Genomic DNA, 113,915 nt, shown 5'->3' with positions numbered 1-113,915 from the left:
GAGCAGGTCGGGCAGGTGCTGGTGCAGCGTTCCGCCGTAGGCGACCGCCAGCAACTCCATGCCGCGGCAGACCCCCAGGACGGGCCGGTCGGCGTCCAGGGCGGCCGCGAGGACCGCCAGTTCGCCGGCGTCGCGGTCGGGGCGGGTCACCGTGGTCGCGTGCGCCTCGGCGCCGTACCGCGCCGGTTCGATGTCGGCGCCACCCGCCAGGACCAGGCCGTCGAGCCGCGCCACCAGATCGGGGGCATCAAGAGCATCCGGGGGAACGACCACCGCACGGCCACCCGCCTCGTGGACCATGCGCACGTAGGTCTCGGGGATCAGCACGGCCCGCTGGTCCCACACCCCCCACGCCGCCTGCTCCACGTAGGCGGTGATCCCGATCAGCGGCCTCATAGCGGTGTGACGTAGGCGCCCGTGATGCCCCCGTCGACGACGAACGTGTTCGCCGTCATGAAGCTGCTGTCGTCGCTCGCCAGGAACGCCACCGCGGCGGCGATCTCCTCGGGCTTGCCGAAGCGCCCCATCGGGACGTGCACGAGCCGGCGGGCCGCCCGTTCGGGGTCCTTGGCGAACAGCTCCATCAGCAGCGGCGTGGCGATCGGGCCCGGGCACAGGGCGTTGACCCGGATGCCCTCGCGCGCGAACTGCACACCCAGTTCGCGGGTCATCGACAGCACCGCGCCCTTGCTCGCCGTGTAGGCGATCTGCGACGTCGCCGCGCCCAGCAGCGCCACGAAGCTGGCCGTGTTGATGATCGAACCCTTGCCCTGCCGCTGCATGTACGGGATGGCGTACTTGCAGCAGTAGTAGACGCTCGTGGTGTTGACGGTCATGACCCGTTCCCAGGCCTCGATGCCGGTGGCGAGGATGGAGTCGTCGTCGGGCGGCGAGATGCCGGCGTTGTTGAACGCGACGTCGAGCCGGCCGTGCCGTTCGACCACTCCGTCGAAGAGCTCCCGCACCTGCTGCTCGTCGGCGACGTCGACGGTGACCGCGTCGCCGCCCACCTCGTCGGCGGTGGCCTTCGCGGCGTCGCCGTTGAGGTCGGCCGCCACGACGCGCGCCCCCTCGGACGCGAACCGGCGCGCCGTGGCGAGCCCGATCCCGCTGCCCGCCCCGGTGATGACGGCGACCCGTCCCTCCAACCTGCCCTGCACTGTGCCCTCCGGCTCTACTCGTCGCTGCTGAAGAAGATGTTCTTGACGTCGGTGAACGCGGCGACCGCGTCGGGTCCGAGCTCGCGGCCGAACCCGGACTGCTTCATGCCCCCGAACGGGGTCCAGTAGCGCACCGAGGAGTTGGAGTTGACGCTGAGATTGCCGGTCTCCACGCCCCGCGAGACGCGGATCGCGCGGCCCAGGTCCCTGGTCCAGACGGAACCGGAGAGCCCGTACTCGGTGTCGTTGGCGAGCCGGATCGCCTCGGCCTCGTCGTCGAACGGCAGCACCGACAGCACCGGCCCGAACACCTCTTCGCGCCAGTGCCGGTCGTCGGTGCTCCCGGCGCTCAGCACGGTCGGCGGGAACCAGAAACCCTTGCCGGACGGCGCTTCCCCGGCGAACGCGACGTCGGCACCGTCCACATAGGACGCCACGCTGTCCCGCTGCGCCGCCGAGATGAGCGGGCCCATCTGCGCCGCCTCGTCGGCCGGATCGGTGCAGCGGAACCGCTTCACTGCGGGCTCCAGCAGTTCCATGAAACGGTCGTAGACGGCGCGCTGGACGAGCATCCGCGAGCGCGCGCAGCAGTCCTGGCCCGCATTGTCGAAGACCGCGCCCGGGGCGGCGGCCGCGGCGCGCTCGAGGTCGGCGTCGGCGAACACGATGTTGGCGCTCTTGCCGCCCAGCTCCAGCGTCACCCGCTTCACCTGATCGGCGCAGCCGGCCATGATGCGCTTGCCCACCCCGGTCGAACCGGTGAAACAGACCTTGCGCACCGAGGGATTCGTGACGAAGCGCTCCCCCACCACCGAGCCCTTGCCCGGGATCACGGTGAACACGCCCTCCGGAAGGCCGGCCTCCAGGGCCAGCTCGGCGAGGCGGAGCGCGGTGAGCGGGGTCAGCTCGGCGGGCTTGAGCACGACGGTGTTGCCGGCCGCGAGCGCGGGCGCGAACCCCCACCCGGCGATCGGCATCGGGAAGTTCCACGGCACGATGACGCCCACCACGCCGAGCGGCTCGTAGATCGTCACGTCGAGCCCACCGGCGACCGGGATCTGCTTGCCGGACAGGCGTTCCGGGGCGGCCGCGTAGTAGTCGAGGACGTCCCGGACGTTGCCCGCCTCCCAGCGCGCGTTGCCGATCGTGTGGCCGCTGTTGCGCACCTCCAGCGCGGCCAGCTCCTCGATGTGCGAGTCCACTGTGGACGCGAAGCGGCGCAGCAGCCGCGCCCGATCGCCGGGCGACACCGCCCGCCACGCCGGGAACGCCGCGGCGGCCCGGGCGATCGCCGCGTCGGTCTCCTCGACGGAGGCGGACGGGACGGTCGCGACGACCTCCTCGGTCACCGGACTGATGACGTCGTGCACGGTGCTTTCCCTTTCTGTTCCCCGGGTTTGACGAGGGCGGCCCACCACCCCCGTCAAACCCCCTTACAGGCGCTCGAAGCCGCGGACCAGTTCCCAATCGGTTACCGCGGCGTCGAACGCGGCCAGCTCCACTCTGGCGTTGTTGGCGTAGTGCGCGACGACCTCGTCGCCGAACGCCGCCCGCGCGATGTCGCTCCCCTCCCACAACGCGAGCGCGTCGCGCAGGTTCGCCGGAACGTGCGGGGCCGACTCGTCGGTGTAGGCGTTGCCGGTGTACTCGTCCTCCAGCGTGAGCCCGTGCTCGATGCCGTGCAGCGCGCCGGCGACCAGCCCGGCGATGGCTAGGTACGGGTTGACGTCGGCGCCGGGGACGCGGTTCTCGATGCGCAGGGACGCCGGGCTGTGGCCGACGAGGCGCAGCGCGCAGGTGCGGTTGTCGGTGCCCCAGCGAACCGCCGTCGGCGCGAAACTGCCGGCCTGGTAACGCTTGTAGGAGTTGATGTTCGGGGCGAACAGCAGGGTGAACTCGCGCATCGTCGCGATCATCCCGGCGACCGCGCTCGCCATCAGCGGCGACATGTGGCCCGGCCCGTCGCCGTAGCCCACGTGCGTGCCGTCGAGCCCCTGCAGCGAGAAGTGGATGTGGCAGGAGTTGCCCTCGCGCGCGTTCGGCTTGGCCATGAACGTGATGGAGACGCCCTCCTGCGCGGCGATCTCCTTGGCGCCGTTCTTGTAGATGACGTGGTGGTCGGCGGCCGTGAGCGACTCGGCGAAGCGGAACGCGATCTCGTGCTGGCCCAGGTTGCACTCGCCCTTGGCGCTCTCCGGGGTGAGCCCGGCCCCGTACATGTCGTTGCGGATGCGGCGCAGCAGCGGTTCGATGCGCGCGGTCTGCAGGAGCGAGTAGTCGGCGTTGAACTGGTTGGCCGGCACCAGGTCGCGGTAGCCCTTGCGGTAGGCCTCCTCGTAGGAGTCCCGGTAGGCCACGAACTCCAGCTCGGTGCCGGCGAACGAGCGGTAGCCGGCGTCGGCGAGCCGGGCCAGCTGCGCCTGCAGGATCTGCCGCGGCGACGCCGGAACGGGCGTGTGGTCCAGCCACTTCAGGTCGGCGATCACGAGCGCGGTCGCCGGGAACCACGGGATCCGCCGCAGCGTCGAGAAGTCCGGGATCATCGCGAAGTCGCCGTACCCCCGCGCCCACGACGACATCTCGTACCCGTCGACGGTGTTCATCTCGACGTCGACGGCGAGCAGGTAGTTGCAGCCCTCGGTGCCGTGTTCGAGCACCTCGTCGACGAAATGCCGGGCGTGGAACCGCTTGCCCTGCAGGCGCCCCTGCATGTCGACGATGGCCACGATCACGGTGTCGATCTCGCCGCGGTCGACCGCGGTCTCCAGGTGTTCGACCGTCAGCATCCGCCCTCCTCATCCGTTAAATGGTCTACTCCAGAACCATTCACCCGAGCAACCCTCGCAACAGTTCCGCGGTCCCGTCGCAATGCTCCTCCATTACCCCGCGCGCCGTCTCCGGATCACCCGCGAGGATCGCGTCCACGATCCGGGTGTGCTGCGCGTCGGAGTGGTCGAGGTTGCGCCGGATCACCGGGATGGCCGCCAGCAGCTGGTCCAGCCGTAGCTGCACGTCGGCGACGGCCGCCGCCACCGACGGGCTGCCCGAGGCCGACGCGATCGCCAGGTGCAGCCGCGAGTCGTGCACCCGCCGGTTCTGCTGCCGGTCCCGGGAGGCGACCAGGCAGGCCACCAGCCGGGACCGCTGGGCCGCCGCGAGCGGGCGCGCCGCCGCCAGGGCCGCCGCGCCCGGTTCGAGCACGCGGCGGAAGTCCAGCGCGTCGGTCAGCTGCGAGCCCATCTCCCGGGCCAGCGTCGTGGCGTCCGACGTGGCGCCGTCCGGCGGGCCGGAGTGCACCACGAAGGTGCCGCCGGCCCGCCCCCTGCGCGACTCCAGGTACCCGGCCTCGCGCAGCGCCGCGATCGCGTCCCGCAGCGTCACCCGCGAGACGCGCAGCTGCTCCGCCAGTTCCCGTTCCGGCGGAAGACGCTCACCGACCACGACGAGCCCGAGCCGGATCGCCTGCACCAGCCGGGCGACCGTGATCTCGAACGCGTTACCGCCGCGGACCGGACGCCACGTCGGGACCTCGGGCAGCTCCACCCGCTCCACTATTCGCTCACGTTGCTGCGCATCCCCGTGAAGTGCTTGCGTCCGCTGGCGAACCAGTACGCGGCCACCGCAAGCAGCACCACGCCGACCGCGATCGGCGCGTAGTTGACCGCCTTCCAGTCGAAGTCCGCGTTCCCCGGCACACCCGCCGGGCTGAACGGCAGGATGAAGTACACCGACACCACGATGATCTCGATGGCGGCGATCCAGCCGATCACCTTGTACTTGCGGCCCAGCGTCCACGGGCCCGGCTGGAAGCGGTCACCCATCCGCAGCCGCAGCAGGATCGGGATGAGGAACGCGAGGTACAGCCCGATGACCGCCACCGAGACCACCGCGTAGAACGCCAGCGGCGCGCCGTTCGGCGCCTCGTACAGCGCCGGCAGCGTCAGGAAGAGGCCGGCGACCGTGCCGAAGATGATGGCGTTCACCGGGGTGCCGTTGCGGTCCACTTTGGACAGTACGCGCGATCCCGGCAGGCCCCGGTCGCGGGCGAACGCGAACGTCATCCGCGACATCGACGTCACGCAGCTCATCCCGCAGAAGAACTGCCCCACGGTGGAGATGATGATGACGGCCTTGAAGAACCCGCTCGACAGCGACGTCTCCAGAACGGCGCCGCTGAACCCGGCCGCCTCGTTGATGGCCGGCACGTCGGTGGCCGCGAAGAGCAGTGCCAGCAAAAGGATCCAGCCGCCGACGGCCGAGTACGCGATCGACTGCCAGAGGCCGTTCGCCGCCGCGCGGGAGGCGCCGACGGTCTCCTCCGACACGTGCGCGCAGGCGTCGAAGCCGGTGATCGTGTACTGCGTCAGCAGGAAGCCGAGCGGCAGCACGTACAGCCAGAACATGCCGCTGCTGTTGGAGCCGTCGGCGAAGCCGCTGTTGTTGAACGTCTCCGTGAAGACCCACGACACGCCCTGGTGCTTCTCCGGCACGAACATCAGGATGAGCACGATCACGGCCGCACCGAAGACGTGCCACCAGACGGAGACGTTCTGCAGGGTGTGGATGATCGGCTGGCCGAACACGTTGATCAGCCCGTGCAGCACCAGGATGATCACGAAGAGCAGGAAGACCTGGTTGAGCGTCCCGTCCCAGCCGTCCACGGTGTTGGTCAGCACCAGGTTGAGGAACGTCGCGCAGCCGTAGTCGACCGACGCGGTGACGGCGATCAACCCGATGAGGTTGAGCCAGCCGGTGAACCAGCCGTGCACCGGGCCGCCCATCTTCGAGGCCCACCAGTAGATGCCGCCGGCCGTCGGGTACGCCGACACCAGTTCGGACATCGCGAAGCCGATCAGCAGGATGAAGATCGAGATGAGCGGCCAGCCCCAGGAGATGGCGACCGGGCCGCCGTTGTTCCACGCCTGGCCGAACGTGGTGAAGCAGCCGGCCAGGATGGAGATGATGCTGAAGGAGATGGCGAAGTTGGAGAACGCGCTCCACTTGCGCTTCAGCTCCTGCTTGTAGCCGAGTTCCGCGAGTCGTCGTTCGTCATCGTCGTGAACTGTCGGGGATGCCGTCATGAGGCACCTCCCTTTCTCAACGGGGAGGAAGAGGGGTTACTGCGGGAGGGGGTGCCGCGGGCCTGTGGCCCGCGACCGTGTCGAGCAGGTGGCCGAGTCCGGGGGACGTGAGGTCACGCACCGCCCGGTCCCACTTGTCGGCCGCCTCCCCGGCGTAGTCGAAGTCGCCTCCCCGGCTCAACAGTCCCGAGTGGACGGTGAACCAGAGCGTCCAGGTCACGTTGGAGGCGACCAGAAACAGCCGGACCCGGGCCAGCAGCGCCGCGTGGTGCTCGGATCCGAAGTACGCCGAGGCCAGGCGTTCCACCCCGTCGGGGTCGAGGTCGGCCTCGGCGGCGATGTCGCCCAGCTCGAACGCCGGGTCGTTGTTGCCGGCCAGCTGGTAGTCGATGATGCGAACCTCGCCCGAGGGGGACTCGACGAAGTTCTCGGCCAGCAGGTCGTTGTGGCACGGCACGCTCGGGAGGGGCGCGACGGCGAGCGCGTCCCGGATGCGGGCCACCGTGGTGGTGTGGTCGGTGTAGCCGGGCGGCAGCGGGAGTCCGTGCCGGGCGCAGACGCCCAGGAGTTCCTCTCGCTTGGCGAAGATGTCGAAGTCGGTGACGAAGCGCGGCCCGCTGTGCAGCCGCCGGCAGGCGGCGGCGATCGGACCGGTCCGGCCCGGGATGTCGGTGGCGGACAGGGTCCGCCCGGGCAGGAACTCCAACACGATCGCCTCGTCGCCGAGGGCCTCGACCACCCGCGCGCCGACGCCCTCGGCCCGCCTTGTGTTGGCGATCTCGTCCGCCGGCGGGAAGCCGAGCCCGACCTCCGCGACGGCCGGGTCGAGGATCCGCAGCACAAAGGTCTCCCCGGCGGCCGCAACCCGGTAAATGTGGTGCGAAAGGCCCCCGGCCAGCGGAGATACCCGGACGGGCAGCCCTTCCCAGGCGCGAACGCGGGCCACCGTCTCATCGACCGCCGCCGCCCCAGCGCCCATCGCGCGCACCCTCCGGCCCCGCGCACCCACCCCGCCGCCACATGTCAGGTAGGCGACAGTGAGGTGATCAGCGCAGTGTGTGCCGCCGGAACGCGGGGCGTCAATACTCGGTGACCCTCACGTTTGGAAACTGTTCAGACCTTTTCCGCGCGGGTCCCCGGGTGGTAGACCGAGCCATGTCGATCAGCGACGTGTCCGCCACCGCGGGCACATCCCTCCCCGCACGGGCCCGCGCCGTCGTGATCGGCGGCGGGGTCGCCGGCTGCAGCATCGCCTACCACCTCGCCCGGCTGGGCTGGACCGACATCGTCCTGGTCGAGCAGCACGACCTGACCGAGGGCACCACCTGGCACTCGGCCGGCTTCGTCGGGCAGCTGCGCGGCACCGTCAGCCAGACCCGCATGATCATGTACTCGTCGGGCCTCTACGCCGAGCTGCGGGAGCGCACCGGCCTCGACCCCGGCTGGCACGGCGTCGGCGGCCTGCGCCTGGCCACCACCCCGGAACGCGTCGCCGAGCTGCGCCGCCAGGCCGGCACCGCCACCACTTACGGGCTCGACATGGAGCTGCTCGACCCCCGGGCCACCGCCGACCGCCTGCCGATGCTCGACGTCGGCGACGTGCTCGCCGCGGGCTGGCTGCCCGGCGACGGCTACCTGGAGCCCGCGCCGCTGGCCCGCGCGCTGGCCGCCGGTGCCCGTTCGCTCGGTGCCACATTGCTCACCGGCGTGAAGGTCACCGGCGTCGACGTGGTGCGCGGCGCGGTCACCGGCGTCGTCACCGACGTGGGCCGGATCGAGACGGAGACGGTGGTCAACGCGGCCGGTGTCGGTGCCCGGCTGATCGGCCGGCTCGCCGGGGTCGCCGTGCCGGTCGTCCCGATCAAGCACCAGTACTGCGTGTCGGCGCCGCTGTCGGTCGACACCGCGCCGGTGCCGACCGTTCGCGACCCGGACCGGATCGTCTACTTCCGGGGCGCCGAGGGCGGTCTCCTGGTGGGCGGCTACCTGCGCGACACCGAGACCTGCTGGTCCGCCGAGGGCCTTGCTTCTCCGCGGGAACTCTTCGAGCCCGACCTCACCCGCTTCGCCGAGTCCTGGGGGAACGCCCGCCATCGGGTGCCCGAGCTGCGCTCCACCGAGATCGCCCGGGTCGTGCACGGGCCGGAGGCGTTCACGCCCGACGGGGAGTTCCTGCTCGGCGAGACCGCCGTGCGCGGGTTCTGGGTGGCGGCCGGGTTCTGCGTGCACGGGTTGGCGGCGGCCGGCGGCGTGGGCAAGGTGACGGCGGAGTGGATCGTCGACGGGCAGCCCGAGTGGGACATGTCCACAATGGACATCCGCCGGTTCGGGGCGCACGCGGCGAGCCGTTCGTGGGCCACCGCCACGGCGCTCGACGCGTACTCGAAGTACTACGACATCGTGTACCCGCACCAGGAATGGCCGGCGGGTAGGCCGTTGCGGCGTTCGGCGACGTGGCCGCGTCTGTCCACATTGGACGCCGCACTGGGCGCCAAGGCCGGCTGGGAGCGGGTGAACTGGTTCGGCGCCAACGCCTCCGGCAGCGACGTCGCGCGTCCCCGGGGATGGGCCGGCCGGCACTGGTCGCCCGCGATCGCCGCCGAGTGCCGCGCCACCACCGAGCGCGCCGGTCTGTTCGACCAGTCCTCGTTCGCCAAGCTGGACGTGCGCGGTTCCGCCGCCGCTTCGTTCCTCTCCTACGTGTGCGCCGGCGACGTCGACCGTCCACCCGGGACGGTCACCTACACGCAGCTGCTGAACGCCCGCGCCGGCATCGAGGCCGACCTGACCGTCACCCGTCTGTCGGAGGAACACTTCCGGGTCGTCACGAGCACCGCCAGTGGCGTGCGGGACGCCCACTGGCTGCGCCGCCACGCGCCCGACGGGGTGTCCATCGTGGACGTCACCGGCGGCTACGGCTGCCTGTGCCTGTGGGGCCCGGCCGCGAAGCGGATCCTGGCGCCGCTGACCGACGACGAACTGGACTTCGGCTTCCTACGGGCGCGGGAACTTTCCGTGGGGCCGGTACCGGTGCTGGCACAGAGGGTGACGTTCGTGGGCGAGTACGGGTGGGAGCTGTACGCACCGACCGAGTACGTGCTCACGCTCTGGGACCTGCTGCTCGCCGACGGGACCGCCACCCCGGCCGGCTACCGCGCGATCGACTCCATGCGCCTGGAGAAGGGGTACCGCGTGTGGGGCAGCGACATCACGCCGGAGACGACGCCGGACGAGGCCGGCCTGTCGTTCGCGGTGCGCGCGTCGGGGGACTTCCTCGGCCGCGAGGCGCTGATGGCGGCGCGGGCGGCCGGTGGGCCGTCGAGGAGGCTGCGCTGCCTCGTGCTCGACGACCCGGGGGTGGTGTGCCTCGGCACCGAGCCGGTACGGGTTCCCGGTGAGCGGCCCGTCGGAAGGGTCACGTCAGGCGGGTTCGGGTACCGGGTCGGTGCCTCGATCGCGTTCGCCTACCTGCCGTCGGACGTTGGGGACGGGACGGCACTCGAGGTGGGCGTCTTCGGTGAGTGGACGGGTGCCCGCGTGACACCCGAGCCACTCTTCGATGCTCGGAACTACCGGGTAAGGGGTTGAACGGTTCAGCCAACGGAGGCGCGACGACGCGCGGTGCGGATGCCCTGGAAGACACCGCCCAGAAGGAACACGCCACCGACGCCGGCCATGATGTAGCCGGTGCGCTGGTTGTCCTTCTTCTGCTCGTCGTAGCCACGATCCGTGGTCGAGCCGTTGCTTGTGGTCTGGCAGACGTCACCTTGCGACATCTTCTGACCGCCACAGTCCACGTCGTCGGAAACGGCTTGCGTGATGCCGAAAATGATCAGGCCGCCACCGATGATCAGAGCAAGAATTACCTGCAGAATGCCTCTCACGACGCGGCACATTAGCGCCTGGTCGCAACTCCCCGCAGCCCCTAATCGGAGCCATTACTCCGGTACCGCGAGCAGTAACGGATCGTGACGACCGCGCCGGAGCGGCGAGAGCCACGCGGTGAGCGCCGCGGCCGCCTGGAAGGCCGCCGACGCGTAGAGCGCCACCCGCGCCCCGTACCCGTGCGAGAGGAACCCGCCGAGCATCGCGCCGAGCGGCGTGCCCAGGCCGAAACCCAGCATCCGCCCCACCGTGTTGACCCGCCCCTGCAGCCGGTCCGGCGTCACCAGCGCCCGCGTGGTGATGGAGTTGAGGATGCAGGTCGTCACCGGCACGCCCCACAACGCGATGGCCAGCACCGCGAACATCCAGTGCGAGGTCCTCGACACCATCAGGCCGGCGATCGCGGTGCACGGCAACGCCAACAGCAGCACCCGCACCGGCCCCAACGTGCGGGACAGCCACGGGTACGCCGTGCTCGCCACCAGCCCGCCGACGGCCCACGCGGCGTACACCGCACCGAGCCGGGCGTCGTCGGGCGGCACCTCCAGCTCGGTGTCGGCGAACGGCACCACCTGCCCGAGGAACGCGCCGAAGGAGACGTTCATGATGATCGCCACGATCGTCTGCACGCGCACCACGGGATGGCGGATCAGGAACCGCAGGCCCTCCCCGATCTCGCGGCGCAGCCGGCCGCCCGGTGCCCGTTCGCCCAAGGGGCCCAGCGGCTTGGTGATCGCGCGCACCAGGTACGCCGACGCCAGGAACGACACCACGTCGACGGCGAGCAGCGGCGCCGGTGCCATCACCGCGACGGCCGCGCCCGCCGTCACCGGCACCGCCATCTCCAGCACCGTCGACGAGCCGTGCACCAGGGAGTTCGCGGTCGTCAGGCGGTCCCGCCCGGCGACGGCCGGCAGCGCCCCGAAGTTGGCGCCGTCGAAGAAGACGAAGAGCGTGTGCACGCCGAGCCCGGCAAGCACCACATGCACCGGCGTAAGAACCCCGACCAGGTGCGCCACCGGGATCGACGCCAGCACGAGCGCGCTCAACACGTCCGTGACCACCATGGTGCGCCGCCGGTCCAGCCGGTCCCCCAACGCGCCGGAGATCAGCCCGAAGCACAGGTAGGGCAGCGACTCCGACACCGTCACGAGCGCGGTCCACCGGGCGTCGCCGGTCATCCGGTACACCAGCACCGGCAGCACCAGATACGTCACCAACGAACCGCCGAGCGACACCACCCGCGCGGCCCAGTAACGCCGGAAATCGGGATCGCGCCGCAGGGGAATCATGCGGCCAACCTATCCGTCGACGGCGGAAATTCGGTTGGGGCCAGACCATTCACCCGGCATAGTCGTCAGCGGGTACCCACCGCGGCGGACGCCCGAAGAACCGGACGGACCTCCGGCGAATCGGTTCCCGCCACGGATGCCGCGCCGCCCGACGCGGGACGACTCGCTTCCCGTCCCGCGTCGGCGGGCGCTCCCTGCTACGCCATCACGCCGACCACGGACACTCACAAAAGCGTGTCGGCGGGCGCGCAACAAAGGTCGAACGTGTGTGAGCTCACGGAGGTCAACAAGCTAGTTGATATCCGTGAGCTCACACACGTCCGCACTGAACTCACACCCGTGTGAGCTCTCAGCGGGTTTCGACGGCCGGCACCCGACGATGCTTGGGGGATTCGTAGCCGAGCCGCTCCCACAACATCGTCCCCTGGCGGGCGAGCGAGCCCAGCACCGCCGGCACCAACGGCATCACCCAGTCCGCGATGAACCCACCCGGCGGCAGCGCCGCCACCAGCACGGCGATGACCCCCACCCCGGCCCCCTCGGCGAACCCCCGCCACATCGCCCGCCCGGTATGGGTGGCCACGGCCCGACGGTCGGCCGGATCGGGAAAGCGGGACAGCGCGCGGGCGTCGCGGCGGCCGAAGTTGACGCCCGCCATGACGGCCGTCACCGACGCGCCGCAGACCCCGGCGCCGAGCGGGCTGCCGCTGAGGGTCCCGATCAGCGTGAACGCCATCGCGCCCGAGCCCAGCGCCAGCGCGGCGCGCGCCCATTCCTTCTTGTCGCCGGGATACCAGTAGTAGCGCGTGGTGTGTTCCGACACCTGTCTCGCGATGCGACCCACTCGGGTGATCTTGAGCTACCGATCGGGCGTACGGGGCCGAAACGCGAATATCTGTGAGCACGCTAGGGCGCAGCTTGCGAGCACCGCTGTCGCGAACCGGCAGGCTCAGAACAGGACCGTCGCGAAGGTGCCGACCTGGCGGAATCCGCACCGCGCGTACGCCCGGCGGGCCGGTTCGTTGAAGTCGTTGACGTAGAGGCTGACCGTCGGCGCGACCCGTTCGAGCACGTCGGCCACGACCGCCGCCATGCCGGCCGTCGCGAGACCCCGCCCCCGCCAGTCGGGCGCCACCCAGACGCCCTGGATCTGCGCCGTGTGCCGGGTCGCGACCGCCACCTCGGCCTTGAAGATCACCCGGCCGCCGAGCACCCGGGCGTACGCGCGCCGGGCCCGCACGAGGTCCGCCACGCGCTCCCGGTACGACGTGTCTCCCGCTCCTGCCGGGGGAACGCCCACCTCCTCGGTGTACATCGCGACAGCGGCCGGATACAGGATGTCGACCTCGCCGGCGTGCACCAGCCGCACATCCGGATCGGGGCGCACCGCCGCCGGCCGATCCAGCGCCAGCAGCGGCTGGCAATCCCGAACGTCCCGGGCCGGCCCCCAGTGCGGACGCAGCCGGTCCCACAGGTCCACCACGGCTTCCGCGGGGCCGACGATCGAGGAGCAGCCGCGCACCTCCCCCGCGATGAGGTCGGCGAACGCCGCGACGGCGGCCGGTCCGGCCCGCACCGGGATCAGGTTGGCCCCGAGCCAGCACAGCGCGTCGATCCGCTTGCCGTTGCCGTACCCGAACAGCCGCGCCTCGTGCCGCCACCAGGCCAGCCCGCCGGCGGCGACGCGTTCGGCGATCTGGGCGCCCGCGTACGGTTCGCAATCGAGGAGACGCTCGACGGCGGCCACATCGGCATCGCCGAGCAGTCGCACGGGCACCGTCAGCATTCCTCTAGCCTGCCAGATCGGCTCCTGTCGCACAGCGCGACGATACGGCCCCGCACCGATCGTCGTCGCGGGTCGACCACAAGGCGGAAAGTGCGCTACTCGGCGGCGGCGCGGTACTCGATGGCCCCGGCGACGTTCCCGTCCGGGTCGGCGAAGAAGAACAGCCGCCCGACGCCGGCGATGACGCTCTCCGGCAGGACGATCCGCCCGCCGGCGGCGATGACGGCGGCGGCCGTCGCGTCCAGGTCAGCGACCTCGACCGTGCACTCGAACCCGACCGTCGGCCGGCCCGGCACCAGTTCGCGGCGCCGCTGGATCGCCCCGCCGGGGCCGCCGTCCGGCGTCTCGATGCGGTAGAAGTCCGGCGGCCCGAACGGCGTGAAGCGCCAGCCGAAGACCCGTTCGTAGAAGCGTCGGGTCGCCGGAACGTCGTCTGCGTTGATCGCGAAGTGCGTGATTCCGTTCATCGGCTCACGCTAGGCCGGGCGACGGCTGGCGCACCGTCGACAACGCGGCGCAAACTCTCGAACGTGCGACACGCATCCGACGAGCCCGACGTGCGCGGCTACGCGGTCACCCATCCGCGGGGGCTGGACGCGCTGCCGCCGGCCGACGGCTGGGACCAGCTCGTGTACGCGACGGCCGGGGTGATGACGGTCCACACCGACGTCGGTACCTGGGTGGTGCCGCCGGACCGGGCGGTGTGGGTGCCGGACGGCACGTCCCGCCGCATCACGCTGACCGGCCCGACCAGGATCCGCACGCTGTACTACCGCGCCGGGGCCGCACCGGGAAGCCGCTGCCGGGCGATCGCCGTGTCGCCGCTGCTGCGCGAGCTGATCGCGCACACCGTGCCGCGCTGCCCGCTGTGGCACACCGACCCGCATCACGAACGCCTCGCCGGCCTCGTCCTCGACCTGCTGGCCGACGCCCCGGAGATCCCGCTGCGGCTGCCGCTGCCGGCCGACCCGCGGGCCCGTGCGGTCGCCGCGGCCATCGCACGCGAGCCGGCGTCGGATCCGGCCGCGTCCGCGCTCAGCCGCCGTTCCCTGGAAAGGATCTTCCGGGCGGAGACCGGACTGACGCTCGGGCAGTACCGCGAACGGGCCCGGCTGTTGGCGGCGCTCCCCCGGCTGGCGGCCGGCGAACCGGTGGCCCGGGTGGCGGCCGACGTCGGCTACGCCACCCCGAGCGCGTTCGGCGTGATGTTCAAGCGGGTGCTCGGGACGAGTCCCGCCCGCTACTTCAGTGGACGGTGACGGTCGGGCCCAGCCCGGCCAGTTCCTCCGGCAGCTCGACGCCCATCTCGTCGGCGAGCCGCAGCGCCTCCTCGACCAGCGTCTCCACGATCACCGACTCCGGAACGGTCTTGATGACCTGCCCCTTGACGAAGATCTGGCCCTTGCCGTTGCCGGAGGCGACGCCGAGGTCCGCCTCGCGCGCTTCGCCGGGCCCGTTGACGACGCAGCCCATGACGGCCACGCGCAGCGGCGCCGGGAACCCCTCCAGCGCGGCCGTCACCTGCTCCGCGAGCGTGTAGACGTCGACCTGGGCGCGGCCGCACGACGGGCAGGAGACGATCTCCAGGCCGCGCTCGCGCAGTCCGAGCGACTCGAGGATCGCGTTGCCGACCTTGATCTCCTCGACCGGCGGCGCGGAGAGGGAGACCCGGATCGTGTCACCGATCCCCTCCGCGAGCAGCGCCCCGAACGCGACCGCCGACTTCACGGTCCCCTGGAACGCCGGCCCGGCCTCGGTGACCCCGAGGTGCAGCGGGTAGTCGCACTGCTGGGCGAGCAGCCGGTACGCCCGGATCATGACGACCGGGTCGTTGTGCTTCACCGAGATCTTGATGTCCCGGAACCCGTGCTCCTCGAAGAGCGAGCATTCCCAGAGCGCGGACTCGACCAGCGCCTCGGCGGTGGCCTTGCCGTACTTGGCGAGCAGCCGCTTGTCGAGCGAACCGGCGTTGACCCCGATCCGGATCGGCGTGCCCGCCGCGGAGGCCGCCGCCGCGATCTCCTTGACCTTGTCGTCGAACTGGCGGATGTTGCCCGGGTTGACCCGAACGGCCGCACAGCCGGCGTCGATCGCCGCGAACACGTACTTCGGCTGGAAGTGGATGTCGGCGATCACCGGGATCTGCGACTTCTTCGCGATCGCCGGCAGCGCCTCCACGTCGTCCTGGCTGGGTACGGCGACCCGGACGATCTGACAGCCGGACGCCGTCAGCTCGGCGATCTGCTGCAGTGTGCCGTTGATGTCGGCCGTGTTGGTGGTGGTCATGGATTGCACCGACACCGGTGCGCCGCCGCCGACCGGCACATTGCCGACCATGATCTGGCGGGACGGGCGGCGCGGGGCGAGAGCGGGCGGCGGGATGGTGGGCATCCCCAGGCTCACTGCGGTCATAAGAGAAATCTACCTACCGAAGATCGTGACCGGGTTCACAATGTCCGCGGCCACTGTCAACAACGTGAAGCCGCCGAAGATGAGGATCACCACGTAGGTCAGCGGCATGAGCTTGAAGTAGTCGACACGGCCGGGGTCCGGCTTCTTGAACCAACCGTAGACCCACGCGCGCACCTTCTCGAACCAGATGATCGCGATGTGACCGCCGTCCAACGGCAGCAGCGGCAGCAGGTTGAACACGCCGATGAAGAAGTTGAGCGTCGCGAGGATCAGCAGGAACAGCGACCAGCGGTCCCGTTCGACGGTCTCGCCGCCGAGCCGGCTGGCGCCGACCACGCTGATCGGGGTCTCCGGGTCGCGTTCCTCGCCCATCAGGGCGTGCCACAGCTTGGGCAGCTTCTCGGGGATCTTCTTCATCGACTGCCAGGTGCCGACGAACGCGTCGCCGGTGAACCCGATCGCCTCGCCGAACCCGTCGACCGGCCCGTAGGTCACCTCTTCGGGGATCGTCAGCTTGAACCCGACGCCGAGCGCGGCGCGCTTCTTGAGCGTGCCGTCGGTCTCCGGCCGGTCCACCTCGACGAGGTCGACCTGGATCGGCGGGAGCAGCTGCCCGTTGCGCTCGACCAGCAGGGTGGCCGCACCGGGCCGGGTCGAACGCAGCGCGAGGAGCAGCTCCTCCCAGGTCGCCACGGTGTTGCCCTCGACCTTGACGACCTTGTCGCCGTCCTGGAGGCCGGCCTTCTTCGCCGGCGAGACGGGGTCGCTGTCGCTGCACTCGACCCGCTGGTAGTCGGCGATCACGCACGGCTGCACGGTGATGACGGCGGGCTGCGGGTCGGCGAGGGCCGGGTTGGGCATGCCCACGAACGACGCCGTGATCCACAGCAGCAGGAAGCCGATGATGAAGTGCATGATCGAGCCGCCGGAGAGGACGATCGTGCGCTTCCACACCGGGTAGCGCCACATCGCACGGTGTTCGTCGCCGGGCTCGACGTCGTCGTCCTGCGGCGTCATCCCGACGATCTTCACGAACGCACCGGCCGGGATCGCCTTCAGGCCGTACTCGACACCCTTGCGCCGGAACGCGAAGAGCGTCGGCCCGAAGCCGATGAAGTACCTGGTGACCTTCATGCCGAACGCACGCGCCGGCCACATGTGCCCCGCCTCGTGCAGGGCGACGGAGATCAGGATCCCCAAGGCGAACAGCACGATGCCCACGGCGTACGCCATCAGGCTCCCTCCCCCAGTGCCACCGCGAAGTCGGCGGCGATGATCTCGCGCGTGTAGGCCCGGGCCCAAGACTCGGCCGCGAGCACCTCCTCGACGGTACCCGGTTCGGGGTAGTCGGGTGCGGCCGCGAGGACCCGCTCGACGGTGTCGACGATGCCCAGGAACGGTAGCCGCCGGCCGGTGAACGCCGCGACGCACTCCTCGTTGGCCGCGTTGTAGATCGCCGGGCGGCAGCGCCCCTCCCGACCGGCGGCCTTGGCCAGCGCGATGGCGGGAAAAGCCGACTCGTCGAGCGGCGCGAACGTCCATTCGTGCGACCGCGTCCAGTCGACGGCCGCGGCCGCGCCGGGCACCCGGTCCGGCCAGCCGAGAGCGAGCGCGATCGGCAACCGCATGTCGGGCGGGCTGGCCTGCGCCATGGTCGACCCGTCGGCGAACTCCACCATCGAGTGGATCATCGACTGCGGGTGGACGGTGACCTCGATGTCGTCGTAGGGGATGCCGTACAGCTCGTGCGCCTCGATCACCTCGAGCGCCTTGTTGACCAGCGTGGCGCTGTTGATCGTGATGACCGGGCCCATGTTCCAGGTGGGGTGGGCGAGCGCCTGTTCGGGGGTGACGTCGGTGAGCTGGTCGCGGCTGCGGCCGCGGAAGGGACCGCCGCTCGCGGTGAGGATCAGCTTGCGGACCTCGGCCGGGGCGCCCGCGCGGAGGCACTGCGTGAGGGCGGAGTGCTCGGAGTCGACCGGCACGATCTGCCCCGGCCGCTGGAGCGCGGCCTTCACGAGCGGGCCGCCGGCCACGAGCGACTCCTTGTTCGCCAGCGCGAGGGAACGCCCGGCGCGCAGCGCGGCCAGCGTGGGTGCGAGCCCCAGCGAGCCGACGACGCCGTTCAGCACGATGTCGCACTCCCACTCGGCGAGCCGCGTCATCGCGTCGGGCCCCGTGACGATCTTGGGTATCGGGTAGCGCCCCTCGGCGTATCCGCGCTTCTGCGCCTGCGCGTAGATGGCGAGCTGAAGGTCCTGTGCGGCGGTGGCGCGGGCGATGCCCACCACGTCCACACCGAACTCCAGCGCCTGCGCGGCGAGCAGGTCGACGTTGCCGCCGCCCGCCCCCAGCCCCACGACGCGGAACCGATCCGGGTTGTCCCGCACGACGTCCAGGGCCTGCGTGCCGATGGAACCGGTCGAGCCGAGCAGCACGATGTCACGACGAGTCACGGCCCCATTGTCGCCTACGGCCCAGCGCGTCAGCGCACAACCGTGAATAGATATCGATAGCGATCTATTACCGATTCGGCACTGGTGATTCTGCCGATGCGTAACAACGCCGTAACACGGGACAGTTTGCCGCATCCCACACATCCTCCTCACCCCCAAGGAGCGACGTGCACACTCAGCAGGAAGTCCGGAAACCCAGGCGGTTCCGCCGCGCCTGGACGCTCGGCATCGCCGGCATGACCCTCGCGCTCGGCGCGGTCGGCGTCGTCGTCGCACCGTCCGCGTTCGCCGACGAGATCGGCCAGGCCCCCACGTCCGCCAACATCACCGGGAACGGCAGCTTCGCCACCACCTCGGCGGCGATCACCAACGCCAGCGGCTTCGGCGGCGGCCGGGTGTACTACCCGACGACGGCCGGCACCTACCCCGTCCTCGCCGGCTCTCCCGGGTTCACCGCCTCGTGGTCCAGCATCTCCTGGCTGGGCCCGCGCCTCGCCTCGTGGGGCTTCGTGGTCGTCGGCATCGAGACCAACAGCACCCTGGACCAGCCCGCCAGCCGCGGTGCGCAGCTCCTGCGCGCGCTCGACTGGGCGACCACGTCGTCGCCGACGGCCGTTCGCCAGCGGGCCGACGGCAGCCGTACCGGCGTCTTCGGGCACTCGATGGGCGGCGGCGGAACGCTGTCGGCGCTGTCGAGCCGTTCGACCGTCAAGGCGGGTGTGCCGCTGGCGCCGTGGCACTCCGACAAGACCTGGTCCGAGGTGCGCGCCCCGGTACTGATCTTCGGCGGGGAGAGCGACTCCGTCGCCGGTGTCTCGTCGCACGCGATCCCGTTCTACAACAGCCTCGGCTCCACCGAGAAGGCGTACGTCGAGCTGAACAACGCGAGCCACTTCTTCCCGCAGAGCGCCGACGCCAACGTCTCGAAGGGCGCCGTCTCCTGGTTCAAGCGGTTCGTCTCGGGTGACACCCGCTTCAGCAGCTTCGCCTGCAGCTTCAGCGGAACGGCCATCTCGGACTTCCGCAGCACCTGCCCGGTCTAGCCCCACCCCCACTCCCGGACGGCGGTCTGCCATTGCGGCGGCCGCCGTCCGGTGTGTCTGATGGATCGATGCGGGTGACGGTGCTGGGCGGATGCGGGGCGTGGCCGGCCGCCGGCCAGGCCTGCAGCGGCTACCTGGTCGAACACGACGGATACCGGCTGCTGGTGGATCCCGGCTACGCCGTGCTGCCCCGGCTGCCGGCATCGGTGCCGGCGCGCGAGGTCGACGCCGTGTACGTCACGCACGGGCACCCCGACCACTGCGCCGACCTCAATCCGCTGCTGCGGGCGCGGGTGCTGGACGACTCGCCACCGCCGCCGCTGCCCGTGTACGCGCCCGCCGGGGCGCTCGACGCGGTTCTCGCGCTGGACGGCGAGTGGGTCACCGCGGGCTGCGTCCTCCGCGAGATCGGGGCGGGCGCGTTCGACCTCGGCCCCTTCGCGGCCCATGCTGTGGCCCTGCCGCACCACCTGCCGAACCTCGGCATCCGGCTCACCGCCGACGGCCGCACCCTCGCCTACACCGGCGACACCGGCCCGGATCCCGCCGTCGTGGAGCTGGCGCGCGACGCCGACGTGTTCCTCGCCGAGGCGACGTATCCGCACGAGGCGCCCCCGCTGCTCACCAGTGCCCGGGACGCCGCCGCCCAGGCCGCCCGGGCCGGGGTCGGCCGGCTCGTGCTGACCCACCTGTGGCCCGGTACCGACCCGGCCGAGGCGCTGGAGGCCGCCTCAGCCTTCGACGGCCCTGTCTCGGTCGCCCTGCCCGGGGTTCTTCAGTAGGAACGCCTCGCACTCCACGCCGTACCAGCGGGTGGTGGTGCCCAGCGGCGTCATGCCCAGGCGGCGGCACACGGCCATCGAGGCGTCGTTGCCGGGGCGCACGACGGCGTACACCTCGTCGATCCCGTGCGCGAAGCCGTTGCGCACCACCGCGCGGGCGGCCTCGGTCGCGTAGCCGTGCCCCCAGGAGTCCGGATGCAGGTGCCAGCCGACCTCCACCTCGCCGTCCCCGTTGGGCAGCCGGACGAAGAGCACCGATCCCGCGACGACGCCGGTGTCGCGCACCTCCACCGCCCAGACCCCCAGACGCGGATCGGCGGCCGCCCGGCTCTCCCACCGGTCGACCGCCTGTTCCGCCTCGCCGCGTTGCGCCATCGCCCTGGGGGTGGCCCCGAGCCAGCGGGCCACCTCCCAGCGCGAGTAGATGTCGAAGATCCGGTCGATGTCCTCGTCCGTGCGACGCCAGGGCCGCACGATCAGCCGTTCGGTGGTGAACACACCGGCGACCTTAGACGGCGACGGGCACCCGTGCCGGCTCGGTCGCCGGCGCCGGCGGCTCCTCGTGGATGCCGTAGCGCTTGTAGAACCGGTCCAGCGGGCCGGGCAGCCACCAGTTCGCCCGGCCGAGCAGCCGCATCGTGGCCGGCACCAGCAGCGCCCGCACCAGCGTCGCGTCCACCACGATGGCCACGATCATGCCGACGCCGATCATCTTGATGAACGAGATCCCGCCCGTCGCGAAGCCGCCGATCACGATCACCAGCAGCAGCGCCGCCGAGGTGATGATCCGGCCGGTCCGCTGCAGCCCACCCGCGACCGCCTGAACGTTGTCGTGCGTGCGGTCCCACTCCTCGCGCACCCGCGAGAGCAGGAAGACCTCGTAGTCCGTGGAGAGCCCGAAGAGGATGGCCAGCATCAGGATCAGCTGGGTGGCCTCCAGGTCCCCGGTCGGCGTGAACCCGAGGAAGTCCGACAGGTGGCCGTCCTGGAAGACCCACACCACCGCGCCGAACGAGGCGCCGATCGAGACGACGTTCATGACGATGGCCTTGATCGGCAGGACGAGCGAGCCGAACGCCAGGAACAGCAGCAGGAACGTGGTGCCCGCGACCAGCAGCGCCATCCAGGGCAGCCGCTCGGTGAGGCTGTCGAGCAGGTCCACCAGTTCGGCCGTGGCGCCGCCGACCAGCACCTCGCCGCCGGCCGGGGCCGGCAGATCACGCACGCCGGCCACGATGTCGCGCGCCCGCTCCGAGGCGGAACTCCCGTCGTAGGCCACGGCGAGCACCGTCGAGGTGCCCTCGGCCGCGGTGATCTGCACACCGGTGACGCCGTCGAGCCCCTTCACGCTCTCGGCGAACCCGCCGGCCGCCGCCCCGTCCACGCCGGTCACGAGCACCTTGACGGTGTTTCCGGCACCGGGCGGGAAGTCCGACGCGAGGCGTTCGGTGGCGACCCGGCTGGCCTCGCCCTCGGGCAGCACCCGCTCGTCGGGCCCACCGAACTGCGCCCCCGCGAAGGGCAGCGCGAGCAGCGTGAGGATGGCGAGCGTGCCGGCGATCACGGGCAGCGGACGGCGCATGACGGCACGCGCGAGGCGTTCCCACAGACCGGTGGAAGCGGGCGCGGACCGGCGGGGCAGACGGACCTTGAGCGCGTTGATCCGCGGCCCGAGGACGGCCAGCAGCGCCGGCAGAACGGTGACCGACGCGAGCATCGCGACCAGAACGGCGCTGACCCCGCCGAGCCCCATCGAGCGCAGGAACACCTGCGGGAAGAGCAGCAGGCTGGCCAGCGCCACGGCGACCGTGACCGCCGAGACGAACACCGTGCGGCCGGCGGTGTCCAGGGTGCGCTCGACCGCCTCCGCGGTGCTGCGCCCACCCGCCAGCTCCTCCCGGAACCGGCTGACGATGAAGAGCGCGTAGTCGATCGCCAGGCCCATGCCCAGCATGGTGATGATGTTGATGCTGAAGACCGAGATGTCGGTGACGTAGGTGAGCGCCCGGGTCGCCGCGAACGCCAGCAGCACCGCGATGCCGCCCACGAGCATCGGCATCCCCGCCGCGACGGCCCCGCCGAAGACGAACAGCAGCAGCACGATCAGGACCGGCATCGACATCGTCTCGGCGCGCGCGATGTCGGCGCTGATCCGTTCGGTGATGTCGGCCTGGATCGCGGTGCCGCCGGCGACCTGCGTGCGCAGGCCGGGGGCGTCGAGCAGCGGCTTGACCGCGTCGTACTGCTCGGTGCTCTCCGCCTTCTTGAGCGTGACGGCGACGAAGGTCGCGTGCCGGTCGTGCGACACGAACGCCGGCGACTGCGTGTCGTAGAAGGAGACGGCGCCCGCCACGTCGGCGTGCTGCCGCAGCTTCCCGACCGTGCCGGTGACCGCGTCCCGGAACGCCGCGTCGGTCACCTCGGCGCTGTCCGAGGAGTAGATGACGACGAGGTCCGCGTCCTGCCGCCCGACCTCGGCGACGATGCGCTCGGCCGCCTTGGCCGACTCGCTGCCGGGGTCCTCGAAGCCCCCGCCGACCACCGATCCGAAGAGCCCGAGCCCCCAGACACCACCGGCGACCGTGACCACGAGGCCCACGATCAGCACCTGCCATCTCGCCCGTGCGACCGTGCGGCCCCACCATGCAAACATTCCCGGTCCCCCTAAGCTGGTGATACGATCAGCACTCGTAAACACCGTAAACTTTTACAGCACCGTTCACTCTAGTCAAGGGGGTATACGTGACATCCGCCACGACAGGGCCGAGCCGGCGGGAGAGACTGCGGGCCGCGACGGTGGCGGAGATCCTCACCACGGCCCACCGGCTGCTCGTGACGGACGGGCCCACCGCCGTGACCCTGCGGGCGATCAGCCGGGAGATGGGCATGACGGCACCCGCGCTGTACCGCTACTACCCGAGCCTCGAAGACCTCATGGAACACCTGCGCGCGCAGCTCTCCGACGAGTGCACCGCCTACATCGCGGCCGAGATGGACAAGGCCGGCCCGGTCGACAGCCCCGGGCGGCTGTACCAGGGGGCACGCGCCTTCCGCACCTGGTCGAAGGCGCATCCGATCGAATTCGCGGAGATCTTCGCCGCGCACGAACACGGGGCCGGGGACGGGCACCCCGAGGACGGGCCGTCGCACGAGGCCGGCATGCGCTTCGCGGCCGTGTTCCTCAACGAGTTCATCGCGCTGTGGCAGCGCCAGCGCTTCCCGATCGCCGAACACGTCAGCGAGGAGCTACGGGTACAGCTCCAGCCGTTCCTCGACCAGTTCGGGGTGCCGCTGCCGGTCGGCGCGCTCCAGGTCTTCCTCTCCGCCTGGATCCGCCTCTACGGCGCCGTCGCCCTGGAGATCTTCGGGCATCTGCACTTCGGGATCGCGGACGTCACCCCGGTCTTCGAGGCCGAGCTGGCCGACGTCGCGGCCCGGCTCGGCGTGGAATATCAGGCGCCCTGAGGCTCGATCCGCTCGGCCCGGACCTTGTGGCCCACGCTCGTCAGGCAGCGGCCCGACGGCAGGTCGAAGCGCCACCCGTGCAGCTGGCACGTCAGCGTGTTGCCGTCCACGATCCCGAACCGGGTCAGGTCGGCCTTCAGGTGCGGGCAGCGCCGCTGCACCTTCCACCCGTCGAGCGTGATGTCCTCCGCCTCCACGGCGCGCTCGTGCTCGTCGTACCAGCCCTCGGCGTACTGGAGGCGTTCCTCCGAGAGGCACTTGAAGAACGAGTAGACGAACTCGTTGTACTGCCCGATCCGCGCCGCGGAGAACCGGCACGACAGGAACAGCGAGTTGACCCAGTCCACCTCGTCGATGTGCAGCAGGTGCTCGATCAGCGCGCGCCCGGTCTTGAAGCGGTAGCGCACCTTCTCGTCCGCGGCCCGCCGGACCTCCTTCGCCGGGAAGTCCACCAGGACCGACTCGATCACCTCACCGGCGTCGTCGGTCAGGTCGAAGCGGACCGGCCCGCCGACGCCCTTCGCCATGTAGATCGACTCGTCGAGGAGCGGCTCGATGCGCTCCTTCATGCCCTTCAGGACGTCGATCTCCGGGTGCTTCCAGGACGCCTTCGCCGCCGCGATCACCGGCCGCATCCGGGCCTGGTAGTCGCGCAGGTGCTCCTCCTTGCGCGCGAAGAACTCCGCCACGTCCGGCACCGGGTGCACCGTCGTGCAGCCCTCGGTCGTCACCTCGGAGACCGTCCCGGGCAGCAGCACCACCCCGTTCGAGCCGCCGACCTTGGCGTACTCCTCCATGAACACCTGCTGGTCCGGGAAGATGTTGCCCTCGTCGCCGTGGATGTCGTTGAACTGCCACAGCTCGTCGTCCAGGAAGCAGGGCGGCCCGGCGATCGGGAAGACGTGCGAGGCCTTCAGGTCGTCGATGTAACGCCACGTCCGGTCGAACTGGCGGTCCCGCTTCTGCTTGCCGAACGCCGTCCTGGCCGCCTGCGGCAGTTCGTAGACCATCGGGTACCAGATCGCGCCGGAGAACTGCAGCATGTGCGCGTGCACGTGGCCCAGTTCGGCGAAGATCGACAGGTCCGTGGGGCGGGCGTCGTTCTGGTTGAGCAGCCGGACGCCGTCGTACTCCACCCACAGCGCCGAGTCGCCGATCGGCCCGTCGGTCGGGCTCGTCAACGCCTGGATCATGATCTTCAGGCCGCCGTCGAGCTCGTGCACCTGGTCGGAACGCGTCGCCAGGAACTTCGTGAAGCCCAGCGCCTCCAACTCGTCGCGCAACTCGCTCGTCGGGTACTCCGGCAGCAGCACCGTCGCCTTCTTGCTGATGAACCGCTTGAGGTGCTCGGCGTCGAAGTGGTCGCGGTGCAGGTGCGACACGTACAGGTAGTCGACGTCGCCCAGCGTCTCCCAGTCCAGCTGCGAGTTGTCCGGGAACGGGAACCACGAGGCGAAGTACGCCGGATTGACCCACGGGTCGGTCAGGATGCTGCCCGCCGGGGTGTCGATGCGCATGCTGGCGTGGCCGGTCCCGGTGATCCGCACTGTGCTGTCCCTCCCGAACGACGTTCGCACCGACGCTACCGCAGCGCGTTCACGGGGCGGCGGGGTGGCCGCTACCCCTGCGTGCCAGACTGGGGCCGTACTTCTGGCGTAGAAAGGACGCGCACGTGGCAGGCAACGAGCCGGTGACCTCTCCCGACCAGCACAAGGAGCCCAACCTGCGGCTGGTCCGCACCGCCGCCGTCGTCAGCGCGCTGATCACGCTGACGCTGGTGTTCGGCAACCACAAGCCCGGCGTCGAGTCGGTGTGGATCGGCCTCATCGCCGGCCTGATGCTGCTGGCCGTCATCGTCGACTGGATGCTGCGCCGCAACGGCCTGCGTTCCTGAGACCCGGACGCGAAAAGGGCCGCCCTTTCGGACGGCCCTTTTTCCATGTCCACTCAGCGGCGACCCAGGATGTCGCGCGCCTCCTTCAGCGCGGCGTCGACCTCGGCCTCGAAGTAGCCGCCCGGCACCAGCTCGAACCGGTTGGGCGCGAGCGCCCCGCTCGGCGGCAGCGGCCCCCGCCCGGCAAGGCCCATGATGAGGTCCTCGAAGAGCTGGTCCACCTGCGCCCGGTCGTACCCGCTGCCGAAGCGCCGCAGCTGGAACGTCCGCCGCAGCACGTCGAGCCGCTGCGCCTCGGGCGGCATCCCGGGGCCGGCCGGACCACCGCCGCCGCCCATCGGCGGGCCGGGGCGTGCCGGCGGCTGCGGAACGACCGGAATCTGGCCGGTGTGCCCGCCGTAAGTCGGCTCGTTCATCCGGATCTCGGCGGTCATGTCGGGACGCGCACGCCGGCCGGTGGTCTCGTACGGGTTGTCGACCCCGCCGTAGGTGGGCTCGTCGTAGCGCGAGTACCCGGGAGGCGCGGACGTCGGCATGGCGGCCGACGGCCGAGCCGGCGCGGGCAGCGAACGCTCGGGCGGCCCCATGCGCTCCGGCGGGCCCATCCGGTCCGGGGGACCCATGCGGTCCGGCGGCCCCATGCGCTCGGGCGGGCCCATGCGCTCCGGCGGCGGGCCCATCCGGTCCGGGGGACCCATCCGCTCCGGCGGGCCCATGCGCTCCGGCGGCGCCATCCGGTCGGGCGGGCCCATCCGGTCCGGCGGCGCCATCCGCTCCGCCGACGGGACCCGCTCCACGGCGCGCTGCTGCTGCGGCTCGCGGCTGAACCCGCCGCGGTCCTCCAGCTCGGCCAGCTGGCGCTCGACGCGGTCGAGGTGCAGGTCCACCTGCCACTCGTCATAGCCGCCGAAGCGGACGCGGAAGACGACGTCGTGCACTTCCTGCGCGGTCACCGGCGCGCCGATCGGATCACCGGCGAGAGTCGCCTCGACGCGGTCAAGAAACGCGTCGACCTCGTCCACCTTGTATCCACGACGCAGCGCCCGCCGTCGGAACCGCTGGCCCTGACTCGTCACTGTGACTCCTGGTTCCCTCGCCCGGCGACGCTCGGCCGCGTCGCCCCCACGCAGTCGATCGATGTGTCCCGAACACCGCCGTCGTCGCGGCGCACCGACACAACCCTCGCGCGCATGATGCCACCCTGAGTCCACGCCCGGTGGAACGCAAGTTCACGTTCCGTTTCCCAACCGGACGACCAGGTGAAAGTCATGACATTTCCTCCGCGGCTGCGAGCTGACCGCAGGCACCGTCGATCTCCCGGCCCCGGGTGTCCCGGACCGTCGTCGCCACCCCGGCCGCACGCAGCCTACGCGCGAACTCGCGTTCGACGTCCTTGGGGCTCGCGTCCCACCGGCTGCCCGGCGTCGGGTTGAGCGGGATCAGGTTGACGTGCGCCAATCGGCCGGACAGCAGGCGGCCCAACAGGTCGGCGCGCCAGGGGTGGTCGTTCACGTCCCTGATCATCGCGTACTCGATCGAAACCCGCCGTCCCGTGCGGCGCGCATATTCGTCCGCGGCGTCGAGAACCTCCGCCACCTTCCACCGCTGGTTGACCGGAACCAGTTCGTCGCGCAGCTCGTCGTCCGGCGCGTGCAACGACAGCGCCAGCGTCACCGACAAATCCTCGTCGGCCAACTTGCGCATCGCCGGCACCAGGCCGACGGTCGAGACCGTGATGTGCCGCTGGGACAGGCCCAGCCCGTCCGGGGCCGGATCGGTCAGCCGGCGGATCGCCGCGATCACCCGGTTGTAGTTGGCCAGCGGCTCGCCCATGCCCATGAAGACCACCCGGGACAGCCGGTCCGGGCAGCCGGGCAGCGCGCCGCGCGCCGTCTCGCCGGCGAACCACACCACCTGGTCCACGATCTCCGCCGTCGACAGGTTGCGCGTCAGGCCGGCCTGCCCGGTGGCGCAGAACGGGCACGCCATCCCGCAGCCCGCCTGGCTGGAGATGCAGACCGTGACCCGGTCCGGGTAGCCCATCAGGACGCTCTCCACCAGCGCGCCGTCGTGCAGGCGCCACAGGTTCTTCCGGGTGGCACCGCCGTCGCACGCCAGCTCGCGCACCGGCGTCAGCAACGAGGGCAGCAGCGCGCCCGCGATCCGCTCCCGACTGGCGGCCGGCAGGTCGGTCATCTCCGCCGGGTCGCGCACGAGGCGGCCGAAGTAGTGGGTCGACAACTGGCCCGCACGGAACTCACGCTCGCCGAGGTCCTTCACCGCCTGCCGCCGCTCGGCGGGGTCGAGGTCGGCGAGGTGCCTCGGAGGCGCGGCACGGCGCGGGCCCGAGCGGGCGGGAACCAGTGGAAGAGCGGATGAACCGGTAAGTTCGGGCATCGTAGTCATGACGTTTACCAGTGTCCCACGTCGAAGCCCCGGTGCAGAGTCCGTGCGCCCGGCACGCACGGATGGTCCGTTCAGCCGGGTGACGCCAGCAGCATGAGCAGGCCGTACGCCACCGGAGCGGCGAACAGGATCGAGTCCAGCCGGTCCATCAGGCCCCCGTGGCCCGGCAGCAGGCTACTCATGTCCTTGATTCCGAGATCGCGCTTGAGCAACGACTCGGCGAGGTCCCCGAGCGTGGCCGAGGCCGCCACCGCGACCCCGAACAGCAGGCCGCCCCACCAGGGCACGTCGAACATGAAGAACAGCATCAGGGCGGCCCCGACACCGCTGGCCAGCAGCGAACCCCCGAAGCCCTCCCAGGACTTCTTCGGGCTCACCCGCGGCGCCATCGGATGCTTGCCCAGGAACACCCCGGCCACGTAGCCGCCGGTGTCCGACAGCACGACGGTGACGAGCGTCGCGATCACCCGCCAGTGCCCGTCCGGCGGGTCGATCAGCAGCGCGACGAAGCAGCCCAGGAACGGCACGTACATCGCCACGAGCAGCCCGGGAACGACGTCCCGGTTGTAGTGCTCGGGCCCGTCGCCGAGCCGCCACACGAAGATCGCGATCACGGTGCCCAGCAGCCCGTACAGCACCGCGTCCGCGCCGCCCAGCACGGTCAGCCCGACCATCGCCGGCCCGCCCAGCAGCAGCGGCAACATCGGCGGCTTCGGACCGCTGGTGTGGATCGCGCGCACCATCTCCCACGTCGCGACCAGCACCGCGGCAAAGACGATCACGTAGAACGCCGGCTTGAACAGCAGCAGCGCCGCCAGTGTGCCGCCGCCGAGCACGACCGCCACCCCGAACGCCGCCGGCAGGTCGCGCCCGGCCCGGCTCTTCTTCTCCGCGGGTGCCGCGTGCGGCACCGACTCCGGGGCCGGCTCCTCGTACGCCGGCGGCTCCCCGGGCTCAGCCGAGACCCGCACCGCCGGCTGCACCACGGTCCGCGCCTCTGCCGGATCCTGATATCGCTCCGCGGCCGGGTCGGGGTAACGCTCCGCCGCCGGGTCGGGGTCGCGGAAGCGCTCCGCGGCCTCGCGACGCGAGTACAGCTCCTCGGTCTCGGCCGCGAACCCCGTCGTCTCCGACGCGTAGCCGTTCTCGGAATAGCCGTTCGACGCCCAGTTGCGTCCCGTCCGGCGCCCCTCGGGCTCGAAGTCCGGTTCGGGCGCGGCATGGGAGTGCCGCGCCCGATGGGCCGCGCGAAGGGACGGCGGCGGGCGCTCAGGAGCGGGATCGGACGGGCGCATCAGACCTCGAGAAGCTCCGCTTCCTTGTGCTTCAACAGTTCGTCGACGTTGGCGACGTACCGGTGCGTGACGTCGTCCAACTCCTTCTCGGCGCGGCGGCCGTCGTCCTCACCGGCCTCGCCGTCGCGCACGATCCGGTCCAGCTCTTCCTTGGCCTTGCGCCGGACGTTACGGATCGCCACCTTGGCGTCCTCGCCCTTGTGCCGGGCGACTTTGATCATCTCCCGGCGGCGCTCCTCCGTCATCTGGGGAAGCACGATCCGCAGCTGGCTGCCCTCGTTGGAGGGGTTGACGCCGAGGTCGGAGTCGCGGATGGCCTTCTCCATGGCGGACAGCTGCGACGCGTCGTACGGCTTGATGATCGCCATCCGGGGCTCCGGGGTCCCGATGGACGCCATCTGCGGCAGCGGCGTCGGCGATCCGTAGTAGTCAATGACGATCTTCGAGAACATGCCGGCGTTCGCCCGCCCGGTGCGGATGGCGGCGAACTCCTCCTTGGCGTGCTCGATCGCCCGCTCCATCTTCTCCTCGGCTTCGAGAAGAGTGTCGTCGATCACTCGGTCCGTCGCCTCCTTCTGACTCGTGTGGACGTTTGGTCACGCGGTGGTGATGAGTGTTCCGATTTTCTCACCACTGACGGCGCGCATGATGGTGTCGGTACCCTCGGCCGCGAAAACCACCATGGGTAGACCGTTGTCCATGCAGAGGCTGAACGCGGCCGCGTCCACGACCCGCAGGCCCTGGCGCAGCGCCTCGGAGAACGTCACGTTGTCCAGCTTCTGGGCGTCGGGATCCGTGCGCGGGTCGGCGGTGTACACCCCGTCTACGCCGTTCTTGCTCATCAGCACCGCGTCGGCGTGGATCTCCAGCGCACGCTGGGCCGCCACGGTGTCGGTGGAGAAGTAGGGCATCCCGGCGCCGGCGCCGAAGATCACGACGCGGCCCTTCTCCAGGTGCCGGATGGCACGGCGCGGAATGTAGGGCTCGGCGACCTGCGCCATCGAGATGGCCGACTGGACCCGGGTGTCGATGCCCTCCTTCTCCAGGAAGTCCTGGAGGGCCAGGCAGTTCATGACCGTGCCGAGCATGCCCATGTAGTCGCCGCGGGCCCGGTCGATCCCGGCGCGCTGCAGCTCGGCGCCGCGGAAGAAGTTACCGCCACCGATCACCACGGCTACCTGGATGCCGGTGCGCACCACGCTCGCGATCTGCGCGGCGATCGAGCGCACGACGTTGGGGTCGACGCCGACGGCTCCGCCACCGAACACCTCACCCGACAGCTTCAGGACCACCCGGCGCCGGACGTGGTCAGTGATCGTGGCGGAACTGTATTCCATCCTCGGCCCTCTCCTGTCGGTTCCCGGTCGTCAACAACCTACGACGAGGGGGCCGCGGCCGCCCGGTGACCGGACGTGGCGACCCCCTCCACCAGCTATCAGGCCTGGCCGACCTCGAACCGGACGAACCGGGTGACGGTGATGCCGGCCTCCTCGAGGACCTTGCCGACCGTCTTCTTGTTGTCGGTCACCGACGGCTGCTCCACGAGGACGAAGTCCTTGAAGAACGCGCCCACGCGACCCTCGGTGATCTTCGAGATCGCCTGCTCGGGCTTGCCCTCTTCGCGGGCGGTCTGCTCGGCGATGCGCCGCTCCGACTCGACGATCTCGGCCGGAACCTCGTCGCGGGTGACCCACTTGGGCCGCATCGCGGCGATCTGCATGGCCACGCCGCGCGCGTCGGCGACGGCGGCCTCGTCGTCCTTGCCGGCGAACGCCACGGCGACCCCGACGGCCGGGGGCAGCGACGGGTCCTTGCGGTGCATGTACACCGCGAGGTTGCCGTCGAGCACCTCGAACCGGTTGACGACGAGCTTCTCGCCGATCCGGGCCGACTCGGCGTCGACGGTCTCGGCGACGGTGCGCCCGTCGGCGAGCGTGGAGCCGAGCAGCGACGCGACGTCGGCCGGCTTGGTGGTGTCCACGTGCTCGGCGAGCCGCTGCGCCAGCGCCACGAAGTCGGCGTTCTTGGCGACGAAGTCGGTCTCGCAGTTGAGTTCGAGAAGGGTGTTGCCGGCGTGGGCCACCAGCCCGTTGGCGGCGGTCCGGCCGGCGCGCTTGCCGACGTCCTTGGCACCCTTGATCCGCAGGATCTCGACGGCCTTGTCGAAGTCACCCTCGGCCTCGGTCAGCGCCTTCTTGCAGTCCATCATGCCGGCACCGGTGAGGTCGCGGAGCTTCTTGACGTCCGCGGCAGTGAAGTTGCTCATGACTCTCTCTTCGAATCGGACGGTTCCGACGGCAGATCCCCACCCGCCGGTCGAACGGGCGGGGATCGCGACGTCAGGTCAGGCGGTGGCCGGTTCCTCGGTCTTCGTGCCTTCGAGCAGCTCGCGCTCCCACTCCGGAAGCGGCTCGCCGGCGGCGACGGTGCCCGGCTCGGGCTTCTCGTCGGCGCCGCTGGTGCGGGCGTGCTTGCCGGAACGGGCGATCAGGCCGTCCGCGACGGCGTCGGCGACCACGCGGGTCAGCAGCGCGGCGGCGCGGATCGCGTCGTCGTTGCCCGGGATCGGGAAGTCGACCTCGTCGGGGTCGCAGTTGGTGTCGAGCACCGCGATCACCGGGATGCCCAGCTTGCGGGCCTCGTCGACGGCGATGTGCTCCTTCTTGGTGTCGACGACCCAGATCGCCGACGGCACCTTCTGCATGTCACGAAGGCCGCCCAGCGTGCGGGACAGCTTGTCCTTCTCCCGCGACAGCTGGAGGGTCTCCTTCTTGGTGTAACCCACCGCCGTGCCGGTCAGGTCGATCGACTCCAGCTCCTTCATCCGCTGCAGCCGCTTGTAGACCGTCTGGAAGTTGGTCAGCATGCCGCCGAGCCAGCGGTGGTTGACGTAGGGCTGGCCGACGCGGGTCGCCTGCTCGGCGATCGCCTCCTGGGCCTGCTTCTTCGTGCCGACGAAGAGGATGTGCCCACCCTCGGCGACGGTGCCACGGATGAAGTCGTAGGCCTTCTCGATGTAGTCGAGCGTCTGGCGCAGGTCGATGATGTAGATGCCGTTACGCTCGGTGAAGATGAAGCGCTTCATCTTCGGGTTCCACCGCCGGGTCTGGTGTCCGAAGTGGACGCCGTTCTCCAGCAGTTCGCGCATGGACACTGCCATGGTGGTGCTCCTCGGGTGGCCCTGGTTGTCGCGACGGACCCGTTGCCCGTCGCCCTGGCGCCCGGTCGTCGGCCACGCTTACCCGCTGCGTGAAGTGCACCGGGACCAAGGGGACCGCCGTCTCCACCCGTGCGGATGGGGAAGGGCGCGCGAGGTCGACCACACAAGGTGGTCGCCGGTCGTAAAGTGTACGCCGCGCGCCGCTGGGGCGATTAATCGGCTGGTCAGCCCGCTGCCAGGGCGGCGCAGAGGAACAGGACGATCCCGACGGGCAGGTACGCCAGTGGCGTTCGGCCCCACAGCCGCAGCCCGCCCGCGCCCGAGGCCGCTCCGCTCAGCAGCCCGTAGACCCCGGCCCCGAACGGCGGCAGCCCCGCCACCAGGAACACCCCGGAGATCGTCCCCGGGATGATCATCACGTCGCTCATGATCGAGGAGAAGAGCACCAGCAGCGCCGGAATCTCGAAGAGCACGACCAGCACCGCGATGCCGAGCTGCAGCCCGGTCTTCTTCGTCTGATAGACGTTCTGCCCGCCGACGCCGCCCACCATGTTGACCGCGCTGGTCGGGGCGTTGAACGCGCTCGGCGGCGGCGTGCCGTACGTGGTACCCGCGCCAGGCCCGTAGGCGGCGAGGCTCGGCGCCGCGAGAACCGGGCCGGTGGGCGCGGCGGAGACGTTCGACGCGGGCTCCGGCTCGTACTCGCCCGGATACTCGCGGGACGGCGCCGAGGACGGGTAGTCGCGCGGGGGCGTGGAGGTCGGCTCCGGGTCACCGAACGCCCGGAACTCGCCGCTCGGCTGCGGCCGGCGCAGCGGCCCCACGTCGATCGACTCGACCGTGCGCCGGGACGTCTCCCCCGGATCGGTGCTCGGGCCGGAGTCACCGGGCAGCGGCGGCAGCGGTTCACCCGAACGGGGTCCGAGGGTGTCGAAGGAGCCCGACGTCGTGGCCCAGGCGGGACGGTCGTCGCTCGAACGCGGCTCGGGAGCACCCGCCCCGCCCCGGCGACCGGCGTCCCACTCGCCGCCGTACCAGGTCTGGTCGTCGTCCGAGTACCTGCGATGTGGCTCCACGGTCCTGCACCGTAGGTGATGGGCGCCGCCCCCGCTACCCACCGGGGACGTCCTGGCCCGATACCTCCCCATCCTGGGACGCAAAGTCGCGTCTCGAAGTGGTCGGTCGAGCGGCGTCTGAGTCCGCCGCAGGCCGGCCAGCCACTTCGAGACACGACTTAGTCTGTCTTCATGGGCGATCCACTGGTGGCGCGGATGCGCCCGTTCGGGACGACGATCTTCGCCGAGATGTCCGCGCTCGCGGTCCGCACCGGGTCGATCAACCTCGGCCAGGGTTTCCCGGACACCGACGGCCCGCGCGAGATGCTCGACGCGGCCGCGCGGGCGATCCACGACGGTCGCAACCAGTACCCGCCCGGCCCCGGGGTGCCCGAGCTGCGCCAGGCGCTCTCCGCCCAGCAGAAGGCCTACTGGGGGCTGGACTACGACCCCGACGGGCAGATCGTCGTCACGGCCGGGGCGACGGAGGCGATCGCCGCCGCGATCCTCGCGCTGTGCGAGCCGGGCGACGAGGTCGTCTGCTTCGAGCCCTACTACGACTCCTACGCCGCCTCGATCGCGCTCGCCGGTGCCGTGCGCCGGCCGGTCACGCTGCGGCCCGCGGACGGGCGTTACGCGTTCGACCCCGGGGAGTTCCGCGCGGCCTTCGGCCCGCGTACCCGCATGGTCCTCCTCAACTCGCCGCACAACCCGACCGGCAAGGTCTTCACCCGTTCCGAGTTGGAGATCATCTCGAACGCCTGCCGTGAGCACGACGTTCTCGCCGTCACCGACGAGGTCTACGAGCACCAGACCTTCGACGGGGAACATGTGCCGCTGGCGACCCTGCCCGGCATGTGGGAGCGCACGCTGCGGATCTCCTCCGCGGGGAAGACGTTCTCGTGCACGGGCTGGAAGATCGGCTGGGCGAGCGGGCCGGCGCCGCTGGTCTCCGCGCTGATGCGGGTCAAGCAGTTCCTGACGTTCGTCAACGCGGGGCCGCTGCAGCCGGCCGTCGCCGTCGCCCTGGGGCTCGGGCCCGAGTACGTGGAGTCCGCGCGGCTGGCCCTGCAGGGCAAGCGGGACCGGCTCTGCGCGGGGCTGCGCGAGGCCGGCTTCGAGGTGTTCACCCCCGAGGGCACCTACTTCGTCACCGTCGACATCACGCCGCTCGGCGGCACCGACGGGGTCGAGTTCTGCCGCTCGCTACCCGAACGCTGCGGCGTCGTGGGCGTTCCCACACAGGTTTTCTACGACCACGCCGACGAGGGGCGACGGCTCGTGCGGTTCGCGTTCTGCAAGAAGGACGAGGTGCTGGACGCGGCCGTGACCCGCCTCCGGACGCTGCGCTAGTCAGGCGGGGGCCGCCTTTTTCTCGGGCGTCGGCCACCACTCGTCGTCGGACTCCTCCACCGGCCAGGTGCCGAGCACGCGCACGTCCTCCACCTCCTCCAGCAGCTCCACCAGGCAGCCGCCGACCACCGGACCCGGCACCGCCACCACGAACTCGTCGGTGGCGTGCGCGCCGTCGCGCGCCAGCACCCGGACCTGGTGGATGTCGACCCCGAGCCGGCCCATCAGCATCGTGACGCGGCCCAGCGACCCGGGGCGGTCCGGCAGGCGCAGCAGCACCCGTTGCAGCAGCATGCCGAACATCCTGGACATCCGGTGTTTCCCCGGCGTTGCCGTAACAGATCGTGAGCGTTACCGCCACCCCGTCCACAACCGCCCCCGCTGTCCACATGTGGATCATCGGCGCGTTGTACCAACGGATTGCGCCGTCGACTCTCGGCACATGACGTCGGTCAAGAACGCGGTCGGGGCATACGGAGAGCGACGAGCCGTCGCCTACCTCACGGCCGAGGCGGGCATGTGGGTGCTCGAGCGCAACTGGCGCTGCGCCGAGGGCGAGGTCGACCTCGTGTGCCGCGACGGCGACACGATCGTCTTCGTCGAGGTGAAGACGCGGCGCTCCGGCCGGTTCGGCGCACCCGTCGAGGCGCTCGTGCCGGACAAGGTCGAGCGGCTGCGCCGGCTGGCCTCGCTCTGGCTCGCCGAGCACCGGCCCGGCCGGGTCGACGTGCGGTTCGACGTGGTGAGCGTGTGGCGGCCGTTGCGCGGGCGGGCGCTGGTCGACCACGTGCGCGGGGCGTTCTGAGATGGGCTACGCCGAGGTGCGCGCCGTCGCGCTGGTGGGCATGGTCGGGCAGGTCGTGATCGTGGAGAGCGACGTCGCCGACGGGCTACCCACGGTGATCTTCTCCGGGCTGCCCGACACCGCGCTGAGCCAGTCCCGCGACCGGGTCCGCGCCGCCGTGGTCAACTCCGGCGAGAGCTGGCCGCAGCGGCGGATCACCGTCAACCTGCGCCCGGCCAACCTGCCCAAGCACGGGTCGTCGTTCGACCTGGCGGTCGCCGTGTCGATGCTCGCCGCGTGCGGCACGCTGCCGCTGGATCCGTTGCGCGACACGGTGATCCTGGGCGAGTTGGGGCTCGACGGCGCGGTGCGGCCGGTGCGGGGCGTGCTGCCGGCCGTGCTCGCCGCGATGCGGGCCGGGCTGCGGTACGCCGTCGTCCCCGCCGGCAACGCCCTGGAGGCGCGGCTCATCCCGGGCATCGTCGTCAAGGCCACGGACACGTTGCGGCGACTGATCGACTTCCTGCGTTCCGGCGGGCCGCTGCTCGATCCGGAGGAGCCCGCCGCCGCCGTCCCGCCCGCCGGTCCCGACCTGAGCCACGTGCTCGGTCAGGAACGCGGCCGCCGCGCCATCGAACTGGCCGCCGCCGGCGGGCACAACGTGGCGCTGTTCGGGCCGCCCGGCGCCGGCAAGACGATGCTGGCGCAGCGGCTGCCGACCGTTCTGCCGGCGCTCGACGACGAGGCGGCGCTGGAGGTCACCGCCGTGCACTCGCTCGCCGGCGCGCTGCCCTCCGGGAGCCCGCTGATGCGGCGGCCGCCGTTCCAGGCACCGCACCACACGACCTCGGTGGCGGCGCTGATCGGCGGCGGGTCGGGCGTTCCGCGGCCCGGCACCGTATCGCTCGCCCACCGGGGTGTGCTGTTCATGGACGAGGCGCCGGAGTTCGCCGTCGCCGCGTTGGAAGCGCTGCGCCAGCCGCTGGAGGACGGGCTCGTGCGGATCAACCGGGCCCGTGCGCAGACCGTGTATCCGGCCCGCATCCAGCTCGTTCTGGCCGCGAATCCGTGTCCCTGCGCGAAACCCGGGGGCGATCACCTGTGCGAGTGCCCGCCGTTGCGGCGGCGCCGGTACCTGTCCCGGCTCTCCGGGCCGCTGCTCGACCGGGTGGACCTGCGGGTGATGTTGCACGCCGTTCGGGTGTCGGCGCTGCTCGACGACGTCACCGGCGAGCCGTCCACCGCCGTGGCCGCACGGGTGGCCGCCGCCCGGGCCGCCGCGCAGTCCCGCTGGGGGTCGTCCAACGCGGCCGTTCACGACCAGGTGCTGCGCGGGTCGCGGTTCCGGCTGCCCGGCGTGGTGACCAAGCCGCTGGTGCGCGAGTCGGACCTGGGCCTGCTGTCGGCCCGCGGGTTCCAGCGGACCGTGCGGGTGGCGTGGACCATGGCCGACCTCGACGGCCGCACCGTGCCCGACGCCGGCGACGTCGGCGAGGCGGTCGAACTACGAAGGGGCACCCCGCGATGAGCACCGTTGGAGGATCGATGACCGACCGCAGAATCGCCTGGCTGGCGCTCGGATCGCTGGCGGAGCCCGGCAACCGCGAGATCGGCGAACTGGTGCGCGCGACCGGCCCCGTCCACACCCTCGAACGCGCCTGCGCCGGCCGGCTCTCCGAGACGCTCACCGGCGCGATGACCGCCCGCCTCGGCAGCGCTCTCACACCCGAGTCGATCGCCCGTCACACCGAACGCCTCACCGCCGAAGCCGACCGCCTCGGCGCACGGATCACCTGCCCCGACGACGCCGACTGGCCGCAGTCGCTGGCCGACCTCGCCCGGATCAGCCGCGTGCACACCGGTGCGCCGGTCGAGCGCGACACCGACCCGCCGTTGACGCTGTGGGCGCGGGGTGCCCTGCCGCTCGCCGACACCCTGCAGCGGTCCGTGGCGATCGTCGGGGCGCGGGCGGCCACGTCGTACGGCGAGTTCGTCGCCGGGGACCTCGCGCACGCGCTGGCCGCCCACGACTGGACGGTGGTCTCCGGCGGCGCGCTCGGCATCGACGCCGCGGCCCATCGTGCCGCCCTGAACGCCGGCGGTCGCACGGTGGCGGTGCTCGCGTGCGGCATCGACCGGCCCTACCCGGTGAGCAACACCGGTCTCTTCGAACAGATCGGCGAGAGCGGGCTGCTGCTCACCGAGTGGCCGCCGGGATCCCCGCCGCACCGGGTGCGCTTCCTCGTGCGCAACAGGGTCATCGCGGCCCTGTCGGCCGGCACGGTCGTCGTCGAGGCCGCGCGGCGCAGCGGTTCCCGGCAGACCCTGCACCGGGCCGCACAGCTGGGCCGGATCCCGATGGTGGTGCCGGGCCCGGTCACCAGTCCCAAGTGTGCTTAGACACTGTTGATCTAGCGATGGTGACGAATCCGCCTGTCAGATCGAGGACAGACGGCGGGGCTTTAACGGACACGAGGCGCTTCAACGCGGTTCACTGACGGAGCCGCTTGGCACTCGCCGGCCGCGACCGAGCGTAGCGGCGGGACGGACGTCAATCCGGTTGCCCCTTGCTAGGCAAGATCAAATTGAATCACTCAGAATGTGACCCTGTGTTATTAAAACTCCGAAGCCGAGACCCTTACCCGTGGACGGCTTACCTAACAGAAACCTAGTAGGAGTAAGGGATACAGGGTAATTGAAACGCCGATCGATGGCCGGTTTCGTTTGCCGATCGTCGCTCTCCGCGCATAGGCTGTCGGGCGACCGGAGAAGCACCACGGGACGATGCCTGTCGGCATCGTCCCGCTCAGATGAAACCAGATGCGACCGAGATCGCCACCTGGGTCCGGCCCTGTGTCACCAGGCCCGGACCCCTGAACGGTAACGACACGACTTGCCTCGTTACAAGTTATCGGGGCAAGTCGTGTCGTGCCGCCGAAGGTGCCGGTCGAGGTCGCCGATCTCGAAGGAGGTGGCCTGTGGCCGCTTCGAATCCACCGGCGCCCATGAGCCGGCCCACGGAAATCTGCTTCGTCCTGCTCTTCGCGCTCGTGCTCGGTGCGATCGCGTTCGGGCTCGCGCTGCTGCTCGGCTGCCCGCCGGACATCGCGACGGTATGGGCAGCGAGCACGTTCGCGGTGACCATCGGGCTCTGCTTCACGGTGCTGACGTACCTGCGGCGCTGAGCGGGTACGCCGAGCCCGACGGTGACATCCGCGTCGGGGCTCGGCTCGGCGGTTCCTCCGGGGCGGCAGCGGTACGTGTCCGCTGCCGCCCTCTGACCTGCGGTCAGCCCTAGCTTTTCTCGATCTTGTGGCTCAGACTTGCCCGTGACTTAACCGGTTAAGGAGGGTGCCGTGGGAGCACGTGGCGCTCTGCCCGAGGTGCCGGACGCGGTGCGGTTCCGGCTGTCGCCCGCCGACCTCGCGACGCTCGACTTCCTCGCCGCGCGGCGCGGCGGCAACCGATCGCAGGTGCTGCGCGACCTCATCCGAGCGGCGCTCAGCCCGACCAGGAGCAGGAGCAGGAGCAGGAGCAGGAGGAACGATGCGACACAGGCACTCGCCGGTCGGTGACCGGATGGCGGCCCTCGAAGAGCTGTCCGAGGCGATCCACGCGTGCCGGCGGGAGATCCAGCGGGCCGAGGAACGGGACACCGACCTCAACGCGCCGACGCCCGAGGTCGCCAAGCTGACCAGCGTCCTCAACGGCGGCGCGGTCCTGAACGGCGGTGCGTGATGGCACCGACCTATGAAGGGCTCAACGTCCTCGACGTCTCGATCAGCGACCTCGGCCAGATGCAGGAGCTGGCCGCCGACGCTGGCGAACTGCGGATCAGCCGCGACGAACGGCGAGTTCTGCAGCGCGCCGTCGCACGGGCGACCCGCGAATGGAGCGACAAGCACGCCGAGATCTACCGCGCGCAGCTGGCCGTCCGCGACGAGCAGCACGCCGAAATCATGCAGGCGATCCGAGGTGAGTCCACGATCGACGAGGACACCCCCGGCCTGATCGACGAGATCGAGAACCTGACCGCGCGGGTCAGGCGCGGCACGCTGACGCCGGCCAAGGCCCGGGCGAAGCTGCGGGACCTGAACGCCCGGCGGAGGCAGCTCGTCGCGCTGCACGAGGCCGTCGAGCGGATGGACGAATCCCTGGCCGACTTCGCGCAGGTGACGCCCGCCGAACACCAGCGCGACTTCTACACCCAGTTCGCCGAGGTCTACACGCAGGTCGGACGGCGGGACCTCGGCTGGTACATCCGCGAAGAGATCGCCGAGGCCGACCGTGGCTAGCGGCAAGGTGTTCCCGAACTACCCCGCCGCGATCGCCTCGACGCTCGTCGAGGGCTGGCTGGAAGAGGCGGCACAGCGCATCCGCCCCGAGTTCGACCCGCGCGTGTACGGCGACCTCGACGGCGATCCGCACGCCGCGATTCAGGCAGCCATCGACGCCGCGTCCGAGCGGCCCACCGGCGGCTGTGTCGTAGTGCCGTCCGGCCGTTTCCCGCTGTCGAACACGCTGAGCATCACGGCGTCGAACGTGTCGCTGGTCGGCCAGGGCAGCAGCACCGTCCTCGCGCTCGACTCCCCCGCCGCCGGCAAGCACATCGTCTCCGTCACCGGCACGTCGAACGCGCCGCTGACCGGCGTACGCGTGTCGAACCTGCGCATCCAGGGCCACGGCGACGACTCAGGAGCGACCGCCGACCGGCACGGTATCTATGTCCGCTGGTCGGACGGGATGAAGCTGTCGCGGCTGTGGGCGTCGGACTGCACGTTCTGCGCCATCCGCGTCGACGACTCCGAGCACGCCGTCATCACCGACATCACCGTCGAGGCCGGCACGCGCGGCGCGACCGGTGGCTGGTACGGCGTCCAGGTCGCCAACTTCACCAAGGGCCAGGGCCCGCGCGGCTACTCCGGGCATCACGTCCTGGCCGCCGTCAACGCGCACGTGCCCGAGCACGCCGTCTCTGTATATCTGTGCGACGACGTCACCGTGACCGGGCTCGTGTCGACAGGCGCGCAGAACGACTACGCGGTCAACTGGACCGGCGCGCGCCGCGTCATCATGAGCGACTTCACGCTGTCGACGGCTGGCGGCGGCTACATCTACGTCGAGCGGGACGACACGCTGGGCACGCTGCGCGAGTCGGCGGACTGCTCGTTCATGGGCGGCCAGTGCCGAGGGCTCGTCACCGCGTCGGCGGTGCAGGTGCGCGACCTCCACGGCGTGTACCTCACCAACGCCCCCGACACGTCGCTGACGAACGTCACGCTCGACTGCTCGACGCAGACCGGCACCACCCACGGCGTCGAGATCGCCTCGACGTCACCGCGCAGCCGGCTCACCGACGTGCGGGTCGTCGGGCCGGTCAAGTCGGGCGTGCGCGTGTCGGCCGACGACGTGTCGCTGACTCGGGTCACGGTCAGCGGGGCGCGCGGCAACGGGGCGACGAACGGCGGCATCGAAGCCTCCGGCGCCCGCCTGGCCGTCGCCGGGTGCCGGGTCGACGCCGGGGCGGGAAACGGGATCTACGCCGCCTCGCAGTACGGGTCCATCATCGACAACTTCGTGACCGGCTGCGCGATCGACGGCGTTGTCGCGGCCAGCGCCGATATGACCGTCGCCCGCAACCACAGCACCGGCCACACCGGCGTCGGGTTCCGCTCCGGGGCGTCGGCGGCCCGGCTCCGACTGCTCGGCAACCTGGCCCAGACCAATACCGGCGGCAACTTCTCGTTGCACGCCAGCGCCACACAGCCGAGCGTCGACCGGTTCAACAAGGGGCTCACCAATGACGTCCAGGCGCGCTCGTCGAGCTTCACCGTCGGCCTGCTCGACCTCGTGAACGTGGTCGACGCGTCGGCCGCCGCCCGCACGGTGACCCTGCCGGCGGCGTCCGCCGTGCCCAACGGCAAGCAGTACATCGTCAAGAACAAGGCCGGCTCGGCGAACGACGTGACGGTGCAGCGCGCCGGGACCGACACGATCGACGGCGCCACGTCCAAGACGCTGACGGCCGGCCAGATCCTGCGGCTCGTCTCCGACGGAACATCACTCTGGAACGAGGTCTGACATGCCCGCACGACCTGGAGCACGCAACGGCAAGGCACAGCGGCCAGCCACCCGGGACGCGGTCATGAAGCGCCTCGCCCGGCGCGGTCGGGATTCGATGGCCGACCTCGAAGCGCTCTACGCCACCGGGTACCCGCGACTGGAAAACTGGGACCTGGAGGAACTGAGCCGAGGCCAGCCGCGCGACAAGAACGGCACCTTCACCGGCACGCCACCGAAGCACATCAGGAAGTACGTGCTCGACGAGGCGATCCGGCGCGGCGCCGACCTGACCCGACACGAGATCTTCGGGTGCGTCGGCTCGGCGGTGCGCGTCATCCGGGACCTGATCGAGTCGCCCGACGTCGATCCGAAGGTACGCGCCGACCTCTCGAAGTTCGTCGTCGAGCAGATCATCGGTCGTGCCGCGCTGACCGTCCAAGCACCGGGCATCGCTGACAAAGCCACGACGTTCCTCGCCGACCGGGTAGTGCTCGACGACGGGACCGACGCGCATCCCGTCGTCACCGGCGAGTGGAGCGAGGGAGACGACGACTGATGGCCGAGACGAACACCGGACCGAAGCGCGTACAGATCGTCGGCGGCCAGGTACCCCGGCGACGTTCTCAGCCGCGTTCGATCGCCGCCTCGGCGCGGTCGAGGTAGTCCCACCAGTTCTCCGGCTTCGTCCGAAACCCGGAGAGCAGGACGCCCGGAACGATGAACGTCAGCATCGTCGCCGTGTCTTGCGGCAGTGCACCGGCGAGCGGTTCACCGGCCACCACTCGCGACAGGAACGTGCCGATCTCTTCAGCGCTGAAGCCTGCCCACTCCTCGATGCGGGCCATGTCGTCGGCGATCACCCGCAGCTGCTCGTCGGTCGGTTTGCCGCCGTGGACGTCGAGGAGCACGTACCCGGTGACCGCGATGGCCAGCTCGACAGCCTTGCGCACGGCGTCGTCGCTGCCCAAGGCCTGGATCTGCGTAGTGATCTGCTCAGGATCGCGGCGAACCGCTCCAGCGAACAGCTTGCGGAGGATCGGCTCCACCTGGCCGTCAATCTTCACGTCGGCTCCTCCGCTGCTCTTGCCGTTTCATGAACCAGGATTGTCCAGCACTGACCGCGCCGAGGAACGCCAGCGCCACCCCTACGCCGATTTTCGCCGCCAGGGGCAGGAACTCGACGAACGGCGAGGCCAACAACCCGGCGCCCGCTCCGGCCAACCCGATTCCCTCTGGGCTGGGCATCCGGCGGGCGGGCGGGTCGGCTGGACTGTCTACTTCATCGGCCCTGCTGTCGCCGGACAGGCGCGGCGTCCTCTGCGGTGACGGCGTGCCGTCCGACGCGCTAGTTGTTGGCGGCGAACTCGTCGAGTCACCGCCGGCTCTTCAACCGCCGACAGCCTTGACCGCGTTGACAGCCGCGTTGGCGAGTTCCGTTCCGCCGGCCAGGTAGGCGCGGTACTTGTCGATCTCGCCCTTGGCGACGTTGAGAGCCGCCGCCTTGTCGCGCACGCCGAGGGCGGCGAGCTGTGCCTGAAGCTGGCCCGCCTTCTGGTTCGCCCCGGCCGCCGCCGCGACGGCATTGGTCATCGCGGTCTGCGCCTGAGCCAACGTTCCCAGAATCTCCTCGATCGATGCCACGCCTGTTCGCCTCCCTGATCGTCCACAAGGTCGGCGCCACGATAGCGGTCGATCGCCCACGTCGGCTGACCGGGCTCGATGTCTGCCGGGAACGCGACAGCGGAGCCCGCACTCCGCTTAGCGCGTCGGGACAAAGGCTGGCGTCGCATACCCTCCGTCCGTGAGCTTCACCGACTGGTTGGGCGCGATCGCAACCGCGCTGGCCGCAGGCGCTGCTTTCGGCTCGTGGGCGGCGGCACGCAAGTCGAACCAGACCGCGAGCACTGTCGCTGCGATCGAGCACGAGCGGCACCACGCGGACCGCACACCACAATTCACGGCGACCATCACGCAGGATGGACGCACGCTCGATCTGGTGCTCGTCGGCCCGCCCGGGTTTGCGCGACTGGACGACGTGGAGATCTCGGTCCGCGACGCTGTACCGGACTTCTGGCCGAGCCGGCTCGATGATCCGGCCACGACGCGGCACGTGGAGCGTGAGCACGTCTTGGCCTACCGGTGCTTCGTCCTGGAAATCTCGGAGGGCGGCAAGGGTCGCACCATGCGGCCGGGTGGCATGAACGTCGGCGACCTGTTTCGCTTCCCTATCCAATTGCCGGATCACGGCACTGCGAGTGAGACATACAGAGTGCGGATGGCGACCGCGCACATCCCGATGCGCCTGCGGATTACCGCTCGACGCGGCGAGCAGGTCTGGACGATCTTCCCCGTGGTCCACGACCCGTACCGGACGACGGAAGCGGTCGAGTAGCGGTTGGCTGGCGGTGCCGTCAGCGATGGTGTCCGTACACGATAATCACTCTTATCCGGACCCCCACTCGGCCATGCAGGCAGCATTGTCCGGTTTTGGGTATAAAAATGGGCCGACAAGCGGCCCTTTGGAAGTAAATACTTACTCATTCTATATTTACTTCTTGTCTCGATCTTTCCAAAGGTGATATATCGCGAGAGACAATCCCACAACCTCAAGAAGATCAGATAACCACTGCGGCACTTCATCCCACCTTTCGGGAGCCAACACCACCGCACAGATGTGCAGCGACGCTCCGCTTTTGCGGAGATGAAGGCTCACGACAGGTGAGACTTGTCCAAGGTAGTGCCCGGATCTGCGCGTGCAACCGCTAAGTCGGATTTCTTACAAAGCAGTGCGACTGGGCCGTTGATCTAGTATGACCGTGAGTCGCGCGGGAGGGCCGCCGGGGCGGGCTACACAAGAACACCGTCCCGAGACGATCGAATCGACCGGCGCTGAGACGTCGTCAGCTATTGCGAAGGGCTCCCGGAAGCCGATCGGCCGCCGCTCTTTGCGACCCGTTCGCCCCAATCCGCTGCAGTATCGCTGCCTTCACAGTGCTGATACACGGAAAGCCAGGCGTCCTCTGGCACCGTGCTGATTACGTCGCCGACGCTGAGGTCCGGCGCGATCAGCAGGAACGGGCTCCCGGTGATTCTGCGAGCGGAGGCGATATCTTCCCCGTTGCGCCTGACGGTTGCGTGCGCTCCTTCCGCCGGGCCGATCACCCACAGGATGTGGGGCCCGCCGATCCTGATCGTGTATGAACTCATGCTTCCGCCCTTCGGGTCAGGCTGCGATCTTCACGCAGGTCAGGACGATCAGCGTGTCGCCCGGCAGTTGCTCGCCCGCCTTGGCGCTCTGGTCGGTGACCTTCCAGTTGGCGGCCAGCAGCACGACCGACGAGTTCGGGTCGCCGCTGGCCATCTGAATGTTGGTGAACCCGGCGCGCTTCAGCTCGTCCTCGGCGACGGCGGCGTTCTTGCCGACCAGGTTCGGCATCGTGGCGACGGCGGCGGTCGAGGGTGTCGGGCTCGGCGCCGCTTCCGTGGTTCGTGCGGGAGCCTCGGGCGGCGCGGCGCCCCGAGTGGTGGCCACCGGGGGGACGGCGGCGGTCGTGACGGTTGTCGAGGCGGCGTCCTTGCCGTCGTTCCCGTTGATCGCGGTGACCATCGCCCCGAGGCAGCACAGGAGCAGGAGGACCCCGGCGACGCCGCCGCCAATCAGCAGCGGCTTCTTGTTGCGCCCGCGCAGCGCCTGGCCGCCCTGTTGCCAGTTCGGCTGGCCTCCGTACTGCGGAGGCGGACCGTAGCCGCCGGGCGGCGGCGGGGGCGGGGGCGGCGGCATGTCGTGAGATCCGCTCATGCCGTTCAGCCTGCGCGCGCTCGCGTCGTGCAGTCTCGCGTTTCTGTCGATGTCGATGCGGTTCGACGGCAACCGCCGCACCCCCGCACCCCCGCAACCAAATCTTGAGGTTGACACATATCGAAGCGCGTCGCCTGAGCGTCGATCACTCTACGTATAAGTCTGACCTTCGGTCCCGGGGGTGCCGGCCAGGGCACTTCTCAGAACTTCCGACGGGAGAAGTGTTGCTACGTAAGGCTTCCGCGAAGTTGCCTCGGCTATTGTCTTTACTATCAAGGGATCCATCGAGCTGGTGACGCGAACACGCCAGACGCCAGCGTCTAGCGTCGCGACTGGTTCTTCTGCGAACGTCTGGATTCGGCGCCTTGATGGAACCACCTCTTGCTAAACGCATCCACAATGCGTGACGCTGTCTCCCACGCAGCTAGCCCCGGAGCCGTCCGGCTAGGTCAGAGGCCTACCGCACGGAACTGGAAGGGCACATCCCGGCGCACGGAACCCGGGCGTTCGACGACAGAGGGCGTCGGGCGGGACGCGGACCTTCATCGTTTCGAGCGAGCAGGAGACTGCCGTGTCCGACGTAGCTACTCAGACTCCCGACAGGCCACGCCCCCGTCGCCGCAACTACTCATCCGAGCAGGCCCGAGCCGCCGCCAGGGCACGCTGGGCGACGAGTGAGAAGCAGCGCACCGACATCGCCATCCAGAAGCTGGTCGATCGCGCGCCGGCACTCACGCCCGAGCAGATCGCGAAGCTGCGCGGCCTGTTCTCCGCTCCCGAGTCCGGGACGGAGGCGAACGGGTCATGAGAGACGAGAAAGCCGCCCCCGGCGAAGAAGGCGGCGATCACGAACTGACTGCAGGTCAGCCCGATTCTACGGGTCGGCGCGCACCTCGCAGTAGTCCGGAAGCCGGGCTGTTCGGGCCCAGCGCGCTGGGCGACCGAGTGTTCCTCGACTCGACCGACGAGTGCCTGCGCGCTCGCCTCACGCCGGCCAGCTACGCCAGCTCGGCTGCGGCATCGGGTCTGCAGCTGTCGGTCGCTCGTCTGCGTCTGTTCGGCTTGGGGGCGCCGTACCTCCTCGAACGCGGCAACGGCCGGTACTGGTTCTCGTGCGCTGTCATCGCGCGCCTGGCCGGCTTCGCGGACAGCGACGGCATGTTCCGTCACACCGGCGTGCCGCGCTCCGAGACTCCTGGTCGCGGATGGCGAGGGCCGAACGACGAGCCGCTGTTCGGTGAACTCGTCTGCCTGCTCTGGGCCGGTGTACGTGGCCCGTGGCGCAAGGAGATCGGTAACCGGTTCGTCGAGGCCGGCTGGTTCGAGCACCGGGGACCGTTCGACGTCGAGCTGCTCGGCCCGCCGCTCGTGCCGCTGGCCGGCAACGACGGGGCGGTGCGGCCATGAGCGCGCCGACGACCGTCCTGCCCAACCTGGCGGAGCTGGAGTGGTTCGTTCGCCTCGTGTATGCCGACGCCCCGCCGTCCTCGATCTTCGGCTACGGGTCACGCGTAATCGGGGAGGTCAGGGGATCGTGGGGCAGCGCGACCTCCCTCGACGCCTACGTGGCGCAGTTACGGGCCTTGGCCGAGTGCCCCGGCCTCGACTCGGTATGGCACCGGAACACGACGCTGCGAGCGCTCCCAGGTGCTGGCGAGCGCGGCAAGTCCGTGCACAGCCTCTCGATTCCATGCCTGAACCTCGACGGCGACATAGCCGGACCGAGGCACAAGCGGGAACCGTTCAACGCCAACGGCGAGCCGCAGGACCCGCTGCCGGCCAGCGCTGACGAGATCCGCGCCCTGTTCGCCGAAACGGGCCTGCCCGAGCCGTCCTACTGGGTCGACAGCGGCGGCGGTCTGAACCCGTACTGGCTGCCCGACAAGCCGATCCCGCTGGCGACACCCGAGGAACTGGCGTACGGCACCAAGTTCGCCGGACGCTGGCATGCCGTCGCGCACCACGTGTGGCAGAAGAACCGGCGCCACCTCGACACGACGAGGGATCTCGCGCGGGTGATGCGCGTGCCGGGGTCCGTGAACCGCAAGTGCGTCCAGGAAGGGGTGCAGGAGGCGCTATGTCGTGTTGTCGGGGGCGGCGGACGCAAGTACACCTACCAGGAGTTGGAGGACGCGCTGACGGCGGCCGAGGCGCGTTGGAACATCACGGGCGGGCGGCCGTTCGCCTACATCCCCAGTCAGGCGAGCAGCGGCGGCACTGCTCTCCCCTGGCTGACCCCGCCGACGTCGCCACCGACGGCTGGCGGTGTACCTGCGGCACCGGTGGCGGCGGACGGGTCGCCATTGCCGGCTCCGCCCGGCCTACCCGCCATTCCACTGGTGGAAGACGCTGAGCGGCGTTTCACGATGGCGGAGGCCGAGGCTTTCTGCGCCCCGACGCTGGAGAAGCTGGCGAACAGCCGACATGGACACGGTCGCAACAACCTTCTGAACGACGCGGCGTGCGTGATGCGGCGCTTCCGAGGCAGCCACTGGACGGACGAGCAGATCGTCGAGCGGCTGATGGGCCTCGCCCAGCAGTGCGGCACCCTAGCCGACAAGGGCGAGGAGCAGTGCTTGGCGACGATCCGTTCCGGACTAAGCACGCCCGCTGACTGGATGGCGACACGAGTTCCCGACGCGCCCCCTGCGACGGCGCCCGGGATACCGCAGCAGTGGACACCCGGACCACAGGTCGATCCTGTCGACGCGCTGATGGCGAAGATGCTCGACAGGGATGCGCTGGATCATGTCCCGCTGCCGAAGCACCTGATCCGAGACGTTCTCGCGCTTGAGTCGGAATGCTGGTGCATCGGGGTGCCGGGTGGCTTCAAGTCGTTCGTTGCCCTCGACTGGGCGTGCCACATAGCCACCGGCCTCGACTGGCGCGGCAAACCGGTCCATCGGGGCCGCGTGGTGTACGTCGCGGCTGAAGGGCGTCGGGGTTTGCCGCTTCGGGTGAAGGCGTGGGAGGCGACCTACGGGCGGCGGGTCGAGGACGTGCGCTTCCTGCCCGAGCCCGTTCAGGCCGGCGACCCGAGCGCCTGGTCCGTACTGATCGAGGCGTGCCGACGACTTATGCCGGTGCTGATCGTGCTCGACACGCAGGCGCGCATCACTGTCGGCCTGGAAGAGAGCAGCGCGACGGCGATGGGCCTGTTCGTAGAAGCGGTGCGCAAGCTCAAAGAGGCGACCGGCGCCTGTGTGCTGGTCGTCCACCACATAGGGCGTAACGGCGAGGATGCCCGCGGATCGTCGGCCCTCGACGGTGCACAGGACACCGAGATCCGTGTGGACCGGCCGACCAAGAAAAAAGAGCGGTCGGCGCTGACGGCCACGATCAGCATGGACAAGCAGAAGGACGACGACGAGACGACGAGGTTCCCGATCCAACTGGACGTCGTCGACCTCGGCACCGACCCGGATACCGGTCGTCCGCTGTCGTCGCTGGCGCTTCGGCCGTGGAACCCGTTCGTCGACCCGACGCCGGTCCACACGCCGGACTTCGTGGCGAACCTGGCCACAGCCCAGCACGACGCCCTGACCGCTCTCCTTGATCACGGGGACGAAGCAGACGGTGCTACGAGGACGGAACTGCGCGCATGGATCAATGAAAGACGCAAGGAAGTCGACCAGAAGCCCATCCCGAAGGGCACCTTGGCGTCAGCGCTCGTCAAGCTGATCGACAACGGCCTCGTGGAGAAGCTATCCCTGAATCGCGTGATGGCGACCGACCTCGCCCGGCAGTGGACACGGCCGAAGTCGTCGTGAACGGGCGGCCAGGTGAACGAAGTTCCATGATCAAGTTCGTTCGGCCCTGCTTGACGTACGAAGCGAACGAAGTGCGCACGAACTTGATCATGGCTTTGACCTGCGGTTATACGACGTGAACGAAGCCGAACGAAACGAACGAAACGAACGAACGAAGTGGCCTTCTAAGGAAGGCCACGAACGTCGTACGAACACCGACCAGCACCCCCTCTGGCCGCTCAACGAGCAACGAAATGAGGCCGACGTGAGCAACCGGCGACGCCCGAAGATGACGCCCGCGCAGCGCCTGGCCGCCAAGCGTGCCGTGCGCTGCCCCGACTGCCGTTCCGACGTCGAGCTGCGTGGCCGGCGTGTCGAGGTGCGGCACGACGACGGCTGCCCGGCGCTGGCAATACTGGCCGGCCGTGGACTGACGGACAGCGCCATGATCGTGTCGCGGAACGGCTCCACGGCGTCCGTACGCCTCGGCCAGATCGGCGGCATACCCGCCATAGGGATCCTCGGCGCGACGCCGTACGAGCGCCTGTACGACGGCTGACGCCGACGGAGGCGTAGGACTCCCTCCGTCGACAAAGAATCGCGATCCGTTGCATCGGCGCAGGTCATCGTCATGTTTCCGGCGTCGGCGCCTAGACGTACGTGTGACAGGAGCAGAGGTGTTCGGACCCGACTTCGAGCGATTCGTGCGCGACCGCAACCACAGGCTCGGCATCTTCAAGCAGACCTGCTCAGGCGGGTCGGCTCGGTGCGCCGGCTGGTTCTGGCCGTACACCTACCGGCGCGTCACCGCCGACCGGTGCCACTCGTGCCGACGCGCTGAGCGCAATCGCAAGGAGGCCGAGCGGCAGGCTCGCAAGCGCGTCGAGAACCGCGCCGCCCGTCTGGCCGACGCCGCCCCCTGCTCGGTGTGCGGCGGCCCGCTGTGGCCCGATGGGGCGCCGACAACACGCGTTCGCTCCGACCGCCGGACGTGCTCGGCCAGGTGCCGCAAGGCGGCCAGCAGGACGAGATTGTGATGCCGCGCGGCGTGGTGCGGTTCAGGCGTTCGACGCCGAGCACGACGCGCTCGCCTTACCGTCGAGGGAGATCAACGCCGCCGATGGGCAGGAGGCGAACGCCGTGAACCCGACCCCTGAACTCCCCGACGGCAAGCTCGACTTATCAAAGCCCGTGATCCTGGTCGACTGGCTGCGTGCCAACCTCGGACGGACGGGCGCCGGACCGCTCGCGCACGTCTACCGGATCGGCCGAAATCTCGTCCTCGCACAGCCCGAGGCAAGCCGGTGGGACAGCGCCGAAGAAGTGCCGAGCACGTTCCGACCGCCGCCCGTCAAGCTGACGAACGACCTGTTCGCCGTGACGATCGAACAGCACTGGTCTTGCGTCAGGCGGGTAGGTCAGAAATGGGAGCGCGCGCAGTTCCCCATGAACAACACGTTCGGTCGGGTTCGCGCGGACTTCAGCCTCTGCCCGAACTTGCGCGAGTACCGGGAGGCGTTTCCGCCTGAACGCCCGGACGGCTGGGATGAGTAGGCGCCCGGGGCCGGTCGTGCACCCCGGGCGGGTCGAGCGTCAGGGCCCGGCGAGGAACGTCAGCGCGGCAAGGCCGACGCCGACGATCCCGAGGAGCGTCCCGCCGAACCATGCGGCGGCGACCGCCAAGCTCTGGCCGAGAGCGAGCGCCACACCGGCCGCGATCACGGCGGAGATCAGCGCGAAGAGGAACAAGAAAAGGAACTGCGTACTGCGGCTCACGTCGCCGCCTCCCAAACGGGCGACGGCACAGTGCGGTTAGGCAAGGGCGTCTCCTTTGACGCACTCGATGCCGAACCTGATCCGGAGTCACGGCTTCACTTTCTTGCGCGAAAGCAAGTCACCTAGCTACCGTCGGAGCGATCTGCCGACGTGCCAGCGTCAGCAGATCGGAACCCTGGACTCAGGTTCGGCGTTCAACCTTCGGAATGGGGCGGACCTGATCAGGTCCGCCCTGTTTACTCTCAGCTCCTGGATCACAGGCGCCACGCGGGACCCTAGCCGTAGATGTGACTCCGTGCAACGGTGGCAAGCCACCCAACGATCCAGAACGCGTGTTCGAATTCGCTCTCCTATGCGAGAGCTGGCAAGGACTTCTACGGCTCCAACCCGCGCTGGACGGCTCTGGACAGCAGGCAAAATTGCCGCTGCGGAAGTAACCACGAGTAATCAACTTCCGCTTGTACAACTGGCCCCAGATGGCTACGAGAACAAGTCGCTGGTCAAGCCACAACAGGCCCCGTCGGGGCCGCTCTAGAGCGGCATGATCGCTGGTGACGCTCGGTATCTCCTGATCAAGGAACGATCAGGCTCCAAGCTGAACACGAGGCCATCCGCCCGTCGTCGCTAGCGGGCTCATACTGACGGGTAACTGTCGGCCTGAGGTGAGGCACCTCACGTCCACTCGATCCGTACTCGATCTTCGACGGGCCCGTGGTTCGCGCGTGTCGCCCGCTCCACCCTGACCGCCATGAGCGCCTGCACCGCCATCCGACGTCCCGCGAGTGACAGCCCATCCCACCACTGACGCGGCCGCCCGACGTCGAGCGCGGCCAGCTCCGGATGCACCGGTACCGGCTTGGCCTGACGCTCCGCCTCGGCGATCTTCGGCGCCAGCTCCGACTCGACCCGCGCCAGCATGCCCGGCGTGAGCCGTCCAGCCGCCGCCTCCGCCACGAACCCGTCGAGCCGGGACCGCAGCTTGGCCAGCTCTTCCGCCGCCTCCACGGCGCGCTCAGCGGCTTCGTTTCCCCGCGTGAAGATCCCGGCCGCGTCGGGCCGCGACACGCGCTCGATGACCAGCCTCTCGATGAACGACTCAAGGCTCTCGACGCGAATCGACACGCAGTACCCCGACGAGCAGACGTACGCCTGGTAGGTACGGATCCGCTTCACCCGCATCCGCCCGTCGCAGATGCCGCACCTGGCCGCGCCGGTCAGCATGTGCTTGATCGACGGGTCGCGCACCGTCTTGCGGCGCGGGTCGGTGAGCAGCGCCGTCAGCCGGTCGAAGTCGTCCTGCTTCAGGATGGCCGGCCACAGCGCTTCGCCCATCACCTTGCCCTGGTGCACGCGCTTGCCGACGTAGGCCGGGTTCAGCAGCACGCGCCGCACCTCGTTGGACGTCCACACCGAGCCGCCCGGCGACACGACCTCCCGGGCGTTGAGATCGGCGACGATCCGCTTCAGCGACTCGCCGGCCAGCACGCGTCGCCCGAGTTCGACCACGACCGGTGCCTGCAGTGGGTCGGGGAACTGCTCGACGAACTGCCCCCGGTCGTCGTACCGGCGCCCGTACCCGTACAGCAGCTTGCCGTGTGGCCGGCCACGGGCGGCGTTGCCACGCACCGCGCGCAGGATCCGTTCGCTCGTCTTGCCGGACTCGTGTTCGGCGTCCACGCCGTCATCCTGCAGTGAGCGCATGTCCCGGGCCCGTCGAGGGTCGTATGTACGCCCGTGCGTGACGACGTGGACGTGCATGCCCTGATCGCGAACCAGGTCGAGCAGCGCCGCCCACTCGGCCAGGCGGCGCGAGCCACGCGAGGACTCCCACAGCAGCAGCACGTCGGCCTCGCCCGCTTCGAGGTAGGCGAGCATGTCGGCGAAGCCGGGGCGCTTCTTGCGCGCGTAGCGGCTGGCCGACCTGTCGTTGTCGACGAACGCCGCGTTCTCCGCGACCGTCCAGCGTTCGCGTTCGGCGACGGCGCGACACTCCGCCTCCTGCTCGCCGACAGAGCGCCCCTGACGCTCATCGTCGCTGCTCACGCGGCTGTAGATCGCTGCTCTCATGATCGGAAGGTAGCCCCTCTAAGCAAACTTCGGAAGCGCCATGTCGGTCGGCTGCCACGAGGAACTGCGCCGCGAGTACACCCGCGCGGTCGCCACGGCACAGGACGTCCTGGAGGAGGTGGGCCGGATCGGCGACGACCTCGCTCCCGTGGATCTCGGCCAGGAACGCCCGCACGACGCCCTCGACCCGGTCAGCGCGCAGGTGCTGGAGGGCGTGCTGCCACGCAGGGCGCGCGACGCCGAGGAGGTGGCCGCCGCGGCCGGCGTCAGCGGGCGGGCCGCCCGCAGGGCGCTGCCGCTGCTGGTAGCGACGGGCTTCGTGGTGGCGGCCGGCGACGGGTACCGGCTCGCGCAGACGCCGCGCGCGACGATGCCGCCGGCGGACCGCACGAACGGGCCGGATCACGCCCCGGATCCGCCATGAGCGGGCTCGCCCGCCTTCGGGCCTCCCGTGGCAGGAGTGGCCTCGGGTAGCCCGTGAGCCGGCCGGATCCGGCGGCGCCCGGGACCTCCCGTCCGGACCGTCGGATCCGGCCCCGGGCCGCCCTCCCACTCGGTGACACGGGCCGAGCGATCAGGCCTCGGATCCGGCCCCGGGCCGCCGTCCGACTCGGTGACACGGGCCGAGCGGTCGAGCCGAGTGGAGCCGCGCCGCCGCGGGACCGCAGTCACGCACGGCCGCCGAAAAGCCGGCGGCGCCCGCCGAGGGCCGGCGGGCGCCGCCCCTGAACCGCCCGCCCGCCGCTTCGCCACGCGACCTGTTCCCCGCCACGGGTCCGGCGACGGCGGGCGGGCCCTAGGGTCTCGCCGTTACGGTGTGAGCCGTGGGGCAGCGTCGGCACAGCACGCAGGAGACCCGGGACGGGTTGCCGGACGGGATGCGCCGGGCGGTGGAGGCGTTCGAGGAGCATCTGGGGGCCGAACGCAACCGCTCCGCCAACACCGTGCGGGCCTACGTCGGCGATGTGGTGGCGCTGCTGGATCACGCCGTGCGCATGGGGTGCGCCGGACCGTCCGATGTGGACCTGACGGTCCTGCGGAGCTGGTTGGCGCGGGTGCGCACCGCCGGGGCCGCGCGCACCACGTTGGCGCGGCGGGCCGCCGCGGCGCGGACGTTCAGCACGTGGGCGTACCGGTCGGGGCTGGTGCCGCAGGACGTCGGGCAGCGGCTCGCCAGCCCGAAGCCGCATCGGGACCTGCCGCAGGTGCTGCGCGCCGACCAGACCGTCGGCCTCATCGACGCCACCGCCGCACCCGCCGAGGACGAGACCGGGCGGGCCACCCGGCTGCGCGACCGGCTCGTGCTGGAACTCCTCTACGCCACCGGCATCCGCGTGGCCGAACTGTGCGGCCTCGACCTGGACGACGTCGACCGTGGGCGTCGGGTCGTGCGGGTGCTCGGCAAGGGCGCGAAGGAGCGCAGCGTGCCCTATGGCGTTCCGGCGGAGGAGGCGCTCGACGCGTGGCTGTGCGACGGACGGCCGGTCCTCGCCGGCACGGGCGCGCCGAGGGCGTTGCTGCTGGGCACCAAGGGCGGACGGCTGCATCCGACCCTCGTGCGGCGGCTCGTCGCGGAGTACTCGCGGGCCGCGGGCCTGCCGCACACCACGCCGCACGGGCTGCGCCACGCGGCCGCCACGCACCTGTTGGAGGGCGGCGCCGACCTGCGCAGCGTTCAGGAACTGCTGGGGCACTCGTCGCTGTCGAGCACCCAGATCTACACGCACGTCTCGATCGAACGGCTACGGGCCGCGTACCGCCAGGCGCACCCCCGGGCATGAACGGCCGATTCGTGCCTACGATCACGGTGTGCCCCAGGCCAAACCGCCGGATCCGATTCCGGGTGCCCGCCTCCTGTTCAGCCTCGACCCGGGTGTCAGTCACCTGAACCACGGCTCGTTCGGCGCCGTTCCGGTCCCGGTGCAGCGGGCCCAGCAGCGGCTGCGGGACGAGATGGACGCCAACCCGATGCGCTTCTTCACCGCCGGGCTGCACGAACGGGTCGCACACGCCCGGCGGCATCTGGCGGCGTTTCTGCGGACGGACTCCGACGGCACCGAACCCGAGGGCAGCGCACTCGTCGCCAACGCCACCACGGCGGCGTCGATCGTGCTGGACACGCTGCGCCTGAAGCCCGGCGACGAGATCGTCAGCACCGATCACGGCTACGGGGCCGTCTCGATGGCGATCGCGCGTTCGTGCCGGGAGTCCGGGGCGGTCAGCCGGGTGGTGCCGGTGCCGCTGGTGTCGCGCGACGAGGACGTCGTGGACGCCGTCAGGGCGGCCGTCACGAGCCGCACCCGACTGGTGATCATCGACCAGATCACGTCGCCGACGGCCCGGGTGCTTCCCGTCCGGGCGTTGATCAAGGCGCTGCGCGGCACGGGCGTGGCGGTGTTCGTCGACGCGGCACACGCTCCGGGCAGCGTGGACGCCGTGCCGGGGGCCGACTTCTGGGTCGGCAACCTGCACAAGTGGGCCTTTGCGCCGCGCGGCACGGCCCTGCTGTCCGTCGCCGAGCGCTGGCGCGGGCGGATCCGGGTGCCGGTCGTCTCCTGGGAGGACGGCACCGGCTTCCCGGGCGCGCTGGAGGGCATCGCCACCACGGACTACACGGGCTGGCTCGCCGCGCCCGTCGGCCTGTTCGTGCTGCGGACGCTGGGCGTGGCGGCGGTCCGCCGGCACAATGCCGACCTCGCGGCGTACGGGCAGCAGGTGGTCGGTGCGGCCCTCGGGCTCGACCCGGGCGCGCTGCCGGAGCCGGGCGGCGACGACCCGATCCCGATGCGCATCGTGCCGCTGCCGGCGCGCACGTGCCCCGACTACGAGGCGACGGTCGCCCTGCGGCAGCGGATCTCCGACGAGCTCCTCGCCGAGGTGGCGATCAACTTCTGGAACGGTCGTGGCTACCTGCGCCTGTCGGGCCAGGTCTACAACCGGGCCGAGGAGTACGAGCGGCTCGCCGAACGCCTCCCCGCCCTCCTCCGCCACATGTAGCTCCATATACGCGCGTCCGCCGTGGGCGCGACCGCTCGCTCCCGCGCGCCCCGCTCCGGGCCGGTCCGCCTGCGGCGTGACCGGCCGCTCCGCTGCCGGGTCCGAGTTCGCAAGTACTGGGGCCTTACGCGGGTCATCGATGCCGTTTGACCTGCGCAAGTCCCCATCACTTGCGCCGGTTACCCCTGGCGGGTTACGCGGCCACCCGTCGCAGTGGCAGCAGGCGGACGCGGGCCGTGCCGAACAGGGCGAGCGGGTCCAGATAAACGTCGCCGCGCCGTAGCCCCCAGTGCAGGCACGCCTCGACGGGACACCCCTCATGGCCGGCCAGGAGCGTCCCCAGCGGCGCGCCGGCCTCGACCGCCTGCCCGGCCACAACGGTCACCACCAGCGGCTGATAGGTCGTGCGCAGCCCGCCCGGATGCTCGACGCTCACCACCCCGACCCCCGCGACGTTGCCGGCGAAGGTCACGGTCCCCGCACCGGCGGCCCGCACCACCGCGCCCGGCGCGCCGGCCAGGTCGGCCCCGCGGTGCCCCGGCAGCCACGGCTCGGGCGGCGGCGCGAACGGCCGCACCACCGTCGGGGTCCCGTCGAGCGGCCACCGGAAGGCTCCGCCGGGCCCTCGCCGGAAGGAGACCGAAGCGGCCGGATCAGCAGCAGGGAGGGGCGCCGTTTCCGGCGCCCCTCCCGAGGCCGACGTGTGCGACACCGGAACGGCCACGGCCGTCCCGACCGGAGACGCGCGACCCGTGTGCGTGAGCCCCGGTAGTTCCACCAAAATCAAGAGCGACAGAACGATGAGAAGGCGCATACGACGAGCCTCGCGGCCCGACGGACGCCGCGGCAAGAAGCACTTGCCGCCTGTGGATAACTCCGGCTACGAGCCGAAGCCGCTGTCCGGCAGCGCGATCTCCGGCTTCTCCAGCTCCTCCACGTTGACGTCCTTGAACGTCATGACGCGAACGTTCTTGACGAACCGCGCGGGGCGGTACATGTCCCAGACCCAGGCGTCGTGCATCTCGACCTCGAAGTACACCTCGCCGTCGGAGTTGCGCACGTGGAGGTCCACCCTGTTCGCCAGGTAGAACCGGCGCTCGGTCTCGACCACGTACGCGAACTGGCGGACGATGTCGCGGTACTCCCGGTAGAGCTGGAGCTCCATCTCGGTCTCGTACTTCTCGAGATCCTCTGCGCTCATGCTTGCCCGCCCTCCATGCCGACATTGTCCCCCAGCGCGAGCGGGGAACGCGCGGCCACGCCGGAGACAGCCACGGTACCTCCCCCGGACGCGTCGCCGAGCGCCGCCGCCACGTTCGCGTACGAGTACCGGTGAACGGGGCTGGGGCCGTGCGACCGCAGCGCGGCCTGGTGATCCGGAGTGCTGTATCCCTTGTGTTCCGCGAACCCATACTCCGGATAGCGTTCGTGCAGGTCAACCATGATGCGGTCGCGGGTGACCTTCGCGACGATACTGGCGGCCGCCACGCACGCGGCGACCCGGTCACCTTTCCAGACGGCCAGCCCCGGCGCGGACAGCCCGTCCACCCCGAACCCGTCCGTCAGCACGTACTGCGGCGACACGGCCAGGGAGGCGAGCGCCCGGCGCATGCCGGCCAGGTTGCACACGTGCAGGCCCCGGCCGTCGACCTCACCGGGCTCGATGATCACCACGGACCACGCGACGGCGCGGGCGACCACCTCGTCGTAGAGGCGTTCGCGGGTGGCGGCGCTCAGCAGCTTGGAGTCGGTCAGGCCGGCGATCTCGCCGCGCTTGCCCTCCGGCAGGATCGCCGCGCCGACCACGAGCGGCCCCGCACACGCGCCGCGGCCGGCCTCGTCGGCCCCGGCGACGATCCGGAAGCCGCGCCGCTGCAGGGCCCTCTCGAGGGCGTACAGGCCGGCGTCGCGCTGCACGATCGTGCGGGGCGGGGCGAACATCAGCCGACCCCCAACCGGTCCAGCAGGTCCGGCAGGTCACGCGGGTAGATCGGCTCCGGCGCGGTGCGCAGCTCGGCGGTCGTCCACCAGCGGTGCATGTCGACGCTGGCGTGCTCGACCTCGCCGGCGCCGCTGTGGTCGACCTCCCACGACGGCACCCGCAGCAGGAAGAACGTCTGCTCCTGCCGGTAGCGCCGCCCGTTGAACGAGAACTCCGACACGTCCTCGAAGACGGGCTCACCGAGCGCGGCCGGCTCGACCCGCAGGCCTGTCTCCTCGGCCAACTCCCGCGCGGCGGTCTCGGGCAGGGTCTCGGACGCCTGGGCGCCACCGCCGGCGGTCAACCAGAACCGGACCTCGGGATGGGCCGGGTCGCAGCCTCGGAACATCAGCACCCGTTGGGTCTCGTCGACCACGAGCACCCGGGCGGCCCGGCGCGCGATGACATCAGACATGGCGCGCCAAGCGTACGCACCGCCGCACCGTCTACTGCTTGGCGGGGGCGGGAACCTTGTCGAACTGCTCCGGCACGCTCAGCCATCCGGCGCGCCCCAGTGGCCAGAACACGACGAACGCCCGGCCGACGATGGCGTCCTCGGGGATCGTGGAGCCGTTGATGTCGCGGGAGCGCACGTAGCGTTCGCGGGAGTCGCTGGAGTGCGAACGGTGGTCGCCCATCATCCAGTAGCGCCCGGCCGGCACGACGATGTCGAACGGCTGCTCGCTCGCCAGGTCCGGCGTGCCGTCGGAATCCTTGTAGATGTACGGCTCGTCCAGGGCATAGCCGTTGATCATCAGCCGCTGGTTGGAGTCGCAGCAGACGATGCGGTCGCCCGGGATGCCGATGACGCGCTTGATGAAGTCCTCGTCCTCGGCGCCGCTGCGCCAGTTGGCCGGGGCCTCGAAGACGATGATCTCCCCGCGCTGCGGCTCACGGAACGCATAGACCAGCTTGTTGACGAGCACCCGGTCGTTGATGTTGAGCGTGTGCTCCATCGACTCGGACGGGATGTAGAAAGTCTGGAGCACGAAGGCCCGGACCACGACGGCCACCACGATGGCCACGACCAACAAAATCGGCAGTTCCTTCCAGAAGCTGCCGCGCTTGCCGGTCGTCTCGCCCTGCTCGTCAATCACTCCAAGAGCGTACGCGGCCGCAGCGAGCGACGCCGTCGGGAACGCGCCGACGCGTGCAAAGAGGCCACAAACGGACCCGTGAGGGCGAACGCGTCAGGGAGATACGCATTGGCGGGTATCGGCATCAGCTCGCCGATCGCGTTCGTTTTGGGCTGTTTAGCCAGTTGTTCCGGAACGGGCAGCCCGTTCCACCGGTCGCTCGGCCACACGATGACGAAGGCGCGACCGATGACGTTGGCGATGGGGACCGGCCCCTGGCAACGGGAGTCCTGCGAGACCCGGCGATGATCGCCCATGACGAAGATCTCGCCCGGCCCCACGGTCACCGGCGCGAACGTCCGCGAGCCGCACTGACCCGCCACCGCCGGCACGTCGCGCGGCGAGTTGCGCTCCTCCGGCAGGTAGGCGGACTCGTCCAGCGGCACCGAGTTGACCGTCACGTTGCCGCCGATGTCGCAGCACGCCACGGTGTCGCCGGGCAGCCCGATGACCCGCTTGATGAAGTCCTTCTCCCCGGGCTGGCCGAAGCCGACCAGTTCGCCGACGGTGCGGCTCATCCGCGCGATGAAACCGTCGGACTGGGGCGCCCGTTCCTCGCTGGCCCACGTGTCGGGGCCGCGGAAGACGACGACCTCGCCCCGGGTGGGTTCGCGCACGTCGTAGACGATCTTGTTGACGAGCACCCGGTCGTTGATCAGGAGCGTCGTCTCCATCGAACTGGACGGGATGAAGAACGCCTGCAACAGGAACGTCCGGATCAGCACCGCCAGGCAGAACGCCACGATCAGCAGCAGCGGCAGCTCCTGCCAGAGCGGCATGGCCTTGCGCCGCTTGCCGCGCCGCCGGAAGCGCGGCGACGTCTCGTCGGACTCCTGCTCGGCGGCCGGGCGACGGCCCGTCGCGCGGCCGCTCGGTGGCCGGTCCCGGTCCTCCGGGTCGGAGAAGGAGCGGTAGCGGCTCGACGAGTCCGCGGGCAGGGCGCGGTAGCCGCGGCCGTCGGTGCGGTCGCCCGGTCGCTGTCGGGAGGACTGCTTCTCGTCCGGGTCGATGGGGAGCGGGAGCCGCGCCCTGCCGTACCCGTTGGTGGATTCGGGGGAACGCGGCCAGCCGTCGGCCGGCTCGCGTCCGGAGCGCGTGGACCACGGATCGGCGGAGCCGCGGCCGCGCCTGCCGGTGGTCGTCTCGCCGGGCACCCGCCCGATGCCCCGGCCGTCGGTGGAGCCCGGGTCGATGCCTCGTGGGATGCCGCTGACGGGCTCGTCCGGCACACGCCCGATACCGCGCCCGTTGGTGGCGTCGCGCCCGGCGCCGCGCGGGATACCGCTGACCGGCGCCCCCGGCGTGCGGCCGATGCCGCGCCCATCGGTCGCGTCGCGGCCGATACCCCGGCCGTTGATGGCATCGCGGCCGAGCCCCCGGCCGTTGGTGGATCCCGGGTCGGCACCGCGCGGGATTCCACTGACCGGTGCGCCCGGCGTCCGGCCGATACCGCGGCCGTTGGTGGACCCGGGGTCAACAGGCCGCTGCCCGTACCCGTTGGTCGCGCCGGGCTCCGCGCCGCGCGGGATACCGCTGACCGGTGCGCCGGACGTGCGGCCGATACCCCGGCCGTTGGTCGCGTCGGGCGGCACCCGCCCCGCGCCGCGGCCGTTGGTCAGCCCGGGATCGACGGGCCGCTGCCCGTACCCGTTGGTCTGCTCACGGCTCCGGCCGCTCCACGGCTCCCGGTCCACCGGAGCCGGCCGCCCGCCGCGCGGGTCCCGCCGTCCGCGGTCGTATCTGCCGCGGGCGGGCTCCTCGTCGAGGTACTCCTCTTCGGGGGAACGACCATGGCGACGGCCGTTCCCGTGGGAACGACCGTTGCCGTTTGCCGATGGAGCCTGACCGATGTCCCACTCCGCGGAGGGGATCGGCGGAGGCGGTGCTGCCGCGGGGCGCCTCGGCCGGCCACGCCGACGAGGCGGATAACCGCCGCTGCGCTCGACCGAATCTCCGTCCATTGACGGGAAGCCTAGCGCCAAGCGCGGGTTACAGCCTCATAACGGAGGCCGGAACCTTCTCAGCCACAGCTCAGCTGTACTGCTTCTCGCGCTTTTCCTTGATCTTGGCGGCCTTACCGCGCAGCTCACGAAGGTAGTAGAGCTTTGCGCGGCGCACGTCGCCACGGGTGACAACCTCGATCTTGTCGACCGCGGGGCTGTTGATCGGGTAGGTCCGCTCGACACCGACACCGAAGCTGATCTTGCGAACGGTGAAGGTCTCGCGCAGCCCGTCGCCGTGCCGGCGGATCACCACGCCCTGGAACACCTGCACGCGGGACCGGCTGCCCTCGACGATGCGGACGTGCACCTTGAGCGTGTCTCCGGCGCGGAAGGCCGGAATGTCGGTCCGCTTCGACGCGGCGTCGAGTGCGTCCAGGGTGTTCATCGCTTGCTACCTCGCGACTGCATGGCACGCTGTTGGCGCGCGGTGAGAAAGTTCGGAAGCGCCGGCCGAGCCGGCAACCTCCCTACTCTGCCACAGCCGACCCGGGAAGGCGAAATCCGGCCTCGTTCAGCACGTCGAGGTCGCGCTTGTCCAGATCGGCCGCCGCCAGCAGGTCAGGACGCCGCTCCGCGGTACGCAGCACCGCCTGCGCGCGCCGCCATCTGGCGATCCGCCCGTGGTCACCCGAACGCAGGATCTCCGGCACGGGCTGCTCCCGCCACACCGCCGGCTTCGTGTACATGGGCGCCTCCAGCAGGCCGCCCGTGTGCGACTCCTCCACCAGCGAGTCGGCGTTGCCCAGCACGCCGGGCAGCAGCCGGGTGATCGCCTCCACGATGACCAGCACGGCGACCTCGCCGCCGAAGAGCACGTAGTCGCCGAGGGAGACCTCGCGGACGTTCATGCGGGTGGCGGCGTGATCGAGCACACGCTGGTCGATGCCCTCGTACCGGCCGGGCGCGAAGATCAGGTGCGGCAGGTCGGCGAGTTCGTGCGCGACCCGCTGCGTGAACGGCTCCCCCGCCGGCGTCGGCACGATCAGCGTCGACTCCGGCGTGGCCACCTGGTCGAGCGCCCGGCCCCACGGTTCGGGGCGCATGACCATGCCGGGGCCGCCGCCGTACGGCGTGTCGTCGACGGTGCGGTGCACGTCGTTCGTCCAGGTGCGCAGGTCGTGCACCTGGAGTTCGAGGATGCCGAGCCCGCGCGCCTTGCCGATCAGCGACAGTTCGAGCGGCGCGAGGTACTCGGGAAAGATCGAAACGACGTCGACTCTCACAGGTCGAAGAGCCCGTCCGGCGGGGTCACCACCACGCGGCCGGCCGGCACGTCCACGGTGGGCACGATCGCCTTGACGAACGGCACCAGGCCCGTGCTCCCGTCGGGCCGGCGCAGCACGAGCAGGTCCGACGCGGGCGCGTGGTCGATCCGGACGACCTCGCCGAGCTTCTCGCCCGCGGCGTCGACCGCCGTCAGGCCGATCAACTGGTGGTCGTGGTACTCCTCCGGGTCCTCCGGAGCGGGCACGTCCGCGCTGTCCACGCAGAGCACGACGCGTCGCAGCGCCTCGGCCAGTTCGCGGTCGTGGATGCCGTCGAACTGCACGATGAGCCGGCCCTGGTGCGCCTTGGCCCACTCGATCGTGAGGGTCGGCGGCGGCTTCCACGCGCCTGCGGGCAGGTCGCCGGGAGCCGGCCTGGCATGGGTGCCGCGTGCGCCGGACAGCACGCCGCCCGGGTCGGTGACCAGCACCGACCCGGGCGCGAAGCGCTGCGCCGGCTCGTCCGTCCGGACGTCCACCACGACCTCGCCCCGGACGCCGTGCGGCCGGACGATCTCACCGACGATCAGGAGCATCGACGGTCAGTACGAGTCCATGATGTCGACCCGGACGCCACGCCCGCCGATCGACCCCACCACCTGCCGCAGTGCCTTGGCGGTACGCCCGCCGCGGCCGATCACGGTGCCGAGGTCCTCGGGGTGCACACGCACCTCGAGGCGGGCCCCACGGCGCGAGTCGACCATGCGCACCCGGACGTCGTCGGGATTGTCGACGATGCCCTTGACCAGGTGCTCCAGGGCGGGACGCAGGAGGTCGGACTTCTCCGAACGCCGTGCGGCGCCCGCGTCAGCTCGCCGCGTCTGCGCCGGCACCGGCGGGTTCCTCGGCCTTCGCGGTCTTCTTCGGCTCGGCCTTCTTGGGCTCCGCCTTCTTGGTGTCCTCGACGCCGGCGGCAGCCTTCGCCTCGGCCTCGTAGACAGCCGTGCGGTCGACCGCGGCGGCCTTGACCTTGAGCGGCTCCGTCGGGGCCGGGAGGCCCTTGAACTTCTGCCAGTCACCGGTCTTGGAAAGGATCGCCACGACCGGCTCGCTCGGCTGGGCACCGACGCTCAGCCAGTGCTGAACGCGGTCCGAGTTGACCTCGATGCGCGACGGCTCTTCCTTGGGGTGGTAGAGCCCGATCTCCTCGATCGCGCGCCCGTCCCGCTTGGTGCGGGAGTCGGCGACGACGATGCGGTACTGCGGGTTGCGGATCTTGCCCATCCGCAGAAGCCGGATACGTACGGCCACGGTGTGCTGCTCCTACGTCAATTGAGGTCGAGTGGAATGGGCCGCACGTGGGGCTTGCGCGGCGAGGTCCGCTCGTGGGTTGGTCGAACGCCCGGGTTAGAGGGCGCGGGCGCCCGCCGGATACCAGCAAGCCATTCTGCCAGATCCCCCACCGCGACCGCGAACTCACCCCGTCACAACGAGGCGGGCGGGCCGCGGCGGACTACCGGCCGGCTTTCGGGCGGTCCCACCCCTCGGGAACGGCGGGCACGAGTTCCCACGCCGGATCGGGCCGGAAGTCGCACCAGGTGCCGTCGAACGGGAACGTCCCGCTCTCGATCGCCGGGACGACCCGCCGCCCCTCGGCCCACACCGACTCCGGGTGCGGGACCCAGTAGTGATCGGGGAAGCCGAGGCGTTCGGCCAGCTCGTCCTCGTCCTTCCACTCCCAGTGGCGGTTGGGCCAGACCCAGATGTCCAGGTCGAAGTCCGTGAGGTCGAGGCCGGCGACGTCGCCGTCGTCCCAGCGTTCACTGGGGGACTCGAGGTTGACGTACCAGGCCGCGAACTGCTGTCCGGGCCCGAACAGCCACCAGACGGAGTGCGCGCCGTCGGGCGGCACGAGCTTGAGGATGTCGGGCCCGCGGTGAACGTCCATGACGATCCGCTTCTCGACCCGGATCCAGTCGGCGAACGACATGTCCCGCAGCCCGGCGCCGTCGGCCGCCAGTTCGCGGATGACCGGGGTCCCGTGCGGCATCCACAACAGGAGCCCACGCTCGTCGTCGGAGACAACTCGGACAACCGGCGCGAACACCAACTTGTCGCGCGCGAAATGCCGGTGCAGCAACACCCTGCCTGCTGCGAACCGCACCCCTCCCACGCCGCTCATGCTAGTCACGTCCGTACCACCGGTTACCGATGAACATCAACTCGCGCGATCATGGTGCTTCCGTGACCGTTCGCAATCGCGCACGGACCAGGGCCACGACACCGGCCGGATCACGGTAGATGTCGCCGGGGCCGAACCGGAGCACCTCCCAGCCGGCCGCGCGCAGTGCGTTCTGGCGGCGCAGGTCCACCTGGTACCGGCGGGCGTCCCGGTGGTGCGCGCCCTCGTACTCGATACCGAGCCGCTGTTCGGGGTAGGCCAGGTCCAGCCGGGCGACGAATCGGCCCGCGCCGTCGTACACCACGTGCTGGGTCACCGGGCGGGGCAGTCCGGCGAGCACCAGCACCAGCCGGGTGCGCGACTCCATCGGCGACTCCGCTCCCGCGTCGGCGAGTTCCAGCACCGGAGCCACCCGCGCGGCACCCGGCCACCGCCGCCGATCGGCCGCGTAGTCGGCGACCTCGCCCACGCCCACCAGCCCGGTGTGCAGCAGCGCGTCGACCCGCACCACCGCCTCTGTCAGAGACCCCCGGCGCGCCAGGTCGAACGCGGTGCGCACCGCGCTGGTCACCGGCACGCCCCGCACGGGAGACACGTCGCCGCGCACGAACGCCGACCGCACCACCACGAGCCGCGCCCGCGCGCGCAGGTGCGTCCGGCCGGGGACCGACACCTCCACGGGCTGCGCGTCGGCGACCAGGTCCACCCCGTGCAGCAGCGCGGCGGAGAGCCCACTGATCGCGCCCCGCCCGCGGAGGAACAGCGCCGCCGCCCGGCACAGCAACTGGTGATCCAGTGGGACCCCGGACGCCACGTACACGTCCGGAAAGAGCCGCACGAAGCGCGTTCCGGCCAGCTGGCGCCGGGTCAGCAACCCGCGCGTGACCGCCACACCGCCACGAAAGGGACCGTCCACCGGTCGAGCCCAGCAAAGCGCGGCGGTGGCAACCAGGCCCTGTTGTCAGCTGTGGATAACTCAGCCGCGGAACGCGTGGCCGCGCAGCACGATCACCCGCGGCGCCTGCAACACCCGCAGGTCCTCGCGCGGATCGGATCCGTAGACGACCAGGTCGGCGAGCCCACCCTCCACGAGACCGGGGAACCCGAGCCACTCCCGGGCCCCCCACGACCCGGCCTTCAGGACGTCGAACGCCGACATCCCGGCGGCGTGCAGCCGCAGCATCTCCTGGGCCGCGAGCCCGTGCGTGATCCCGCCGCCGGCGTCGGTACCCACGTAGATCGGCACGCCCGCCTCGTACGCGGCCCGCACGACCGCGGGGAAGCCCGCCTGCAGTGCGCGCATGTGCGCCGCGTACCCCGGGAACTTCCCGTCGGCCTGCGCCGCGATCGACGAGAACGTCTCCACGTTGATCATCGTCGGGACGAGCGCGGTGCCGTTGAGGGCCATCGCGTCGACGTCGTCCGGCGAGAGCCCGGTGCCGTGCTCGACCGAGTCGACACCGGCCCGCACCAGCGCCGCGACGGATTCCTCGCCGAACGCGTGCACCGCCACCCGTGCACCGGCCGCGTGCGCCACGGCGACGGCACGGGCCATCTGCAGCGGCCCCCACGAGGGCGCCAGGTCGCCGGCCCCGCGTTCGATCCAGTCGCCGACGAGTTTGACCCAGCCGTTGCCGGCGGCGGCCTGCCTACGCACCTCGGCGTCCAGCTCATCGCCGTCCACCTCGACGGCGATGCCGCGCAGGTACCGCTTGGGGGCGGCGATGTGCTGCCCGGCCCGGGCCAGCCGGGGCACCCGCGGGTCGTCGTCCAGCTCCGGATACGGGTAGGGCGACCCGGCGTCCCGGATCGCCAGAACGCCCGCCTCCCGGTCCAGGTCGGCGAGCGCACGCGCCTCGTCCAGCGACGAGATCGCGCCGCTGCCCAGCGGCAGTCCGATGTGGCAGTGCGCGTCGACCAGCCCCGGCAGGATGTAGCCCCGGTCGGCGACGGTCACCGCGCCCGGCACCGGCTCCAGGGTCACCCGGTCGCCGACCAGCCACAGGTCGCGCACCTCGCCGTCGGGCAGCAGCACGCCTCGGACGTGCAGAGGCGGACCAGGGCGTGTCCTAGCGGCCGTCACGGTCCCGCCGCTGGAGCCGCGAGAAGTCCAGGTTGGGCAGCTTGAACCCGGGCGGCAGGCCCTGGCCCGAGGCGGGGTCGAGGCCCGGCGGGAGCTGCGGCATCTGCGGCATCTGCTGCGGCTGCGGAGCCTGACGCTCGGCGTCCCGGCGCCCCGGGTGGCCGCCGCTGCCCCGCCCGCCCTTGCGCTTGTTCTTGGGCGACTTGGTGGCCTTGCGCCCGCGCCCGCCGCCCATCCCGGGCAGGCCCATCATGCCGCTCATCTGCTTCATCATCTTCTGCGCCTCGGTGAACCGGTTGAGCAGCTGGTTCACGTCGGTGACGGTGGTGCCGGAGCCGTTGGCGATCCGGACCCGCCGCGAGGCGTTGATGATCTTCGGGGTGGTGCGCTCGGCCGGCGTCATCGAGCGGATGATCGCCGCGACCTTGTCGAAGTGCTTGTCGTCGACGTCGTTGAGCTGGTCCTTCATCTGGCCCATCCCGGGCAGCATGCCCAGGACGTTGGCGATGGGGCCCATCCGCCGCACGGCGACGAGCTGCTCCAGGAAGTCCTCCAGCGTGAAGCTCTCGCCGCCCATGAGCTTGGCGGCCATGCGCTCCTTCTGGTCCTCGTCGAAGGCCCGTTCGGCCTGCTCGATGAGGGTGAGCATGTCGCCCATGTCGAGGATGCGCGACGCCATCCGGTCCGGGTGGAAGACGTCGAAGTCCTCCAGCTTCTCGCCGGTGGAGGCGAACATGATCGGCTGTCCGGTGACCTCCCGGACCGAGAGCGCCGCACCGCCGCGCGCGTCACCGTCCAGTTTGGAGAGAACGACACCCGTGATGCCGACCCCGTCGCGGAACGCCTCGGCGGTCGACACCGCGTCCTGACCGATCATCGCGTCGATCACGAACAGCGTCTCGTCCGGCCGGACGGCGTCGCGGATGTCGGCGGCCTGCTGCATCATCTCCTGGTCGATGCCGAGCCGGCCGGCGGTGTCGACGATGACGATGTCCCGCATCTGACGCCGGGCGTGCTCGATCGAGTCCCGCGCGACCCGAACGGGGTCACCGACGCCGCTGCCGGGCTCCGGCGCGTACACCTCGACCCCGGCCCGCCCGCCGAGCACCTGCAGCTGCCCGACCGCGTTGGGCCGCTGGAGGTCGCAGGCGACGAGGAGCGGCTGGTGCCCCTGCTCCTTGAGCCACTTCGCGAGCTTGCCGGCGAGCGTGGTCTTACCGGCACCCTGCAGGCCGGCCAGCATGATCACCGTCGGCGGCGTCTTGGCGAACTCCAGCCGCCGCGCCTCGCCGCCGAGGATCGCGATCAGTTCCTCATGAACGATCTTGATGATCTGCTGGGCGGGGTTGAGCGCCTTCGACACCTCGGCGGTGCGGGCCCGTTCCTTGACCTTGAAGATGAAGGCCTTGACGACGGGCAGCGCCACGTCTGCCTCGAGCAACGCCAACCGGATCTCGCGCGCGGTGGCGTCGATGTCGGCGTCGGACAGCTTGCCCTTGCCGCGCAGCTTCGTGAAGATGCCGGAGAGGCGGTCGCTCAGGGTGTCAAACACTGTACGAGGGTACCTGGCCTACGTGCCCTCCCGCCCCGGCAGGGACGCCAGGACGGCCTTCTCGATGGCGTTGCGGCGCGCGGGGTCGTCCCACTCGCCCTCCAGGTAGAACGCGTCGACCACGTCGGCGCCGAGCGTGGAGATCCGGGCGGCCCGCACGTCGGCGCCCGCCTCCTCCAGCGCGCTCGCCACCCGGAACAGCAGCCCGGAGGAGTCCGTGGCGCGCAGTTCCAGAACGGCCGCGTCGGTCGCCGGGTGCCACATCAGCCGGGGCGCCGCGCCGCCGCTCGGCGGGCCGCCCCGCCGGGCGAGCTTGTGCGCGACGGGCAGCTCGCCCAGGACCGCACGGCGCAGGTCGGCGGCGAGCGCCTCGAGATCCGTCCCGCCCCCGAACCGGGGCTGCACCGCGCACGAGACGTAGGCGAGCCTGTCCACAGTGGACGTGTCGGCGGTCATCACGTCGAGGCGGTGCAGCGCGAGGGTGCCGGCCACGGCCGCCAGGAGTCCGCGCCGGTCCTCGGCCGTCACGGTGACCCGTTCCTCCGTGACCCGGACCGCGGGCAACGGCCCCTCCGGTTTCGGCGGCGCGGCGGTGGGCGGCTCGGGCGCCTGACCGGATAGGGCGGCGCTCACCCGACGGGCGAGGTCGGCGACGAGCCGCCCCTTCCACGCGGACCAGGCCGCCGGCCCGGTCGCGGCGGCGTCGGCGCGCGCGAGCGCGTACAGCAGTTCCAGCGTGGTGGTGTCCCGAACGGCCTCGGCGACGGCGTCCACGGTCACCGGGTCGTCGAGGTCGCGGCGGGTGGCCGTGTCGGGCAGCAGGAGATGCTGGCGCACCACGCGGGTGACGATCTCGACGTCGGCCTCGGGCAGGCCCACCCGCCGCGCCACGCTCGCCGCGATCGGCGCGCCGACCACGCTGTGGTCGCCGGGCAGCCCCTTGCCGATGTCGTGCAGCAGCCCGCACAGCACCAGCAGGTCGGGACGGGAGACCTCGCGGGCGTAGGTCGCCGCCGCCGCGGCCGTCTCCACCAGGTGCCGGTCGATGGTGAACCGGTGCACCGGATTGTGCTGCGGCGCGCTGCGGATCCGGGCCCACTCGGGCAGCCAGCCGGTGACGAGCCCGTAGCGGTCGCACGCCTCCCAGATCGGCACGAGCCCCGCACCGGCGCCGAGCAGCGCGAACAGCGCGTAGCGCGCCCCGGCCGACCACGGCTGCTCCGGCGGCGGCGCGTAGCTGGCGAGCCATTCGAGGGTGGGCCGCGCGATCGGGCGTCCCGCGCGGGCGGCCGCGGCGGCCACGCGCAGCGCGAGCGCGGGGTCCGGCCGGGCGCTCACGGCGGTGCGGGCCAGCACGGCCTCGCCGTCCTGTTCGATCACGTCGCGCGCGAGCGGTCGGCGCGTGCCGGAGCCGCCGCTCGCGGTGAGCCAACGGTTCACGGCGCGCCACGCGTCGTCGCAGGCGTGCGCGACCGTGCGGGCGGAGTCGGTGATGCGGCGCAGGAGCGCGTCGCCGTCGGGCAGTTCGACGAGGTGGGCGACCTCGGCGCGGTCCTGCGCCATGAGCCGGTCGCCGCGCCGCCCGCGCGTGAGGTGCAGGGCGTCGCGCACGTCGAGCAGGAAGTTGAGGGCCGCGTGCACGGCCGGGCGGGTCCCGTTGGTCAGGCCGGTGTAGCCGAGTGCGCGCAGCACGCTGACGTCGCGCAGCCCGCCGCGGGCCTCCTTGAGGTCGCCTTCGAGCAGGAACGCCAGTTCGCCGTGGCGTTCCCAGCGCTGCTCGGTGAGCTCGCGCAGAGCGGGCAAGGCCGTGCGGGCGGTGCGCCGCCAGCGGGTCACGACGGCGTCGTGGAGCTTCTTCGCGAGGACCGCGTCGCCGGCGAGCAGCCGCGCGTCGAGCAGTCCCATGAACGCCTTGACGTCGGAGTCGACCACCTCCAGCGCCTCGTCGACGGTGCGCGCGGAGTGGTCGAGCTTGAACTTGGCGTCCCAGATCGGGTACCAGATCGACGCCGGGTCGACGGCCGACCCCTCGGCGGTGACGAGCACGAGGTCGAGATCGCTGTACGGCGCGAACTCCCCTCGCCCGAGCCCGCCGACGGCGACCAATGCGGCGCCCGGCTCCGACGACGGGAAGAGGCCGGCGAGCCACACGTACAGGGCGGCGGCGCGTTCGGCACGCGCCGCGGCGCCCACCCCCGAGGCAAGCTCAGGAGCGGGCGCCGCAGATGTGGTCTCCACGCCTACAGGGCGTCCAGGCCGCGTTCACCGGTCCGGACCCGGACGACGTCGTCGACCGACGTGACCCAGACCTTCCCGTCACCGATCTTGCCGGTCCGCGCGGCGGTGACGATGGAGTCGACCACCTTCTCCACGTCGAGCTCGTCGGTGACGATCTCGACCCGGATCTTCGGCACGAACTCCACCGTGTACTCGGCGCCCCGGTAGACCTCCGTGTGGCCCTTCTGGCGCCCGTACCCCTGCACCTCGCTCACGGTCAGGCCGCTCACTCCGAGCGACGACAGGGCCTCCTTCACGGCGTCGAGCTGGTAGGGCTTGATCACCGCGGTCACGAGCTTCATGGCCATCCCCTCCATTCCCCGACGTTACCGAGTTGCCTGCTGCGCCACGGGGGCGCCGTCCGATTCCGCCGCCACCGGCGCGCCGCCCGCGGGGGCGATCCCGGCGAGGGCGAACGCGCCACCGGCGCCGCTGCCGCTCGCGGTCGACAGGTCGTAGCCGCTCTCGGCGTGCTCCGCCAGGTCGATGCCCTCGACCTCGGCCTCGGTGGAGGCGCGGAACCCGATCGTCTTGTTGATCAGGAAGCCGAGGCCCAGCGCGACCGCGAACGAGAAGACCGTGACGATGCCGCTGCCGGCCGCCTGGCGACCCAGCTGCGTGATGCCACCACCGGCGAACAGGCCGTCGGAGGCGCCCACCACGTCGCTGATGTAGGCGTTGAGCGAGCTGTCGGCGAACAGGCCCAGCCACAGCGAGCCGATCCATCCACCGACGAAGTGCACACCGACCACGTCGAGCGAGTCGTCGTAGCCGAGCTTGTACTTGAGGCTGACGGCCAGTGCGCAGAGCACACCGGCGACGAGGCCCAGCAGCACGGCCGACCAGGGGGCGATGAAGCCACAGGCCGGGGTGATGGCGACCAGGCCGGCGATGGCACCGGAGGAGGCACCGACCAGGGTCGGCTTCTTGTCCCGGATCCACTCGACGATGATCCAGCCGAGAACCGCCGCGGCGGTGGCCACCTGGGTGTTGATGAACGCCAGGCCGGTGACCGAGTCGACGGTCAGCTCGGAACCGGCGTTGAAGCCGAACCAGCCGAACCAGAGCAGCCCCGCGCCGAGCGCGACGAACGGCACGTTGTGCGGCTTGAACACCTCACGCGGCCACCCGGCACGCTTGCCGAGCACGATCGCGAGGGCCAGGGCCGCCGCACCGGCGTTGATGTGCACCGCCGTTCCACCGGCGAAGTCGAGCACGTGCAGCTTGGCGCCGACGAAGCCGCCACCCCACACCCAGTGCGCGACCGGGAAGTACACGATCGTGGCCCAGCCGACCATGAAGACCAGCCAGCCGGCGAACTTCGCGCGGTCGGAGATCGCGCCGCTGATCAGAGCGACCGTGATGATGGCGAAAACCATCTGGAAAACCATGAACACGTAGGTCGGAACGCCGATGCCGTTGGGCAGGTCCTCGGTCACGCCCCACACGTCGGTCTCGGACAGGAATGTCTTGGTGCCGAGGTAGTCCCCGATATTGCCGACCAGACCGCCCGCCGTGTCGGTGCCGAACGCCATCGAGAAGCCGTAGAACAGCCACAGGATGGACACGACGCCGATGGCCGAGAAGCTCATCATCATCATGTTGAGCACGCCCTTGGACCTGTTCAGTCCTCCGTAGAACAGGGCGAGGCCGGGGGTCATGAGCAGTACGAGAGCGCTCGAGACCAGCAACCAAGCGGTATTGCCGGTGTCGATTTCAGGCACGCTGGCCTCCTTGGGTGTGAGAGTCCCTCCTCCCAACCCACGTCGGCTGCACTGCTGCGTAGGTCGGAATGCGCGCAGCTTGCCGGGGCGCTGTTTCACACCCGGCGCGGCGTCATTTCCGGGTCGTCACGACGTGTTTCACACGTGTAACGGAGTACCGATCCGGACCGAACGACTGGGGAGTCCCCCACCGATCGGTCGACGGACCCTCACCGAAGCGCGTACTCCAGGATGTGCCGCTCGTGGTCGATCAGGCGCAGGTCGCGCACCGGCCGGCGGAGGTGGCCCTTGTGCACGATGCGCACGAACGCCGGGTCCCCGAGGGCCGACATCCGCTTGATGCCCTCGATGTGGTCGACGATCCGCTTGCGGATCACCCGCACGAGCCGGTGCCGGTCGCGCGGGGTCAGACCGTAAGCGTCGGCGAACATCCGCAGCCGGCGCGGCCGGTTGGGTCGCTTCCACCCGAGCGTGTACGAGTCGCGGTCGGAGAAGAGCGGCGTCCAGGTCCAGGCGGCGTACGCCACGTCGTAGATCCGCGCACCGGGTGAGGCGAGGTCGAAGTCGATCAGCGCCAGGGTCCCGTCCGGCCGCCAGATGACGTTGTGCGGGGCGGCGTCGTGATGGCAGATGACCTCGGTGTCCGGCGGCGGCGGCCCGAACGAGCGCCACACCGCCCCGGGCGGCGGCCGGTAGCCGTACTGCGCGTCGTGGAACAGCCGCAGCATCTGGGCGACGGTGGTCAGCGCCTCGTCGGTGGTCCAGTGCGGGGCCAGCGGGTACTCGCCGCACTCGCCCTCGATGTAGGAGAGGACCTCGCGGCCCTTCTCGTCCCGCCCCAGCGCACGGGGCGCACCCGTGAACCCGACGTACTCGAGGTGCCGGAGCAGGGAATGTACGGCGGGAGTCCACGGGCCGGCGTTGCGCCGCACCGTGTCGCCCGCCTTGTGCACCACGGACGTGTTGCCGCCGTGCAGCGGGACTTCCTGCTCCGTCACCGATCCTCCACGTTCGACGTTCTTCCGCCCGAGGCTACGCGGCGCCCGCCAACAACGCCTCAACGAACTGGCCCGGATCGAACGGGGCCAGGTCGTCGGGGCCTTCCCCGAGACCGACGAGCTTCACCGGGATACCCAGATTGCGCTGCACCGCAATCACGATTCCCCCCTTGGCGGTGCCGTCCAATTTTGTCAGCACCACGCCGGTGACGTTGACGGCCTCCGTGAAGACCTTCGCCTGGGTGAGGCCGTTCTGGCCGGTGGTGGCGTCGAGGACGAGCAGGGTCTCGTCGACCGGGCCGTGCCGCTCGATGACCCGCTTGACCTTGCCCAGTTCGTCCATCAGGCCGACCTTGTTCTGCAGGCGGCCGGCCGTGTCGATCAGCACCGCGTCGACGCCGGTCTCCTTGCCGCGCTTGACGGCGTCGAAGGCGACCGCCGCCGGGTCCCCCTCCTCGGGGCCGCGCACGACCTCGGCGCCGACCCGGCTGCCCCAGGTCTCGAGCTGGTCCGCCGCGGCGGCGCGGAAGGTGTCGGCGGCGCCGAGCAGCACCGTGCGCCCGTCGGCGACCAGGACCCGGGCGATCTTGCCGCAGGTGGTGGTCTTGCCGGAGCCGTTCACGCCGACGACGAGCAGGACGGCGGGGCGGCCCTCCGCGGTGCTGGCCAGCGAGCGGTCCATGCCCGGGTCGAGGGCGGTGGTCAGTTCCTCGGCGAGGAGGGCGCGCAGCTCGGTGGCGGAGGCCGTCCCGAGCACCCGGGAGCGCTCGCGCAGCCGCCCGACCAGCTCGGTGGTGGGTTCCACGCCGACGTCGGCGCCGATCAGGGTTTCCTCGATCTCGTCCCAGGTGTCGTCGTCGAGCTTGTCGCGCGAGAGCAGCGCGAGCAGGCCCTTGCCGAAGAGGTTCTGCGACCGCGACAGTCGGGCCCGGAGGCGGACCAGCCGGCCCGCGGTCGGTTCCGGTGTCTCCAGTTGGGGAACGGGCGGAGCGGCGGGCTCCTCGACGATCACCGGCGGCGCGGTGGGCTCCTCCACCACCACCGGTGCCGCGGGCTCCTCGACCGCCGGCGGCGTGGACGGAGCCGCCGGCGGCAGCGGCCTGCTCCGGCGGGGCACCACGTAGGCGACGGCGCCGCCGATCGCGAGGATCAGCAGGACAACGGCGATGACGACGTACTCCATGGACGAAATCCTCCCAGACGTCGGGCGTTCGCGACCGGCGACTGGCACCGCGCGGCGGTGTCACAGATCATGGGGGTCGTGTCAGACACCCCTGCACCGGACACCGAGGACCTGATCCTGGGACCGGTCCTGCGCCGCGTCGAGGACGGACGGGCCACCGTCTGGGTCGAGGCCGCGCGCCCCGGCACCGTCGAGATCCGCGCCGGCGATTCCACAGCTTCCGAGGGAACGTTCACCGCGCACGGCCACCACTACGGCTTTGTCCTGCTCGAAGGGCTGCCACCGAAGGCGAGCACGCCGTACTCGGTGTACCTCAACGGCGAGAAGGTGTGGCCGCCGGTCGGCTACAACTATCCACCGCCGGTGATCCGCACGCGGCCGGACGAGGCGCCGGTGCGCGTGCTGTTCGGGTCGTGCCGCGAGTCGTCGCCGCTGCACACCGCCGACCGGCTGCCACCGGACGCGCTCGACGCGTACGCCGTGCGCCTGGCCGCCGCGTTCGACTCGGCGGGGCAGCCGCCGGACGAGTGGCCGGACCTGCTCATGCTGCTCGGCGACCAGGTCTACGCCGACGAGGTGTCGCCGACGATGAAGCGCTACCTCGACGCCCGCGAGCGCGGGCCGAACGCCCCCGAGACGCAGGTCGCCGACTTCCACGAGTACACGCAGCTGTACGTCGACTCGTGGACCGACCCGGACATCCGGTGGCTGCTCTCGACCGTGCCCAGCGTGATGATCTTCGACGACCACGAGATCATCGACGACTGGAACATCAGCGGCGCCTGGCGGCACGACATCGCCCGGGAGCCCTGGTGGGCCACCCGGATCAGCGCCGGGCTCGCCTCCTACTGGGTCTACCAGCACCTGGGCAACCTGCGCCCGGACGAACTGGCCGGCGACCCGGTGCTCGCCGCCGTGCGCGCCAGCCCGCAGGACGCGTCGGCCGTCCTGGACGCCTTCGGGCGGGACGCGGACGCGCGCACGGTGCCGTACCGCTGGAGCTACGCCTTCGATCTGGGGCGCACCCGCATCGTGGTGCTGGACAACCGGGCCGGCCGGCAGCTGAGCGAGGGCAAGCGCTCGATGCTGGCGCCGGAGGTCTGGGACTGGTTCGACAAGCAGGTCGAGGGCGACTACGACCACCTGCTCGTGGGCGCCTCGCTGCCGTGGCTGATGCCGCCGGCCGTGCACCACGTGGAGGCCGCCAGCGAACGGTTCGCCGAGTCGCCCCGGCCCCGGGTGCGGCGCTACGCCGAGAAGATGCGCCGGGCGGTGGACCTGGAGCACTGGGCGGCGTTCCACGACGCGTTCGACGCGCTCACCGGCGTGCTGAAGCGGGTCGCCGACCGGCCGGACGGCCCCGCCACCGTCAACGTCCTCTCCGGCGACGTGCACCACTCCTACGTCGCCCGCGCCGAACTCGGCACCCGCAGCCCGGTGTACCAGCTCACCTGTTCGCCGGTGCACAACAAGCTGCCCGGGTTCATGAAGCCGGCGATGCGCTTCGCGTGGAGCCGGTTCGCCGCGCTGATGGGGCGGGGGGTGGCGCGCGCCGCCGGGCTGGCGAGGCCGGACTTCCGGTGGACCCGGCTGGCCGGGCCGGTCTACCTCAACGCCATCTCCGAGGTCTACATGGACGGGCGCCACGCGCGGGTGCGCATCGAGGGCACCAAGCCCGACAAGCGGCTCCAACAGGAGGCCGAACTCACGCTCTCATAGCGACGCCTCGCGCGCGGCGATCGCCGCCTGCACCCGGGTGCGCACACCGAGCTTGCCGAGCACGCGACTGACGTGCGTCTTCACGGTCGACTCGGCCATCCCGAGCGCGGCGGCGATCTCCGCGTTCGACTGTCCGCGACCGAGTGCGCCGAGCACATCCCGTTCCCTCGAGGTCAGGCTGGCCAGGGCACCCGGCTCGACGGGCGGGACCGCCTGGGCGAACGCGGAGATCAGTCGGCGGGTCACCGCCGGGGCGATGAACCCGTCGCCCCGGCCGACGGTCCGCACGGCCTCGACCAGCCCCGGCGCGTCCACGTCCTTGAGCAGGAAGCCGGCGGCGCCGGCGCGCAACGCACCGAAGACCACCTCGTCCTGGTCGAACGTCGTCAGCACCAGCACCGACGACACCCCCGACGCGACAATCTCGGCCGTGGCGGAGATGCCGTCCCGCCCGGGCATCCGCACGTCCATGAGCACCACGTCCGGCCGCAGCTCGTGGGCGAGCGCGACGGCGCGGTCCCCGTCGGCGGCCTGGCCGACCACGGTCAGGTCCGCGACGGCGTCGAGGATCAGCACGAGGCCGGCCCGCACCGCCTCCTGGTCGTCGGCCACCAGCACCGTCAGCGTCACGTGACCCCCTTCCCGGTCGGTAGCACGGCGCGCACCCGCCAACCGTCCCCGTGCGGCCCGGCCGCGAACTCCCCGCCGAGCAACGTCGCCCGCTCCCGCATGCCCACCAGCCCCATCCCCCCGCCGCCCGCGCCGTTGACCGGGGCCGCCGCGGCGGTCGAGTCGACCGTCACCACCAGGCGTTCCGGCGACGGGTCCAGCGTCACCGCGACCGTGCCGCCCGGGGCGTGGCGGGCGGCGTTCGTCAGGGACTCCTGCACGATGCGGTAGGCGGCCAGGTCAACGGCCACCGGCAGCTCGGGCAGCTCCCCCGTCTCGACCAGCCGCGCGCGCACCCCCGGCGCCGTGCGCACCAGCGCCGCCACGTCGGACAGGCGCGGGCGCTGCGCCGCCTCGCCGGGCGTGCCGTCCGGGTCCCGCAGGAACTCCACCAGCTGCCGCATCTCGCGCAGGCCCTGGACGCTGTTCTCCCGCATGACGCCGAGCAGCTCGGTGAGCTTCGCCCGGTCCAGGTCCAGCGACTGGGCCGCCGTCGCGTGCAGGGCGATCGCGCTCAGGTGGTTGGCGATCACGTCGTGCAGTTCGCGGGCCATGCGGGTGCGCTCCGCGGCGACCGCGTGCCGGCGGTCCAGCTCCGCGAGAAGCGCCACCTGCTCCGCGCGTTCCCGTTCCAGATGGGCCCGGGAACGGTAGCGGCGGACCGGAACGGCCGTGACCGGCGGGCCCACGAGGATCAGGGCGAGCTGGAGGACGACCGAGACGCCCCAGGTCGAACGCCACACCACCACGGCCGCGACCAGCCCGGCCGCGGTGGCGAAGATGGTGACCCGCAGGATCCAGGTGAGCAGCCACGGCCGGCCGTAGAGCGCGGCGTCGTAGAGCAGCTGGGTGAAGACCAGGATCGTGCCGAGCGACGGGCCCAGATTCAGATCCGCGACCAGCACGCCCAGGCCCACGGCGATCGCCGGGATCGGCGCGATGCGGCGCAGCAGCAGCCCGGCGCAGCCCACCGCCAGCGGAACGACGTGCGCCAGCGCACCGCCCCGGTCGTCGTTGAACATGTGCAGCCGCAGCGCCACCAGCCCGCCGACCAGATAGCCCAGCGCCAGCAGCAGGTCGCGACGGCGGCCGGTCGGGTGCCGCCACTCGGCCGGCTCCGCCCCTGTCCAGGTCACCCCGTCATCTCAGCATGCCGCGCCGGACCCCGGATCCGCCTGCGGAGCCGCCCGGATCCGTCGAAGGATGTACGCCCGATCTCCTGCCGGGCGCCGAGGAAACCGCGGCTCGGGGCCGGCAGCGTGGAACGCATGATGCTCGCCTTCATCGTCGGGGCCGAGATCGCCTTCTGGGTGGTGCTCGGGTTGGGGCTCGTCTTCCGGTACCTGATCAAGATGCGGCGCACCAGCCTGGTGCTGCTGGTGTCCGTTCCGCTGATCGACGTCGTGCTGCTCGCGGCCACCGCCGTCGACCTGCGCGGCGGAGCCGAACCGGCGACCGGGCACGGGCTGGCCGCGGCGTACCTCGGCTTCTCCGTGGCGTTCGGGCACAGCATGCTGCGCTGGGCCGACGAGCGTTTCGCGCACCGGTTCGCCGGCGGGCCGCCGCCGTGGAAGCCGCCGAAGGGCGGGTGGGCGCGGGTGCGCTACGAGTGGCGCTCGTTCGGGCTGGCCGTGCTCGCCGTGGCGATCTCGTGCGCCATCCTCGGCGTGATGTACCTGTACGTCGGCGCCGACCGGGGCGTCATGCTGCTCGCCTGGATGGGCCGGCTCGGTGTGGTCCTGGTGTTCTGGCTGGTCTTCGGGCCGCTGTGGCAGACGATCTTCCCCGGAAAGGCGGAGCCTCAGGACGCCGGAGCCGGGGCCAGCGCCGCCCGCAGGTAGCCGAAGTCGTCCGGCCCGCTGTACCGGAACGCCGACAGGCCGGCCACCCGCGCACCGCGCACGTGCCGGTCCTCCTCGTCGAGCAGCAGACACCGGTCCGGCGGCGTCGCCACCGCGGCACACGCGGCGTGCAGGAACTCCTTCGACGGGCTGTACGCGCCCAGCACCGCCGAGTTGACCACCGCGTCGAAGTCCTCCGTCAGCCCGAACTGGGTCAGGTCGAGTTCCAGGTCGTCGGCCGCGTTGGCGACCAGCGCCACGGGCACCCCGGACTGCCGGGTCTCCCGCACGAACGACAGCAGCGTGTGGTCGACGGCCCCCCGGTAGGAGTCCCACTCCACCACCAGCGAACGCGCGTCGTTGAGCCCACCGACGCGGTCGGCCAGCGCCTCGGCCACCCCGGTCAGCCACTCCGCCCGGGTCACCCGGCCGGTGATCAACGCCTGCAGCCGCGGCCACTCCAGCGCGATCGCCCGCACGGTGCCGGGCGGCAGCCCGTGCCGTTCCTCCGCGGCGGCGGTGACGTCGGGGTCGTAGCGACGCAGTGCGCCGAACGAGACCAGCAGGGCCGAGGGGCGCGGGCGGGGGCGACTCACGGTTTTCGACCCTAGCCGTTGAGCGAGCGGGAGGGTCGCGCGGTGCCGCCTGGACTGAGGAGCGCAGGGAGCGCAGCGACCGGAGCGACGAGGGAAGGCGGCGCCACAGGCGCGGCCCGGACGCTGAGCGGGCAACAGTTGAGCGAGCGGGAGGGTCGCGCGGTGCCGCCTGGACTGAGGAGCGCAGGGAGCGCAGCGACCGGAGCGACGAGGGAAGGCGGCGCCACAGGCGCGGCCCGGACGCTGAGCGGGCGTTCAGTACCTGAACCGGCTTACGACCGCCCGCAGGTCCGTGGAGACCTGGGCCAGTTCGTCGGCCGCCGCGCTCACGCCCTCGATCTGCCCCGTCGTCGTCTGCGCGGTGCCGGCGACCGCCGACACGTCGTCCGCGATGGAGCCGCTGACCTGCGCCGCCTCGGTGATGCTGCGCGCGATCTCCGCCGTCGTGGCCGTCTGCTCGTCGACCGCCGAGGCGATCACCGCCTGCAGGTCGTTGACCCGGGTGATCACGCCGGTGATCCGTTCGATCGCGCCGACCGCCTCCGAGGTGCCCTGCTGGATGGCCGCGATCCGGGCCGAGATGTCCTCCGTCGCCCGCGCCGTCCCGCCGGCGAGATCCTTCACCTCGCTCGCCACGACGGCGAACCCCTTCCCGGCCTCACCGGCCCGGGCCGCCTCGATCGTGGCGTTGAGCGCCAGCAGGTTCGTCTGCTCGGCGATGCCGCTGATCACCTTGGCGAACTCGCTGATCTGCCGGCTGGCGTCGGCGAGCCGGTCGACCGTTCCGCCGACCTGCGCCGCCAACTCGACCGCCTCGGTCGTCACCTGCACGGCCTCGGTGGCGCTCTGCGCGATCTCGCGGATCGAGCCGCCCATCTGCTCGGTGCCGGTCGCCATCGCCTGCACGCTGCGCGACACCTCCTCCGCGGCCGTTCCGGCCGTGCCCGCGGCATCCGCCGAGTCCCGCGCCGAGCCCGCGAGCGTGGTCGACACCTCGATCAGCTGCGCGGACTTCGCGGCGAGGACGTGCGAACGCTCGTCGACGGAGCGCATCGCGCCGGCCAGCCGTTCCGCGAACCGGTTGAACGCCGCCGCGACCTCGCTCAGCTCGTCGCGCCCCTCCTCGCTGAGGCGGGCCGTCAGGTCCCCGTCCCCGTCGGCGATGTCGATGAGGCGCATCTTGAGGGCGTTCAGCGGGGCGGCGACGCTGCGCACGATCACCACGGCGCTGAGCACCGCCAGGAGCAGGCCGACGATGCCGATGAGCCAGGCCGTGCGTTCGCCGTCGACCGCGTTGTCCTGGGCGTCGGCCGAGGCCGCCTCGCCGCGGTCGCCGACCAGCGACGCGAGCACGTCCGTGGCGTCCGCCGTCAGCCCGAACTGCGTCAGCGACTCGCCGGAGGCCAGGTCGTTGGCCTCGGCGATCGACTGCGGCGTGCCGGCGCGGTACCCCTCGAAGATCCGCCCGTCGACCCGCATGAACGCCTCGAACGCCGCGCTCGCCGCGTCCAGCGCACGGCGCTCGTCATTGGTGAGGTGCTCGCGGGCCAGCGCCTGGAACGTGCTGCGCATCGCCTCGGCCGAGGCGAGGAACTCCTTGCGCTGCCCGTTCGACTCCGACAGGGCGTCCGGCACACCGCGCACGAAGTCGAACGCGTAGCCGGTCTGCCAACCCGCCACGTCGGCCGTGCGGAACTTCGCCTCCATCGCCAGCCGCGACAGCTTCACCGCGAACGACGCCTGCGCCGTGGCCTCCCGCTGGTTGACCAAGCCCAGGACGGCGGTCCCCAACAGGACGCCGGAGACGAGCAGGCCGACCGCGGCCATCGCCATGATCCGGGTGGTGATCCGCCAACCGCGCAGGACCGACATCGGATTTTGCCTCGCATTCGCTACCGAGCTGACCTAACGTCATCAATTCGGCAGGAAAGCGGGTCAATCAAGCGGCTTCGTCGTCCCGGCTGAGTTTCTGGCTGATGACCTCGGTCACGCCGCCGCGCATCGTGACGCCGTACAGCGCGTCGGCGACCTCCATCGTGCGCTTCTGGTGCGTGATGATGATCAGCTGCGACTTCTCGCGCAGCTGCTCGAAGAGGGTGATCAGCCGGCCGAGGTTGACGTCGTCGAGCGCCGCCTCCACCTCGTCCATGATGTAGAACGGGCTGGGCCGGGCCCGGAAGATCGCGCACAGCATCGCCACGGCCGTCAGCGAGCGTTCGCCGCCGGAGAGCAGCGACAGCCGCTTGATCTTCTTGCCGGGCGGCCGCGCCTCGACCTCGATGCCGGTGGTGAGCATGTCCTCCGGGTCGGTCAGCACCAGCCGGCCCTCGCCACCGGGGAAGAGCACGCTGAAGACCTGTTCGAACTCGCGGGCCGTGTCGTGGTAGGCCGCCGTGAAGACCTCCAGGATCCGGTCGTCCACGTCCTTGACCACGGTCAGCAGGTCCCGCCGGGTCTTCTTCAGGTCCTCGAGCTGGTCGGAGAGGAACTTGAACCGCTCCTCCATCGCCGCGAACTCCTCCAGCGCCAGCGGGTTGACCTTGCCCAGCAGCTGCAGGTCGCGTTCGCCCTTCGCCGCGCGCTTCTCCTGTGTCGGCCGGTGGAACGCGGTCGGCGCCGGCGGCTCCTTGCCCTCGGCCTCGGCGGCCGCCACCTCGGCAGCGGTCGGCGGCACGAGCTGCGCCGGCCCGTATTCGGAGATCAGGTGGTCCGGGTCGAGCCCGTGCTCCTCGGCCGCCCTGGCCTCCAGCTGCTCGATCCGCAGGCGCTGCTCGGCGCGGGCCACCTCGTCGCGGTGCACCGCGCTGGTGAGGCGTTCCAACTCGGCGGCGAGCCCCTTCGCCCGGCCGCGCACGACGGTCAGCTCCGCCTCCCGCTCCGAACGGGCGGCCGCCAGCTGATCGCGTTCCTCCGCGGAGATCTCCAACGACTCGGCGATCGCCTCCAGGGTCCGCTCGGCGCCCGCGACGACGGCCCGCGCCACCGCGGCGCCACGCGCCCGGGCGGCCCGTCGGGCGGCCGCGCGCTCCCGGGCCGCGCGTTCGGCCGCGGCCTGCCGGGCCAGCGCGTCGGCGCGGCCGGCCAGGGCACCGACGCGCTCCTCGGCGGTGCGCACCGCCAGCCGAACGTCCATCTCGTGCTGCCGCGCCTGCGGCACCGCGGCCGCCAGCCGGTCCCGTTCCTCGGTGGAGGGGTCCGCGTCCATCGGCGCGTCCTCGGCCAGGCGCAGCCGCTCCTCGAGCTCCTCCAGCGCCGTCAGCGCCTGGTCGCGCGACTGCTCGGCCCGGGCCCGGGCGGCGGCGAGCCGGTCCGACTCGGCGCGGGCGGACTTCAGGTTGGCCTGCAGCCCGGCCAGCTTGCGCGCGGCGGCGTTCTTCTGCCCCTCGGCCTCCCGGCGGGCGGCGGCGGCCACGTTGACCCGCTCCTTCGCCTCGGCGGTCACCTCGCGCGCGGCGGCCAGCTCCTCGCGCAGCCCGGCGGCACGCGCCTCGGCCTCGACCCGCTTGCCGCGGGCCTCCTCGACGGCGGCCTGCACCTCCAGGTAGCTGACCTGCTTCGCCGAACCGCCGGCCGCCGCGTAGGCGCCGATCACGTCGCCCTCGGGCGTGACGGCGCGCAGGTTGGGCGCGTAGCCCGCGATCTGGCGCGCGGTGGCCAGGTCTGGGGCGAAGACGACGTCGTGCAGCGCCCGCCGCAGGGCCGGCCGGAGATCGTCCGGCGCCGTGATCAGGTCGAACGCCCAGTGTGCCCCCTCGGGCAGCGCCGGCCGTTCCGCCTCGTGGAAGACGCCGGAGTCCCGGGAGGCCACGAGCAGCGCGGCGCGTCCGCCGTCCTCCTGCTTGAGCAGCTCCACGGCGGCCACGGCACCCTCGATGCCCGCGACGGCCACCGCGTCGGCCAGCCCGCCCAGCGCCGCGGCCAGCGCAGCCTCGTGCCCCGGTCGCACCGACAGCAGCGCGGCCACGCTGCCGAGCAGGCCGGGGATGCGGTCGCCGCGGGCCAGCAGCGCACCGGCGCCGTCCTTACGGCGCAGGCCCATCGCGAGGGCCTCCTCGCGGGCCTTCCAGTGGGCGCCGTCCTTCTCGGCGGCGCGTTCGCCCGACTCGATCTGTCGGGCCGCGGCGACGGCGGCCTCGTGCGCGGCCACCGCCTCCCGGTGCCGCGCGTCGAGGTCGGCGGTGTCGCGGTCGGCCTCGGAGGCGCCGTCGGCCGCCTCGTCGTACTCGAACTGCGCGGCCTCGGCGCGTTCGGCCGCCTCGGCCAGGGCCGCGGCGGAGCGTTCGATCTCGTCGGTGGCCGCCGCCGCGCGGGTGCGGGCCGAGCCAACCTGGCCGGCGAGCTTCGCCAGCCCCTCGCGCCGGTCGGCGATCGCCTTGTGGGCGGCGGTCAGCTCGCGCTCCGCCGCCGCGAGCCGCCGCTCCAGGTCCTGGCGCTGCTGCACTGCCTCGGACATCCGGGCCTGGTCGGCCGCGAGGGCGTCGCGCAGCTCTTCCTCCTGCTCGCGAACGGCCTCCGCCTCGGCGGCCAGCTGGTCGGGATCCCGCCCGGGGCGTTCTTCCTCGACGGCCGACAGGTGCCGGAGGCGTTCGCTCGCGAGCTGGTGCGTGGAGCGCAGCCGCTCCTGCAGGCCGGAGAGCTGGTACCAGGTGTCCTGCGCCTTCGCCAGCACGGGCGCCTCGGCGTTGTGCACCGCTTCGAGCTCGGCGAGCCGTTCGGAAATGGTCCCGTACTCCTGCTCGACCTCCTCGCGGCGGGCCCGCAGGGCGGTCTCGTCGGCGATCTCCTTGTCGAGCGCGGTGCGCAGCGTGGCCAGGTCGTCGGCGAGCAGCCGCAGCCGGGCGTCGCGCAGGTCGGCCTGGATGGTGGCGGCGCGGCGGGCGACGTCGGCCTGCCGGCCCAGCGGCTTCAACTGGCGCCGCAGTTCGGCGGTGAGGTCGGTGAGCCGGTTGAGGTTGGTCTGCATGGCGTCCAACTTGCGGATCGCCTTTTCCTTGCGCTTGCGGTGCTTGAGGACGCCGGCCGCCTCCTCGATGAACGCCCGCCGGTCCTCCGGCTTGGCGTGCAGCACACCGTCGAGGCGCCCCTGGCCGACGATCACGTGCATCTCGCGGCCGATGCCGGAGTCGGAGAGCAGTTCCTGGATGTCGAGCAGGCGGCAGGAGTTGCCGTTGATCTCGTACTCGCTCTCGCCGGAGCGGAACATCCGGCGGGTGATCGAGACCTCGGTGTAGTCGATCGGGAGGGCCCCGTCGCCGTTGTCGATCGTCAGGGTGACCTCGGCCCGGCCCAATGGCGCCCGCCCGGTGGTGCCGGCGAAGATGACGTCCTCCATCTTGCCGCCACGCAACGCCTTGGCGCCCTGCTCACCGAGGACCCACGAGATGGCGTCGACGACGTTGGACTTGCCTGAGCCGTTGGGTCCCACCACGCAGGTGATCCCGGGCTCCAGGCGGAGGGTCGTCGGGGCGGCGAAGGACTTGAAGCCCTTGACCGTGAGGCTCTTGAGATGCACGGCGCTCCGCGGTCGGGTCTCGGGGTCGAGGAACGATCCCCGGGAGAGTACCCCGAACACATGTCCATCAAGCGCACCGCCACACCCGCTGGCCTGCCATTTCACACCGCTACCGCAGGTCACGGGGCCGGTACAAGCAAGCGCGCCGTGCGCCCGGCGGGGGCGATACGGCGCGCGAGTTGTGTCTGTTCGGCGGTGGAACGTTGATTCAGTTGTAAATCTGTGGTCTGATCTGCGCGACCTGAGTGAAGGTCAGGCCATTGCCGGCTCGGGCAGCCGGAGCAGCTCCGATTCCGCCGCGGCGGCAAACCGGTCGTTTTCCGCACGGAGTCGAGCTACCTCGATCTCCAGCGCCCGTACCTTGGCACGCAGGTTGGTGACCTCGTCGAGCAGACGCCGGTCCGGCGCACTGCCGACGTGGCCGTAGAGGGCCTTCGCCATATCGTCTCCTTGTATTGCGCGACCGTCCCGCGGCCAACGCGCGCCCAGCGTGACGCAACCCTGTCCAGATAATCCCGCACCTGGACACATGCTCAGACATGAAAGTGGGCGCGACTTGGCGACGTTCCTATAGTCCGTCGACCGTGCCGGCTTCGTCAAGCGCCAGACACAGTCATGGCGCACGACGTTGACAAAATCACGCCGTTAACGCTCACGTAGCGTGGAGATTCACTACTTGGAGTGACCTAAGGCGTCCTTCAGGTTGTTCTCAACCTGATCGTGTGCTTCGGCCTTTGCTGGGCCTTCGCGGCCGCGTAGCGTACCGTCGGCAGACTTCTGGGCAAACTCTCAGGTATTTCGGAGATTCACGGACTCGGAGACTGACTGTGTCGCGGTACGAATCTGCGAGCTATCCGCCCTCGATGGGCTACCCGGACCAGGAGATCGGACCGGTGCCCTACCGACCGGGCACCCGACGCGCCCTGGGCGGCACCGAGACGGGCTGGCGCGGTCTCGTCGATCGGCTCGGCCCGCTCGGCATCGCCGCGATCGTCTCCATGCTGCTCTTCTCGTTCGGGGTGGCCGCGGCCGGTTACTCCCTGCTGTCGAGCGACAACCCCTCCTCCTCCGGCGCGGCACCGGTCGCCAGCGACGGGCCCACCGAGGTGCCGCCGCCCACCGAGGAGCCGCTGCCGAGCCCGGAGCCCCAGCCGAGCGCGAGCGTCACCGCCAGCGCCCGGCCGTCGGTCAGCGGGCGGTTCCGCACCGACCGGGGCCAGGAGTCCGCCGTCGTGACGCTGCTCAACCAGGAACGCCGCCGCAACCGCTGCGACGGCGTCCGCCACGACGGCAAGCTGCACACCGCCGCCCAGAAGCACAGCCTCGACATGGCCCAGACCGGCAACGTGAGCCAGACCGGCTCCGACGGCAGCAGCCCGTCCGACCGGATGCGCGCCGAACGGTTCAACGGCCAGCCGCTGGGCGAGAGCGTCGTTCAGGGCGGCCGGGGCGCGCGGGACGTGCTCAACGCCCTGCTCAACCGCTCGTCCGACCGCAAGTTCCTGCTCGACTGCGACGCGGAGAACGTCGGCGTCGGCCTGGTGATCAGCCCCGACGGCACCACGTACTGGACCATCGACGTGGCCGAATGATCAAGGGCTGAGCGCCGCCAGGGCCGGCGGCACGTCGTCGGCCAGCAGATCCGGCCGGAACACGGAGATCTCCAGCGCGAAGCGCGCCGAACCCCCGGGCGGCGCCACGACCCGCACCGTGACGCCCTGGCGTTCGTAGTGGCCGACCAGCGAGTCGACCAGGCGGATGCCGGCGCTGTCCAGGAACGACACCGCCGTGAGATCCAGCACGACGCCGTCGGGCGCACCGACCCGCCGGCGGATGTCGCTCTCCAGCGCCGACGCGACCGCCACGTCCACGTCGCCCTCCAACCGGACCACGCAGCCGCCGGGCACCGGCACCACCTGCACCGGAAGCTCCGCTCCAGCGGTCATGTCGCCCTCCTCGGATTCAGGCGGCGGCTCATGGTCACCGTCGTGCCGGCCAGCCGTTCGATCTCCACCCGGTCCATGAGCCTCTTGACCAGGTCCAACCCCCGGCCGCGGCCGGGATTCGCCACGGGTTCGCGCCAGGTGCCGCGGTCGCGCACGATCAGTTCCAGGGCGTCGGCGACCCGCCGGGCCAGCACGCTCACCACGCCCCGGCCGTCGCCCAGGTAGCCGTGCTCGATGGCGTTGGTGACGGTCTCCGAGCACACCAGCAGCCACGCGTCCCGGTCCGTCGACGACAGCGGCATCCCGCCCAGCCAGCCGTCGAAGTCGTTCCGGAGGGGGGCGAGCTGTTTGACGTCGGCCGGCACCTCCCGGGCGAACTCCCGCTCCGGCCCGTAGGCGACGCCGAGCAGGCACACGTCGTCGGGGTGCCGTCCGGCGAGGTCGTTCACCAGGCCGGGCAGCAGGCCGTCCAGCGGTGCCCGCCGGCGCGCCACCACCAGCTCCGCGAGCTGCTCCATGGCGTGCTCCAGCGGGCGGTCACGGCGTTCGACCAGGCCGTCGGTGTACAGCAGGAGGCGGCAGCCCGGCGCGAGGAGCACCTCGTCCTGGCCCCGGTCGGTGAGCCCCGCGAACGCGGCCAGCGGCGCGGACCGGCCGCCCCACAGGAAGCGGTGCCCACCGTCGCCGTCGACCAGCAGCGGGGGCAGGTGCCCGGCGCAGGCGTACACCAGACGGCCGGTGGCCAGCTCCAGCTCGGCGTAGGCGACCGTCGCCATCCGGCCCGCCTCGAACCGGTCCACGAAGCGGTCGAGCCTGGTCAGCAGCGCCGCCGGGCCGTGCCCGGCCGCCGCCAGGGCCCGGATCGCGCTGCGCACCTGGCCCATCGCGCTGGCCGCGCGGATCCCCCGGCCCACGACGTCGCCGACGACCACCGCGACCGTGTCCGTCCCGATCAGGAACGAGTCGTACCAGTCGCCGCCGACCTCGGCCTCGTCTGTCGCCGGCCGGTAGTGGGTGACGACGCGCAGGCGCGGGTCGCGGGGCGCCTGGCCGGCGAGCAGGCCCTGCTGGAGGATGTGCGCGTTCTGGCGTTCCTGGTCGTAGAGGCGGCCGTTCTCCAGGGCGAGGCCGGCCACGTCGGCCACGTCGGCGAGGAAGCCGAGCCACCCGTCCGGCAGCGGACGCGGCGGCACCAGGCCCAGGACCAGCACGCCGCTCGTGCGTCCCCGCGCCCGCAGCCGCAGGATCACCTTCGTCACGCCGCCGTCGGGGTCGGCGACCGCGCGGACCGCGCCGCCCGTCGCCAGTTCCTCCTGGGTGAGCGCATTCTCGGGAACGTCGCCGGAGACGCCGACCCGTTCGGTCGACTCCTCACCGAGCAGCTCCACGGTGGCCCACTCGGCCAGGGCCGGCGCCGTGCCACGGGCCAGCACCGCGGCCCTCCCCCGCAGGCCGGACGGCTCGTCCATCTGCCGGCCCAGCACCGCGACGAAGTCGCGGCGTCGACGGCTCTCGGCGGACTCCTCGGCGAGGCGTGCGCGTTCGAGCGCCTGCGCGCACTGGGCGGCGTACTGCGTCAGGAACAGCCGGGCCGCGTCGTCGAGCCGGCGCGGCGGATCCGTCTCCACCACGAGCGTGCCGAGGTGCCGCTTGCCGGCCGTGAGCGGCAGCACTGCCCCGTGATCCGGGTGCGACGCTTCGGCCGTTCGACCGGAGGCCGTTCGATCGAAAGACACCCGATCGGCGTCGGGGGTCCCGATCAGCTCGCGCACGGCGGCGTCGATCATCGTCTCGGTGTCGGTCAGCTCGGCGAGCACGGCGGTGATCCGTTGGAGGGTCTCGGCCCGGCGCCGCAGCCGCCGCTCGGTCTCGTAGAGCCGGGCCCGGGCGACCGCCTGGCCGGCCTGGTGGCCGAGGGTGCGCAGCAGCGCGAGATCGCCCCGGGTCAGCGGATCCACCGCGCCGAACGCGCACCCGAGCACCCCGAACACCGTGCCGTCCGCGCTCAGCGGCACGAACGCGAACGACTCGCCCTTGCGCTCCAGCCCGGCGGCCAGCTCGGGATAGTCCCGCGCCGCCTCGTCGGCGGTCATCGCCAGCAGGTCGTCGGTGCGCACCACGTCGGCCTGCGGCGCCTTCGCGTCCAGCGGTATGCGCCGCAGCACCTCGGGGACCACCCCGTCGGCCTCGCCGAAGATCACCAGGTCGCCGGAGTCCTCGCGGAGCCACAGCAGGCTGCCGTCGGCGTTGAACGCCCCCCGCGCCGCCCGCACCAGGATTCGCGCCAGGTCGGCCGAGGTCGGCGCGGCGGCCAGCTCGGCGACCATCTGCTGGAGCAGCGCCACCCGTCCCCGCGAACGCTCGGCGGCCTGCCGCGCGGTGAGCAGCTCCCGCTCGTACCGGCGCCGGGTGGTCGCGTCGAACACGGTCGTGCGGATCACCCGGCCGCCCGCGTCGTCGGTGATCATCACCGCGTTCACCAGGGCCGGCATGCGCGTGCCGTCGCGCCGCACCATCTCGACGGCGATCTCGCGGGCCGAGCCCTGCATGACCAGCAGCGGCCCGAGGTGGGTCTCGTAGTAGATCCGGCCGCCGATGTTGAGCAGTTCGGCGAAGGTGCGCAGGCCGACGAGTTCGTCGCGGGTGTAGCCGAGCCAGTCGAGCAGCGTTCCGTTGATCTTGATGATCACGCCGTCCCAGCGGGTGGAGAGATAGCCGCACGGAGCGCGCTCGTAGAGATCCTCGGCGCGCTCCTCCAGCAGGTGCGAGACGTCTGTTTCAGCGGTTCGCGACAGCGGTCCTCGCAAGCTGCGGTCCTCGCTGCTCACTGCTGCTCCTCCATGCGCTACGGCTTACCCAGGAACGCCTTCATCGCCGCCACCGTCTCCCCCGGAGCGCTCAGATTGGGGCAGTGTCCGGTCGCCTGCAAGATCACCAGTTCGCTGTCGGGCAGGTGGGCGTGCACGAACTCGCCGACCGACACCGGCGCGATCACGTCCGAGGAGCACTGCAGCACCAGCGACCGGGTCTGCACCTTGGACAGGTCGGCCCGGTTGTCCGACAGGAACGTGATCTTCGCGAACTGGCGGGCCACCTCCGGATCCGTGCGGCAGAAGCTGTTCGTCAGCTCCTCGCTCAGTTCCGGCCGGTCGGGGTTGCCCATAATCACCGGGGCCATGACGGCGGACCAGCCCAGGTAGTTGCTCTCCAGGGAGTCCAGCAACTCGTCGATGCCGGCCCGTTCGAAGCCGCCGACGTAACCCGCCTCCGGGTCGTTGAGGTACCGCGGCGACGGGCCGATCAGCACCAGCCGCGCGAACCGCTCCGGCGCCCGCTGCGCGGCCAGCACCCCGATCATCGCGGCGACCGAGTGCCCCACGAAGACCACGTCGCGCAGGTCCAACGCCTCGACGATCTCCAGGAGGTCGGTGGCGTAGTCGTCGAGCGAGGCGTACCGCTGCACCGAGAACGCCGTCACGTCGGAGCCCCCGTAGCCGACGTGGTCGTAGAGCACGATCCGATGGTCGTCGGCGAACGCCGGATGGACGAAGCGCCACATGTTCTGGTCGCAGCCGAAGCCGTGGGCGAAGACCATCGGTTGCCCGTCCGGCCGGCCGCTGACTGTCACGTTGTTCCGCTTCAGAACGTTCACGGATGGCTACCCTACGGAACGGACCCGCGTCTGTCGTGGGGCCGGTTGGCACTTCGGGCACGAATAGGATGATCGGTTCATGAATGCCTCCCGGCGTACCAATGCGGCACACCGGCGGCACGGCTCACCCGACCGTCCGTACACGTTCAGGGACCGGTCGAAGTACCCGCTCTCGCCGTTGACGTTGACGTAGAGCGCGTCGAACGACGTTCCGCCCTGGCCCAGGGCCTCGTTGAGGACGTCGCGCACGTGCCCGAGGAGGCGCCGCGCGGCCGGACGGGTGATCTTCTCGGTCGGCCGGTTGCCGTGCAGGCCCGCGCGCCACAGGGCCTCGTCGGCGTAGATGTTCCCCACGCCGGAGATCAGCGTCTGGTCGAGCAGTGCCCGCTTGACGTCGGTCCTTCTGCGCCGCAGCGCCGCCACGAACTCCTCGTCCACGAACAGCGGATCCATCGGGTCCCGCGCGATGTGCGCCAACTCGTCGGGCAGTTCGGCACCGCCCGGCGACACCGACAGCCCGCCGAACGTGCGCTGGTCCACGAACCGCACCTGCGGCCCGCCGTCGTCGAAGGTGAACCGCACCCGCAGGTGCGTCTCGTCCGGCGCCTCCGCAGGCTGCACCAGCAGCTGGCCCGACATGCCCAGGTGCCCGATGATCGCCGCGTCGTCGTCGAGCGGCAGCCACAGATACTTGCCGCGGCGGCGCGTGCCCGTGATCGTCCGGCCCTTGAGCTGATCGGCGAAGTCCTGCGCACCCGCGACGTGCCGGCGGATCGCCCGGGGGTGCAGCACCTCCACGGACTCGATCGTGCGGCCGGTCACGAAGCGGTCCAGCCCGGCGCGGACCGTCTCGACCTCGGGCAGCTCCGGCACGGTTCTCTCCCCCTCTAGATGGCGTACCGCCAGATGGTGATCAGGCACGACCCGTACCACATCCCGAAAAGGCCGACCGCGACGAGCACCCCGGCCGCGGTGCGGGGCTTGGCCCGGCCGAGCGCCACGGCGGGCGGCACGAGCGTCACCAGAACGGGCACCAGCAGGCGCGGCTTGGAATGGTAGTACCCCGCCTGCCCCAGAACGAGCGTGAGCGCGATCAGCCCGTACACCAGCAGCGGCGGCCACACGCCCATCCGGATCGCCAGGAACGCCGACACCACCACGCCGATCACCAGGAACGCCACGCTGACCTGGATCCAGCCGTCGCCGTCGCGCAGGGCGTCGCGCACGAAGTAGAAGACCGAGTACCCGTAGTCGAACGTGGTGCCCCAACCGGCCGTCTGAATGGTGAACCAGGCGTTCAGGTCGCCCACCCGCCAGCCCACGAACGCCACGTAGCCGGGCACGCCCGACAGCGCCAGCAGCCCGGCGGCGATCGCCCGGCCGCGCTGCTCCCGACGGCGCACCACGTGGATCAAGGCGGCCAGCGCGATCGCCACCCCGAGCGCGGCACCGGTGGCCCGGGTCAGCCCGCCCGCCAGGCCGAGCAGCCCGGCCAGCAGCCACCGTTCCCGGTACGCCGCCAGCAGCCCGCCCACCACCAGCGCCACGAACAGCGCCTCCGAGTAGCCCATCGACAGGACCACCGACATCGGCTGCGTGCAGAACAGCGCGGTCAGCGCGATGCCCACCCGCCGGTCGTACATCGCCGTGCCCAGCGCGTGCACCAGCACCGCGGCGACGGCGGCCGCCACCCAGGAGACGATCAGCGCACCGGTGGCGTAGTCCGCCCCGAACACCTCGTGCACCAGCCGGATCAGCGTCGGGTACCCGGGGAAGAACGCGAAGTGGTTGCCCACCATCTCGCCCTCGGCGTTGTACGCGTAGCCGTGCGGGTAGCCCTCCTCGGCGACCCGCTGGAACCACGTGCTGTCCCAGATGAGCAGGCGCGAGCGGACCGTCCGACCGGGTGGGGCCATCCACGCGACGATCATCAGCTGGACGATGCGGGTGCCGGCGAAGATCGACAGCGGGATCACCAGCCAGGAGAGGCTGCGGTACTCCTTCTCCACCGCCCGGGCTTTCTCGTGCCCGTCGTCGACGTCGTCGAGGTCATCGGTGCCGCGCGCGTCGGCCGCCCCCTCCGCCGGGCGGTCGTTCGCGCGGCCCGGCCGGTCGTCGCCGGCCTCCGCGGATCCCTCGTCACGCGCCGCCGGCGCGTCCTCCGTCCCGACCCGGTCGCCCGGCTCGGGCGTGCCTAAGGACGTACCTGACGACGCCGCCCGGCGCCCGTCCGGCGCCGGGGCGTCCAGCTCGGTCACGGTGCTACCCGCTCAGTCCGCGGCGCCGCCTCGGGACGGCGACTTCCGTGAGCCGCGCTGTGGTCCGGACACCGCCGCGGCACCGTGGAAACGCTCACGGCTGATCGGGAGCCGCGTCGGCGCCGGCGGCACCCTCTGCGGCCACGCTCGCGTCGTCCGGCGCCGGGTCCGCCTCCGCGGCCACCGCGCGGGCGTTCAGCTCCCGCCAGGCCGTCGCGGCGGCCCGCTGCTCGGCCTCCTTCTTGCTGCGCCCGTCGGCGCCGCCGAAGCGTTCCCCCGCGACCACCACCCACGCGGTGAAGGTCTTGGCGTGGTCCGGGCCCGCCTCCTCGATCTTGTACTCGGGAACGCCCAGCGTCAGGCCGGCGGTCAGCTCCTGCAGGCTGGTCTTCCAGTCCAGGGCGGCACCGCGCCCGGCCGCCTCGCTCATCAGCGGGTCGAACACCTTGTGGATCACCTTGCTGGTGATGTCCAGGTCGTACTGCAGGTAGATCGCGCCGAGCAGGGCCTCCAGGGTGTCGGCCAGGATGCTCGCCTTGTCCCGCCCGCCGGTGGCCTCCTCGCCCTTGCCGAGCAGCAGGTATGGCCCGATGCCCTCGGGGCCCAGCCCACGGGCCACATCGGCCAGGGCGCGCATGTTGACCACGCTGGCGCGCAGCTTCGCGAGCTGACCCTCCGGCAGGTCCGGATGGTTGTGGTACAGCGCGGTCGTGATCACCACGCCGAGCACCGCGTCGCCCAGGAACTCCAGCCGCTCGTTGGTCGGCAGGCCGCCGTTCTCGTATGCGTAGGAGCGGTGGGTGAGCGCGCGTTCGAGCAGCTTGGGATCCAGCGCGACGCCGAACGCCGCTTCGAGATGGGCTACCGGGGGCCGGTTCTTCACGGGTGAACCTCCGCGACGGCGGGTGGGTGGAAGGGTGGCTCGACGGCGGCGGCGAGGTGGTCCGTCACGTCGAGGCGATGCAGCCGGGCAGCGAGCGCGATGCCGTCCGCCACGTCGGGCCCGGCGGCCGAACCGTGGCAGACGATGAGGACGCCGCGCACCCCGAGAAGGGCGGCGGCGCGCGGGACCGCGATCGGTGGACCCGCGCTGTCGGAATGGCCGGCGGCGAGCGCGTAGGCGCCCTCGATGCCTTTGAGCAGGATGTTCCCCGTGAAGCCGTCGGTGACGACGACGTCCGCGTGGCCACCGAGGGTGACCTCGTGCCCCTCGACCAGGCCGGTCCAGCGGGCTCCGGCGGGAAGGGCGGTGTCGGCGAGCGCGACGGCGCCGACGCGGCGCAGCTTGTCGCCCTTGCCGGGCTCGGCGCCGATCGACAGCAGGCCCACGCAGGGCGCGTCGATGCCGTGCACCCGGTGCGCGTAGATGGCCCCGAGAACGGCGTGCTGCGCCAGATCCGACGGGGCGACGTCGACGTTCGCGCCGACGTCGAGCAGCACGACCGGCCCGGTCAGGGCGGGGATCGACGCCGCGAGAACGGGCCTGCGCAGGCCGGGCATCCGGCCGAGGCCCACGACGGCGGCGGTGACGGCCGCGCCGCTCGCCCCGGCGGTGACCGCGGCGTCGACGCGCCCGTCGGCGAGCGCGGCGACAGCGGCCCGCACGGTGGTGTCGGTGCGCACCCCGCGGAACGGCGACTCGGACATGCCGACGACCCGGCGCACGGGGTCGACCTGGACCCGCGTGCGCCGGTCGGGTGGAAGCGCGCTGATGACCTCGTCGGCCACTTCTGGTGGTCCGACGAGGAGCAGCGAAAGGTCTGGATCGGCGGCCGAGGCGCGTAGAGCGCCGTCAACCACGACGGCGGGTGCGGCGTCCCCGCCGAGGAGGTCGACGGCGATCCGCGCGGCAGGGCGCCGCGTGGAGTCCGTCACCCTGTCCCGGGATCAGACCTCGAGGACCTGGCGGCCGTTGTACGTGCCGCAGACCGTGCACGCCGCGTGAGGCAGCTTCGGCGAACGGCACTGGGGGCACGCAACGGTGGCGACCGGGGTCGCCTTCCACTGGGCCCGGCGCGAGCGGGTGTTGCTGCGCGACATCTTCCGCTTGGGGACGGCCACTGTATTACTCCTCGGTCTTCAACTTGGCCAACGCCGCCCAGCGGGCGTCGACCTGCTGGTGGCTGTGGTCAGCCGGTACTTCGTCGAGATGCGCCCCGCACTCGGGGCACAGCCCTGGGCATTCGTCCCGGCAGAGCGGGTTGGTCGGCAGTGCGAGCACCACCGCGTCACGCACGGCCGGCTCCAGGTCGATCAGGTCGCCCTGCACCCGGCCGATCTCATCCTCGTCGGTGGTCTCGTCCGTGATGCTGTGCGGATAGGCGTACAGCTCCTGGACGGTGACCGACACCGTGTCGTTGATCGTGCGCAGGCAGCGCCCGCACTCCCCCTCGACCGGGCCGGTGACGGTGCCCGAGACGAGCACCCCCTCCGAGACGGATTCCATCCGCAGGTCGAGGTCGAGCGTGGCGCCGACCGGCACACCGATCATCTCCACACCGAGGCTCTCCGGTGCCGGCACGTCCCGCACGACTTTCCGCATAGCACCAGGTCGGCGCGGCAGGTCCCGGGTATCGAGGACCAGCGGCGACCGTGGGTTGAGGTGAGTCGTCTGTTCGCGCTGCATCGTTAAGCTCCGGCCGATGTCGAGGCCGACGCAAAATCGTACCCGAGGCGCGTGGCCTGCGTGAAATCAGAAGGGCAGCGGGCGTTCCTCGCCGGCCTCCTGGCCCCCGTAGGAGCCCATCTCGCGCAGCGCGTGCATCTTGTCGCGGCCGCGTTCGATCGAGGCGAGCGAACGGGTGAGCAGCTGCTCGAAGTTGGCCAGGGCGGTGTCGACATAGTCGTCGACCTCCTCGCGCAGGCGCTGGGCCTCGGCCCGGGCCTCACCGACGATGCGGGCGCTCTCGTGCTCGGCCGACACGACGATCTCGTTGATCGACACGAGGCGGGCGTGCTCGGCCTCGCCCTCGGCGATGATGCGTTCGGCCTCGCGGCGGCCCGCGTCCATGATCTTGTCGCGCTCCTCGAGCAGCGCCACGGCCCGGCGCAGCTCGGTCGGCATGTCGTCGCGCAGCTCGTGCAGCAGACCGATCATCTGCCCCCGGTCCACCACGCAGTTGGCGCGCGACATCGGCATAGCGCGCGCAGTCTCGATGAGCGAGATCAACTCATCGATACGATCGAGCGGATCCACCGCAGCCCTCTCCCGTCACTGACGGCCCGCCGGCCCTGCCCCGGCGTGCGCCGTACTTCATCATGCAGGCAAACGGCCGGATCGGCCGGATCGCGAAGCGGCGATTCGGCTGCGTTTGGCGTTACGTGCCTACGGACGGTGCTGGTCTCCGAGACGCTTTCGCAACCGGTTGGCCACGACGTCCGGGACGTGTCCCGAAATGTCGCCGCCCCACTTGGCGACGTCCTTGATCAGGCTCGACGAGATGAACGAGTACTGCGGATTCGTCGGCATGAACAGCGTCTCCACGCCGGCCAGGCCGTAGTTCATCTGGGCCATCTGCAGCTCGTAGTCGAAGTCGCTGGCCACCCGCAGGCCCTTGACGACGACCGGGATGTCGTTGGCGCGGCAGAAGTCGACCAGCAGCCCCTGGAACGAGCGGATCGAGACGTTGTCGTAGTCCGCCGTCACCTCGGACAGCATCTCCAGCCGTTCGTCGTGCGTGAACAGGCCGACCTTGGTGTGGTTGACCAGCACGGCCACCACCACCTCGTCGTAGAGCTGCGCGGCCCGGCCGATCACGTCCAGGTGCCCGTTCGTCACCGGGTCGAACGACCCCGGGCACGCGGCCCGGCGCGGCGAAGTGCTCATAAGGCGCGACCGTACCAAAGCGCGGTCTCCCCGTAGCGCTTGTCACGCACGGCCGCGAAGCCCTCGGGCCAGGTCAGGTCGCCGTCACGGGCCGAACGCTCCACCACGAGCACGGCCTCCCGGGCGAGCCAGCCGCCGTCGCGCAGGCCGGTCAGCAGGGCGCTGACCTCGGTAGTCGCCAGCGCGTACGGCGGATCGGCGAAAACCACGTCGTAGGGCTCCCCGGGCGCCGCCGCGACCAGTGACTCCACCTTCGCAGTGCGCAATGTCACGACCGCGCCGGCCGCGAGGGACGCGATGTTGGACCGCGCCACCCGGGCCGCCCGCGCGTCGGATTCCACGAGGAGAACGTGCGAAGCGCCCCGGCTCGCCGCCTCCAGGCCCACGGCGCCGGAGCCGGCGTACAGGTCGGCGAAGCGGGCACCGTCCAGTTCGACCAGGGTCTCCAGGGTGTTGAACAGCGCCTCCCGCACGCGGTCCGACGTAGGGCGAGTCCCGCGGCCGTCCGGGGTGGCGAGGCGCCGTCCGCCGAGCGCACCGGCGACGATGCGGGTCATCCGACGCCCGGCGGGATCTCGAACGTGCCGTCCGGCAGGGGCGGGAACGCGTGCACGGCGACGACGGCGGCCAGCGGGATCGGCCCGTAGACGTGCGGGTACAGCACGTCCGCGTCGGGCACGCCCGGCTCCCATTCGAGCGGCGCGGTCAGCCTGCTCTCCTCGATCTCCAGCAGCACCAGGCCGCTCTGCCCGCGGAAGCGCAGGTCGGCCGGGCGCAGCACCTGGTCCCGGCGAGACAGGTGGATGAAGCCCTCGGTGGCGAGCGTGTCGGCCGCGTACTCGCCGGCGGCGCGGGCCTCTAGCCAGGCGTCCCGTGGGCAGATGTGCAGGAGCGTCATGGTCAGCCCTTTTCCAGGTATTCGGCCCGTTCCTCGTCCACGAACCGGGCGAGCATGCGGGCCAGTTCGGGATAGGCGGTCAGCTCGGGGTCGTCGCCGATCGTCTCCTCGGCGGCCTGCCGCGCCTCGCGGATCAGGTCGGTGTCGCGCAGCAACGACAGCAGCCGCAGGTGCGAACGCCGTCCCGACTGCGCGGCACCCAGGATGTCGCCCTCGCGGCGCTGTTCGAGATCCAGTTCGGCGAGGCGGAAGCCGTCCAGCGTCGAGGCGACGGCGTCGAGGCGTTCGCGCGCCGGGGTGCCGGCCATCGCCTCGCTGACCAGGAGGCACAGCCCGGGCGCCTGCCCCCGGCCGACCCGCCCCCGCAACTGGTGCAGCTGCGACACCCCGAACCGGTCCGCATCCATGATCACCATCATCGTGGAGTTGGGCACGTCGACGCCGACCTCGATCACCGTGGTCGCCACGAGCACGTCGAGATCGCCCGCCGAGAACGACCGCATCACCGCGTCCTTCTCGTCGGCCGGCAGCTTCCCGTGCAGCACCCCGATCCGCAGCCCGTGCAGCGGCCCCTCCGCCAGCAGCGGCGCCACGTCGAGAACGGCCAGCGGCGCACGGCGTTCGCCGTCCTCGGCGCCGTCCGCGCCCTCGTTGTCGCCGATCCGCGGACAGACCACGTAGGCCTGGTGCCCCTTGGCGACCTCCTCCTTCAACCGGCGCCACGCGCGGTCCAGGAACGCCGGCTTCTCCGACACCGGCACCACGTGCGTCGCGATCGGCGAACGCCCCTTCGGCAGCACGTTCAGCGTGGAGATCTCCAGGTCGCCGTAGACCGTCATGGCGACCGTGCGCGGGATCGGCGTCGCCGTCATGACCAGCACGTGCGGCGGCTGATCGGCCTTGGCGCGCAGCGCGTCGCGCTGTTCGACCCCGAACCGATGCTGCTCGTCCACCACGATCAGCCCGAGATCCTTGAAGTCCACGCCGTCGTAGAGCAGCGCGTGCGTGCCGACGACGATGCCGGCCTCCCCGGCGGCGACCTCGGCGGCCACCTGGCGGCGCGCGGCGGCACCCAGCGAACCGGTGACGAGCGCGACCCGGGTCCCGTCGGCGGCGCCGTCCAGCTCCCCCGCGCGCCCGTGCGCGCCCAGCAGCTCCCGCACGCTGCGGGCGTGCTGTCCGGCCAGCACCTCGGTCGGGGCCAGGATCGCCGCCTGCCCACCGGCATCCACGACCTGGAGCATGGCCCGCACCGCGCAGAGCGTCTTGCCGCTGCCGACCTCGCCCTGCAGCAGCCGGTGCATCGGATGCGAACGCCCCAGGTCGGCCGCGATCTCGTCGCCGACGTCGCGCTGGCCACCGGTCAGCTCGTACGGCAGCCCCGCGTCGAACTTCGCCAGGATCCCGTCGTCCCGCCGCGGGCGCGGCACCGCCGGCCAGTCCTCGGCCCGCTTCTTGCGCTGCACCAGCGTCAGCTGCACCGCGAACGCCTCGTCCCACTTGAGCCGCCGCCGCGCGAAGTGCAGCGCCTCCTTCGTCGGCGGCCGGTGGATGTCCCGCAGCGCCTTCTCCAGCGTGCTGAGCTTCCGCTCGACCCGCAGGTCCCGCGGGATCGGGTCGACCGGCGGCTCCAACGTCGCCAGCACCACGCCGACGCACTTCGCGATCGTCCACGTCGGCACCGCCTGCGCGGCCGGGTACACCGGGATCAGCGCCCCGGCGAACTCCTCGATCTCCTCCTCCGCGCCGTCCTCGCTCAGCAGCACGTAGTCCGGGCCGTTGAGCTGGCGCTTGCCGCGGAAGTCGGTCACCTTGCCGGCGAACAGGCCCCACCGCCCCGGCCGCAGGTCCCGCTGCCGCCACGCCTGGTTGAAGAAGGTGCAGGTGACGAAGCCGCCCATGCCGTCGGTGACCACCACCTCCAGCAGGGTGCCCTTCGTCTTGCGCATCGGCCGCACGTTGACGATCTGGACCTGCGCCATCACGGTCACCTGGTCGCCGACCTCCAACGCGCGAAGGTCGGTGTGCTCGCCGCGTTCGTCGTAGCGGCGCGGGAAGTGGTACAGCAGGTCGCCGACGGTGTGCAGGTCGAGATGGTCGGCGAGGGCCTTGGCGGTCTTGCCGCCGAGCACCTTCGCCAGCGGGGTGTCCACTGTGGACTTCTCGGTCACTCGACACCCACCAGCAACGGGTAGTGCGGCTGTCCGCCCTCGTACACGTTCACCTCCACGAACGGCCACCTGCCCGCCACGTGCGCACCCAACTCCTCGACCAGCGCCTCCGTCGCGCCCTCGCCGGTGAGCAGGGTCACCAGTTCGCCCCCGGCACCCAGCAGGCGGTCGATCAGGTCCCGGCACACCGACGCGGTGTCGGCGCCGATCAGCGCCACCTCGCCGTCGATGAGCGCGATGACGTCCCCCGGCTGGCACGGTCCGGCGACGGTCAGCGCCGCCCGGGCCGCCACGGTCACCTCCGCGTAGCGGCACGCGCCGGACGCCTCGGCCATCTCGATGACGTCGTCCTCGAAGCGCCGCTGCGGGTCGCGCACCGCCAGCGCCGCCAACGCCTGCACGGGCGAGCGGGTCGGCACGACCGCCACCTGCTTGCCGGCCGCCCGCGCCTCGGCCGCCGCGGTGGCGGCCACGGCGGCGGCGTCCTTGTCGTTGGGCAGCACGACGATCTGTCCCGCGCCCGATGCGCGGATCGCGCCGAGGATCTCCGCCGGCGACGGTGTCGTGACGACGTGCGCGCCCTCGGCGGCGAAGATCCGGGCCAGGCCGTCGCCGGCGCAGAGCACGACCGTCGCGCGTTCGCGCTGCTCCAACTGGTCCTCGAAGCGGGTCACGTCGATCCGGTAGGGGCGCCCCGCCTCCACGCCGGCCTCGATCGCCGGGCCGATGGCGTCGACGTGCACGTGGACGTTCCAGGTGCCGTCGCCGGTGCCGACGACGGCGAGAGAGTCCCCGAGCCGCGCGAGTTTCTCCTTGAGCGGGGCCACCGCCTCGTCGGGAGCTTCCAGCAGATATTGAACTTCGTAAGCGAACGCCTCGCCGATCCCGTGCTCCCGGGCGGGCCGCTGCGCCTGCTGTGGCTGCTTCTGCGCGCCGGCGTGCGGCGTGCGCTCGGGGGCCTCGCCGGTGACGATCTCGGCGAGCGCGTCGAGCAGCACGCACAGGCCGCGCCCGCCCGCGTCGACGACGCCCGCGCGCGCCAGGGCCGGCAGCTGCTCGGGTGTGCGTTCGAGCGCGCGGGCCGCCCCGTCGGCCGCGTGGCGCACCACCGTGGCGAGGTCGTCGCTGCCCGCCCGCTCGGCGGCGTCGGCGGCCGCCCGCGCGACCGAGAGCACCGTTCCCTCCACGGGGGCGGCAACGGCCCGGTAGGCCGCATCCGCCGCATGCCCCAACGCACCCGCGAACGCCCGCCCGCCCGCCTCCGCCGGCAACGTATCGGCCAGCGCGCGCAGCATCTGCGCCACGATCACGCCGGAGTTGCCGCGCGCACCCAGCAGCGCACCGCGCGCCGCGAGGGTCAGCGGCCGGTCGCCGTCCTGCCCGGACAGCGCCTTCAGCGCCGCGTCGAACGTCAGCACCAGATTGGTGCCGGTGTCGCCGTCCGGCACCGGGTACACGTTGAGGTCGTCGATCTCGCGTTGGTGCCGGCGCAGCGCGTCGAGCCCGTGGGCGCACCACCGCCGCACAGCCGCCGCGTCGAAGCTGTCCAACACGCCCCGAAGCCTAGTGGAGCAGTTATCCACACCCCGTAACTGCACCTTGTCCACAGCTCGCGATTGCGTCTTGCTGCCGTCCGCGCGAAGCCCCCAGTGTTGCGGTGGTGATCCTGGGAAGCCGCGCGGTCGCCGCCGGCCACGTGACGCTCGCCCGCCTGAAGGGCCCGCACTACGTGCGCCTCTTTCCCGACGTCTACGCCCCGGCGGACCTGCCGCTCGATCATGCGGCGTGGTGCAGGGCCGCCGCGCTTCTCCTCGACGGGAGAGGCGCGCTGAGCGGCTACTCGGCGGCGCTCCTGTGGGGCGTGGACGTACTGCCGCGTGACGCGCCCGTCGAGGTGACGGTGCCCCGCAAGGTTCAGCTCGCCCGCCGGCCCAACCTGGTGGTGGTCCGTTCGACGCTGGCCGCGGGCGACATACGGCGCAGCCAGGGCCTACCCGTGACACACCCCGATCGGACCGCGTTCGACCTGGCCAGGCGCGCCGACGTGCACGAGGGCGTGGTGGCGGTCGACGCCCTGCTGAACGCACGCCGCATCTCGCACGAGTCGCTGCGGGCGTATGCGCTGACCCGACGCCGCTGGCCCAGGGCGCCGCAGCTGGCCGAGGTGCTCGCCCTGGCGGATGCGGGCGCGCAGTCGCCGATGGAAACCCGGACCCGCCTGATGCTTCTCGCCGGCGGGCTGCCGCGTCCGACGACGCAGTACGAGGTGCGCGACGCGGCGGGCACGTTCGTGGCGCGGCTGGACCTGGCGTACAAGCACTACAAAGTGGGCGTTGAGTACGAGGGTGCCCACCACCGCGACGGCGATCAGTACCAACGAGACCTGCGCCGGATCAACGCCCTCCACGCGCTGGGCTGGCTGATCATCCGCTTCGGCCCGGGCGACATCCTCCACACACCGGAGCGCTCGGTAGCACTCGTCCGAGCGGCCCTCGCCGAACGTGTGTGAGCTCACGGATATCAACTAGCGAGTTGACCTCCCTGAACTCACACACGTCCGCAGTGAACTCACACCCGTGCGGCGTCACGGCGGTTGGGGCCGCGGGAGGGGCCGGGCGGGCGTGCGAAATAGGCAATTAGGAGTGCGGGACCAGGCTCAGGTAGGGTGTAGCGGTTGTTCAACTAACACAAAGTGCAGGAGTATCCCGTGGCTAGCGTGTGCGACGTCTGCGGCAAGGGGCCCGGTTTCGGCCACAATGTGTCCCACTCGCACCGGCGGACCAACCGGCGTTGGAACCCCAACATCCAGAGCGTGCGCACCCCGGCGGGTGGCGGGACGACCCGCAAGCTGAAGGTCTGCACCTCGTGCATCAAGGCGGGCAAGGTCACCCGCGCATAAAGCGAGCGGTACGACGCCCGGGCGTGGTGCTCCACGCCCGGGCGTTTACGTGTGCCCGCTACAGGTCGCGCGCGTAGGCACGGTTGCTGGGGTAGTCGGCGTAGTAGCCGAAGCCCTCGATGCGCCCGTAGCCGGCCTTCTCGTACAGGGCCATCGCCTCCGGCTGGGCCGTACCGGTCTCCAGGACCATGCGCGTCATGCCGGCGTTGCGGGCGCTGTCCTCCAGCGCCCGGAGCACCGCCGTGGCGACGCCGCGCCGGTAGAAGCGCGGGTCGGTGTACATGCGCTTGATCTCGGCCGTGCCCGGCATGCCGTCCACGGTGCGCCATCCGCCGCAGCCCGCCGGCTCGCCGTCGACGTACGCGACGAGGAACGTCCCGCGCGGCGGCGCGAGGTCCTCGGGCGACAGCGGGCCGGAGTCGCCGTCCCCGCCGTAACGCCGGCCGAGTTCGGCCAGGGCGGCGGTGGTCAGGGCGACCGCGACGGGATCCGTGAACGGCACAGCCTCGATCTTCATGACCGGAAATGGTCCCATCCGGTGGCGCCGTCGCCGTAGGGCCGGCCGTCGACTGTTACGCCCGGCACGCCCTCCTGCACCTCGCCGACGACGAGCCAGTCGGCACCGATGCGCGCCTCCGGGGGGAACGTCGCCGCGAGCGCGTGATCGTCGCCGCCGGCGAGCAGCCAGGTGTACGGGTCGACACCGAGCGCGGCCGCCGCGTCACGCATCTGCACCGGCACCGGGAACGCGTCCTTGCGCAGGTCGACGGCGACCCCGGAGGCCTCGGCGATGTGCGCCAGGTCCGCCAGCAGGCCGTCCGAGACGTCGATCATGGAGGTCGCGCCGAGCGCCGCCGCCTCCGGCCCCGCGTGGTAGGGAACCTGTGGGCGGCGGTAGGACTCGACGAGGATCTTCGGCGAACGGAAGCCGCGGCACAGGATGGTGTAGCCGGCCGCCGCGTACCCGAGCCGGCCGGCCACCGCCACCACGTCACCGGGCCGCGCCCCCGAACGCCGCACCGGCGCGCGCCCGTCCAGGTCCCCGAGCGCGGTGACGGCGATCGTGAGCGTCGGGCTCGACGAGATGTCCCCGCCCACGACGCTCGCCCCGACCAGACCGGCCTCCTCGGCCAGCCCCTCGGCCAGTTCCTCCGCCCAGCGGACATCCAGGTCGGGAGGGGCGCAGAGGGCGACCAGCAGCGCGGTCGGCACGGCACCCATGGCCGCGATGTCTGCGAGGTTGGCCGCCGCGGCACGGTGCCCGACGTCCTCGCCGGTCGACCAGTCCCGCCGGAAGTGGCGCCCCTCGACCAGCACATCGGTCGACGCCACCACCCGGTTGTCGGGCACGGCGACCAGAGCCGCGTCGTCACCCGGACCGAGCAGGGCGGCCGGCCCGAGCGGCAATCGGGCGGTGATCCGGGCGATCAGCCCGAATTCACCGGCCTTGCCAACTTTCATGCTGCGTACCGTGCCTTTCCCGACCTGCGACGTGCGGTAGTTTCACGGGCGAGCCGCGCGTCGGCCGGCGGATTGGAGAGCGTGTCGTGGTTCAGGCGTACATCCTCATCCAAACGGAAGTCGGAAAGGCGCGTGACGTGGCCGCGGCCATCCGGGATGTCGCGGGGGTCGTGCGCGTGGACGCCGTCACCGGACCCTACGACGTGGTGGTGCTCACGGAGGCTCACAACGTCGATGAGTTGGGAAAGATGATCGTAAGCAAAGTGCAGCTGGTTCCGGGCATCACCCGCACTCTTACCTGCTCCGTGGTCCACCTGTAGTGGACCCGGCAGCACGTATCGCGACCGCCGTCGCCGTTCCGGTGGCTCTCGTGGCGGGTGTCCTGGTGTATTTCGGGATGCGGCCGGCCCCGGCGAAGCCGCCCCGCCCCGCCTCCACCGCACCCGTCGCGATGGCGGCGCCCGCGCTGGCCGAACGCACGGCCACCGTGTGCCGCGCGCTCTTCGCCAGGCTGCCCGACCGCCTCGGCGACCTGCAGCGGCGCCCGGTGACGGCCGGCCCGGAGCAGAACGCCGCCTACGGCGACCCGGCCGTCACGCTCGCCTGCGGCGCCCCCGTCGAGGAGGCCCCGCAGGGTGCCCAGCTGCTCGAGATCGAGCGGGTCTGCTGGTACGCGAAGGAGGGGCCGGACGCGGCGGTGTGGAGCGTTCAGGGCAGAGAGGTTCCGCTGGTCGTGACGGTGCCGAACCGGTACACCGGGCAGAATCTGGTCGATCTCGGCGGCCCGATCACCGCGGCGATCGCCGAAACCCGCTCCATCTGCGTGTGATCCCTGAGAGTGCTATCGTTAGCGCCGTTGCAGTGCCCTAGCTCCCACAAGATGTGCGCATGTCAGCCTGTGGCCTTCGGACCGCGGGCTTTTTGTTTGCTCCTGAGGCGGGACTTTGCGCAAGGCACGCTCCGCAGTGCTTGTGCGGAGAGTTCGTTTTCACCTGTCAAGGAGACAGACATGGCAGTAGGCACCGTCAAGTGGTTCAACGCGGAAAAGGGCTACGGCTTCATCACCCCGGACGGCGGGGGAGCCGACGTCTTCGCGCACTACTCCGCGATCGCGATGCGGGGCTACCGCTCGCTCGAAGAGAACCAGCGCGTCGAGTTCGAGATCGTCCCCGGCCAGCGCGGCCCGCAGGCCGCGAACATCACCCCCGCCGCGGAGTGATCGCGCGCGGGTCTTCCCCGCGCCACACCATAGAGATCGAAGCCCCGGCAGTGGTACGGGTCTTTGAGACCAGTACCACTGCCGGAAAGGCGTCAATGTCGTTCAGTCAGTTCCCTCTGCCCGCACGCCTTGTCAGCGCGTTGGAGGCAGACGGGGTAGTCACACCCTTCCCGATCCAGGCGGCGACGCTGCCCGACGCGCTCGCCGGGCGCGACGTGCTGGGGCGCGGCCGCACCGGATCCGGTAAAACCCTCGCCTTCGGGCTGCCGATGCTCGTGCACCTGTCCGGTGGGCGTTCGGCGCCCGGGAGGCCGCGCGGGATCGTGCTCGTACCGACCCGTGAGCTGGCCCAGCAGGTCGCCGGGGCGCTCATCACGTACGCCCGGGTGGTGGGCGTACGGCTCGCCACCGTCGTGGGCGGGGTCCCCTACCGCCGCCAGATCGAGGCCCTGCGCCGCGGGGTCGACCTGCTCGTCGCCACCCCCGGCCGTCTCACCGACTTGGTCGAACGCCACGAGTGCAGCCTCTCCGAGGTGGCCGTCACGGTGCTCGACGAGGCCGACCAGATGGCCGACATGGGGTTCATGCCGCAGGTCACCCAGATCCTGGACCTGGTGCCGGGCGGGCAGCGGATGCTCTTCTCCGCCACGCTCGACGCACAGGTGGACCGCCTGGTGCGGCAGTACCTGCACGACCCCGTCACGCACGCCGTGGACCCGATGGCGGCGACCGTGAACACCATGACGCACCACCTGCTGCACGTGGCGCGCCCGGACAAGTTCCCGTCGGCGACGCAGATCGCCGCGCGCGACGGGCGCGTGATCATGTTCATCGGCACCAAGCACCGGGCCGACCGCCTCGCCGACGAACTGCGCGCCGCCGGCATCTCCGCCGCAGCGCTGCACGGGGGCAAGTCCCAGCCGCAGCGGATGCGCACGCTGGACCAGTTCAAGAAAGGGCTCATCACGGCCCTCATCGCGACGGACGTGGCAGCTCGCGGGATCCACATCGACGACCTCGACCTCGTCGTCAACGTCGACCCGCCGAACGACGCCCGCGACTACCTGCACCGCGGCGGGCGCACCGCCCGGGCCGGCAAGACCGGCACCGTCGTCACGCTCGTGCTCCCCGAACAGCGCCGCACCATGCACCGCATGATGAGCGTCGCCGGCGTGCGGGCCGAGTCGACCAGGGTCGCACCCGGCGCCCCCGAACTGGCGGAGATCACCGGCGCGCGCACCCCTTCCGGCATCCCGGTGCCGGAGCTGACGACCCCGCCGCAGCGCAACCCCCGGCGCCGGTTCGGGCACGAGTCGCCGCGCTCGCACGAGGACCGGCGCCGCCCGGTCCAGGGTCGGCGCGGCCCGGCGCGGACCACCCGCGAGGGCAGCTTCCGCTGAGCACGTCGGGCGTGCGCCCGACCTGAGGCACGGCTTCGAGGCCGGTGAGGAAGATCTCGCCGGCCTCGTTCGCGTCCGGCGGCGCGGCCCGGAGGGCTAATCCTCAACACGGGGCGTGCACGGCCGATGGCTACGCCGTGACGGAGCAGAGAACCGACGTGACCCGCCTGGCGGTCGCGTCGACGCTGCTCCTCGCCTGTGCCGTCGTGCTCTACGCCGTCCGGAACGCCGTGGACCTCGGTCCCGTCGGCGCCGGTGCGGCGTGGGGCCTCGGGCCGCTGAACTTCGCGGTGGCCACCACCGCCACCTACCTCGCCGCGCGCCGGCCGGACCGGGTCGTGCGGCGGTTCTGGACGCTGCTCACCGCCACCACCGTGCTGTCGCTCGCCGGAACCACCCTGGGTGCGCTGCACCTCGGCGGCACCGCCGTCACCGGGTCGCTGTACCTGTGCGCGTGCCTGACGCTGCTCGTGGCGCTGCTGACGCTGCCGGTGCCGGGGCGGTCGCGGGCCGGGTGGCTCAGTCTCGGGCTCGACATCGGGATCGTGCTCGTGGCGTTCCTGCTGGTGGTCGGGTTTCTCATGGCGCGGGGCGCGGGCGAGGCGTTCCTCACCGGCGGCGGTTCGACGTCGACCCTGCTCGTCGTGCTGCTGCTGAGCGTCGCCGGGGTTACCGCCATCGCCAAGGTGCTGCTCACCGGCGCCGCCAACGTGGCGCCCGCCGCGGTGCGGGTCCTCGGCGCGAACGCGCTGCTCTGTTCCGTCGGCGGCGGGCTGGCCTCACTGGCCGACAGCCGGCCGGGCGTGACCGGCACGCAACTGCTCCTGCCGGCCGCCGCCTTCGGGTACACGGTCGCGGCCGCGCTGGACCTGCGCCCCTCCCGGGTCACCGAGGCGCAGCGGCCGCGGCGGGCGTTCAGCGTGCTGCCGTACGCCGCGATCGGCATCGTCGACGTGCTCCTGGTCATCGCCGTGTGGACCGGCGCCGACGGGCCGTCCGTCCACACCCTCTTCACCGGGTCCGTCGTGCTGACCGCCCTGGTGATCGTGCGCCAGATCATCGCTTTCCTGGAGAACGCCCATCTGCTCGCGCGCCTCGACGCCATGCTCGTCGAGGTGGGCCGGCACGAGCGCCGGTTCCGTTCCCTGCTACGCCACTCGTCCGACATCATCACGATCACCGACGCGGAGGGGCGCGTGGTGTACGCCAGCCCCGGCATCGAGGCGGTGCTGCGGGCCGCCCCGGAGGAGGTGGTCGGCAAGGCGATCGGCCCCCGGGCGCATCCCGACGACCGTCGCGTCCTGCGGGACCAGTTGCGGCGGGTGCTCGACAACCCCGGGCGCGCGCTGATGTTCCAGGTGCGGCTGGGGCGGCCGGACGGCACGTGGCGCTGGCTCGAGGTGGTCAGCACCAACCTGCTGCACGACCCGGACGTGCGCGGCGTGGTCAGCAACGCGCGCGACATCACCGACAACCGCCGCTACCAGGACGAACTCGCCTACCAGGCGGTGCACGACGAGCTGACCGGCCTGCCGAACCGGACGATGTTCGCCCGCGCCACCGATGCGGCGCTCTCCGGCGGCGATCCCCTGCGCACGGCCGTGGCGCTGGTGGACCTCGACGACTTCAAGTCGATCAACGACCGGCTCGGGCACACCGTCGGCGACGCGCTGCTGCGTGCCGTCGGCCAGCGGCTCGTCACCGGCGTGCGCCCGACCGACATCGTGGCCCGGCTCGGCGGCGACGAGTTCGCGGTGCTGCTGCGCGACGTCGAACCGGAGCGGCGGATGGCCCACGTCCAACGCATCGTCGACGAACTCTCGGTGCCGGTGAACGCCCGCGGCCACGACCTGCTCGTGCGCGCCAGCGTCGGCGTCGCCTGCGGCGGCCCCGCACTCGACTCGGGCGAACTGCTGCGCCGCGCCGACGTCGCCATGTACACGGCCAAGGAGAGCGGGCGGGGCCGCTGCGCGGAGTTCGACCCGGCGATGGACGCCCGGGCGCGGGAGCACGCGCGCCTCGCCGCCGACCTGTCCGTGGCCGTCGAACGCGGCGAGATCCACCTGCGCTACCAGCCGATCGTCGCGCTGCCCTCCGGCGACCTCGCCGGCCTGGAGGCGCTGATCCGCTGGAACCACCCGGTGCGCGGCCCGGTGTCGCCGGCGGAGTTCATCCCGGTGGCCGAGAAGACCGGCCTCATCGTCGGGCTCGGCGCGTGGGTGCTGCGCGAGTCGTGCCGGCAGGCGGCCGCCTGGATCGATCGCTACGGGGACCGCGCCCCCGGCAAGATGAGCGTGAACGTCTCCGCCCGCCAGCTGATCGAGCCCGACTTCCCGGCCACGGTGGAGGCGGCGCTGCGCGAGTCCGGCCTGCCCGCCGAACGCCTCACCGTGGAGATCACCGAGACGGCCGTCTTCGGCGGCGGCCCGGCGCTGGAGGCGGTGCAGGCCATGCGCGCCCTCGGGGTGCGGGTGGCCCTCGACGACTTCGGCACCGGCCACTCGTCGCTGGGCCTGCTGCGCACCTGTCCGGTCGACGTGCTCAAGGTGGACAAGTCGTTCGTGGACGGGGTGCCGCACAGCGTCGAGCAGGAGGCCATCGTCACCTCGGTGAACGAGATCGGCACGGCCATGCGCCTGCAGGTCATCGCCGAGGGCGTGGAGACCGCCACGCAGGCCGAACGGCTGCACGTGCTCGGCTACCGCTACGCCCAGGGCTTCCACTTCGACCGGCCGCTGACGGCCCAGGAGTGCGAGGAACGCGTCGCCGGAAGCCCGGTGCCGGCGGCGGTCTGAGCGATGCCCCGGCGGGCATTGCATCGACGGCCGGACCCTATATAGAGTACGGCAATGGGTGGCCCCGGGCTTCGGATGACGCTGCAGACGCGGCTCGTCCTCGGTGCCCTGCTCGCCGACCCGGCACGGGAGATCTACGGGCTGGAGATCGTCGACGCCACGGGCCTGCCGCCCGGCACCATCTACCCGATCATGGCGCGGCTGGAGTCGGCCGGCTGGGTGGTGAGCCGCTGGGAGGAGATCGACCAGCACGCGGCCGGCCGTCCACGCCGGCGCTACTACCGGCTCAGCAGCGGGCAGATCGACGGGGCGGCCCAGGCGCGGCTGGCCCTCGCTGAGGCGGATCAGCGTCGACGTCGCGGTGGGCGCGCCGCGATCGTCCCCAAGGAGGCCTTGTGAGCGGCGCACCGAGCCCTGTGAGTCCCGTCGGCGGGCAGCCGGACGGCGAATCCCCGAGCGGGCCCGGTGGTGTCGCGCCGCCGGGGGCAACCGTGACGGACGCCGCAGGCACCGTCGCAAGCCTGCCGCCCGGCAACGCGTCGCCGGTCGCCGATTGTGGACCGCCGCCGGCCGCCGCGACGGACGGAACACCGGCGGGCGCCGCCGCGAGCGGACCGCCTTCCGACGCCGCCCCCAGCGGACCCTCTTCGGGCGCCACCATAAGCGGACCGCCTCCGGACGCCCCCGCGAGCGGACCGCCTTTCGACGCCGCCGCGAGCGGGCCTTCGGCGGGCGCGGCCGTCAGCGAGCCGCCCGACCCGGCGGGAGAGGTGTCCTCGGCCGAGCGGGCGTTCGTGACCAGCGACCTGGCGCCCGTTCGTGAGGGGGACGACCCCGTCTCCGGGCCGCCGCCGGATGAGCGCGACGACCCGTTGAGCGCGCCGGCGACGTGGGGAGCCGTGCGCGGCAAGCGCCCCGCCAGGACCACGATCGGCCACCTGTTCCAGCAGGTGTCCGGCCTCACCGGCGACGACCTCCTGAATGACGTGGTGTACGGCGGCGGCTGGCTCGTGCCGGCCGAGCGGCGGGAGCGGTGGCGGGAGGAGACCCTCGCCGACCTGTTGCAGACGCACGGCCGGCGGCGGTGGTGGTTCACGCTCGACGCGCTGCTCAAGGCGCCGCTGCTGCGCGGCCCGATCGTGCTGCACGCGCCGGAGGTCGGTGCCGCGTTCGAGGCGGCCTGCCTGATGGTGCTGGCCGTGCTGCTGCCGGCGTCCGTGCTGGTCCTGCCGGCGCTCGCCGGTGAGGGCGTCTCCGGGACGGCGCTGGTGATGACGCCGTTCCTGCTGGTGCCGAGCGTCGTGCGGCATCACGCGCAGGCGCTGCGCACCGGAGGCCGTGCACGTCGGGCGGCGATCGCGATCGTGGCGTTCTGCGGGTTCGGGCCGCTGATCGGCGCTCTTGTCTCGTGGGGCACCCAGTACGTCGAGCCGCTGCGGGACATCGGGCCGGCGGTGGGGCTGGTGGCGTTCGCCGGGCCGGGGATGTGGCTGGTGTACACGTGCGTGACGGCGATGGCCCGGGCCACGCGGCCGTTCGTCCTGGCGGGCGCCGGCGCCAGTGCGGGCGCGTCGATGATCGTCCTGATCACCGGCCTGCTGCTGACCTACACGGACGCCGGCGGCGTCTGGCGGGACCTGGTGATCGTGTTCTCCATGTGCGGGGTCCTGTTCGGGCTGTCGTTCTGGGCGGCGGCGCAGGGCGTGTGGTTACTGCTCAGCGGGCCGCGTCAAGCGCCTGTGCCAGATCGGTGAGCAGGTCGTCCGGCGACTCCACCCCGCACGAGAAGCGGACCAGCCCCTCCGGCGTGTCGTCGCCCCACTGCGCCCGCCGGTCCGCCGTCGTGTGCAGCCCGCCGAACGAGGTCGCCGCCCGCACCAGCGCGCTCGCGGTGAAGAAGCGGTCCACAGCGGCCTTGTCCTCCAGCGTGAACGTCACCACCCCCGGAATCCGCCGCATCTGCCGGGTCGCCAACTCGTAGGAGGGGTCCACGGGACGGCCGGGCCAGCGCACGGAGCGCACGGCCGGATGGTGCGCGAGCAGTTCGGCGACGGCGGCGGCGTTGTGGGTCTGGCGGGACAGCCGCAGGTCCAGCGTGCCCATCGAGCGGTGCGCCAGCCACGCCTCGAACGGCCCCGGCACCCCACCGGTCAGGTTGCGCCAGTTGCGCAGTTCGGCGTGCAGGTCGGGGTCCCTGGTGCAGACGTAGCCGAGCAGCAGATCCGAGTGGCCGGTGAGCGCCTTCGTGCCGGAGGCCACCGAGATGTCGGCCCCCAGTTCCAGCGGGCGCTGGCCGAGCGGCGTCGGCGTGGTGTTGTCGACGGCGCTCAGCGCCCCGGCGGCGCGCGCACGGGCCGAGAGCACCGCGATGTCGCACACGTCGAGGCCCGGGTTCGCCGGGGTCTCCAGGAGCACACCGGCCGCACCGGCGTAGTCCGGCGCCGGTCCGGCCGTCGGGACGTAGACCACGTCGTCGGTGAGCAGGGCGGCGAGCGGCCGGGCCGAGAAGTAGCCGTCCGAGGGCATCACGAGCCGCGGGCCGCGCCGGACGAACAGGTGCAGCACGGCGGTGATCGCCGCCATGCCGCTGGCGAAGACGAGGCAGTCGCCGCCCTCCAGTTCCCCGATAGCGGCCTCCAGGCGCTGCCACGTCCGGTTGTCCGGACGGCCGTAGCCGGGCACACCCGGTCGGGGTCCCTCGATCGGATCGAGGTGGTACGGCGCCGCCAGCACCGGCCCGGGCAGGAACGGTTCACCCGGTACCGGTTCGGGTAGTCCGGCGTGCACACAGCGGGTTCCGTCCTGGTAGTCCATGGTGTCGATCGTGCCGCATCGAGGATCACGACCGGATGGCCGCTCCCCGGAACGTGGCTTTCGCACGCATAATCGCGCAGTGCTCCCTGATCAGTTGATCGCCAGCCTGTCCGCCGCCGTCGAGGCCCGCCCGGACGACGTTCCGCTGCGGCTGCACCTCGCCGGGCTGCTGCTCGAGGCGGGGCGGCAGGCCGAGGCGGTCGGACATGTCGCGCAGGCGCTACAACGCGAGCCCGGCAGCGCGGACGCGCAGGAGGCGATGCGGCGGGCGCTGGGCGCCCCCACGGCGCAGGCCGCTGCGCACCCGGCCCCGCCGGAGACCGGCGCATCCCCCGCCGGGCCGCCGCACGCCGCACGGCGCGGCGACGAGACGGACCACCGCGAGCGGGGCGTCGACGGGCCGGGCCGCGGAGAGCCGGGTCTCGACGGGCCGCCCGGCAACCCCGCCGACGATCTCAGCGCCTACGAGCGGGAGTTCGCCGACGTGGTCCCGCCGCGGTTCGCGCGGGCCGACCAGGAGGCGGACCCCGTCGTCGGCGACGCGGACCGGATCTTCGACGTCGAACGCACGGCCGTCCGGCTCGCCGACGTCGGCGGCATGACCGACGTGAAGCGGCGGCTGGAGATGGCGTTCCTGGGGCCGCTGCGCAATCCCCAGCTGCGCAAGCTGTACAACAAGAGCCTGCGCGGCGGGCTTCTCCTGTACGGGCCGCCCGGGTGCGGCAAGACGTTCCTGGCACGGGCCGTCGCCGGGGAGATGGGCGCCGCGTTCGTCTCGCTGGCGATCGTGGACGTACTGGAGATGTGGATCGGCAACTCCGAACGCAACCTGCACCAGCTCTTCGAGTCCGCCCGGCGCAACGCGCCCTGTGTGCTGTTCCTCGACGAGATCGACGCGCTGGGCCACAAGCGCAGTTCGATGCAGTCGAGCGTGATGCGCACCCTGGGCAACCAGCTGCTGGCCGAGCTGGACGGGATGGACGGCGACAACGACGGCGTGTTCGTCCTCGCCGCCACGAACGCCCCCTGGGACGTGGACCCCGCGCTGCGCCGGCCCGGGCGGCTGGACCGGACGGTCTTCGTGGCGCCGCCGGATGCCGAGGCGCGGGCCGCGATCCTGGAATATCACCTGCGGGACCGGCCGATCGCGTCGATCCGGTTGGAGCCGCTCGTCCGTTCGACCGCGGATTTCTCCGGCGCGGACCTGGCGCACCTGTGCGACAGCGCGGCGGAGTACGCCCTGGCCGACTCGATGAGCAGGGGCGAGGTGCGGATGATCGAGCAGCGGGACTTCGAGGCGGCGCTGCGCGAGATCAAGCCGTCGATCGCCGGCTGGCTCGGCACGGCCCGCAACGTCGCCCTGTACGCCAACGAGGGCGGCGCCTACGACGAGCTCGCCGGCTACCTGAAGAAACGCAAGCTGCTATGACGCCTGCGCGGGAAGCATCATGAGCGCGCGGCGGGGCGGCGCGGCGCCGTCTGGACCGAGGAGCGCAGCGACGAGGGAAGACGACGCCACCAGCGCCGCACCGACGCTTGCGCGGGCAGCATGACTACGGGACGGCTCGCCACCGCCGACCGGCTGATCGACATCGGGCGGGTCGACGACGCGACCGCGATGGTGCGCGACGTGCTAGTCGAGACCCCGCGCGACGTGCGCGCCCTGTGCACCCTGGCCCGCTGCCACGATCTCGCCGGCAACCACCGGCGCACGCTCGCCGCCGCCGACGCCGCGATCGCGGCCGACCCGCGCAGCGAATGGGCGTTCCGGCTGCGGTCGATGGCGCTGCGCAAGCTGGGCCGGCCGGTCGAGTCGGTGCCCGCGGCCGAACGCGCCGTCGAACTCGATCCGCAGTGGTGGGGCGGCCACCGCGCGCTGGCCCTGGCGCTGGTCGCCGCCGGCCGGGTCCCGGAGGCGTACCGGGTGGCGCAGCGGGTGCGCGCGATCGCGCCGCAGCGGGCGGACACGTTCTACCTGTTCACCGACGTGTACGAGGCGGCCGGCGAGTTGAGCGCGGCGCGCCGGGAGTACCTGGCCGGGCTGGCCGTGGCGCCGACGGAGCCGTGGCTGCTCGGCGGGCTGGCCTACCTGGACCGGTTGGCGCGCCGCGACGGCACGGCCGCCCGCCGCTACGCCGCGCTGCTGTCGGCCCGC

Annotated in this window: 116 protein-coding genes (2 of these 116 running past the window's edge); 39 read left to right on the top strand and 77 right to left on the bottom strand. The window is 71.5% G+C overall.

Annotation, left to right across the window (positions count from 1 at the left end):
* The 7 genes from Val02_RS13680 to Val02_RS13650 all read right to left on the bottom strand — a co-directional run.
* Positions 1–396, bottom strand: partial view of a gamma-glutamyl-gamma-aminobutyrate hydrolase family protein gene (locus tag Val02_RS13680; protein WP_203899394.1) — the 5' portion only. 291 nt of this gene lie to the left of the window's left edge; only the first 396 of its 687 coding nucleotides appear in the window; it begins with the start codon at positions 394–396; its stop codon lies beyond the left edge, outside the window.
* Positions 393–1,160: a 3-oxoacyl-ACP reductase gene (locus Val02_RS13675; RefSeq protein ID WP_203899393.1), complete on the bottom strand. Its 768-nt coding sequence runs from the start codon at positions 1,158–1,160 to the stop codon at positions 393–395. Before Val02_RS13675 ends, Val02_RS13680 begins: the two co-directional genes overlap by 4 nt.
* A gap of 14 nt (positions 1,161–1,174) precedes the next feature.
* Positions 1,175–2,530, bottom strand: coding sequence for an aldehyde dehydrogenase family protein (locus Val02_RS13670; RefSeq protein WP_203899392.1), 1,356 nt, complete (start codon positions 2,528–2,530; stop codon positions 1,175–1,177).
* Between the two features lie 63 nt (positions 2,531–2,593).
* Positions 2,594–3,946, bottom strand: a complete 1,353-nt coding sequence (locus Val02_RS13665) for a glutamine synthetase family protein (RefSeq protein WP_203899391.1) — start codon at positions 3,944–3,946, stop codon at positions 2,594–2,596.
* A gap of 40 nt (positions 3,947–3,986) precedes the next feature.
* Positions 3,987–4,703, bottom strand: coding sequence for a FadR/GntR family transcriptional regulator (locus tag Val02_RS13660; RefSeq protein WP_203899390.1), 717 nt, complete (start codon positions 4,701–4,703; stop codon positions 3,987–3,989).
* An 8-nt stretch (positions 4,704–4,711) separates the two neighbouring features.
* Positions 4,712–6,241, bottom strand: a complete 1,530-nt coding sequence (locus tag Val02_RS13655; RefSeq protein WP_203899389.1) for an amino acid permease — start codon at positions 6,239–6,241, stop codon at positions 4,712–4,714.
* 16 nt (positions 6,242–6,257) lie between these two features.
* Positions 6,258–7,220 carry a phosphotransferase gene (locus Val02_RS13650; RefSeq protein ID WP_203899388.1) on the bottom strand — a complete coding sequence of 321 codons (963 nt, stop codon included), beginning with the start codon at positions 7,218–7,220 and terminating at the stop codon, positions 6,258–6,260.
* A 176-nt stretch (positions 7,221–7,396) separates the two neighbouring features.
* On the opposite strand from Val02_RS13650, the gene Val02_RS13645 reads away from it, so the two are divergent.
* Positions 7,397–9,829, top strand: a complete 2,433-nt coding sequence (locus Val02_RS13645; protein WP_203899387.1) for a GcvT family protein — start codon at positions 7,397–7,399, stop codon at positions 9,827–9,829.
* 5 nt (positions 9,830–9,834) lie between these two features.
* Here the strand turns inward: Val02_RS13645 and Val02_RS13640 are convergent, their stop codons facing one another.
* The 5 genes from Val02_RS13640 to Val02_RS13620 form a co-directional block, all read right to left on the bottom strand.
* The gene (locus Val02_RS13640) at positions 9,835–10,125 is read right to left on the bottom strand and encodes a hypothetical protein (RefSeq protein ID WP_203899386.1); all 291 of its coding nucleotides are present in this window, start codon (positions 10,123–10,125) and stop codon (positions 9,835–9,837) included.
* Positions 10,126–10,179: 54 nt separating this feature from the next.
* Entirely contained in the window at positions 10,180–11,418 is a 1,239-nt protein-coding gene (locus Val02_RS13635; protein WP_203899385.1) for an MFS transporter, read from the bottom strand.
* A 349-nt stretch (positions 11,419–11,767) separates the two neighbouring features.
* Positions 11,768–12,262 (bottom strand): hypothetical protein, encoded by a 495-nt coding sequence (locus Val02_RS13630; protein WP_203899384.1) that lies wholly within the window; start codon positions 12,260–12,262, stop codon positions 11,768–11,770.
* A 105-nt stretch (positions 12,263–12,367) separates the two neighbouring features.
* Complete coding sequence (locus Val02_RS13625; RefSeq protein WP_203899383.1) at positions 12,368–13,204, bottom strand: GNAT family N-acetyltransferase; 837 nt, start codon at positions 13,202–13,204, stop codon at positions 12,368–12,370.
* A gap of 95 nt (positions 13,205–13,299) precedes the next feature.
* Complete coding sequence (locus tag Val02_RS13620) at positions 13,300–13,671, bottom strand: VOC family protein (protein WP_203899382.1); 372 nt, start codon at positions 13,669–13,671, stop codon at positions 13,300–13,302.
* 63 nt (positions 13,672–13,734) lie between these two features.
* Here Val02_RS13620 and Val02_RS13615 point away from each other — a divergent pair, with 63 nt between their 5' ends.
* Complete coding sequence (locus Val02_RS13615; RefSeq protein WP_203899381.1) at positions 13,735–14,463, top strand: AraC family transcriptional regulator; 729 nt, start codon at positions 13,735–13,737, stop codon at positions 14,461–14,463.
* Here Val02_RS13615 and ispG read toward each other — a convergent pair.
* From ispG to dxr, 3 genes are read right to left on the bottom strand one after another with little or no spacing between them, the layout of a single operon-like run.
* The gene (gene ispG / locus Val02_RS13610) at positions 14,450–15,616 is read right to left on the bottom strand and encodes a flavodoxin-dependent (E)-4-hydroxy-3-methylbut-2-enyl-diphosphate synthase (protein WP_203899380.1); all 1,167 of its coding nucleotides are present in this window, start codon (positions 15,614–15,616) and stop codon (positions 14,450–14,452) included. The two genes, Val02_RS13615 and ispG, sit on opposite strands and share 14 nt — an antisense overlap.
* Positions 15,617–15,625: 9 nt before the next feature.
* Positions 15,626–16,849, bottom strand: coding sequence for a M50 family metallopeptidase (locus tag Val02_RS13605; RefSeq protein WP_203899379.1), 1,224 nt, complete (start codon positions 16,847–16,849; stop codon positions 15,626–15,628).
* The gene (dxr, locus tag Val02_RS13600; RefSeq protein ID WP_239152880.1) at positions 16,849–18,054 is read right to left on the bottom strand and encodes a 1-deoxy-D-xylulose-5-phosphate reductoisomerase; all 1,206 of its coding nucleotides are present in this window, start codon (positions 18,052–18,054) and stop codon (positions 16,849–16,851) included. The genes Val02_RS13605 and dxr overlap by 1 nt, the downstream gene beginning before the upstream one ends.
* Positions 18,055–18,239: 185 nt before the next feature.
* Between dxr and Val02_RS13595 the strand changes: the two genes are divergently transcribed.
* Together Val02_RS13595 and Val02_RS13590 are read left to right on the top strand one after the other, a co-directional pair.
* Positions 18,240–19,115 carry an alpha/beta hydrolase family protein gene (locus Val02_RS13595; protein WP_239152840.1) on the top strand — a complete coding sequence of 292 codons (876 nt, stop codon included), beginning with the start codon at positions 18,240–18,242 and terminating at the stop codon, positions 19,113–19,115.
* Positions 19,116–19,183: 68 nt separating this feature from the next.
* Positions 19,184–19,897, top strand: a complete 714-nt coding sequence (locus Val02_RS13590) for an MBL fold metallo-hydrolase (RefSeq protein WP_203899377.1) — start codon at positions 19,184–19,186, stop codon at positions 19,895–19,897.
* On the opposite strand, the gene Val02_RS13585 is transcribed toward Val02_RS13590, so the two are convergent.
* Entirely contained in the window at positions 19,847–20,395 is a 549-nt protein-coding gene (locus Val02_RS13585) for a GNAT family N-acetyltransferase (RefSeq protein WP_203899376.1), read from the bottom strand. The two genes, Val02_RS13590 and Val02_RS13585, sit on opposite strands and share 51 nt — an antisense overlap.
* 10 nt (positions 20,396–20,405) lie before the next feature.
* The gene (locus Val02_RS13580) at positions 20,406–22,496 is read right to left on the bottom strand and encodes an MMPL family transporter (RefSeq protein ID WP_239152839.1); all 2,091 of its coding nucleotides are present in this window, start codon (positions 22,494–22,496) and stop codon (positions 20,406–20,408) included.
* Positions 22,497–22,639: 143 nt separating this feature from the next.
* Between Val02_RS13580 and Val02_RS13575 the strand changes: the two genes are divergently transcribed.
* Positions 22,640–23,362, top strand: a complete 723-nt coding sequence (locus Val02_RS13575) for a TetR/AcrR family transcriptional regulator (protein WP_203899374.1) — start codon at positions 22,640–22,642, stop codon at positions 23,360–23,362.
* Here Val02_RS13575 and Val02_RS13570 read toward each other — a convergent pair.
* Positions 23,350–24,903, bottom strand: coding sequence for a Rieske 2Fe-2S domain-containing protein (locus tag Val02_RS13570; RefSeq protein ID WP_203899512.1), 1,554 nt, complete (start codon positions 24,901–24,903; stop codon positions 23,350–23,352). The two genes, Val02_RS13575 and Val02_RS13570, sit on opposite strands and share 13 nt — an antisense overlap.
* 131 nt (positions 24,904–25,034) lie before the next feature.
* Here Val02_RS13570 and Val02_RS13565 point away from each other — a divergent pair, with 131 nt between their 5' ends.
* Complete coding sequence (locus Val02_RS13565) at positions 25,035–25,256, top strand: hypothetical protein (protein ID WP_203899373.1); 222 nt, start codon at positions 25,035–25,037, stop codon at positions 25,254–25,256.
* Positions 25,257–25,309: 53 nt separating this feature from the next.
* Here Val02_RS13565 and Val02_RS13560 read toward each other — a convergent pair whose 3' ends face one another.
* From Val02_RS13560 to Val02_RS13525, 8 genes are all read right to left on the bottom strand, one after another.
* Complete coding sequence (locus Val02_RS13560) at positions 25,310–26,332, bottom strand: DivIVA domain-containing protein (protein ID WP_203899372.1); 1,023 nt, start codon at positions 26,330–26,332, stop codon at positions 25,310–25,312.
* Positions 26,333–26,522: 190 nt separating this feature from the next.
* Positions 26,523–27,662, bottom strand: coding sequence for a dual-specificity RNA methyltransferase RlmN (gene rlmN / locus Val02_RS13555; RefSeq protein ID WP_203899371.1), 1,140 nt, complete (start codon positions 27,660–27,662; stop codon positions 26,523–26,525).
* Between the two features lie 71 nt (positions 27,663–27,733).
* On the bottom strand, positions 27,734–28,957 hold the full coding sequence (locus tag Val02_RS13550) for a phosphatidate cytidylyltransferase (protein WP_203899370.1): 1,224 nt from the start codon (positions 28,955–28,957) through the stop codon (positions 27,734–27,736).
* A complete protein-coding gene (gene frr, locus Val02_RS13545; protein WP_203899369.1) occupies positions 28,957–29,514 on the bottom strand; it encodes a ribosome recycling factor in 558 nt (185 codons plus the stop codon). Before frr ends, Val02_RS13550 begins: the two co-directional genes overlap by 1 nt.
* A 39-nt stretch (positions 29,515–29,553) precedes the next feature.
* A complete protein-coding gene (pyrH, locus tag Val02_RS13540; protein WP_203899368.1) occupies positions 29,554–30,294 on the bottom strand; it encodes a UMP kinase in 741 nt (246 codons plus the stop codon).
* A 98-nt stretch (positions 30,295–30,392) separates the two neighbouring features.
* Positions 30,393–31,223, bottom strand: a complete 831-nt coding sequence (gene tsf / locus Val02_RS13535; RefSeq protein ID WP_203899367.1) for a translation elongation factor Ts — start codon at positions 31,221–31,223, stop codon at positions 30,393–30,395.
* 78 nt (positions 31,224–31,301) lie between these two features.
* Positions 31,302–32,117 carry a 30S ribosomal protein S2 gene (gene rpsB, locus Val02_RS13530; protein ID WP_203899366.1) on the bottom strand — a complete coding sequence of 272 codons (816 nt, stop codon included), beginning with the start codon at positions 32,115–32,117 and terminating at the stop codon, positions 31,302–31,304.
* A gap of 224 nt (positions 32,118–32,341) precedes the next feature.
* A complete protein-coding gene (locus Val02_RS13525) occupies positions 32,342–33,193 on the bottom strand; it encodes a phage holin family protein (RefSeq protein WP_203899365.1) in 852 nt (283 codons plus the stop codon).
* Positions 33,194–33,364: 171 nt separating this feature from the next.
* Between Val02_RS13525 and Val02_RS13520 the strand changes: the two genes are divergently transcribed.
* Entirely contained in the window at positions 33,365–34,525 is a 1,161-nt protein-coding gene (locus Val02_RS13520) for a pyridoxal phosphate-dependent aminotransferase (protein WP_203899364.1), read from the top strand.
* On the opposite strand, the gene Val02_RS13515 is transcribed toward Val02_RS13520, so the two are convergent.
* Positions 34,526–34,837, bottom strand: coding sequence for an ACT domain-containing protein (locus Val02_RS13515; RefSeq protein WP_203899363.1), 312 nt, complete (start codon positions 34,835–34,837; stop codon positions 34,526–34,528).
* A gap of 130 nt (positions 34,838–34,967) precedes the next feature.
* Between Val02_RS13515 and Val02_RS13510 the strand changes: the two genes are divergently transcribed.
* The 9 genes from Val02_RS13510 to Val02_RS13470 all read left to right on the top strand — a co-directional run bounded on the left by Val02_RS13510 (position 34,968) and on the right by Val02_RS13470 (position 41,928).
* Positions 34,968–35,330: a YraN family protein gene (locus Val02_RS13510; protein WP_203899362.1), complete on the top strand. Its 363-nt coding sequence runs from the start codon at positions 34,968–34,970 to the stop codon at positions 35,328–35,330.
* 1 nt (position 35,331) lies between these two features.
* Complete coding sequence (locus Val02_RS13505) at positions 35,332–36,837, top strand: YifB family Mg chelatase-like AAA ATPase (RefSeq protein ID WP_203899361.1); 1,506 nt, start codon at positions 35,332–35,334, stop codon at positions 36,835–36,837.
* Between the two features lie 17 nt (positions 36,838–36,854).
* Positions 36,855–37,709 (top strand): DNA-processing protein DprA, encoded by an 855-nt coding sequence (locus Val02_RS13500; protein ID WP_203899360.1) that lies wholly within the window; start codon positions 36,855–36,857, stop codon positions 37,707–37,709.
* Between the two features lie 578 nt (positions 37,710–38,287).
* The gene (locus tag Val02_RS13495) at positions 38,288–38,494 is read left to right on the top strand and encodes a hypothetical protein (protein WP_203899359.1); all 207 of its coding nucleotides are present in this window, start codon (positions 38,288–38,290) and stop codon (positions 38,492–38,494) included.
* Between the two features lie 171 nt (positions 38,495–38,665).
* A complete protein-coding gene (locus Val02_RS13490) occupies positions 38,666–38,884 on the top strand; it encodes a ribbon-helix-helix protein, CopG family (protein WP_203899358.1) in 219 nt (72 codons plus the stop codon).
* Between the two features lie 4 nt (positions 38,885–38,888).
* Positions 38,889–39,047 (top strand): hypothetical protein, encoded by a 159-nt coding sequence (locus tag Val02_RS13485; protein WP_239152837.1) that lies wholly within the window; start codon positions 38,889–38,891, stop codon positions 39,045–39,047.
* The gene (locus Val02_RS13480) at positions 39,047–39,604 is read left to right on the top strand and encodes a hypothetical protein (RefSeq protein WP_203899356.1); all 558 of its coding nucleotides are present in this window, start codon (positions 39,047–39,049) and stop codon (positions 39,602–39,604) included. Before Val02_RS13485 ends, Val02_RS13480 begins: the two co-directional genes overlap by 1 nt.
* A complete protein-coding gene (locus tag Val02_RS13475) occupies positions 39,597–41,390 on the top strand; it encodes a right-handed parallel beta-helix repeat-containing protein (RefSeq protein WP_203899355.1) in 1,794 nt (597 codons plus the stop codon). Before Val02_RS13480 ends, Val02_RS13475 begins: the two co-directional genes overlap by 8 nt.
* A gap of 64 nt (positions 41,391–41,454) precedes the next feature.
* Positions 41,455–41,928, top strand: coding sequence for a hypothetical protein (locus tag Val02_RS13470; RefSeq protein WP_203899354.1), 474 nt, complete (start codon positions 41,455–41,457; stop codon positions 41,926–41,928).
* Positions 41,929–41,995: 67 nt separating this feature from the next.
* Here Val02_RS13470 and Val02_RS13465 read toward each other — a convergent pair whose 3' ends face one another.
* Positions 41,996–42,436, bottom strand: coding sequence for a hypothetical protein (locus tag Val02_RS13465; protein WP_203899353.1), 441 nt, complete (start codon positions 42,434–42,436; stop codon positions 41,996–41,998).
* A gap of 322 nt (positions 42,437–42,758) precedes the next feature.
* A complete protein-coding gene (locus tag Val02_RS13460) occupies positions 42,759–43,013 on the bottom strand; it encodes a hypothetical protein (RefSeq protein ID WP_203899352.1) in 255 nt (84 codons plus the stop codon).
* 160 nt (positions 43,014–43,173) lie between these two features.
* On the opposite strand from Val02_RS13460, the gene Val02_RS13455 reads away from it, so the two are divergent.
* On the top strand, positions 43,174–43,764 hold the full coding sequence (locus tag Val02_RS13455) for a hypothetical protein (protein ID WP_203899351.1): 591 nt from the start codon (positions 43,174–43,176) through the stop codon (positions 43,762–43,764).
* A 512-nt stretch (positions 43,765–44,276) separates the two neighbouring features.
* Here Val02_RS13455 and Val02_RS13450 read toward each other — a convergent pair.
* Together Val02_RS13450 and Val02_RS13445 are read right to left on the bottom strand one after the other, a co-directional pair.
* Positions 44,277–44,579 carry a hypothetical protein gene (locus Val02_RS13450; RefSeq protein WP_203899350.1) on the bottom strand — a complete coding sequence of 101 codons (303 nt, stop codon included), beginning with the start codon at positions 44,577–44,579 and terminating at the stop codon, positions 44,277–44,279.
* Positions 44,580–44,595: 16 nt separating this feature from the next.
* Positions 44,596–45,252 (bottom strand): PASTA domain-containing protein, encoded by a 657-nt coding sequence (locus Val02_RS13445; protein ID WP_203899349.1) that lies wholly within the window; start codon positions 45,250–45,252, stop codon positions 44,596–44,598.
* Between the two features lie 490 nt (positions 45,253–45,742).
* On the opposite strand from Val02_RS13445, the gene Val02_RS13440 reads away from it, so the two are divergent.
* The 5 genes from Val02_RS13440 (at position 45,743) to Val02_RS13420 (ending at position 50,474) form a co-directional block, all read left to right on the top strand.
* Positions 45,743–45,979 carry a hypothetical protein gene (locus tag Val02_RS13440; protein ID WP_203899348.1) on the top strand — a complete coding sequence of 79 codons (237 nt, stop codon included), beginning with the start codon at positions 45,743–45,745 and terminating at the stop codon, positions 45,977–45,979.
* Positions 45,976–46,578, top strand: coding sequence for a hypothetical protein (locus Val02_RS13435; RefSeq protein WP_203899347.1), 603 nt, complete (start codon positions 45,976–45,978; stop codon positions 46,576–46,578). The genes Val02_RS13440 and Val02_RS13435 overlap by 4 nt, the downstream gene beginning before the upstream one ends.
* Positions 46,575–48,941: an AAA family ATPase gene (locus Val02_RS13430; protein WP_203899346.1), complete on the top strand. Its 2,367-nt coding sequence runs from the start codon at positions 46,575–46,577 to the stop codon at positions 48,939–48,941. Before Val02_RS13435 ends, Val02_RS13430 begins: the two co-directional genes overlap by 4 nt.
* Before the next feature lie 244 nt (positions 48,942–49,185).
* Positions 49,186–49,479 (top strand): hypothetical protein, encoded by a 294-nt coding sequence (locus Val02_RS13425; protein ID WP_203899345.1) that lies wholly within the window; start codon positions 49,186–49,188, stop codon positions 49,477–49,479.
* Positions 49,480–50,060: 581 nt separating this feature from the next.
* Positions 50,061–50,474 (top strand): hypothetical protein, encoded by a 414-nt coding sequence (locus Val02_RS13420; protein ID WP_203899344.1) that lies wholly within the window; start codon positions 50,061–50,063, stop codon positions 50,472–50,474.
* A 39-nt stretch (positions 50,475–50,513) separates the two neighbouring features.
* Here the strand turns inward: Val02_RS13420 and Val02_RS13415 are convergent, their stop codons facing one another.
* Both Val02_RS13415 and Val02_RS13410 read right to left on the bottom strand, forming a co-directional pair.
* Positions 50,514–50,696 carry a hypothetical protein gene (locus Val02_RS13415; RefSeq protein WP_203899343.1) on the bottom strand — a complete coding sequence of 61 codons (183 nt, stop codon included), beginning with the start codon at positions 50,694–50,696 and terminating at the stop codon, positions 50,514–50,516.
* 672 nt (positions 50,697–51,368) lie between these two features.
* Entirely contained in the window at positions 51,369–52,763 is a 1,395-nt protein-coding gene (locus Val02_RS13410; RefSeq protein WP_203899342.1) for a recombinase family protein, read from the bottom strand.
* A gap of 40 nt (positions 52,764–52,803) precedes the next feature.
* Here Val02_RS13410 and Val02_RS13405 point away from each other — a divergent pair, with 40 nt between their 5' ends.
* The 3 genes from Val02_RS13405 (at position 52,804) to Val02_RS13395 (ending at position 55,760) form a co-directional block, all read left to right on the top strand.
* Complete coding sequence (locus tag Val02_RS13405) at positions 52,804–53,187, top strand: hypothetical protein (RefSeq protein WP_203899341.1); 384 nt, start codon at positions 52,804–52,806, stop codon at positions 53,185–53,187.
* 454 nt (positions 53,188–53,641) lie between these two features.
* Positions 53,642–54,544: a tyrosine recombinase XerC gene (locus Val02_RS13400; RefSeq protein ID WP_203899511.1), complete on the top strand. Its 903-nt coding sequence runs from the start codon at positions 53,642–53,644 to the stop codon at positions 54,542–54,544.
* A 28-nt stretch (positions 54,545–54,572) separates the two neighbouring features.
* The gene (locus tag Val02_RS13395) at positions 54,573–55,760 is read left to right on the top strand and encodes an aminotransferase class V-fold PLP-dependent enzyme (protein WP_239152835.1); all 1,188 of its coding nucleotides are present in this window, start codon (positions 54,573–54,575) and stop codon (positions 55,758–55,760) included.
* A gap of 193 nt (positions 55,761–55,953) precedes the next feature.
* Here Val02_RS13395 and Val02_RS13390 read toward each other — a convergent pair whose 3' ends face one another.
* The 20 genes from Val02_RS13390 to ftsY form a co-directional block, all read right to left on the bottom strand.
* Positions 55,954–56,574, bottom strand: a complete 621-nt coding sequence (locus Val02_RS13390) for a murein hydrolase activator EnvC family protein (protein ID WP_203899340.1) — start codon at positions 56,572–56,574, stop codon at positions 55,954–55,956.
* A 66-nt stretch (positions 56,575–56,640) separates the two neighbouring features.
* Positions 56,641–56,961 (bottom strand): DUF2469 domain-containing protein, encoded by a 321-nt coding sequence (locus tag Val02_RS13385; protein ID WP_203899339.1) that lies wholly within the window; start codon positions 56,959–56,961, stop codon positions 56,641–56,643.
* Complete coding sequence (locus Val02_RS13380; RefSeq protein ID WP_203899338.1) at positions 56,958–57,701, bottom strand: ribonuclease HII; 744 nt, start codon at positions 57,699–57,701, stop codon at positions 56,958–56,960. Before Val02_RS13380 ends, Val02_RS13385 begins: the two co-directional genes overlap by 4 nt.
* Entirely contained in the window at positions 57,701–58,156 is a 456-nt protein-coding gene (locus tag Val02_RS13375) for an NUDIX hydrolase (protein ID WP_203899337.1), read from the bottom strand. The genes Val02_RS13380 and Val02_RS13375 overlap by 1 nt, the downstream gene beginning before the upstream one ends.
* A gap of 31 nt (positions 58,157–58,187) precedes the next feature.
* A complete protein-coding gene (gene lepB, locus Val02_RS13370) occupies positions 58,188–58,838 on the bottom strand; it encodes a signal peptidase I (RefSeq protein ID WP_203899336.1) in 651 nt (216 codons plus the stop codon).
* Positions 58,835–59,656: a signal peptidase I gene (gene lepB / locus Val02_RS13365; RefSeq protein WP_203899509.1), complete on the bottom strand. Its 822-nt coding sequence runs from the start codon at positions 59,654–59,656 to the stop codon at positions 58,835–58,837. Before lepB (Val02_RS13365) ends, lepB (Val02_RS13370) begins: the two co-directional genes overlap by 4 nt.
* Positions 59,657–60,908: 1,252 nt before the next feature.
* A complete protein-coding gene (gene rplS, locus Val02_RS13360; protein WP_203899335.1) occupies positions 60,909–61,265 on the bottom strand; it encodes a 50S ribosomal protein L19 in 357 nt (118 codons plus the stop codon).
* An 82-nt stretch (positions 61,266–61,347) separates the two neighbouring features.
* Positions 61,348–62,103, bottom strand: a complete 756-nt coding sequence (gene trmD, locus Val02_RS13355; protein ID WP_203899334.1) for a tRNA (guanosine(37)-N1)-methyltransferase TrmD — start codon at positions 62,101–62,103, stop codon at positions 61,348–61,350.
* The gene (rimM, locus tag Val02_RS13350) at positions 62,100–62,681 is read right to left on the bottom strand and encodes a ribosome maturation factor RimM (RefSeq protein WP_203899333.1); all 582 of its coding nucleotides are present in this window, start codon (positions 62,679–62,681) and stop codon (positions 62,100–62,102) included. The genes trmD and rimM overlap by 4 nt, the downstream gene beginning before the upstream one ends.
* 6 nt (positions 62,682–62,687) lie before the next feature.
* On the bottom strand, positions 62,688–62,915 hold the full coding sequence (locus Val02_RS13345; protein WP_203899508.1) for an RNA-binding protein: 228 nt from the start codon (positions 62,913–62,915) through the stop codon (positions 62,688–62,690).
* 37 nt (positions 62,916–62,952) lie between these two features.
* Positions 62,953–63,396, bottom strand: a complete 444-nt coding sequence (gene rpsP / locus Val02_RS13340; RefSeq protein WP_203899332.1) for a 30S ribosomal protein S16 — start codon at positions 63,394–63,396, stop codon at positions 62,953–62,955.
* Positions 63,397–63,598: 202 nt separating this feature from the next.
* Positions 63,599–64,249 carry a ribonuclease FAU-1 family protein gene (locus Val02_RS13335; RefSeq protein WP_203899507.1) on the bottom strand — a complete coding sequence of 217 codons (651 nt, stop codon included), beginning with the start codon at positions 64,247–64,249 and terminating at the stop codon, positions 63,599–63,601.
* A 67-nt stretch (positions 64,250–64,316) separates the two neighbouring features.
* A complete protein-coding gene (locus Val02_RS13330; RefSeq protein WP_239152831.1) occupies positions 64,317–65,159 on the bottom strand; it encodes a DUF559 domain-containing protein in 843 nt (280 codons plus the stop codon).
* Between the two features lie 84 nt (positions 65,160–65,243).
* On the bottom strand, positions 65,244–66,317 hold the full coding sequence (locus Val02_RS13325) for an amidohydrolase family protein (RefSeq protein ID WP_203899506.1): 1,074 nt from the start codon (positions 66,315–66,317) through the stop codon (positions 65,244–65,246).
* 19 nt (positions 66,318–66,336) lie between these two features.
* A complete protein-coding gene (gene ffh, locus Val02_RS13320; RefSeq protein ID WP_203899330.1) occupies positions 66,337–67,902 on the bottom strand; it encodes a signal recognition particle protein in 1,566 nt (521 codons plus the stop codon).
* An 18-nt stretch (positions 67,903–67,920) separates the two neighbouring features.
* Positions 67,921–70,140: a [protein-PII] uridylyltransferase gene (locus tag Val02_RS13315; protein WP_203899329.1), complete on the bottom strand. Its 2,220-nt coding sequence runs from the start codon at positions 70,138–70,140 to the stop codon at positions 67,921–67,923.
* A 2-nt stretch (positions 70,141–70,142) separates the two neighbouring features.
* Positions 70,143–70,481: a P-II family nitrogen regulator gene (locus Val02_RS13310; protein WP_203899328.1), complete on the bottom strand. Its 339-nt coding sequence runs from the start codon at positions 70,479–70,481 to the stop codon at positions 70,143–70,145.
* 24 nt (positions 70,482–70,505) lie between these two features.
* Complete coding sequence (locus Val02_RS13305) at positions 70,506–71,903, bottom strand: ammonium transporter (protein ID WP_275415569.1); 1,398 nt, start codon at positions 71,901–71,903, stop codon at positions 70,506–70,508.
* Between the two features lie 209 nt (positions 71,904–72,112).
* Positions 72,113–72,901 carry a phosphotransferase gene (locus Val02_RS13300; RefSeq protein WP_203899327.1) on the bottom strand — a complete coding sequence of 263 codons (789 nt, stop codon included), beginning with the start codon at positions 72,899–72,901 and terminating at the stop codon, positions 72,113–72,115.
* Between the two features lie 34 nt (positions 72,902–72,935).
* The gene (gene ftsY / locus Val02_RS13295; protein WP_203899326.1) at positions 72,936–74,084 is read right to left on the bottom strand and encodes a signal recognition particle-docking protein FtsY; all 1,149 of its coding nucleotides are present in this window, start codon (positions 74,082–74,084) and stop codon (positions 72,936–72,938) included.
* 78 nt (positions 74,085–74,162) lie between these two features.
* On the opposite strand from ftsY, the gene Val02_RS13290 reads away from it, so the two are divergent.
* Entirely contained in the window at positions 74,163–75,803 is a 1,641-nt protein-coding gene (locus Val02_RS13290; RefSeq protein ID WP_239152830.1) for an alkaline phosphatase D family protein, read from the top strand.
* Here the strand turns inward: Val02_RS13290 and Val02_RS13285 are convergent.
* Positions 75,798–76,433 carry a response regulator gene (locus Val02_RS13285; protein WP_203899324.1) on the bottom strand — a complete coding sequence of 212 codons (636 nt, stop codon included), beginning with the start codon at positions 76,431–76,433 and terminating at the stop codon, positions 75,798–75,800. The genes Val02_RS13290 and Val02_RS13285 overlap by 6 nt on opposite strands.
* On the bottom strand, positions 76,430–77,608 hold the full coding sequence (locus Val02_RS13280; protein ID WP_203899323.1) for a sensor histidine kinase: 1,179 nt from the start codon (positions 77,606–77,608) through the stop codon (positions 76,430–76,432). Before Val02_RS13280 ends, Val02_RS13285 begins: the two co-directional genes overlap by 4 nt.
* 132 nt (positions 77,609–77,740) lie before the next feature.
* Between Val02_RS13280 and Val02_RS13275 the strand changes: the two genes are divergently transcribed.
* Positions 77,741–78,313, top strand: a complete 573-nt coding sequence (locus Val02_RS13275; RefSeq protein WP_203899322.1) for a hypothetical protein — start codon at positions 77,741–77,743, stop codon at positions 78,311–78,313.
* Here Val02_RS13275 and Val02_RS13270 read toward each other — a convergent pair.
* The 4 genes from Val02_RS13270 to Val02_RS13255 all read right to left on the bottom strand — a co-directional run bounded on the left by Val02_RS13270 (position 78,274) and on the right by Val02_RS13255 (position 84,862).
* Positions 78,274–78,909: an HAD family hydrolase gene (locus Val02_RS13270; RefSeq protein ID WP_203899321.1), complete on the bottom strand. Its 636-nt coding sequence runs from the start codon at positions 78,907–78,909 to the stop codon at positions 78,274–78,276. The genes Val02_RS13275 and Val02_RS13270 overlap by 40 nt on opposite strands.
* A 255-nt stretch (positions 78,910–79,164) precedes the next feature.
* Positions 79,165–80,781 (bottom strand): methyl-accepting chemotaxis protein, encoded by a 1,617-nt coding sequence (locus tag Val02_RS13265; RefSeq protein WP_203899320.1) that lies wholly within the window; start codon positions 80,779–80,781, stop codon positions 79,165–79,167.
* 67 nt (positions 80,782–80,848) lie between these two features.
* Positions 80,849–84,421, bottom strand: coding sequence for a chromosome segregation protein SMC (gene smc, locus Val02_RS13260; RefSeq protein ID WP_203899319.1), 3,573 nt, complete (start codon positions 84,419–84,421; stop codon positions 80,849–80,851).
* 252 nt (positions 84,422–84,673) lie between these two features.
* Complete coding sequence (locus tag Val02_RS13255; RefSeq protein WP_203899318.1) at positions 84,674–84,862, bottom strand: hypothetical protein; 189 nt, start codon at positions 84,860–84,862, stop codon at positions 84,674–84,676.
* 422 nt (positions 84,863–85,284) lie between these two features.
* On the opposite strand from Val02_RS13255, the gene Val02_RS13250 reads away from it, so the two are divergent.
* Complete coding sequence (locus Val02_RS13250; RefSeq protein ID WP_203899317.1) at positions 85,285–86,013, top strand: CAP domain-containing protein; 729 nt, start codon at positions 85,285–85,287, stop codon at positions 86,011–86,013.
* On the opposite strand, the gene Val02_RS13245 is transcribed toward Val02_RS13250, so the two are convergent.
* The 15 genes from Val02_RS13245 to fakA form a co-directional block, all read right to left on the bottom strand.
* Entirely contained in the window at positions 86,014–86,367 is a 354-nt protein-coding gene (locus tag Val02_RS13245; RefSeq protein WP_203899316.1) for an STAS domain-containing protein, read from the bottom strand.
* Positions 86,364–89,195 carry a SpoIIE family protein phosphatase gene (locus Val02_RS13240; RefSeq protein WP_203899315.1) on the bottom strand — a complete coding sequence of 944 codons (2,832 nt, stop codon included), beginning with the start codon at positions 89,193–89,195 and terminating at the stop codon, positions 86,364–86,366. Before Val02_RS13240 ends, Val02_RS13245 begins: the two co-directional genes overlap by 4 nt.
* Before the next feature lie 17 nt (positions 89,196–89,212).
* Positions 89,213–90,019, bottom strand: a complete 807-nt coding sequence (locus tag Val02_RS13235; RefSeq protein ID WP_203899314.1) for an alpha/beta fold hydrolase — start codon at positions 90,017–90,019, stop codon at positions 89,213–89,215.
* Between the two features lie 6 nt (positions 90,020–90,025).
* A complete protein-coding gene (gene mutM / locus Val02_RS13230; RefSeq protein ID WP_203899313.1) occupies positions 90,026–90,892 on the bottom strand; it encodes a bifunctional DNA-formamidopyrimidine glycosylase/DNA-(apurinic or apyrimidinic site) lyase in 867 nt (288 codons plus the stop codon).
* Between the two features lie 14 nt (positions 90,893–90,906).
* Positions 90,907–92,277: a mannosyltransferase family protein gene (locus Val02_RS13225; RefSeq protein WP_203899312.1), complete on the bottom strand. Its 1,371-nt coding sequence runs from the start codon at positions 92,275–92,277 to the stop codon at positions 90,907–90,909.
* Positions 92,278–92,371: 94 nt separating this feature from the next.
* Entirely contained in the window at positions 92,372–93,160 is a 789-nt protein-coding gene (rnc, locus tag Val02_RS13220) for a ribonuclease III (RefSeq protein ID WP_203899311.1), read from the bottom strand.
* On the bottom strand, positions 93,157–94,152 hold the full coding sequence (locus tag Val02_RS13215; protein WP_203899310.1) for a phosphate acyltransferase PlsX: 996 nt from the start codon (positions 94,150–94,152) through the stop codon (positions 93,157–93,159). The genes rnc and Val02_RS13215 overlap by 4 nt, the downstream gene beginning before the upstream one ends.
* Positions 94,153–94,164: 12 nt before the next feature.
* The gene (rpmF, locus tag Val02_RS13210) at positions 94,165–94,338 is read right to left on the bottom strand and encodes a 50S ribosomal protein L32 (RefSeq protein ID WP_203899309.1); all 174 of its coding nucleotides are present in this window, start codon (positions 94,336–94,338) and stop codon (positions 94,165–94,167) included.
* 4 nt (positions 94,339–94,342) lie between these two features.
* Complete coding sequence (locus tag Val02_RS13205; protein WP_203899308.1) at positions 94,343–94,903, bottom strand: YceD family protein; 561 nt, start codon at positions 94,901–94,903, stop codon at positions 94,343–94,345.
* Between the two features lie 66 nt (positions 94,904–94,969).
* Entirely contained in the window at positions 94,970–95,473 is a 504-nt protein-coding gene (locus Val02_RS13200; RefSeq protein ID WP_203899307.1) for an ATP synthase subunit B family protein, read from the bottom strand.
* Between the two features lie 129 nt (positions 95,474–95,602).
* Positions 95,603–96,103 (bottom strand): pantetheine-phosphate adenylyltransferase, encoded by a 501-nt coding sequence (gene coaD, locus Val02_RS13195; protein WP_203899306.1) that lies wholly within the window; start codon positions 96,101–96,103, stop codon positions 95,603–95,605.
* Positions 96,100–96,660, bottom strand: coding sequence for a 16S rRNA (guanine(966)-N(2))-methyltransferase RsmD (gene rsmD / locus Val02_RS13190; protein ID WP_203899305.1), 561 nt, complete (start codon positions 96,658–96,660; stop codon positions 96,100–96,102). The genes coaD and rsmD overlap by 4 nt, the downstream gene beginning before the upstream one ends.
* Positions 96,657–97,001 carry a DUF952 domain-containing protein gene (locus Val02_RS13185; protein WP_203899304.1) on the bottom strand — a complete coding sequence of 115 codons (345 nt, stop codon included), beginning with the start codon at positions 96,999–97,001 and terminating at the stop codon, positions 96,657–96,659. Before Val02_RS13185 ends, rsmD begins: the two co-directional genes overlap by 4 nt.
* Before the next feature lie 2 nt (positions 97,002–97,003).
* Positions 97,004–99,172 (bottom strand): ATP-dependent DNA helicase RecG, encoded by a 2,169-nt coding sequence (gene recG / locus Val02_RS13180; RefSeq protein WP_203899303.1) that lies wholly within the window; start codon positions 99,170–99,172, stop codon positions 97,004–97,006.
* On the bottom strand, positions 99,169–100,725 hold the full coding sequence (gene fakA, locus Val02_RS13175) for a DAK2 domain-containing protein (RefSeq protein ID WP_203899302.1): 1,557 nt from the start codon (positions 100,723–100,725) through the stop codon (positions 99,169–99,171). The genes recG and fakA overlap by 4 nt, the downstream gene beginning before the upstream one ends.
* A gap of 107 nt (positions 100,726–100,832) precedes the next feature.
* On the opposite strand from fakA, the gene Val02_RS13170 reads away from it, so the two are divergent.
* Both Val02_RS13170 and rpmB read left to right on the top strand, forming a co-directional pair.
* Positions 100,833–101,681 carry a type IV toxin-antitoxin system AbiEi family antitoxin gene (locus Val02_RS13170; protein ID WP_239152828.1) on the top strand — a complete coding sequence of 283 codons (849 nt, stop codon included), beginning with the start codon at positions 100,833–100,835 and terminating at the stop codon, positions 101,679–101,681.
* A gap of 198 nt (positions 101,682–101,879) precedes the next feature.
* Positions 101,880–102,071, top strand: coding sequence for a 50S ribosomal protein L28 (gene rpmB, locus Val02_RS13165; protein ID WP_203899300.1), 192 nt, complete (start codon positions 101,880–101,882; stop codon positions 102,069–102,071).
* Between the two features lie 58 nt (positions 102,072–102,129).
* Here rpmB and Val02_RS13160 read toward each other — a convergent pair whose 3' ends face one another.
* Positions 102,130–102,588 carry a GNAT family N-acetyltransferase gene (locus tag Val02_RS13160; RefSeq protein WP_203899299.1) on the bottom strand — a complete coding sequence of 153 codons (459 nt, stop codon included), beginning with the start codon at positions 102,586–102,588 and terminating at the stop codon, positions 102,130–102,132.
* On the bottom strand, positions 102,585–103,532 hold the full coding sequence (locus Val02_RS13155; protein ID WP_203899298.1) for a thiamine-phosphate kinase: 948 nt from the start codon (positions 103,530–103,532) through the stop codon (positions 102,585–102,587). The genes Val02_RS13160 and Val02_RS13155 overlap by 4 nt, the downstream gene beginning before the upstream one ends.
* 86 nt (positions 103,533–103,618) lie before the next feature.
* Here Val02_RS13155 and Val02_RS13150 point away from each other — a divergent pair, with 86 nt between their 5' ends.
* The 7 genes from Val02_RS13150 to Val02_RS13120 all read left to right on the top strand — a co-directional run bounded on the left by Val02_RS13150 (position 103,619) and on the right by Val02_RS13120 (position 110,700).
* Positions 103,619–103,852: an Lrp/AsnC ligand binding domain-containing protein gene (locus tag Val02_RS13150; RefSeq protein ID WP_203899297.1), complete on the top strand. Its 234-nt coding sequence runs from the start codon at positions 103,619–103,621 to the stop codon at positions 103,850–103,852.
* A complete protein-coding gene (locus Val02_RS13145) occupies positions 103,852–104,361 on the top strand; it encodes a DUF3515 domain-containing protein (protein ID WP_239152826.1) in 510 nt (169 codons plus the stop codon). The genes Val02_RS13150 and Val02_RS13145 overlap by 1 nt, the downstream gene beginning before the upstream one ends.
* Before the next feature lie 180 nt (positions 104,362–104,541).
* Positions 104,542–104,751 carry a cold-shock protein gene (locus Val02_RS13140; protein WP_203899296.1) on the top strand — a complete coding sequence of 70 codons (210 nt, stop codon included), beginning with the start codon at positions 104,542–104,544 and terminating at the stop codon, positions 104,749–104,751.
* Between the two features lie 140 nt (positions 104,752–104,891).
* Positions 104,892–106,151: a DEAD/DEAH box helicase gene (locus Val02_RS13135; RefSeq protein WP_239152824.1), complete on the top strand. Its 1,260-nt coding sequence runs from the start codon at positions 104,892–104,894 to the stop codon at positions 106,149–106,151.
* Positions 106,152–106,288: 137 nt separating this feature from the next.
* Positions 106,289–108,946: a putative bifunctional diguanylate cyclase/phosphodiesterase gene (locus Val02_RS13130; protein WP_203899294.1), complete on the top strand. Its 2,658-nt coding sequence runs from the start codon at positions 106,289–106,291 to the stop codon at positions 108,944–108,946.
* A gap of 54 nt (positions 108,947–109,000) precedes the next feature.
* A complete protein-coding gene (locus Val02_RS13125) occupies positions 109,001–109,345 on the top strand; it encodes a PadR family transcriptional regulator (RefSeq protein ID WP_239152822.1) in 345 nt (114 codons plus the stop codon).
* A 371-nt stretch (positions 109,346–109,716) separates the two neighbouring features.
* Positions 109,717–110,700: a hypothetical protein gene (locus tag Val02_RS13120; RefSeq protein ID WP_203899293.1), complete on the top strand. Its 984-nt coding sequence runs from the start codon at positions 109,717–109,719 to the stop codon at positions 110,698–110,700.
* Here Val02_RS13120 and Val02_RS13115 read toward each other — a convergent pair.
* The gene (locus Val02_RS13115; RefSeq protein ID WP_203899292.1) at positions 110,663–111,760 is read right to left on the bottom strand and encodes a cystathionine gamma-lyase; all 1,098 of its coding nucleotides are present in this window, start codon (positions 111,758–111,760) and stop codon (positions 110,663–110,665) included. The genes Val02_RS13120 and Val02_RS13115 overlap by 38 nt on opposite strands.
* Before the next feature lie 79 nt (positions 111,761–111,839).
* Here Val02_RS13115 and Val02_RS13110 point away from each other — a divergent pair, with 79 nt between their 5' ends.
* Together Val02_RS13110 and Val02_RS13105 are read left to right on the top strand one after the other, a co-directional pair.
* The gene (locus Val02_RS13110; protein ID WP_239152820.1) at positions 111,840–113,189 is read left to right on the top strand and encodes an ATP-binding protein; all 1,350 of its coding nucleotides are present in this window, start codon (positions 111,840–111,842) and stop codon (positions 113,187–113,189) included.
* Positions 113,190–113,309: 120 nt separating this feature from the next.
* Positions 113,310–113,915, top strand: partial view of a tetratricopeptide repeat protein gene (locus Val02_RS13105; protein ID WP_203899290.1) — the 5' portion only. Its footprint extends 462 nt past the window's final position; only the first 606 of its 1,068 coding nucleotides appear in the window; it begins with the start codon at positions 113,310–113,312; its stop codon lies beyond the right edge, outside the window.

Source organism: Virgisporangium aliadipatigenens (genome assembly GCF_016863615.1).
Classification (GTDB): Bacteria; Actinomycetota; Actinomycetes; order Mycobacteriales; family Micromonosporaceae; genus Virgisporangium; species Virgisporangium aliadipatigenens.
This window is presented reverse-complemented; position numbering and strand designations above follow the sequence as displayed.

What these genes read in the sequence shown, in the direction of transcription:
- Val02_RS13125 (WP_239152822.1), top strand. Translation starts at nt 109,001, where the DNA reads ATGGGTGGCCCCGGGCTTCGGATGACGCTGCAGACGCGGCTCGTCCTC.
- Val02_RS13645 (WP_203899387.1), top strand. Translation starts at nt 7,397, where the DNA reads ATGTCGATCAGCGACGTGTCCGCCACCGCGGGCACATCCCTCCCCGCA.
- Val02_RS13435 (WP_203899347.1), top strand. Translation starts at nt 45,976, where the DNA reads ATGAGAGACGAGAAAGCCGCCCCCGGCGAAGAAGGCGGCGATCACGAA.
- Val02_RS13155 (WP_203899298.1), bottom strand. Translation starts at nt 103,532, where the DNA reads ATGAAAGTTGGCAAGGCCGGTGAATTCGGGCTGATCGCCCGGATCACC.
- lepB (WP_203899509.1), bottom strand. Translation starts at nt 59,656, where the DNA reads ATGCCGCTCTGGCAGGAGCTGCCGCTGCTGCTGATCGTGGCGTTCTGC.
- Val02_RS13375 (WP_203899337.1), bottom strand. Translation starts at nt 58,156, where the DNA reads ATGTCTGATGTCATCGCGCGCCGGGCCGCCCGGGTGCTCGTGGTCGAC.
- Val02_RS13510 (WP_203899362.1), top strand. Translation starts at nt 34,968, where the DNA reads ATGACGTCGGTCAAGAACGCGGTCGGGGCATACGGAGAGCGACGAGCC.
- ispG (WP_203899380.1), bottom strand. Translation starts at nt 15,616, where the DNA reads ATGACCGCAGTGAGCCTGGGGATGCCCACCATCCCGCCGCCCGCTCTC.
- Val02_RS13665 (WP_203899391.1), bottom strand. Translation starts at nt 3,946, where the DNA reads ATGCTGACGGTCGAACACCTGGAGACCGCGGTCGACCGCGGCGAGATC.
- Val02_RS13185 (WP_203899304.1), bottom strand. Translation starts at nt 97,001, where the DNA reads ATGACGCTCCTGCACATCTGCCCACGGGACGCCTGGCTAGAGGCCCGC.
- Val02_RS13620 (WP_203899382.1), bottom strand. Translation starts at nt 13,671, where the DNA reads ATGAACGGAATCACGCACTTCGCGATCAACGCAGACGACGTTCCGGCG.
- rsmD (WP_203899305.1), bottom strand. Translation starts at nt 96,660, where the DNA reads ATGACCCGCATCGTCGCCGGTGCGCTCGGCGGACGGCGCCTCGCCACC.
- Val02_RS13400 (WP_203899511.1), top strand. Translation starts at nt 53,642, where the DNA reads ATGCGCCGGGCGGTGGAGGCGTTCGAGGAGCATCTGGGGGCCGAACGC.
- Val02_RS13470 (WP_203899354.1), top strand. Translation starts at nt 41,455, where the DNA reads ATGAAGCGCCTCGCCCGGCGCGGTCGGGATTCGATGGCCGACCTCGAA.
- Val02_RS13655 (WP_203899389.1), bottom strand. Translation starts at nt 6,241, where the DNA reads ATGACGGCATCCCCGACAGTTCACGACGATGACGAACGACGACTCGCG.
- Val02_RS13635 (WP_203899385.1), bottom strand. Translation starts at nt 11,418, where the DNA reads ATGATTCCCCTGCGGCGCGATCCCGATTTCCGGCGTTACTGGGCCGCG.
- rplS (WP_203899335.1), bottom strand. Translation starts at nt 61,265, where the DNA reads ATGAACACCCTGGACGCACTCGACGCCGCGTCGAAGCGGACCGACATT.
- Val02_RS13650 (WP_203899388.1), bottom strand. Translation starts at nt 7,220, where the DNA reads ATGGGCGCTGGGGCGGCGGCGGTCGATGAGACGGTGGCCCGCGTTCGC.
- Val02_RS13485 (WP_239152837.1), top strand. Translation starts at nt 38,889, where the DNA reads ATGGCGGCCCTCGAAGAGCTGTCCGAGGCGATCCACGCGTGCCGGCGG.
- Val02_RS13380 (WP_203899338.1), bottom strand. Translation starts at nt 57,701, where the DNA reads ATGTTCGCCCCGCCCCGCACGATCGTGCAGCGCGACGCCGGCCTGTAC.
- rimM (WP_203899333.1), bottom strand. Translation starts at nt 62,681, where the DNA reads ATGCTCCTGATCGTCGGTGAGATCGTCCGGCCGCACGGCGTCCGGGGC.
- Val02_RS13390 (WP_203899340.1), bottom strand. Translation starts at nt 56,574, where the DNA reads ATGCGCCTTCTCATCGTTCTGTCGCTCTTGATTTTGGTGGAACTACCG.
- Val02_RS13500 (WP_203899360.1), top strand. Translation starts at nt 36,855, where the DNA reads ATGACCGACCGCAGAATCGCCTGGCTGGCGCTCGGATCGCTGGCGGAG.
- Val02_RS13430 (WP_203899346.1), top strand. Translation starts at nt 46,575, where the DNA reads ATGAGCGCGCCGACGACCGTCCTGCCCAACCTGGCGGAGCTGGAGTGG.
- Val02_RS13410 (WP_203899342.1), bottom strand. Translation starts at nt 52,763, where the DNA reads ATGAGAGCAGCGATCTACAGCCGCGTGAGCAGCGACGATGAGCGTCAG.
- Val02_RS13250 (WP_203899317.1), top strand. Translation starts at nt 85,285, where the DNA reads ATGGGCTACCCGGACCAGGAGATCGGACCGGTGCCCTACCGACCGGGC.
- pyrH (WP_203899368.1), bottom strand. Translation starts at nt 30,294, where the DNA reads ATGGAATACAGTTCCGCCACGATCACTGACCACGTCCGGCGCCGGGTG.
- Val02_RS13520 (WP_203899364.1), top strand. Translation starts at nt 33,365, where the DNA reads ATGGGCGATCCACTGGTGGCGCGGATGCGCCCGTTCGGGACGACGATC.
- Val02_RS13605 (WP_203899379.1), bottom strand. Translation starts at nt 16,849, where the DNA reads ATGGCGTACGCCGTGGGCATCGTGCTGTTCGCCTTGGGGATCCTGATC.
- Val02_RS13140 (WP_203899296.1), top strand. Translation starts at nt 104,542, where the DNA reads ATGGCAGTAGGCACCGTCAAGTGGTTCAACGCGGAAAAGGGCTACGGC.
- Val02_RS13625 (WP_203899383.1), bottom strand. Translation starts at nt 13,204, where the DNA reads ATGCTGACGGTGCCCGTGCGACTGCTCGGCGATGCCGATGTGGCCGCC.
- Val02_RS13115 (WP_203899292.1), bottom strand. Translation starts at nt 111,760, where the DNA reads ATGGACTACCAGGACGGAACCCGCTGTGTGCACGCCGGACTACCCGAA.
- Val02_RS13480 (WP_203899356.1), top strand. Translation starts at nt 39,047, where the DNA reads ATGGCACCGACCTATGAAGGGCTCAACGTCCTCGACGTCTCGATCAGC.
- Val02_RS13405 (WP_203899341.1), top strand. Translation starts at nt 52,804, where the DNA reads ATGTCGGTCGGCTGCCACGAGGAACTGCGCCGCGAGTACACCCGCGCG.
- Val02_RS13245 (WP_203899316.1), bottom strand. Translation starts at nt 86,367, where the DNA reads ATGACCGCTGGAGCGGAGCTTCCGGTGCAGGTGGTGCCGGTGCCCGGC.
- ftsY (WP_203899326.1), bottom strand. Translation starts at nt 74,084, where the DNA reads ATGGAGTACGTCGTCATCGCCGTTGTCCTGCTGATCCTCGCGATCGGC.
- Val02_RS13385 (WP_203899339.1), bottom strand. Translation starts at nt 56,961, where the DNA reads ATGAGCGCAGAGGATCTCGAGAAGTACGAGACCGAGATGGAGCTCCAG.
- Val02_RS13450 (WP_203899350.1), bottom strand. Translation starts at nt 44,579, where the DNA reads ATGAGTTCATACACGATCAGGATCGGCGGGCCCCACATCCTGTGGGTG.
- Val02_RS13160 (WP_203899299.1), bottom strand. Translation starts at nt 102,588, where the DNA reads ATGAAGATCGAGGCTGTGCCGTTCACGGATCCCGTCGCGGTCGCCCTG.
- rlmN (WP_203899371.1), bottom strand. Translation starts at nt 27,662, where the DNA reads ATGACTACGATGCCCGAACTTACCGGTTCATCCGCTCTTCCACTGGTT.
- Val02_RS13205 (WP_203899308.1), bottom strand. Translation starts at nt 94,903, where the DNA reads ATGCAGCGCGAACAGACGACTCACCTCAACCCACGGTCGCCGCTGGTC.
- Val02_RS13590 (WP_203899377.1), top strand. Translation starts at nt 19,184, where the DNA reads ATGCGGGTGACGGTGCTGGGCGGATGCGGGGCGTGGCCGGCCGCCGGC.
- Val02_RS13265 (WP_203899320.1), bottom strand. Translation starts at nt 80,781, where the DNA reads ATGTCGGTCCTGCGCGGTTGGCGGATCACCACCCGGATCATGGCGATG.
- Val02_RS13255 (WP_203899318.1), bottom strand. Translation starts at nt 84,862, where the DNA reads ATGGCGAAGGCCCTCTACGGCCACGTCGGCAGTGCGCCGGACCGGCGT.
- rpsB (WP_203899366.1), bottom strand. Translation starts at nt 32,117, where the DNA reads ATGGCAGTGTCCATGCGCGAACTGCTGGAGAACGGCGTCCACTTCGGA.
- Val02_RS13310 (WP_203899328.1), bottom strand. Translation starts at nt 70,481, where the DNA reads ATGAAGCTCGTGACCGCGGTGATCAAGCCCTACCAGCTCGACGCCGTG.
- Val02_RS13515 (WP_203899363.1), bottom strand. Translation starts at nt 34,837, where the DNA reads ATGTCCAGGATGTTCGGCATGCTGCTGCAACGGGTGCTGCTGCGCCTG.
- Val02_RS13275 (WP_203899322.1), top strand. Translation starts at nt 77,741, where the DNA reads ATGATGCTCGCCTTCATCGTCGGGGCCGAGATCGCCTTCTGGGTGGTG.
- tsf (WP_203899367.1), bottom strand. Translation starts at nt 31,223, where the DNA reads ATGAGCAACTTCACTGCCGCGGACGTCAAGAAGCTCCGCGACCTCACC.
- Val02_RS13550 (WP_203899370.1), bottom strand. Translation starts at nt 28,957, where the DNA reads ATGCGCCCGTCCGATCCCGCTCCTGAGCGCCCGCCGCCGTCCCTTCGC.
- Val02_RS13505 (WP_203899361.1), top strand. Translation starts at nt 35,332, where the DNA reads ATGGGCTACGCCGAGGTGCGCGCCGTCGCGCTGGTGGGCATGGTCGGG.
- coaD (WP_203899306.1), bottom strand. Translation starts at nt 96,103, where the DNA reads ATGAGCACTTCGCCGCGCCGGGCCGCGTGCCCGGGGTCGTTCGACCCG.